69 protein-coding genes and 2 pseudogenes (1 of these 71 running past the window's edge) are annotated in these 93,286 nt (G+C 61.4%); 38 read left to right on the forward strand and 33 right to left on the reverse strand.

All coding sequences use genetic code 11. The features are described from left to right. Positions 1-258, reverse strand: partial view of a DUF1285 domain-containing protein gene (locus VWZ85_RS05750; protein WP_416534564.1) — the beginning only. It extends 360 nt beyond the left edge of the window; 258 of the gene's 618 nt are visible here — the first part of the coding sequence; the start codon lies at positions 256-258; the stop codon falls past the left edge of the window. Between the two features lie 64 nt (positions 259-322). On the opposite strand from VWZ85_RS05750, the gene VWZ85_RS05755 reads away from it, so the two are divergent. The 4 genes from VWZ85_RS05755 to VWZ85_RS05770 are packed head-to-tail and all read left to right on the forward strand — an operon-like array spanning position 323 to position 7,220. Beyond that, the gene (locus VWZ85_RS05755) at positions 323-1,330 is read left to right on the forward strand and encodes an AAA family ATPase (RefSeq protein ID WP_416534565.1); all 1,008 of its coding nucleotides are present in this window, start codon (positions 323-325) and stop codon (positions 1,328-1,330) included. Continuing rightward, entirely contained in the window at positions 1,327-2,253 is a 927-nt protein-coding gene (locus tag VWZ85_RS05760) for a DUF58 domain-containing protein (RefSeq protein WP_416587360.1), read from the forward strand. The genes VWZ85_RS05755 and VWZ85_RS05760 overlap by 4 nt, the downstream gene beginning before the upstream one ends. Next, positions 2,250-5,144: a DUF4159 domain-containing protein gene (locus VWZ85_RS05765; protein WP_416587361.1), complete on the forward strand. Its 2,895-nt coding sequence runs from the start codon at positions 2,250-2,252 to the stop codon at positions 5,142-5,144. The genes VWZ85_RS05760 and VWZ85_RS05765 overlap by 4 nt, the downstream gene beginning before the upstream one ends. Positions 5,145-5,159: 15 nt before the next feature. Continuing rightward, positions 5,160-7,220, forward strand: a complete 2,061-nt coding sequence (locus tag VWZ85_RS05770) for a hypothetical protein (protein WP_416544556.1) — start codon at positions 5,160-5,162, stop codon at positions 7,218-7,220. Between the two features lie 31 nt (positions 7,221-7,251). On the opposite strand, the gene pbpC is transcribed toward VWZ85_RS05770, so the two are convergent. Both pbpC and VWZ85_RS05780 read right to left on the reverse strand, forming a co-directional pair. Continuing rightward, positions 7,252-9,321 (reverse strand): penicillin-binding protein 1C, encoded by a 2,070-nt coding sequence (gene pbpC, locus VWZ85_RS05775; RefSeq protein ID WP_416587362.1) that lies wholly within the window; start codon positions 9,319-9,321, stop codon positions 7,252-7,254. A 14-nt stretch (positions 9,322-9,335) separates the two neighbouring features. Further along, positions 9,336-14,645: an alpha-2-macroglobulin family protein gene (locus VWZ85_RS05780; RefSeq protein WP_416587363.1), complete on the reverse strand. Its 5,310-nt coding sequence runs from the start codon at positions 14,643-14,645 to the stop codon at positions 9,336-9,338. A gap of 307 nt (positions 14,646-14,952) precedes the next feature. On the opposite strand from VWZ85_RS05780, the gene VWZ85_RS05785 reads away from it, so the two are divergent. Continuing rightward, the gene (locus tag VWZ85_RS05785) at positions 14,953-17,283 is read left to right on the forward strand and encodes a response regulator (protein ID WP_416587364.1); all 2,331 of its coding nucleotides are present in this window, start codon (positions 14,953-14,955) and stop codon (positions 17,281-17,283) included. A gap of 16 nt (positions 17,284-17,299) precedes the next feature. On the opposite strand, the gene yaaA is transcribed toward VWZ85_RS05785, so the two are convergent. The 3 genes from yaaA to VWZ85_RS05800 form a co-directional block, all read right to left on the reverse strand. Continuing rightward, complete coding sequence (gene yaaA / locus VWZ85_RS05790; protein ID WP_416587365.1) at positions 17,300-18,064, reverse strand: peroxide stress protein YaaA; 765 nt, start codon at positions 18,062-18,064, stop codon at positions 17,300-17,302. Between the two features lie 29 nt (positions 18,065-18,093). Further along, positions 18,094-20,208: a DNA helicase RecQ gene (recQ, locus tag VWZ85_RS05795; protein ID WP_416534573.1), complete on the reverse strand. Its 2,115-nt coding sequence runs from the start codon at positions 20,206-20,208 to the stop codon at positions 18,094-18,096. A gap of 200 nt (positions 20,209-20,408) precedes the next feature. After that, the gene (locus VWZ85_RS05800) at positions 20,409-20,696 is read right to left on the reverse strand and encodes a YggT family protein (protein ID WP_014873231.1); all 288 of its coding nucleotides are present in this window, start codon (positions 20,694-20,696) and stop codon (positions 20,409-20,411) included. A 134-nt stretch (positions 20,697-20,830) separates the two neighbouring features. On the opposite strand from VWZ85_RS05800, the gene VWZ85_RS05805 reads away from it, so the two are divergent. From VWZ85_RS05805 to VWZ85_RS05855, 11 genes are all read left to right on the forward strand, one after another. Further along, entirely contained in the window at positions 20,831-21,409 is a 579-nt protein-coding gene (locus VWZ85_RS05805) for an acyl-CoA thioesterase (protein ID WP_340546401.1), read from the forward strand. 111 nt (positions 21,410-21,520) lie between these two features. Next, positions 21,521-22,942, forward strand: a complete 1,422-nt coding sequence (locus tag VWZ85_RS05810) for an MFS transporter (RefSeq protein WP_416534584.1) — start codon at positions 21,521-21,523, stop codon at positions 22,940-22,942. Beyond that, a complete protein-coding gene (gene mepA, locus VWZ85_RS05815) occupies positions 22,939-23,862 on the forward strand; it encodes a penicillin-insensitive murein endopeptidase (RefSeq protein WP_260087079.1) in 924 nt (307 codons plus the stop codon). Before VWZ85_RS05810 ends, mepA begins: the two co-directional genes overlap by 4 nt. Beyond that, complete coding sequence (locus VWZ85_RS05820; protein WP_416534576.1) at positions 23,835-24,764, forward strand: esterase-like activity of phytase family protein; 930 nt, start codon at positions 23,835-23,837, stop codon at positions 24,762-24,764. Before mepA ends, VWZ85_RS05820 begins: the two co-directional genes overlap by 28 nt. A gap of 133 nt (positions 24,765-24,897) precedes the next feature. Then, entirely contained in the window at positions 24,898-25,530 is a 633-nt protein-coding gene (locus VWZ85_RS05825) for a queuosine precursor transporter (protein WP_340546398.1), read from the forward strand. Between the two features lie 326 nt (positions 25,531-25,856). Continuing rightward, positions 25,857-26,276 (forward strand): alternative ribosome rescue aminoacyl-tRNA hydrolase ArfB, encoded by a 420-nt coding sequence (gene arfB, locus VWZ85_RS05830; RefSeq protein ID WP_416534578.1) that lies wholly within the window; start codon positions 25,857-25,859, stop codon positions 26,274-26,276. Positions 26,277-26,343: 67 nt separating this feature from the next. Continuing rightward, entirely contained in the window at positions 26,344-27,105 is a 762-nt protein-coding gene (locus VWZ85_RS05835) for an SDR family oxidoreductase (protein WP_416587366.1), read from the forward strand. A 129-nt stretch (positions 27,106-27,234) separates the two neighbouring features. Next, positions 27,235-28,272, forward strand: coding sequence for a P1 family peptidase (locus VWZ85_RS05840; RefSeq protein WP_416587367.1), 1,038 nt, complete (start codon positions 27,235-27,237; stop codon positions 28,270-28,272). Between the two features lie 150 nt (positions 28,273-28,422). After that, on the forward strand, positions 28,423-28,887 hold the full coding sequence (locus VWZ85_RS05845) for a c-type cytochrome (RefSeq protein WP_340546394.1): 465 nt from the start codon (positions 28,423-28,425) through the stop codon (positions 28,885-28,887). Between the two features lie 231 nt (positions 28,888-29,118). After that, positions 29,119-29,667 carry an isopentenyl-diphosphate Delta-isomerase gene (gene idi, locus VWZ85_RS05850; RefSeq protein ID WP_416538259.1) on the forward strand — a complete coding sequence of 183 codons (549 nt, stop codon included), beginning with the start codon at positions 29,119-29,121 and terminating at the stop codon, positions 29,665-29,667. Positions 29,668-29,775: 108 nt separating this feature from the next. Next, positions 29,776-31,032, forward strand: coding sequence for a flavin-dependent oxidoreductase (locus VWZ85_RS05855; RefSeq protein WP_416587368.1), 1,257 nt, complete (start codon positions 29,776-29,778; stop codon positions 31,030-31,032). 99 nt (positions 31,033-31,131) lie between these two features. On the opposite strand, the gene glpK is transcribed toward VWZ85_RS05855, so the two are convergent. The 3 genes from glpK to panB all read right to left on the reverse strand — a co-directional run bounded on the left by glpK (position 31,132) and on the right by panB (position 34,412). Next, a complete protein-coding gene (gene glpK / locus VWZ85_RS05860; RefSeq protein ID WP_416587369.1) occupies positions 31,132-32,616 on the reverse strand; it encodes a glycerol kinase GlpK in 1,485 nt (494 codons plus the stop codon). A gap of 67 nt (positions 32,617-32,683) precedes the next feature. Beyond that, positions 32,684-33,541 (reverse strand): pantoate--beta-alanine ligase, encoded by an 858-nt coding sequence (panC, locus tag VWZ85_RS05865; RefSeq protein ID WP_416587370.1) that lies wholly within the window; start codon positions 33,539-33,541, stop codon positions 32,684-32,686. A gap of 7 nt (positions 33,542-33,548) precedes the next feature. Beyond that, entirely contained in the window at positions 33,549-34,412 is an 864-nt protein-coding gene (panB, locus tag VWZ85_RS05870; protein ID WP_416587371.1) for a 3-methyl-2-oxobutanoate hydroxymethyltransferase, read from the reverse strand. Between the two features lie 161 nt (positions 34,413-34,573). Here panB and VWZ85_RS05875 point away from each other — a divergent pair, with 161 nt between their 5' ends. Continuing rightward, complete coding sequence (locus VWZ85_RS05875; protein WP_416587372.1) at positions 34,574-36,052, forward strand: ABC transporter substrate-binding protein; 1,479 nt, start codon at positions 34,574-34,576, stop codon at positions 36,050-36,052. Positions 36,053-36,123: 71 nt separating this feature from the next. Here VWZ85_RS05875 and VWZ85_RS05880 read toward each other — a convergent pair whose 3' ends face one another. Continuing rightward, positions 36,124-37,308, reverse strand: coding sequence for an acetoin utilization protein AcuC (locus tag VWZ85_RS05880; RefSeq protein ID WP_416587373.1), 1,185 nt, complete (start codon positions 37,306-37,308; stop codon positions 36,124-36,126). A 195-nt stretch (positions 37,309-37,503) separates the two neighbouring features. On the opposite strand from VWZ85_RS05880, the gene VWZ85_RS05885 reads away from it, so the two are divergent. The 5 genes from VWZ85_RS05885 to VWZ85_RS05905 all read left to right on the forward strand — a co-directional run bounded on the left by VWZ85_RS05885 (position 37,504) and on the right by VWZ85_RS05905 (position 42,912). Continuing rightward, positions 37,504-38,451, forward strand: coding sequence for an ABC transporter permease (locus tag VWZ85_RS05885; protein WP_340546386.1), 948 nt, complete (start codon positions 37,504-37,506; stop codon positions 38,449-38,451). 121 nt (positions 38,452-38,572) lie between these two features. Next, positions 38,573-39,388 carry an ABC transporter permease gene (locus VWZ85_RS05890; protein WP_340546385.1) on the forward strand — a complete coding sequence of 272 codons (816 nt, stop codon included), beginning with the start codon at positions 38,573-38,575 and terminating at the stop codon, positions 39,386-39,388. Next, complete coding sequence (locus VWZ85_RS05895) at positions 39,385-40,992, forward strand: ABC transporter ATP-binding protein (RefSeq protein WP_416587374.1); 1,608 nt, start codon at positions 39,385-39,387, stop codon at positions 40,990-40,992. Before VWZ85_RS05890 ends, VWZ85_RS05895 begins: the two co-directional genes overlap by 4 nt. Beyond that, on the forward strand, positions 40,989-41,462 hold the full coding sequence (locus tag VWZ85_RS05900) for a GNAT family N-acetyltransferase (RefSeq protein WP_260078801.1): 474 nt from the start codon (positions 40,989-40,991) through the stop codon (positions 41,460-41,462). Before VWZ85_RS05895 ends, VWZ85_RS05900 begins: the two co-directional genes overlap by 4 nt. Beyond that, positions 41,455-42,912, forward strand: a complete 1,458-nt coding sequence (locus VWZ85_RS05905) for an aldehyde dehydrogenase family protein (RefSeq protein ID WP_416587375.1) — start codon at positions 41,455-41,457, stop codon at positions 42,910-42,912. Before VWZ85_RS05900 ends, VWZ85_RS05905 begins: the two co-directional genes overlap by 8 nt. Positions 42,913-43,037: 125 nt before the next feature. On the opposite strand, the gene pncB is transcribed toward VWZ85_RS05905, so the two are convergent. The 3 genes from pncB to pncA form a co-directional block, all read right to left on the reverse strand. Further along, a complete protein-coding gene (gene pncB, locus VWZ85_RS05910; protein ID WP_416587376.1) occupies positions 43,038-44,327 on the reverse strand; it encodes a nicotinate phosphoribosyltransferase in 1,290 nt (429 codons plus the stop codon). Positions 44,328-44,391: 64 nt separating this feature from the next. After that, on the reverse strand, positions 44,392-46,656 hold the full coding sequence (locus tag VWZ85_RS05915; protein ID WP_416587377.1) for an ATP-binding protein: 2,265 nt from the start codon (positions 46,654-46,656) through the stop codon (positions 44,392-44,394). A gap of 58 nt (positions 46,657-46,714) precedes the next feature. Next, positions 46,715-47,320, reverse strand: a complete 606-nt coding sequence (pncA, locus tag VWZ85_RS05920; protein WP_340546379.1) for a bifunctional nicotinamidase/pyrazinamidase — start codon at positions 47,318-47,320, stop codon at positions 46,715-46,717. Positions 47,321-47,441: 121 nt separating this feature from the next. Here pncA and VWZ85_RS05925 point away from each other — a divergent pair, with 121 nt between their 5' ends. The 3 genes from VWZ85_RS05925 to VWZ85_RS05935 all read left to right on the forward strand — a co-directional run bounded on the left by VWZ85_RS05925 (position 47,442) and on the right by VWZ85_RS05935 (position 49,709). After that, positions 47,442-48,356: a rhodanese-related sulfurtransferase gene (locus VWZ85_RS05925; RefSeq protein WP_416534268.1), complete on the forward strand. Its 915-nt coding sequence runs from the start codon at positions 47,442-47,444 to the stop codon at positions 48,354-48,356. Positions 48,357-48,521: 165 nt separating this feature from the next. Further along, positions 48,522-48,719, forward strand: coding sequence for a hypothetical protein (locus VWZ85_RS05930; protein ID WP_416534267.1), 198 nt, complete (start codon positions 48,522-48,524; stop codon positions 48,717-48,719). After that, positions 48,720-49,709, forward strand: a complete 990-nt coding sequence (locus VWZ85_RS05935) for a Hint domain-containing protein (RefSeq protein ID WP_416587378.1) — start codon at positions 48,720-48,722, stop codon at positions 49,707-49,709. Between the two features lie 22 nt (positions 49,710-49,731). Here the strand turns inward: VWZ85_RS05935 and hpaH are convergent, their stop codons facing one another. The 10 genes from hpaH to VWZ85_RS05985 form a co-directional block, all read right to left on the reverse strand. Beyond that, positions 49,732-50,532, reverse strand: coding sequence for a 2-oxo-hept-4-ene-1,7-dioate hydratase (hpaH, locus tag VWZ85_RS05940; protein ID WP_416587379.1), 801 nt, complete (start codon positions 50,530-50,532; stop codon positions 49,732-49,734). Beyond that, a complete protein-coding gene (locus VWZ85_RS05945) occupies positions 50,529-51,383 on the reverse strand; it encodes a fumarylacetoacetate hydrolase family protein (protein ID WP_416587380.1) in 855 nt (284 codons plus the stop codon). Before VWZ85_RS05945 ends, hpaH begins: the two co-directional genes overlap by 4 nt. Next, positions 51,380-52,363, reverse strand: coding sequence for a 3,4-dihydroxyphenylacetate 2,3-dioxygenase (hpaD, locus tag VWZ85_RS05950; protein ID WP_416587381.1), 984 nt, complete (start codon positions 52,361-52,363; stop codon positions 51,380-51,382). The genes VWZ85_RS05945 and hpaD overlap by 4 nt, the downstream gene beginning before the upstream one ends. Continuing rightward, the gene (hpaE, locus tag VWZ85_RS05955; protein WP_416587382.1) at positions 52,363-53,874 is read right to left on the reverse strand and encodes a 5-carboxymethyl-2-hydroxymuconate semialdehyde dehydrogenase; all 1,512 of its coding nucleotides are present in this window, start codon (positions 53,872-53,874) and stop codon (positions 52,363-52,365) included. The genes hpaD and hpaE overlap by 1 nt, the downstream gene beginning before the upstream one ends. Next, positions 53,871-54,260 carry a 5-carboxymethyl-2-hydroxymuconate isomerase gene (locus VWZ85_RS05960; protein ID WP_416534261.1) on the reverse strand — a complete coding sequence of 130 codons (390 nt, stop codon included), beginning with the start codon at positions 54,258-54,260 and terminating at the stop codon, positions 53,871-53,873. Before VWZ85_RS05960 ends, hpaE begins: the two co-directional genes overlap by 4 nt. A gap of 82 nt (positions 54,261-54,342) precedes the next feature. Next, positions 54,343-55,575: a Tm-1-like ATP-binding domain-containing protein gene (locus VWZ85_RS05965; protein WP_416540815.1), complete on the reverse strand. Its 1,233-nt coding sequence runs from the start codon at positions 55,573-55,575 to the stop codon at positions 54,343-54,345. A gap of 11 nt (positions 55,576-55,586) precedes the next feature. After that, positions 55,587-57,071 carry an aldehyde dehydrogenase gene (locus VWZ85_RS05970; RefSeq protein WP_416587383.1) on the reverse strand — a complete coding sequence of 495 codons (1,485 nt, stop codon included), beginning with the start codon at positions 57,069-57,071 and terminating at the stop codon, positions 55,587-55,589. Positions 57,072-57,075: 4 nt separating this feature from the next. Next, entirely contained in the window at positions 57,076-58,593 is a 1,518-nt protein-coding gene (locus VWZ85_RS05975; protein ID WP_416587384.1) for a tripartite tricarboxylate transporter permease, read from the reverse strand. A 12-nt stretch (positions 58,594-58,605) separates the two neighbouring features. Then, positions 58,606-59,145: a tripartite tricarboxylate transporter TctB family protein gene (locus VWZ85_RS05980; protein WP_416587385.1), complete on the reverse strand. Its 540-nt coding sequence runs from the start codon at positions 59,143-59,145 to the stop codon at positions 58,606-58,608. A gap of 64 nt (positions 59,146-59,209) precedes the next feature. Continuing rightward, positions 59,210-60,154 carry a tripartite tricarboxylate transporter substrate binding protein gene (locus VWZ85_RS05985; RefSeq protein WP_416534256.1) on the reverse strand — a complete coding sequence of 315 codons (945 nt, stop codon included), beginning with the start codon at positions 60,152-60,154 and terminating at the stop codon, positions 59,210-59,212. A 115-nt stretch (positions 60,155-60,269) separates the two neighbouring features. Between VWZ85_RS05985 and VWZ85_RS05990 the strand changes: the two genes are divergently transcribed. The 3 genes from VWZ85_RS05990 to VWZ85_RS06000 all read left to right on the forward strand — a co-directional run bounded on the left by VWZ85_RS05990 (position 60,270) and on the right by VWZ85_RS06000 (position 63,102). Continuing rightward, on the forward strand, positions 60,270-61,091 hold the full coding sequence (locus tag VWZ85_RS05990; RefSeq protein WP_416540810.1) for an IclR family transcriptional regulator: 822 nt from the start codon (positions 60,270-60,272) through the stop codon (positions 61,089-61,091). Continuing rightward, positions 61,088-62,434: an aminotransferase class III-fold pyridoxal phosphate-dependent enzyme gene (locus VWZ85_RS05995; RefSeq protein ID WP_416587386.1), complete on the forward strand. Its 1,347-nt coding sequence runs from the start codon at positions 61,088-61,090 to the stop codon at positions 62,432-62,434. Before VWZ85_RS05990 ends, VWZ85_RS05995 begins: the two co-directional genes overlap by 4 nt. Positions 62,435-62,703: 269 nt before the next feature. Next, on the forward strand, positions 62,704-63,102 hold the full coding sequence (locus VWZ85_RS06000; RefSeq protein WP_416587387.1) for a hypothetical protein: 399 nt from the start codon (positions 62,704-62,706) through the stop codon (positions 63,100-63,102). Here VWZ85_RS06000 and VWZ85_RS06005 read toward each other — a convergent pair. Continuing rightward, a complete protein-coding gene (locus VWZ85_RS06005) occupies positions 63,083-63,427 on the reverse strand; it encodes a hypothetical protein (RefSeq protein ID WP_416587388.1) in 345 nt (114 codons plus the stop codon). The genes VWZ85_RS06000 and VWZ85_RS06005 overlap by 20 nt on opposite strands. A gap of 169 nt (positions 63,428-63,596) precedes the next feature. On the opposite strand from VWZ85_RS06005, the gene VWZ85_RS06010 reads away from it, so the two are divergent. The 4 genes from VWZ85_RS06010 (at position 63,597) to VWZ85_RS06025 (ending at position 74,068) form a co-directional block, all read left to right on the forward strand. Beyond that, positions 63,597-71,369 (forward strand): hypothetical protein, encoded by a 7,773-nt coding sequence (locus VWZ85_RS06010; protein ID WP_416587389.1) that lies wholly within the window; start codon positions 63,597-63,599, stop codon positions 71,367-71,369. After that, positions 71,366-72,934 (forward strand): hypothetical protein, encoded by a 1,569-nt coding sequence (locus VWZ85_RS06015; protein WP_416595433.1) that lies wholly within the window; start codon positions 71,366-71,368, stop codon positions 72,932-72,934. The genes VWZ85_RS06010 and VWZ85_RS06015 overlap by 4 nt, the downstream gene beginning before the upstream one ends. A gap of 61 nt (positions 72,935-72,995) precedes the next feature. Further along, complete coding sequence (locus VWZ85_RS06020) at positions 72,996-73,457, forward strand: hypothetical protein (protein WP_416587391.1); 462 nt, start codon at positions 72,996-72,998, stop codon at positions 73,455-73,457. Further along, positions 73,457-74,068, forward strand: coding sequence for a hypothetical protein (locus VWZ85_RS06025; protein WP_416587392.1), 612 nt, complete (start codon positions 73,457-73,459; stop codon positions 74,066-74,068). The genes VWZ85_RS06020 and VWZ85_RS06025 overlap by 1 nt, the downstream gene beginning before the upstream one ends. A gap of 643 nt (positions 74,069-74,711) precedes the next feature. Here VWZ85_RS06025 and VWZ85_RS06030 read toward each other — a convergent pair. Both VWZ85_RS06030 and VWZ85_RS06035 read right to left on the reverse strand, forming a co-directional pair. Next, the gene (locus tag VWZ85_RS06030) at positions 74,712-77,321 is read right to left on the reverse strand and encodes an NB-ARC domain-containing protein (protein ID WP_416587393.1); all 2,610 of its coding nucleotides are present in this window, start codon (positions 77,319-77,321) and stop codon (positions 74,712-74,714) included. Positions 77,322-78,303: 982 nt separating this feature from the next. Next, positions 78,304-79,227: a LysR family transcriptional regulator gene (locus VWZ85_RS06035; protein WP_416587394.1), complete on the reverse strand. Its 924-nt coding sequence runs from the start codon at positions 79,225-79,227 to the stop codon at positions 78,304-78,306. Between the two features lie 93 nt (positions 79,228-79,320). Here VWZ85_RS06035 and VWZ85_RS06040 point away from each other — a divergent pair, with 93 nt between their 5' ends. Genes VWZ85_RS06040 through VWZ85_RS06060 form a run of 5 tightly spaced genes read left to right on the forward strand, consistent with a single transcriptional unit; the run spans position 79,321 to position 85,628 of the window. Beyond that, positions 79,321-80,820, forward strand: coding sequence for a CoA-acylating methylmalonate-semialdehyde dehydrogenase (locus VWZ85_RS06040; RefSeq protein ID WP_416587395.1), 1,500 nt, complete (start codon positions 79,321-79,323; stop codon positions 80,818-80,820). A gap of 21 nt (positions 80,821-80,841) precedes the next feature. Continuing rightward, positions 80,842-82,119: a CaiB/BaiF CoA transferase family protein gene (locus VWZ85_RS06045; protein ID WP_416587396.1), complete on the forward strand. Its 1,278-nt coding sequence runs from the start codon at positions 80,842-80,844 to the stop codon at positions 82,117-82,119. Between the two features lie 21 nt (positions 82,120-82,140). Next, positions 82,141-82,986, forward strand: coding sequence for an enoyl-CoA hydratase-related protein (locus tag VWZ85_RS06050; protein WP_416587397.1), 846 nt, complete (start codon positions 82,141-82,143; stop codon positions 82,984-82,986). Between the two features lie 18 nt (positions 82,987-83,004). Continuing rightward, a complete protein-coding gene (locus tag VWZ85_RS06055) occupies positions 83,005-84,015 on the forward strand; it encodes an enoyl-CoA hydratase/isomerase family protein (RefSeq protein ID WP_416587398.1) in 1,011 nt (336 codons plus the stop codon). Positions 84,016-84,026: 11 nt separating this feature from the next. Next, on the forward strand, positions 84,027-85,628 hold the full coding sequence (locus tag VWZ85_RS06060; RefSeq protein ID WP_416587399.1) for a GMC family oxidoreductase: 1,602 nt from the start codon (positions 84,027-84,029) through the stop codon (positions 85,626-85,628). 465 nt (positions 85,629-86,093) lie between these two features. Here the strand turns inward: VWZ85_RS06060 and tnpC are convergent. The 3 genes and pseudogenes from tnpC to VWZ85_RS06075 form a co-directional block, all read right to left on the reverse strand. Continuing rightward, a pseudogene (gene tnpC / locus VWZ85_RS06065) lies at positions 86,094-87,534 on the reverse strand (IS66 family transposase). Then, on the reverse strand, positions 87,521-87,943 hold the full coding sequence (gene tnpB / locus VWZ85_RS06070) for an IS66 family insertion sequence element accessory protein TnpB (RefSeq protein ID WP_416543073.1): 423 nt from the start codon (positions 87,941-87,943) through the stop codon (positions 87,521-87,523). Before tnpB ends, tnpC begins: the two are co-directional and overlap by 14 nt. Continuing rightward, positions 87,940-88,326, reverse strand: a complete 387-nt coding sequence (locus tag VWZ85_RS06075; protein WP_416587400.1) for a transposase — start codon at positions 88,324-88,326, stop codon at positions 87,940-87,942. The genes tnpB and VWZ85_RS06075 overlap by 4 nt, the downstream gene beginning before the upstream one ends. Before the next feature lie 83 nt (positions 88,327-88,409). Here VWZ85_RS06075 and VWZ85_RS06080 point away from each other — a divergent pair. After that, positions 88,410-88,758, forward strand: a pseudogene (locus VWZ85_RS06080) (transposase); the annotation flags it as partial. Between the two features lie 150 nt (positions 88,759-88,908). Here the strand turns inward: VWZ85_RS06080 and VWZ85_RS06085 are convergent. Genes VWZ85_RS06085 through rfbH form a run of 4 tightly spaced genes read right to left on the reverse strand, consistent with a single transcriptional unit; the run spans position 88,909 to position 93,105 of the window. Further along, entirely contained in the window at positions 88,909-89,814 is a 906-nt protein-coding gene (locus VWZ85_RS06085) for an NAD-dependent epimerase/dehydratase family protein (protein WP_416543075.1), read from the reverse strand. Further along, positions 89,811-90,914: a CDP-glucose 4,6-dehydratase gene (gene rfbG / locus VWZ85_RS06090; RefSeq protein ID WP_416541326.1), complete on the reverse strand. Its 1,104-nt coding sequence runs from the start codon at positions 90,912-90,914 to the stop codon at positions 89,811-89,813. Before rfbG ends, VWZ85_RS06085 begins: the two co-directional genes overlap by 4 nt. A 14-nt stretch (positions 90,915-90,928) precedes the next feature. After that, on the reverse strand, positions 90,929-91,756 hold the full coding sequence (gene rfbF / locus VWZ85_RS06095; RefSeq protein WP_416541327.1) for a glucose-1-phosphate cytidylyltransferase: 828 nt from the start codon (positions 91,754-91,756) through the stop codon (positions 90,929-90,931). Then, positions 91,753-93,105, reverse strand: coding sequence for a lipopolysaccharide biosynthesis protein RfbH (gene rfbH, locus VWZ85_RS06100; RefSeq protein ID WP_416541328.1), 1,353 nt, complete (start codon positions 93,103-93,105; stop codon positions 91,753-91,755). The genes rfbF and rfbH overlap by 4 nt, the downstream gene beginning before the upstream one ends. Positions 93,106-93,286: the final 181 nt, after the last annotated feature.

The following is a 93,286-nucleotide window of genomic DNA, read 5'->3' on the forward strand; positions in this document are numbered from 1 at the left end:
GTCTTCCAGCTTCAGAATGGAGGAAAACAGCTTCACCAGTTCAAACCGGCCAATCGGCGTGCCAAGGTAGAACCAGGTGCCATCACGGGCGATCCGCATGTCTAGATCGCCGCAAAACGGCGGATTCCACAGATGTACCGGCGGCAACCCGCCTTTGCTCGCCGTCTTGGCAGCGGCCGCCAGCCCCTCGGCACTGGGCGGTTCTGATCCTGTTTCAGGGGATTTGCTGCCGGAAGTCACGGGATTTTGTCCGCTCATTGCTTTTGCCATTTTCTCTCAACGCGATACAGTAACACTATATATTCGCCGTGAAGGGAAAGTCATGTCCGAACCCGACGATCTGCTGGCCGAGATTGAAGCGCTTGAAGACAAGCTGACACAGGCCAGATCCTCTATCACCCGGCGCTTTATCGGTCAGGAAAGAGTGGTTGATCTCACTCTGAGCACGCTGCTGTGCGGTGGTCATGGGCTGTTAATCGGCCTGCCCGGGCTGGGCAAGACCCGGCTGGTCGAAACCCTGTCCACCGTTATGGGGCTGGCCGGCAACCGGGTGCAGTTCACCCCGGACCTGATGCCTGCCGATATTCTGGGCTCCGAGGTCCTGGACACCGCCAGCGATGGCAGCCGCGCCTTTCGCTTTGTGCCGGGGCCGGTGTTCTGCCAGCTGCTGATGGCCGATGAGATCAACCGCGCCAGCCCACGAACACAATCGGCACTGCTGCAGGCGATGCAGGAGCGTATGGTGACCGTGGCGGGCGCCGACCGACCGCTGGGGATGCCCTTCCACGTGCTGGCCACCCAGAACCCCATCGAACAGGAGGGCACCTATCCGCTGCCCGAAGCCCAGCTGGACCGTTTCCTGTTCCAGATTGATGTCCCCTATCCGACGCGGCAGACCGAACGCGATATCCTGCTGGCCACAACCGGGGTTGAGGAAGGCAGCGCCTATCAGGTCTTCACCGCCGATGAACTTATGGCCGCGCAGACCCTGCTGCGCCGGATGCCCGTCGGTGACGGCGTGGTCGAACTGATTCTCGATCTCGTGCGCGCCTTCCGCCCGGATGATCCGGCGGCCTCCGAACAGGTGCAGCAAACCGTTGCCTGGGGGCCCGGACCACGGGCCGCTCAGGCGCTGATGCTGGCGGTGCGCGCCCGCGCCCTGCTCGAGGGGCGCCTCGCTCCCAATGCCGACGACGTGCTGGATATGGCCCAGCCCGTACTCAGCCACCGGATGGCGCTGAACTTCGCCGCGCGTGCCCGTGGCGAGAACCTGAGCGCTCTTATCACAAGCACAGCCGAGGCGATGGCCCGGCCCGGTGTCGCCGCGTGACACAGCCGCGCGCCCTTCAGCCGGCCCGGCCGACCGGCAGCGCGCTCCAGCCGGCAGCGGCGGATCTCCGCCACCGCGCCGAAAGCGCCGCCAGCCGGTTTCCGCCGCTCCTGGTGCAGGCGCAACAACTGGCCGGATCTGTGCTGATTGGCGAACACGGTCGCCGCCGTGCCGGGCTGGGCGATGATTTCTGGCAATATCGCCCGGTTCAGGCCGGTGACAGCCGCCGCATGATCGACCACCGGCGCTCGGCCAAGGGCGATCAGCAATTCGTACGCGAGCGGGAATGGCAGATTGCGCAGACGGTGCATCTCTGGGTCGATCAGGGGGCGTCGATGCGCTTTGCCTCCGGCAATGCCCTGCCGCAGAAAATTGACCGGGCGCGGCTATTGGGGCTGGCGACGTCGGTGATGATGCTACGTGGCGGCGAACGGGTCGGTCTGACCGGTGGGCATCTGCCACCCCGGCGCGGCAATGCCCAGATCCTGCGACTGGCCGAGTATCTGAGCAGGGACGACGCCACGGATTATGCCCCCCCGGAAGATCGCGCCATGCAACCCAACGCGCGGGTTCTGTTCCTGTCGGATTTTCTGGGCCCCTTCGCGCCACTGGAACAGGCGCTGTCCAAGGCCGCGGATCGCGGCGTGCACGGCGTGCTGATGCAGGTGCTTGATCCGGCAGAGGAGGAGTTCCCCTTTGACGGGCGCACGATATTCGAAAGCATCGGCGGCGGTCTGCGGCACGAAACCCTGAAGGCAGGCGCGCTTAGGCAACGCTACCTTGATCGCCTGGCCGAACGGCGCGACGCATTGGAGCACCTCTGCCGCTTGGCAGGCTGGCGCCTCGGCACCCATCACACCGGCGACAGCGCACAGGCGGCCCTGATGTGGCTGTACCATGCCATGGAAAGATCCGGCACATGACAACGATTGCGGGCATCGGCTTCACGGCCCCCTGGTTGCTTCTGGCACTCCTGGCACTGCCGTTGCTCTGGCTGCTTCTGCGGGCAGTCCCGCCTGCCCCGCGCAAACGCCTGTTTCCGGCGGTCACACTGCTGCTGGGGTTGCGCGACGATGACAGTCTTTCGGACCGGACCCCATGGTGGCTGCTCTTACTGCGGCTGATGGCGGTGGCAGCGGCCATCGTTGGTCTGGCCGGGCCTGTGCTCAACCCAAGCACCGCACCCTCGGGCCGCGGCCCGCTGCTGGTGGTGCTTGATGGCAGCTGGGCCGGCGCCCCGGAATGGGAGCGCACCCGCGAGGAGATCGACCGCCTCCTGGCCGAGGCCGGACGTGCCGATCGGCCCGTAGCCGTGCTGCGGCTCACCGCACCGCAGCCCCCGCAGTTCCAAAGCGCAGTCAGCTGGCGCCGACAGCTGATCGGCGAAACGCCACAGGCCTGGCAACCCTCGCAAGACCAGCTCACGACGGCACAGGCGCAGATAGCAGCAGTTGACGGGGGCTTTGACAGCCTGTGGTTCAGTGACGGCTTGGACTATCCGGGTCGCGATGCGTTGATGGCGACGCTGCGCCAGCGCGGCGAGTTGACCGTCTATCAACATCCCACCCCAAGGCTGGCCCTGCGTCCGGTGGTCTATGTCGACGGCGCGATGGAAATCACGGTCACTCGCAGCCACACCCAGATCACCCCCGGCAGTGACCAGACCGTCACCGTGCTTGCCCGTGGGCCGGATCCGGGCGGCACCATGCGGACTCTGGGCGCGGCGACGGTGGATTTTGCCGATACAGATACCGCTGCCGCCAATGGGCTTGAAGCCACCGCCCGCCTGTCCCTGCCCGCTGAGCTGCGCGCACGTATCCGGCTCTTCGAACTGCAGGGTCACCGCAGCGCCGGGGCTATATCGCTTACCGATGACGGTCTGCGCCGCCGCGAGGTGGCGCTGATCTCCAGCCAGAGCGGCAACGAAGGCCTCGCCCTGCTGTCGCCCCTGCACTATCTGCGCAAGGCGCTGGCGCCAAACGCAGACCTGCTGGAAGGCGGGCTGAACGATCTCTTGCCTGCCAACCCGGATGTGATCGTCCTGGCCGATACCGCACGTCTGCCCCCCGATCAGGAGGCAGCGGTGGTGGACTGGGTCAACAAAGGCGGATTGCTCCTGCGGTTTGCCGGTCCCCGGCTGGCCGCCAGCGATACCGCCCGCACCGACGAAGAGCCGCTGCTGCCCGTGCGCCTGCGGATCGGAGGCCGCAGCATTGGCGGCGCCATGAGCTGGGGCGAGCCCAAGACGCTGGCCACCTTTGCCGAAGGCTCTCCTTTCTTCGGGCTGACCATCCCCGAGGACGTCACCGTCAGTTCACAGGTGGTCGCACAACCCGATCCCAGCCTTGCGGAGCGGGTGATTGCGGAACTCTCCGATGGGACGCCGCTGGTGACACGCAAACCGCTCGGCAATGGTCAGATCGTGCTCTTCCATGTCACCGCCAATGCGGAATGGAGCACCTTGCCGCTCTCGGGCCTATTTGTGCAGATGATGGAGCGGCTGGCGGTTTCCTCCGGTGCCAAACCGGCCGAGGCTACGGATCTGGAGGGCACCACATGGGCGCCGCTTCAGGTGCTCGATGGCTTTGGTGACCTTTCGGATGCCGATGCCCTGCCCGGTGTCGCAGGGCCTGATCTGGTTGCCGCCCTGACCGGCCCCGGCCTGCAACCCGGGCTGTACCAGAACGGAGATCGGCGGATTGCCCGCAATGTCATGCGGGCCGAGGATCAGCTGACGCCAATTGGCTGGCCCGTCGGGCTGCCAATCCTTGGCTATGGTGGCACGCCGGAGCGCCCGCTTGGCGGCATCCTGATCAGCCTCTCCCTGCTGCTGCTGGCGCTCGACGTGATCGCCGCGCTGCTGCTGTCGGGATTACTGATGCGTCGGACACGACCGACCGCACCCAAGGCGCAAAACCTCGCATCGGCCCTGGTCCTCGCCACCTGTATCTGGGCCACCGGCTCCGGCAGCGACCTGCGCAGCCACGCCCAGGGCAACGCCTTGGTGATCGAGCAAACCGACAGCGCGGCCCGGTCCGACGCATCCGATCCCGCAGCAGACGCCCTCGCCGCAGACCGCGCGGCCGAGCTGGCGCTGGCCCATGTGCTGACCGGCAACCCGCAGATTGACCAGCTGGCGCGCGACGGCTTGCAAGGGCTGTCCAACACACTGCGGTTCCGCACATCGGTTGAACCCTCTCCCCCCGCCGGCGTTGATCTGGAGCGCGACGAGCTGGCGTTCTACCCGCTGCTCTACTGGCCGGTGACCGCCAATCAGCCACTGCCCTCGGGTGCGGCCTACGACCGGCTCAACACCTATCTGCGCACCGGCGGGATGATCCTCTTTGACACCCGCGACGCCGACCTGACCCGCGCCGGTGCCAGCAGCCCGGCAGGGCGGCGCCTGCAACAACTGGCCCTGCGGCTGGACGTGCCGCCACTGGAACCGCTGCCCGCAGATCATGTGCTGACCCGCGCCTTCTATCTGCTACAGGATTTCCCCGGACGCCACAGCCGCGGCACGCTCTGGGTCGAAGCCGCGCCCGCCGATGCCCAGCAGGTGGAAGGCATCCCCTTCCGCAACCTCAATGATGGTGTCACACCGGTTGTCATCGGCGGCAACGACTGGGCTTCCGCCTGGGCCGTGGATGACAACGGCCGCCCTCTGCTGCCAGTGGGGCGCGGCTATACCGGCGAGCGTCAGCGCGAATTGGCCTACCGCTTTGGGGTCAATCTGGTCATGCATGTGCTCACTGGCAACTACAAATCCGATCAGGTGCATGTCCCCGCCCTGCTCGATCGGCTGGGGCAATGACATGAGGCTGGACAGATGACACAGACCATCCTCTTTGACCCACTGGTCCCCTGGCCGCTGATCGGCCTGCTTGCGGCGCTGTCGGTTGCGGTGCTGGCCCTGGCGGTCTGGAAACGCCTTGCGGGATGGCCGATGCGTGCGCTCGCCGCACTGGTGCTGATCGCGGCCCTCAGCGGCCCGGTGTACCAGATCGAAGACCGCGCCGCGCTCAGTGACATCGTTCTGGTGCTTGAGGATAAGACCGCCAGCCAGGCCCTGTCCGACCGCCCCGACCAGACAGGGGCCGCCCGTGCCGCATTGGAGACCGCCCTCAGTCAGCGCCCGAACACCGAGGTTCGCTGGATTGCTGTCGACAGCGTCCCGCCGCGTGATGGCAGCAGCGACAACAGTGGCACCCTGCTGATGGGCGCACTGGCCGAGGCGCTTGCCAATGTGCCGCGCGGTCGGGTTGCCGGGATGATCGCGCTCAGCGATGGCCAGGTCCATGACATTGCGCAGACCCCGGCCCTGCCTGCCCCGCTGCATCTGCTGCTGACCGGTCGCCCCAGCGATTGGGACCGGCGGCTGATCGTCAAGAACGCCCCCAGCTTTGCCATTATCGGTGAACCCGTGACCCTGACCCTCAGGATCGAGGATCAGGGCGAGGCCCCCGCAACCGGCAATCTGGCAGAGCTGGCGATTTCAATCGGCGGCGCCGAACCGCAGCGCTTCAACCTGCCTGTCGGTGTCGATTTCGACCTGCCACTGACCCTGCCACATGGGGGGCGCAACGTGATCCAGTTCACCGTCCCCACCGCCGAGGGCGAGCTGACCGATCGCAACAACGCCGCGCTGGTCCAGATCAACGGGGTGCGCGATCGGTTGCGCGTGCTGCTGGTCTCGGGCGAGCCGCATCCGGGCGGGCGCACCTGGCGCAATCTGCTGAAATCCGACAGCGCGGTGGATCTGGTGCATTTCACCATTCTGCGCCCACCGGAGAAACAGGACGGGGTACCGGTCGATGAGCTGTCGCTGATTGCCTTTCCAACGCGGGAGCTGTTTCTGGAAAAGATCAATGATTTCGATCTGATCATCTTTGATCGCTACAAACGGCGCGGCATCCTGCCGGCGATCTACCTCGACAATGTGGCCGATTATGTTGAACGCGGAGGCGCGGTTCTGGTGGCGGCGGGGCCGGATTTTGCCAGCGCCGACAGTATCTATCGTTCTCCGCTGGCCAGCATCCTGCCTGCCAGCCCCTCGGCGCGGGTGCTGGAGCGCGCCTATCGCCCGGAAATCACCGATCTGGGCCAGCGCCACCCGGTTACCGCCGATCTCACCGGCGCGTCCGACTGGGGCCGCTGGCTGCGGCAGATCGAAGTCGACGTCCCCCAGGGCAATGTCCTGATGAGCGGCCTGGATGACCGCCCGCTGCTGGTTCTGAACCGGGTCGGCGAGGGGCGCGTGGCGCTGCTGGCCTCCGATCATGCCTGGCTCTGGAGCCGGGGATACGAAGGCGGCGGCCCGCAGCTTGAGCTGCTGCGGCGCCTTGCCCATTGGATGATGAAAGAGCCCGAGCTGGAAGAGGACGTCCTGTCAGCCGAGGCAACCGGGCAGCGTATGCGCATCCAGCGCCGCAGCCTGGGCGAAGATGTCGGCGATGTCACTGTCACAAACCCCGATGGCAGCACAGTGACCGTCACGATGACCCAAACCGCGCCCGGCCGCTGGGAAGGCCGTTACGAGGGGCCGGAACCCGGTCTTTACCGACTGGAAGAAGGCAGCCAGTCCACCGTCATCGGCCTCGGCCCTGCGGCGCCGCGTGAATTTGAACAGACCATTGCCACCGGCGATATCATGGCCGCCGCCGTGGCCCAGACCCGTGGCGGCGTGCGCGCGCTGCACGACGGTATCCCGAGCCTGCGCGATGTGCGCGAGGGACGCGTTGCCGCTGGACGTGGCTGGATCGGACTGACCCCGCGCGACGCCTATCGCACCGTCTCGGTCAACCAGACGCCGCTGCTTCCCGCTTGGCTGGTGCTGCTGCTGGCCAGCGCGGCGATTCTCGCAGGCTGGCTGCGCGAAGGGCGGCGGTGACCATCAGCCTTTGCGGGGTGCCGGATCTGCGCTACTCACCTGGGCGGGTGATCCGCACGCGGGCCTGATCGGAGCGACCATTGCGATCAACCACCACCAGTGTTGAAAATCCGCGCTCCATCCCCGGCAGATCAATGCTGCGGCGGCGGGCGCCGGTCACCACCGGCTTTTGATTGGCCAGCACCAGAAACGGCGCCTCGCCGCCTTTGATCCGCAGCGTGACCTGTCCATCCTCTGCCAGCATCAGCGCCGCACCGTCCGGTGGAAACGCCAGCTGCACCGCATCAGCGGGCTGGCCACCCGCCCGACCGCCGTCAAAGCGTTGCAAGGGCAGCGGCAGCTCCGAAGTGGCCACCCGCAACGCCGAGCGAGGCGCCGGAGGGAGCGGTGCAAAACCGGTCCCGAGCCGCCCGAAGGCCTCAAACAACAGTGGGGCCGCCAGCTCCGCGCCAAAGGCGCCCGGCACCGGCGTGCCATCGGCCCGGCCAAGCCAGACGCCAACCACATGGCGACCATCCCAGCCAATCGCCCAGGTATCGCGGTGCCCGTAGGACGTCCCTGTCTTATAGGCCAGCACGCCAGCAGGCGCACCTGCTGGCGGCGGCACATCGCGCAGAACATCGGTGATATGCCAGGCTGAGACCTCGCTCAACAGGCGTGGCATCCGTTCAAACGGCGCCTCCATACGCACCCGCAACCGGGGCCCCTGCCCGCCCGCCGCCAGCCCGGCATAGACCTGCATCAGATCATGCAGCGACAGGCCCACCCCGCCCAGCGCAACCGCCAGTCCCGGCTTGCCGCCGGGCAGTTGCGGTCGCGCGCCACCGCGACGCAGGGCTGACATCAACCGCGCCGGACCCAGCGCCTGCATCACCCGTATTACCGGCGTATTCAGCGATAATTGCAGCGCACGCCGCATCCGCAGGTCGCCGCGATAACCTCCGTCAAAATTCTGTGGCGCATACCCATCGATATCAATAGGCCCGTCGTGGATCATGGTTTCCGGGTGCGCCAGCCCCTGATCAAAGGCAAGACCATAGACCAGCGGTTTCAGCGTGGACCCCGGCGAACGCGCCGCGCGCGTCATATCCACAAACCCCTGTCGCAGATCATCCTGATATCCGGCTGAGCCGACCGAGGCGAGGATCTCGCCGCTCTGGTGATCGGCCACCAGCACCGCCGCCGACAGCCGGGCGTCCTGCCGCGCGACGGTCTGCGCCACCAGCCGCGCCAGCCGGTGCTGTAATCCGGCCTCCACCGTCAGATCAATCCGCGCAAGCTCCGGCGTCTCGGCTATCACGCGATCCGCCAGATGCGCGGCCATCTGCGGGAAGCGGCGCATTTGCCGGGGGATCCGCGCCCGCTGCGCAGCCTCGGCCGCCTCCACCGGCAAGACGCCTGCGGCTGCCATCCGCGCCAATACCCGGTTGCGGGCCATCTCTGCAGGTTTCGGAGCGCGATCCGGTCGGCGCGCCTCCGGTGCCTGCGGCAAGGCGACCAGCAGCGCCGCCTCCGCCGGAGACAACCGCGACGGCTCCTTGCCGAACCAGGCATAGCTCGCCGCCCGCACGCCTTCCAGATTGCCACCAAAGGGCGCGTGAACCAGATACAGCTCAAGGATCTGCGCCTTGGTCAGGCGCCGCTCCAGCGCCAGCGCCAGCCGAATCTGGCGCAGTTTTCCTGCCCAGCGCCCGGTGCTGCCATCCTCCAGCAGCCGCGCCACCTGCATCGTCAGTGTCGAGCCACCCGAGACCACACGCCGCTGCCACACCGCCTGCGCCGCCGCCCGCAGCAGAGCAAGCGCATCAACGCCGCCATGGTCGTAGAACCGCTTGTCCTCATAGCGCAGCAACATCGCGCGATAGCCCGCGTCGACCTGATCCGGCCGCACCGCCATCCGCCAGATCCCATCGGCAACCGGATAGGCCCGCAGCAACTGGCCGTTTCGGTCGCGCACCTCGGTGGCTGTCTCCGCCAGTGTTGCGGGCATCGGCGTTCGGGCGATCCAGGTCTCGACCCCCAATCCCAGCGCAGCAATGGTCACGCATAGGGCAGCCGCCCCTCCCAGCAGCCGCCAGGAGGAGCGCGCCCGTAGCCGCATCTTTGGCGCGCGGATCACCGGACCTGCACGCGCCCGGTGGCGGTGCGGGCCCGGTTGGCGGGCCGGTACATATCCTCAACCGACGCCGCCGGGTGGTGGAACAGACCGGGCGTCACCGCCCGCGCCACATAGGCCAGCGTTACCGGCGCCCCGGCCTCGTCACCGCGGCCCCTCCGCAGATCGACAGCCGCCAAAAACCGGTCCGCACGGAATTCTGCATGTCGCGCGTCGCTCAGCGTCAGCCAGTCTAGCCCGCTCAGATCACCGGATCGCAGCAGGCTGGGATTATCAATCTCCAGCCCCGCAGGCAGCGGATCATTGATCATCAACCGCGCGCCACCCGGCTCAAACGCGACCACTCGCAGCACGGTGACAAAGCGGTCGCCAACCGTGAACTGATCCGGAGCCAGCGCCTCGCCCTCCAGTGTGTAATAGCTCCGCTCGATGCTGTAGCCAGTTCCCCCTGCCGGCGCTGCCACCAGCGGAACGCCAAGGGTGGTGAGGGTGATATCGACCTCCTTGCCCGTGGCGGCCGTCAGCGCCAGCGGATCGCGATCCTGATCCCCATCCAAGACCTCAACAAATGGCCCGTCCGTCGCCTGTCCATTGACCAACAGACCGGAGCCACCACCGCCCTCGATCAGCGCATGAGCCGCCATCAGCGTCCAGGCACTTTCCTGCGTGGACAGCAGCCGGCCATCGGCTGTCAGGCCCGCGCTCAAACGACGGCTGTCCACCGCCTGCGAACCGGCCTCGCTGGCCAGGGCCAGAACACCGGCCTGATCACGGCGCTGGCTGCCATAGTCGGCGCGCCACAGGGTCGGATCGGGATCATCCCCCTGCAACATAGAGGCCGCCCGGGCAAACATCTGATCGGCCCGGCGCTGATCGCCATAGGCCGCCAGCGCCGCCCCGATCTGGGCAACGGCCAGGGGTGTGGCGAAATCCGCAGCCTTAACGTCGGCGTAATAGCGCAGATCGCCCATCGCCGCCTCCCCCTCGCGCGCCAGCACCAGCAGCGCATAGGCGATGTCCTCACCTCCATTCTCGAAATCGGGGGCATAATTCACCCGGTTGCGCAGGTTGTCCAAGGCCTGCCGGAACCGGATGTCAGCGACCTGATAGCCCTGCACACGCGCGCGGCTCAGAAAATCGCTGGCATAAGCATCCAGCCAGAAATCACCGCTTTCGGCGCGCCACAGACCAAAACCGCCATTGCTGGCCTGCCGCGACAGCACCTGCTGAATGGCGCTGTCAATCCGGGCGGCAACCTGCGGCCCGTCACCCAACCCGGCAGCCTGTGCCACCGACGACAGATACAGCAACGGCAGCGCCCGGGATGTGATCTGCTCGGTACAGCCATAGGGGTAGAGGTCGAGGCCCGTCAGCAGACCCGGCACGTCGAACCGCGCCAGCGGCCCCGCAGACATCACTGCCCGCGCGCCGCCCGGTCGCAGCCCGGTAAAGACGTCAGATGAGAACAGAAAACTATCCCCCGCCGCCAGCCTGAACCGTCTGGTCGTGGCAATCATCGGATCATTGGCCCGCACCGGCAGGCGCAGCGTCTGGATCAGCGTTTCGCCCTCTGGTGTCGTCACGGCGAGCTCAATCTCCGGATCTCCGACAGCCAGCGCTTCGACCGGCAGCATCAGGGTGGTATCTGCGCCATCGGCCAGCTCCAGGACTTGCGGCAATGTCCCGATCTCAAGCCCGCCGCCAAGGACCCGCGCCGCAAGGCTCAGTTGGCCTGCGGGCCCATCTGCATGAGTGAGCTCCACAAGAACCCGGCTGCTGTCTCCGGGCGCCAGAAAACGCGGGGCATTGGCGCTCACCACGATCGGATCGCGCACCACCATGTCCCGCTCCGCCTGTCCAACCGCATCTTGCGACCAGGCGACAGCCATCACCCGAACCGTGCCGTTAAACGCTGGCAGCGCGATCGGCACCTCGGCCGTTCCATCGGCCTTGACCTTCACGGGACCGGAAAACACCGCCATCAGATCCTGCGTCGGTGGCGGCGACTGCAGTCGCATCCCCGCCCCAGCATCGCCGCCGGAGCGCACCCGGCCCAAGGCGCCGTTGCCACTCTCGATCAGGCGACCGTAAAGATCCCGCAGCTCCATCCCGAGCCGCCGCTGGCCATAGTAATGCGCCAGGGGGTCCGGACTCTGAAACCCGGTGAGGTTCAATATCCCAAGATCAACCGCCGCCAGCGTCAGCCAGACCTCTTCACCGGGAGCGGCCCCCGCGACCTCGACGCGGGCCAGCTGAGTCCGGCGGGGGCGGGCCACCTCGGGGAGGTCCAAGGTTACCTCCAGCGCCTGGCCAGGGCGAATGACGCGAGCATGGGCAAGCCCCAATGCGCGGGTCGGGGTCTGATCCGCCTTGCCAGCAAGCGGCTGCACCACCATCGCCGAGACATATGCCCCGCTGCCCCAGTCGGCACCAACTGCCAGTGGAATCACCGTCTCCCCGGCGGGAACCTCGACCATCTGGCGGCTGATCAACCGGTTCGACATCACCGAAACCAGAGCCGTGCCAGCCGCGCGGGTGACCAGCCGTAACCGCGCTGTATCGCCGGGCTGATAACTGTCGCGATCAAGAAAGACATCCAGCTGGTCGGGCGTATCAGCCCCCTCGTCAGGCACATACCACCCTGCATAGAAATCGGTCGAAGCCGCCACATAGGGCGTGCCCCGATGTTCGATCACCAGCTCATACCGGCCCCAGTCCACCGGCTGCTCCAGCACCAGAGGCGTCGCCGCGCTCAGAGTTGCCTCACCCGTCGCGATCCGGCTGCGCCGGGTGGTCGGCTCCCAGTTCCAGTTGCCGTAGAGCTGATACCACTGGTAGCGGGTTTCCACCCGGTTCAAACTCCATGTGACCGGCATATCCCGCGTGCTACCGTCCGGGGCCAGCGCAATCACCGAAAACCGCGCCGCATCGCCCTCTGCGACGACCTCTTCAAAAAGCGGCTTGATACCAATCACCGGCCCGTCAGGCTGCATGGGCACGGTCATCTGCCGTTCGACGGGTCGCGCGCCCCCATCGGCCAGCCGGGTGGTCACCTCCGCAATCAGAGGCTGACCCGGCGCGTCAATCTCCGGCAGTGTCACGGTAACCACGCCCAGACCCGAGGCATCGGTGCTCATCCCGCCGAAATAGCGGCTCTGCGGCGCGACGACCTCGTCATGGCGACCAAAGCGATAGCCCGTCCAACCGCTCACCTGTTCCGCCGGGCGCAGGGTCACCTCGCCCTCGATAGTCAGGTCGCGGCCCGGGGCACCAAACAGATACCGCGCTTCGATCCGCAAGGGGGCGCTTGTGCCCGGACGCAGACCTTGGTCGGTTCCTGCCGCCAGCTCTTGCGTGAAATCAATGCGTTCAGGCAGAAAATCCTCGACCAGAATTTGCCTGCTGGCCAGCGCCGGGGCTTCGGGGTCCGACAGGATCGACAACCGCCAGGTTCCGCGCGGTGCCGTATCGCCAATCGGCAGGCGGAACACATGGCCGCCCAGCGCCCCCTGATCGGAAACCACCCGGGCGTATTCGACCCCGTCCGGGCGGTTCAGAACCGCGATCAAGGGCACGCCCGGAAGCGCCTCGGCCCTCGGATCACGGGCAAGGGCGGTCGCATGAATCACCTCACCCGCACGATAAGCCCCCCGATCAGTGGTCAGGAACACGTCAATCGGACCCGGCGCCAGACGCCCCTCCACCCCCCGGTCCGACAGATCAAAGGCGGCGTCCCGCAATGAGAGAAAGGCAAAATCGACCTCCGCCGCGTCCTCCTCGCCGCTCAGCGCCATGATGACAGCCGGAGCCGATGCCCCCTCTCCACGGGTCAACCCCGCGTCGAAACGGGCATAGCCATCAGCGTCGCTGACTGCCGTCCCCAGCACCGCGTTGGCATTGGAGACCAGCTGCAAACGAACGCCCGCGCGCGGCGCGGCATCTGCCAGTCCCTGTACCTGCACATGCAGCCCATCACTGCCCAGCATGGTGCTCAAACCCAGATCCGTCAGCACGAACCATTGGGTTGCCGCAGGCGCCTCATAGGGATCGGCCCCCGGAACCTGCGCACTCAGCGCATAAAGACCTACCGGCTGATCCGCCAGCGCCTCATCAAGCGGCAGCCGTGTGATCACCGATTGGTTCAGATCCTGCTGGACCTCCGCGGTACCGGTCCAGATTTCCTCGGCAATATCGCTGGCGAAATGTTCATCCTGCCACTGCGACAGCGGCCGGGCAAAATAATCCTCCTGTAGGGTTCGCAGCAGGTTGCGATCGCTCACACGGCGCAGGCGCAGATCAAGCGTGGTCGCGTTTACCGTCTCAACCGGCACCGCCACCTGATCTCCCTTGGGCAGCACATAGGACCGCCCGGAGAATCGCACGTTGGGGGCGCGATCCCGCACGTAGTGGGTCAGCGTTACATCCTTGGCCAATGTCTCGCCGGTTGCCGCCGGCAGCCCGCGCCGCAGCATCACCCGGTAGCGGGTGCCATGCTCCACACCGTCAATACACAGCTCGCGCGCGGTCGACTCGGCAACCAGACGCGGATCGGCAAGTTTTACAAAGTCGCTGTAGTCGATCCCGCTGCGTACCAAATCTTCAGAAAATTCGACACAAATGCGGGGCGATGCGCTATCGCTCTCAACCCGGCTCCCGGTGACACGAAATCCATATTTGGCAATTGCCTCATCCAGACGCAGTGACAGTTTCGCGCTGGTGTCACGATCTGCCGCCAGCCGCAGAACCGCCAGCGCGGCACGTCCCCGCCCCAGCTGTTCCAACGCCTCTGCGGCGGTGATCAATCCGGCCGCCTGCGCCGCCGGCTGCGAACTGCGCAGATAGGCATTGAGCGCTGCCGCAAAGGCCTCTTCATGGGCGCGGCGTTGGGCGGATCCGTTGAGTTCCTGACGCAGCAGCCTGCGGGCATAGTCCAGCCACAGATCGCCGCGATCGCTCAGCACCACAGCCTCGGCAACCCACCGCAGCGCCGCTGCCGACGGTGCCCCCTGCGCCGCAGCAATCAGATCCTCAACGCTGGATCCACCCGTTGGAAAGCGCAGGCCAAGGTTTTCTGCCTGTTTGGACACCGCAGCCAGATCCGCAACCTCCAGCCCCTGCAAGGCCGCGGCGCGCTGTTTGGCCGCCTGCTTCTCTGCCGCACCGGCGAGAAGCTTATGCGCTGAAAACGCCCCGTCATAGGGCGACGGCTGATCCATCGCCGATTTTGGGAAACAGGCGTTTGATCGACTGTTGAAGGCAAACCCGACACAATCGGTCTGTGCCGAACAAGCCCGCGCGCAACTGCGCATATCGGTGTCAAAAAGCGGCCCAAGATCGGCCCCGAAATGATCGGTGTCGCGCTGAATGACATAGCGCGTTTCCGGAAAAATTGAATCAGCGAAAACAACTAATGGTTGAACAAGCCAACCGCACAAAAGTACAACAAATGAAACAGGCACACGCACAATAGAACCCTCCAGACCTGCCAAGAGGCTGGCACGGGGTTAACGCCATAGCAAGATATCGCAACGTAACAGATGAACTAATCTCAATTTAATCTCTGCCCGCCAAAGTAGGGCAGACAGGTCGTGTTGGTTTTATGTGGAGTTCGCAGGGATGAACCTTGCTGACAGATTGACGGAAGAACGACGCGCGCGTCTCGCGGCGGAGCGCCTGCTTGAATTGAAGCAGGCGGAACTTTCGGCAGCCAACCGCAAACTCGGGCGCCATGCGCTGGCACTGACCCGCCAGATCGGCGTCACCCAGGCCGAGGTCGCGACGGTGCGCGACGAAAACGCCAAGGTGAAATCGGACCTGTCCACCGCCAACGAAAAGGTTGAGCGCGCCGAGCGACGGCTTTGGCATTCGATCCAGGCCTTTCAGGACGGCTTTGCCTTCTTTGATGCCGACAGCAAACTGATCGGCGCCAATGGCGCCTATCTCGACCTGTTCGACGGGCTGGAGGAAGTGGCGCCGGGCGTCTCCTACGTGCGGATCCTGCAGATTCTCACCGATGAGGGGCTGGTGAACACCGGAGAACAGGATCCCGATCACTGGCGCGCCCAGATGTCGGAGCGCTGGCTGTCGCCCTCCCCCGAACCTGTGGTCGTACGGATGTGGGACGACCGCTACCTGCGGCTGCTGGATCAGCGCGGCCATGGCGGCGATATGGTCAGCCTGGCGCTCGATATCACCTCCACCGTCCAATACGAGGAGGAGCTTGAGGCCGCCCGCGAGCGGGCCGAGGCCGCAAATCGTGCCAAATCCGCCTTCCTGGCCAATATGTCCCATGAGATTCGCACCCCGATGAACGGTGTTGTCGGCATGGCCGAGCTGCTCAGCGACACCAATCTGAACGAGGAACAACAGCTCTACGCCAACACGATCAAAAACTCCGGCGAGGCGCTTTTGGTCATCATCAATGATGTGCTCGACTATTCCAAGATCGAGGCGCAGAAACTGCAGCTGCACCCTGAACCCTTTGATCTGGAGCGCAGTGTGCATGAGGTGCTGATGCTGCTTCAGCCCACCGCACGGGACAAGGGGCTGACACTGCTGCTGGACTACGATCTGTTCCTGCCAACCAGCTTCGTCGGGGATCCCGGACGCATTCGCCAGGTGCTCACCAATCTTGTCGGCAACGCGGTGAAATTCACCTCAGAAGGTCATGTTGCCCTGCAAATCACCGGCATCTCCAATGCTGACGACAAGATCTGTTCGATCCATGTCACCATCGAAGACACCGGCATCGGCATCCCCGCAGAGAAGGTGCAGGACATCTTTGGCGAATTCAATCAGGTCGAGGATGAGCGCAATCGCCAGTTTGAGGGCACCGGCCTTGGCCTTGCGATCTCAAAGCGGCTGATTGAACTGATGGGCGGCGAGATCTGGGTCGAAAGCGAGGAGGGCAAGGGGTCCTGCTTCGGTTTCCGCATGGAGCTGCCATTGGCAGAGGGCGCTTCAACCAGCATCCCGACGCTGCCCAAGGGGCTGTGTCAGGTCGTGGTTATCGAGTCCCAATCGGTCATGCGCGACGTGCTCAGCAAACAGCTGGCGACGCTGGGGCTGGATGTGACGGTCTTTGACAATGGCACCACCGCAATTGCACAGATGCCTGAGGACGTCGATCTGGTCATCTGCGATGAACAACTGCCCGATCAGGATGGTGTCGAACTGGCCCGCAAACTGCGCTCCGGCTCCTTTGCCAGTGTGCCGATCCTCATGCTCAGCAGCGACCCCACAGCAGCCAGCAACGCGGTTGTACAATCCGTGACAGACAGCGTGCTGCTGAAACCGATCCAGCGGGACGAGCTGTTCCAGCGGCTTGTCGACCTGCCCAAGCGTGGATCAGCGGCGCGTGCCGCAGATATGGTTGAGCCGGTTGCAGCCACACCGCAGGTGCTCGACACGGTGGCCACACCGCTGCCGTCAGCGCAGCCAACGGCCCCGGCGCCCTCCCCGACCGTGGCGCCGACCCTGGCTCCGTCCCCGATCGCCGCGGCGGTCGATGCCACCCCGACGCCCCGGCTGATGCGGATTCTGGCAGCAGAAGACAACCGGACCAATCAGCTTGTGTTCCGCAAAATGGTGAAAGATCTGAACATAGATCTGCAATTTGCCAGCAACGGGATTGAGGCGGTGGAGGCCTATCAGTCCTTCCAGCCTGACCTGATTTTCATGGATATCTCGATGCCGGTGATGGACGGCAAGGAGGCAACGCAGAAAATCCGCGCGCTGGAACACGGCACCGGCATCTACACGCCGGTTGTCGCCCTCACGGCCCATGCCATGGCCGGCGATTCAGACGGGATTCTCGCCGCAGGTCTGGATCACTACCTGACCAAACCCCTGCGCAAGGCGCTGATCCACGAACGTATTCACGCCTATCTGCCTGCCGAGGCGGCGCCGCTGGCGGATGACGACCTCACCCAGACCGGCGCCGCCTGATCTGCACCGGCCCCGCTCAGCCCGCGCGCAGGAACACCGGCTGATCCGGCTCCGACATCTCCGGCATGTAGCGATAGCCGCCGCTGTCAAAATCCAGCAACGCCGCAGGATCGCTTAGCCGGTTCTGAATGATGTAGCGCGCCATCGCGCCCCGCGCCCGCTTGGCGTAAAAGCTCACCACCTTGGGCGTGCCGTTCTTGTCTTCCATGAAAACAGGCGTCACGACCCGCCGCGCCAGCGCTTCGCGATCAACCGCGCCGAAATACTCCTGGCTGGCGCAGTTCACCAGCACATCGCTGCCCACGGCCTCACCTTGGGCATTCAGCGCATCAGAGATGTCCCGCCCCCAGTAGTCATAGAGATTCTTGCCCTTTGCCGTCTTCAGCCGCGATCCCATCTCCAGCCGGTAGGCCTGCATCGCATCCAGCGGCCGCAGCAGCCCGTAAAGGCCCGACAGAATGCGGAAATGGTCCTGCGCCCAGGCCATTTCCTCCGCGTCCAGAGATCCCGCCTCCAGCCCCTGATAGGTGTCACCCGCAAAGGCCAGCGCGGCCGGGCGCGTGGCATCGCTGCCCGGATCGGCGGTAAAGCTCTGAAATCTCTCGTAGTTCAGCTTTCCCAGATCCTCGCTGATATGCATCAGCTTCATCAGCTCGGCGACCGACAGATCGCGCGCCACGGATGCCAAATCCACCGCCGCGTCGTGCATGGCGGGCCATGTCATCTCAACGTCGCGTTCGCTCCAGTCCAGCTTTTTGGCCGGAGAAGTCACTACCAGCATATTCTGCCCCCATCTGTTCTGGACAAGACCTAGCCCGCGCCGCGCAAGACGTCCAGAAACGCCGCTGCAAAACGTTCCGCGCGGCGCTCGCCTAACAGCCTTGTGATGGCGATTTCAGTCTGCGGACGGACCTGCGCCAGCTTCGCCAGCTGCGCCGCAGAACAGCTCAGCGGTTTCTCGGTTCCGTCGCTGCCCCGCGCCAGCTCCGCCTGCACAGCCATCAACGCATCATAAACCGATCCGGCATCGCGCCCGGCCAGCTTGCGCCGCATCGGGTGCAGCGCCGCGCTCTCGCCGGTGATCACCGACAGGAAATCGCTGCCATACCGCTCCAGTTTCTTCGCCCCGACACCGCCGATCCGCGCCATTTTATCCAGCGTATCGGGCCGGGTTTCGGCCATCTCGATCAGCGTGCGATCCGCAAAGATAACATAAGCCGGCACTTTCTGCGCCTCGGCCAGCGCGCGCCGCTTGGCTTTCAGTGCCGACAACAGCGGCGCGTCCTCATCCGACACCAGCGCCTTTACCGCAGGGCTGCGCTTGGCAGAGCTGATGGTGTCGCGGCGCAGCGCAATGTCCTGTTCACCGCGCAGAACCGGCAGCGCCGCCTCGGTCATCCGCAGCGCGCCATGGCGTTCGGGATCGGGGCGCACCAGATCATGCCCCATCATCTGCCGGAACACCGCCTGCCACTGTCGCTTGCCATATTCCTTGCCACAGCCAAAGACCGACAGATCGTCATGCCGCTTGTCACGCACCCGGTCGGTCGCATTGCCCACCAGAATGTCGATCAGATGTCCCGATCCATAGGTCTCGTTCGTTCGCAGGATCGCCGACAGCGCCTTGCGCACCGCCGTGGTGCCGTCGAACACATCCACCGGCTGGTCGCAGAGATCACAGTTGCCGCAGGGCTCAGCCGCCTCGCCGAAATAGGCCAGCAGGGTCTGGCGGCGGCATTTCAGCGCTTCGGCCAGTCCGAGCAGCGCATTCAGCCGGGCATGGTCTGCACTTCGGCGGTCCGGCGGCGCCAGACCCTCGTCGATCTGACTGCGACGCAGTCGAATATCTTCCGGCCCGAACAGCGTCAGCGTCTCGGCAGGCGCGCCGTCGCGGCCACCGCGTCCGATTTCCTGATAATAGGCCTCGATGGATTTGGGCAGATCCGCATGGGCGACCCAGCGAATATCGGGCTTGTCGATCCCCATGCCGAAGGCCACCGTGGCCACAACGATCAGACCGTCCTCGCGGGCAAAGCGCGTCTCCACCCCGCGCCGGTCCTCGGCGTCCATGCCACCGTGATAATAACAGGCGGCGTGGCCCGCCTCGCGCAGCCCCGCCGCCAGCGCTTCGGTCTTGGCACGTGTCCCACAATAGACGATGCCGGATTGACCTTTTCGGGCGGCCGCAAACTCCAGAATCTGACGGCGCGGGCTGTCTTTGATGGCAAAGGCAAGATGGATATTGGGCCGGTCAAAGCCGCGCAGGAAACTGCGCGGTGCGACACCATCAAACAGCTTCTCGACAATCTCTTCGCGGGTTTCCTGATCTGCGGTCGCGGTAAAGGCCGCCAACGGCACGTCCAGCGCCCGCCGCAATTCACCAATCCGCAGGTAATCGGGGCGGAAATCATGGCCCCACTGGCTGACGCAATGCGCCTCATCCACCGCGATGAGGCTGACACCGATCCGCCGCAGCATCCCCATCGCCGCCCCGGAGGCCAGCCGTTCCGGTGCCATATAAAGAAGCTTCAGCCGCCCCTCCTCGATGGACTGCCAGACCGCCTCGGTTTCTTCGTCGGTATTGCCCGAGGTGAGCGCCCCGGCGGTCACGCCAACCTCCTGCAACGCCCGCACCTGATCGCGCATCAATGCAATCAGCGGCGAGATCACCACCGTGACCCCCTCACGCAGCAGAGCAGGCAGTTGGAAGCACAGGGATTTGCCGCCGCCGGTCGGCATGATCGCCAGCACGTTTTCCCCGTCGGTCACGGCGTCGACGATCTCCTCCTGCCCCGGGCGAAACCCGTCAAAGCCAAAGATTTCCCGCAACAGCGGCGTCGCGCCAGTAGCACAGGCAGCGGTGACGGATGTGCCAGTGGAGGTCGCCCCGGTCGGAGCGGTCATTTCCGGCTGCAATGCGGACATGGGGGCTGGGGGCCTCGTTTTGTGATCTGCTCGTCTTGGCAGCTACAATCCCACAACGGGATTCGACCCACAAGGGTGCGCACCCCCGACCGTCAGACAAGTGGCACCGAAAAGACCGCCGCAGGCCGATGCCCGGGCGGTCCATCCGCATCAATCGCCGCGCCGCGATCAGAGCGATCGCCGCGCCTCGGCCCATTGGCTCAATAGAACATGGCGATATTGTTGGTCAGAATAATCCGCAGCGCATAAACGGCGATCAGCACCACCAGCGGCGCCAGATCAAGGCCCTGCATATTGGGCAAAATGCGGCGCACTGGCGCATAAAGCGGCTCTAACAAGCGGTTCAGACCATACCAGACCTGCGCCACAAATTGCTGATTGAGGTTCAGAACCTGAAAATTGATCAGCCAGCTCATGATCACATGGGCGATGATGAAGAACCAGACGATGTCCAGGATCAGCATCAGAATTTGAAACAGCGACAGCATCTCTTTGATTTCCCTTTTTGGAGCTTGTCCACAGGTAAGCGCGCCCGCGCGAAATCGCAAGACTGCCGCGAGGTTGCGGTTGACGCGCTGTAAACAGATGGCAACACGGGCACATCACACAGGAGAGCGCGCCCATGTTTCCCATCGTCCGCCTGATCAAGGATCTGCTGGTTGCCCGCCGGATGCCGCCGCTGGATCTGACCGACACCCATGTCTCCCGCCACATCTGCTGGCCCTGGGATCTGGATATCTGGATGGAGCTGAACAATGGCCGTGCGATGACGCTCTATGATCTGGGCCGTACCATGCTGGCCCAGCGTGTCGGCCTGATCGGCGCTCTGCGCAGCCGTCGCTGGGGCATGACGGTTGCGGGCACCACGGTGCGGTTTCGCCGCCGCATCCGCGGCTTTGAACGGTTCGAGATGCGCAGCCGGGCAGTGGCCTGGGACGATCGCTTCATCTATCTGGAACAATCCATGTGGAAATCCAACGGCGACTGCGCCAGCCACGTGATGCTGCGCACCGCCATCACCGATGCCAAGGGGATCGTCGCACCGCAGGAGGTGCTCAAAACCATCGGTCGCACCGACAGCCTCGCCCCCGAGATGCCCGCCTGGATCAAGGCCTGGTGCGAGGCGGACGCAGGCCGCCCCTGGCCACCGATGATGGCGGATCCTGCCCCTGCGGCGCCCGAAACCCTCCAAAACGGCTAGGGTCGGCCCGCCGCAGCATCCAGCCGCACAGCATATGGCTGTACGAAGGACCAGCGCGATCTACCACAGGTCAACGCAGGACACGCTTGCCTAACCCCATACCGGCCTGTCATACCAAAAGGTAACGACAAAAGACCACGACAGGCATCGGGCGAGGGACGACGAGGCATGACGCAGATATCCATGCGCAAGCGCATCTGGGGCTGGTGGGCCTTTGACTGGGCCAGTCAGCCCTATCACACGCTGCTGGTCACCTTTGTCTTTGCGCCCTTCTTCGCAGCCGTTGCCGCCGAGTATTACCTCACCCAGGGCCTCGCGGATGAGGCGGCAAAGGCGCAGGCGCAGACGGTCTGGTCGATGTGCCTCACCATCACCGGCCTGATGATCGGCCTTGGCGGGCCGTTTCTGGGCGCGCTTGCGGATATCTCCGGGCGCAAAATGCCCTGGATCATGATGTTTTCACTGATGTATGTGACCGGCGCCTGGGGCCTGTGGTTCATGGACCCGGACGGATCAAACCTCTGGTGGATGCTCATCAGCTTTGGCTTCGGCTTTATCGGCGCGGAATTTGCGCTGATCTTTGTCAATGCGCAGCTGCCCTCTCTCGGCAACAAGGAAGACGTCGGCACCATCTCAGGCACCGGCTTTGCCATCGGATACCTTGGCGGGGTGATCGCGCTTTTCCTGATGCTCACATTGTTCGTCGAACAGGGGAATGGCAAAACCCTGATCGGGATTGATCCCATTCTGGGGCTGGATGCGGAGACCCGCGAAGGCACCCGCGCCGCAGGTCCGCTGACAGCGATCTGGTTTGCGCTCTTTATCATCCCCTATTTCCGCTGGGTGCGCGACGATGCCATCACCGGCGCGCGCGGGCGGTTTGGCGATGCCATCCGTTCCGTTGGTCGCGCCGTCCGCAGTCTGCGCCATCGCGCCAGCCTGACCGGCTATCTGATCTCCTCGATGCTCTACCGGGATGCGCTGAACGGGCTTTATGCCTTTGGCGGAATTTACGCGCGGCTGGTGCTGGGCTGGGAAATCACCCTGATCGGCGTCTTCGGCATCATCGCCGTGATTTCCTCGGCGCTGTTCAGCTGGCTCGGCGGGCTGGCAGATCGCCGCTTTGGCCCGAAACCGGTCATCACCACCGCAATTCTGATCCTGACAACCGTCTGTTTCCTGGTCGTCAACATGTCCCGCGACCAGTTCTTTGGCCTCTCCCTCGCCGAAGGCTCCGGCCTGCCTGACGCCGTCTTCTTTGCCTGCGGTGTGCTGATCGGTGGCTTTGGTGGTATCCTTCAGGCCGCCAGCCGCAGCCTCATGGTCCGCCACACCACGCCCGAGAACGCGACCGAGGCCTTCGGTCTTTATGGCCTTTCGGGTCGCGCCACAGCCTTTCTGGCACCGGCCCTGATCGGAATAGCCACCACGCTCACCGGCAGTGCCCGCCTCGGCATTGCACCGGTTATTCTATTGTTCATTATCGGGCTCATCGTTCTGCGCTGGGTCAATGCAGAAGGAGACCAGAGTTGAAGTTCAGTCGATACATCACCCTCACCGCCCTCCTGTTGACAGCCTGCGCCCCCGCCGGGGACAGCCGATCACCCTCCGCCAATCCGGTGGTCAGCCGCTCTGCAAACTCGGACGTACCCGCAAAGCAGCTGTTCGGTGCCAAACGCGCAGGCTCCGCGCAGAAACCCGCACCGCATGGCTCCTACGCCAAGGGCTGCGTGGCCGGGGCAGAACAGCTGCCCCAGACCGGCCCGACCTGGCAGGCGATGCGCCTGTCGCGCAACCGCAACTGGGGCCATCCCGAAACCATCGACTTTATCAAGGATCTGAGCCGCGTTGCCGCCCGCCAGAGCGGCTGGAACGGGCTCTATGTCGGCGATATCAGCCAGCCGCGCGGCGGCCCGATGCTGTCCGGGCACCGCAGTCATCAGGTGGGTCTGGACGCCGATATCTGGATGCTGCCGGCCAAGCGCCTCGACCTCTCCGTCGCCGAACGCGAGAAGATCTCCTCGATCTCCCTGCGCCGGGCCAATGGTGCCTACACCAATTCCAGCTGGTCACCCCAGCACCACGCCATCCTGCGCGCCGCCGCCAAGGATGACCGCGTGGCGCGGATCTTTGTTTTCCCCGGCGCCAAGGTCCAGATGTGCAACGACGAGAAGGGCAACCGCGACTGGCTGCGCAAGGTCCGGCCCTGGTATGGCCATCACTACCACTTCCACGTCCGGCTGAAATGCCCGGCCGGCGCGCGCGGCTGTGTCGATCAGGATCCGCCCCCGCGCGGCGATGGCTGCGATGACGCGCGCCAGTGGGTGAAGGACATCCTGAATCCGCCGCCGCCAAAACCGCGCGACCCCAATGCGCCGCCGCCCAAACCCCGGCGTGAATACACTCTTTCGGACCTGCCTCAGCAATGCGCCGCCGTTCTGCAATCAAACTGAGCCTCGGGCTGGCAGCGGCGCTGACCATCTCTCTGACGGCGCTGCTGGCCTATCGGCCCGTCGCCTCGGCCGCACAGCCGGGCGGGGCGCAGTTCATCGCGGCCTATCGCTGGACCCACCCGGCCAAATGGTTCGGGGGGTTCTCCGCCCTGTCGCTGTCGCCGGACGGGGCGCAGATGACCGTGGTCAGCGATCGGGCCACCATCGTCACCGCCCGCATTCAGCGCGGAACCGCGGCACTGCACCCCATCGAGGCCATCACCCCGACCGAGGCCCATAAGCTGCGCGCATCAGACGGCGCGATCCTGCGCGGGCGGATCGTCGACGCAGAAGGCCTCGCCATCGCGCGTGACGGCACCCTCTTCATCTCCTTTGAAGGCGTCTCGCGCGTGGCCCGGCACCGCCGGGGTGACAGTCGCGCCGAGGTGCTGCCCCGCCCAAAGGCCTTTCGCCGCCTGCCCCTGAACAAGGCGCTGGAGGCCCTCGCCATCGACGGCAAGGGCCATCTCTACACGCTGCCGGAACGCGCCCTGACCGAGGCGGGAGATATCCCCGTCTGGCGGTGGAATGGCAGCCGATGGGACCGTCCCTTTGATCTGCCGAGCCGGGGAAAATTCCTCCCTGTGGGCGCCGATTTCGGCCCTGACGGCCGCTTCTACCTCCTGGAACGCGACTTTGGCTTCATCGGCTTTCGCAGCCGCCTGCGGCGCTGGGACATCACCGCCGATGGCATCAGCGGCGAGGTCACATTGCTGCAAACCGGTCTCGGTCTGCACGACAATCTGGAGGGCGTCTCGATCTGGCGCGACAGCAGCGGCGCGCTGCGCGCCACCATGGTCTCCGACGACAACTTCAAATCGCTGCAACGCACCGAACTGGTGGAATACCGGCTGCCCGATTAGGCCACCACCGGTGCGACAGCAGGCAATACCTGACAAATCTCTTGCCCAAACAGGGGCTTTTCCGCTATTGGGCCTGATCTTTCGCATCGGCGAAACAAGTCTCCGCGACCTTGTCTAAAAAACGGACTGCAAAATGACACGCTCTTACCTTCCTGGCATTCTTGCCATGGCCGCTGTTGTTGTGGCCTCCAACATCCTGGTGCAATTCCTGTTCGGCCAATGGCTGACCTGGGGCGCCTTCACCTATCCCATCGCCTTCCTCGTGACCGATGTGACCAACCGCGTCTATGGCACCGGACCCGCTCGCAAGGTGGTGCTGGCCGGTTTTGTCGTTGGCGTCATCTGCTCGCTGATCGGCACCCAGATCATGGGCGAATTCGGCCCCCTCGTGACCCTGCGCATCGCCATCGCCTCCGGCCTTGCCTTCCTCACAGCACAGCTGCTGGACGTCTCGATCTTTGCCGCCCTGCGCAATGGCGCCTGGTGGCGGGCACCGCTGGCCTCGACCTTGATCGGCGCCACGGTCGACACCGCGCTGTTCTTCAGCATCGCCTTTTCCGGCGCTCTGGTCTGGCTGGAACCCGGCAATGATGTCAGCTGGGCCGGTGAAATGCTGCCGATCCTCGGCACTGGCCCCGTCGCCCCGCTCTGGGTCTCGCTTGCTGTTGCCGACTGGGGCGTGAAAGTGGCACTGGCGCTGCTGGCGCTCGTCCCTTTCCGCCTGATCGTGGCACGTCTTACACGGTCGCAGGCCAGCGTTAACTGACAGCCGTCTTTTTATTTGGAGATCTTCCAGTTCCGTGCCACCATCCAAGACAGCGGAAACAGAGAGAAAAGGAGGTGATCCAGTGTCAAGAAAGGTATTGGAGCAAGGCGTAGCAACAACCGGAGCGGCGGCCCTCTGAGGCAGCCCTCTCTGGCAGTCGCCATCCGGCTGGGTTTCAGACCCTAACCTGCCTTTGCTCTTACAGACTTTCGGAAAGGGCCGCCTCCGTCGGTGCGGCCCTTTTTGCGTCACGCGATGCCCTCCCGTGACCTCCCAGCCACGGCTTTCGCTTGGACCTTGGCGATACGGCAGATTATGGTTCGCCCATGTTGCACATTACCGACACCATCGCCCTGCAGGACTGGGAACTGACCGAAAGCTTTATGCGCGCCTCCGGACCCGGCGGGCAGAACGTGAACAAGGTCTCCTCCGCCGTCGAACTGCGGTTCGAGGCCGCACGCTCCCCGGCGCTCAGCCCGGCGGTGAAATCGCGCCTGAAACGGCTGGCCGGCCGCCGCTGGACCAAGGATGGCGCGATCATCCTGCAATGCGACGAAACCCGCTCGCAGCAGCGCAACCGTGATCTGGTGCGCGAACGCCTGGCCGAACTGATCCGCCAGGCCCTGATTGTCCCCAAACGCCGCATTGCCACCAAACCCACCCGCGGCTCGGTACGCCGCCGTCTGGAGGCCAAACGCCAGCGCGGCGACATCAAGGCGACGCGCGGTAAGATCGACCCGGACTGAGACAGGCGATTGCGCTGCTCCCCGGTCTCCGCCAAGCTGCCGCCGAGTCAATTCGGGGAGAGAGCATATGCGGCTGGCAGGGAAATGCGCCATTGTAACCGGCGGGGCCTCAGGCTTTGGCGCCGGCATCGTCACCAAATTCCTGCAGGAGGGCGCGCGGGTGATGATTGCCGATATCAACGCCGACGCCGCCGCAGAGGCCGCAGAACAGGCCCGCAACAGCCATGGCACAGATCGGGCATTTGCCCAGACCGTCGATGTCTCCGACCGCGCCTCGGTCGATCAGATGGCGGCCACGGCGCTGGATCAATTCGGACAGGTCGATATTCTGGTCAACAACGCTGGTGTCAGCCACCTGCCGACGCCGCTTGAAAACGTCAGCGAAGAGGATTTCGACCGCGTCTTTGCCGTTAATATGAAATCCGTCTACCTGACCGCCCGCGCATTGGTGCCGCATATGAAGGCGCGCCGCTCCGGCGCCATCCTGAATGTCGCCTCCACCGCCGGCATCTCACCCCGTCCCAATCTCAACTGGTACAACGCCTCCAAGGGCTGGATGATCACCGCAACCCGCACCATGGCGGTTGAGCTTGCCGCCGCCGGGGTGCGGGTCAATGCGATCAACCCGGTCGCGGGCGAAACCCCGCTGCTGAAAACCTTCATGGGAGAGGATACGCCGGAAATCCGCGCCAAATTCCTCTCCACCATTCCAATCGGCCGCTTTTCCACCCCGGAGGATATGGGCAATGCCGCCTGCTACCTCTGCTCGGATGAGGCCAGCATGGTGACCGGCGTCGCGCTGGAGGTCGACGGCGGGCGCTGTATCTGACCGCCCAAGCCCGACCAAATATCCGACCCGCCTGTCATCTTTCCCGAAATACTCCCGCCGGAGGCCGCGCGCGCCAGCGCGCCCCTGCCATAAGCTGCCCCAGATGCCCGCCCCAACAGGAGACACCCGATGAAACCCGGCCCGCGCAACCTGATCACCGATGTCCCCGGCCTCAAGGTTGGCAATGCCCAAGACCGGCGGCTGAAATCCGGCACCACCGTTCTGACCGCCGATCGGCCCTTTACGGCCGGGGTGCATGTGATGGGCGGCGCGCCGGGCACCCGCGAAACCGATCTGCTGGCACCGGACAAATCCGTCGCTCAGATTGATGCGCTGGTGCTCTCCGGCGGCTCCGCCTTCGGGCTGGATGCCTGCTCCGGCGTGGTCGCAGGGCTGCGCGCCACCGGGCGGGGCTTTGCCGTGGGGCCTGCGCGCGTGCCGATCGTACCGGGTGCGATCCTCTTTGACCTCCTGAACGGCGGCGATAAGGACTGGTCGGATAACCCCTATGCCGCCCTCGGTCGCGCCGCCTATGAAGCGGCTGATCACGGCTTTGCCCTTGGCACCGTCGGGGCGGGCACCGGAGCTCTTGCAGCACGACTCAAGGGTGGGCTCGGATCGGCGTCCTTTGTCCTGCCGGACGGCACCACCGTCGGTGCGCTGGTCGCGGCCAATCCGCTCGGTTCGGTCACCACACCGGGAGACCGCCATTTCTGGGCCGCTCCTTATGAAATTGACGGGGAGTTCGGCGGTGCAGGCGTCGATCCCGCCACCGGCTTCACCACCCCCGCCCCGAGCCTCAAGATCGCCGCCATGCAGGCGCTGGCGCAGGGCACCGAACTGCCGACCGAGGGCAGCAATACCACCATTGCCATTGTCGCGACCGACGCGGCGCTGAGCAAATCACAATGCCAGCGGCTCGCCATTGCCGCCCATGACGGCATCGGACGCGCCATCGTACCGGCACATTCCCCCGGCGACGGCGATCTGGTTTTTGCGATCAGCACCGCAGATCCGGCAAAGACCATCAGCGACGGTGATCTGGGCGCTGATCTGGGCGCCATCGGACATGCCGCCGCCCTCTGCCTCAGTCGCGCCATCGCCCGCGCAGCCGCGCTCGCGCATGCCGAACCCGGCGATCTGCTGCCCTCTTGGCAGGATATGTGACGCCACGGCCTCCCCTTGACCTCGGCGCGATCTGACACAGGTGAACTGTCGCAGCGCCCGACCGAGAGCCAACGCGGCAATACGCCCGTTTGACTTTCCTGCAGATCCGGCGCGTATTGATCGAGCCAACTCAATTTTGGAGCAAGCGACATGAAACTTCTGACTGCTGTAGCGGCCCTTGGCCTGATTGCAGCCCCTGCCTTTGCCGAAGGCGACGCCGACAAGGGCGAAACGGGCTTCAACAAGTGCAAATCCTGCCACATGGTTGTCTCGGACAGCGGTGACGTGATCATCAAGGGCGGCAAAACCGGCCCGAACCTCTGGGGCGTTGTCGGCCGCACCGCCGGCACCGCGGACGGCTATAAATACGGCGACGACATGGTGGCCGCAGGCGAACAGGGGCTGGTATGGGACGAAGAGAGCTTCGCCGCCTATACCGCCGATCCCAAGGCGTTCCTGCGCGATTATCTGGATGATTCCAAAGCGAAATCCAAAATGTCCTTCCGCCTGAAGAAAGGCGCCGAAGACATCTATGCCTTCCTCGCGATGCACGGCCCCGCTGATGCCGCCGAAGGCGACGCAGACGCCACCACAGATGAGACCGCGACCAACTGATCCCGGTCCCCTGACACGACAGCAAAAGCCGCGCGCCCCTGGCCGCGGCTTTTCGCACAATTGCCTTTCGTTTTCTGCTGGGATATTGACCGTTCCGCGTCGGCACCCGCAACCACGCGCCCGCAACTCTGGCCAGCCTTGGTTGCGGGATTGACCTCCACCCGATGACAACCATATCTGCCCGATGGCCGCACAGCCCAGCCCCTTGCACAATCCTTGCGAGCTCCTGCAATGACCCACCTGATCCCCGCCTGGGTGAATGGCACCCTGACGCCGGTTGAAAAGCTGGCTGCCCATGAACAGGGGCTGAAGCACAAGGCCGTTTCGGTCTTTGTGGTCAAGGGCGGCGAAATCCTGATGCAGCGCCGCGCTCTGGGCAAATACCATACCCCCGGTCTGTGGGCGAACACCTGCTGCACCCATCCGCAATGGGATGAATCCTCCTCCGCCTGCGCGGTCCGCCGGATGCAGGAGGAGTTGGGCATCACCGGCCTCTACCCCGAGTTTCGCCATCACCTCGAATACCGCGCCGATGTCGGCAACGGGCTGATCGAACATGAGGTGGTTGATGTCTTTCTCGCCCATGCCCACCGCGCGCCGCAGCTCACCCCCAACCCGGATGAGGTGATGGAGACCCGCTGGGTCGATTACCACGACCTTCTGGCCGAGGTGAAGCGCCACCCGGATCGCTTCACACCCTGGCTCAAGATCTACCTCAACAGCTATTCCGACGTGATCTTCGGCCCCGACCTCAGCCTCGGCAGCAGCGAGGACAGCTGACCATCCGCGGCTATCAGGCTCTAACCAAGGCATCTGCCCCCCTTGCCCCGATGCGGGTGCCGTGATTCTAATATCGGCATTTCGACAGCGCACAAGAGGACAGGCCAGATGACAGTGATGATTGCGGGGGCCGGGATCGCGGGGCTCACACTTGGCCTCACCCTGCACGAGCTGGGTGTGCCCTTCCACATCTACGAGGCCACCGAAACGCTGAAACCGATGGGCGTCGGCATCAATCTGCAACCCAATGCGGTGCGCGAGCTCTTCGATCTGGGGTTGGAGGCCGAGCTCTCCGCCATCGGCGTCCGCACACGGCAGCTGGGATTTTATTCCAAACTGGGCAACACCATCTGGGAGGAGCCGCGCGGCCAGGCGGCGAGCTACAGCTGGCCGCAGTTTTCCGTCCATCGCGGCGCCTTGCAGATGATGCTCTATCACGCGCTCCTCGCCCGCGCGGGCGACAGCGTCCTCACCACCGGCGCGCGGGCGGCGGGATATGAGCTCACAGATCACGGCGTCACCCTGCATCTGGACGGCGGGCGCGGCGCGCAGGGCAATCTCCTGATCGGCGCCGACGGCATCCATTCCGCCATCCGCGCGCAGATGTATCCGGGTGAGGGCGCACCGATCTGGAACGGTCGCATCCTGTGGCGCGCCACCACACAGGCCCCGGCCTTCCACGGCGGCGCGGCCATGGCAATGATCGGCCATGACCACCTGCGGCTGGTGGCCTATCCGATCAGCGCGCCCGACGCCAACGGCAAGGCGGTAATCAACTGGATCGCAGAGAAACAATTCGATCCCGGTGTGCCCCGGAACAAGGAAAGCTGGAACCGCGCTGCCGACATAGATGACATTCTGCCGGATTTTGCCGATTGGCGCTTTGACTGGATCGACGTGCCCGCGCTGATCACCGGAGCCGAAACCGTCTATGAATATCCAATGGTGGACCGCGACCCGCTACCATGCTGGCAGGATGGTCCGGTCAGCCTGATGGGCGACGCCGCACATCCGACCTATCCGGTCGGGTCTAACGGCGCCAGCCAGGCCATTGTCGACGCCCGCGTGATTGGCGCCCAGATGCTGACCCATGGCGCAACACCTGAGGCCCTCACCCGCTACGAAAACGCCCTGCGTCCCGTCACCACCGCCGTTGGCATGGCCAACCGCGCAGGGGGAGGCCCCGACGGCGTGCTGCAACAGGTCGAGGATCTCTGCGGCGGGGAGTTCACCGACATCAACGACGTGATCCCGCAGGATCAGCTCGCCGCCCATGCCGCGAAATACAAATCCATTGCCGGGTTTTCGATCGAAGAGCTGAACGCCCGCCCCCGCACCATACCCGCAGGCACCCGCATCAACTGAGGCGACCGGGCGCCGCGCATCGCGCGGCGCCACCCCCAACTGCGCAGACACAGTCCACGACTGTGACGGAACAGGCGGGAGCGCCCGCCTGCGGCAATGTCAGACGCCGATCACTGCCTCAACCGCGCGTTTCCAGCGCCCATAGGCGGCGCTGCGCCGGTCTTCATCCATCGCCGGGGTGAATTGCTGATCCAGCGCCCAGGTCTCGGCAAACCCGGCCTGATCGGGATAGACACCGGCCCGCATCCCCGCCAGCCAGGCGGCCCCAAGCGCGGTGGTTTCCTGCATCACCGGCCGATCCACAGCCGCCCCCAACAGATCCGCCAGGCTCTGCATGGTCCAGTTGCTGGCACTCATGCCGCCATCCACCCGCAGGGTGACCAGACTCTCGCCTTGCCAATCCGCCCGCATCGCCTCCCAGAGGTCACGGGTCTGATAGGCCACGCTCTGCAACGCCGCGCGGGCAAATTCCGCAGGCCCCGAGCTGCGGGTCAGACCAAACATCCCGCCCCGGCAATCGGGTTTCCAATAAGGCGCACCAAGCCCGGTAAAGGCCGGTACCAGAATGACGTCCTGACCGGGATCGGCATTGCGCGCCAGCGCACCGCTCTGCTGGGCCGAGCCGATAATGCCCAAACCGTCGCGCAGCCATTGCACCGCCGCACCGGCGATGAAAATGGACCCCTCCAGCGCATAGGTCGGCGCGCCGTCCAGCTGATAGGCAATGGTGGTCAGCATCCGGTTCTGCGACACAACCGGCGTATCACCGGTGTTCAGCAGCGCAAAACAGCCCGTGCCATAGGTCGATTTCATCATCCCCGGCTGGAAACAGGCCTGCCCGATGGTGGCCGCCTGCTGATCGCCGGCAACCCCCAGAATGGCGATCTCGCCGCCGAGGAACTCTGCCTTGGTGGTGCCGAAATCTGCGGCACAATCCTTGACCTCCGGCAACATCCCGCGCGGCACCCCGAGAAAGCCGCAGATCTCGCTGCTCCAGCGCCCCTTGCGGATATCATACATCAGCGTCCGCGCCGCATTGGTCGCATCGGTCACATGGGAGGCGCCACCGGTCAGCCGCCAGATCAGAAAGCTGTCGACAGTGCCAAACAGCAGATCTCCCGCCTCGGCCCGGGCGCGGGCATCTGGCACAGTGTCCAGAATCCACTTCAGCTTGGTGCCCGAGAAATAGGGATCCAGCAGCAGCCCGGTTTTCTGGCGCACGCTGTCCTCGTGGCCCGCGGCGCGCAGCTCTTCGCAGATGGCGCTGGTGCGGCGGTCCTGCCAGACAATGGCATTGTGGACCGCCTTGCCGCTGTGGCGATCCCAGACCACCGTGGTTTCGCGCTGGTTGGTGATACCGATGCCGGCAATATCCGCCGCCTTGACGTCCTGCGCCTGCATCACCTGCCGACAGACATCCAGCGTCGTGCTCCACAGATCCTCCGGGTCATGCTCGACCCAGCCGGCCTGCGGAAAATGCTGCGGGAATTCCTGCTGCGCGGATCCCACCGCCTGCATCTTATCATCGAACAGGATCGCTCTGGTCGAGGTCGTGCCCTGATCAATCGCCAGAATATACGTCATCTTGCCCCTCCCCTGGGTCGTTTGGAGCAGAGATTAGACGTAAAACTGCGACCGCTACCAGCCCCTACTAATCATTTAGTTGATCAACCGCGATATTGTCGATCAACCGGATGCCATCCAGCCAGGCAGCCGCCAGCAGCCGGGCCGGGCGGTCGGGGCGGACAAGTGGGGCCAGCGTCTCGGCACAGCGCAGGTCCAGATATTCGATCTCGCCAAAACCGGCCGCGGCCAGTCGCGCACGCGCGCCCTCGATAAGCGCACCAAACTCGGCCCCACCGCGCAGCTGCCCGGCCAGGTCGCTAAGCACCGGATAAAGCTGCCCCGCCTTGCCCAGCGCCTCGGCTGACAGGCGCATATTGCGCGAGGACATCGCCAGCCCGGAGGCTTCGCGCACCGTGGCACAGCCCTGCACGGTGATCGGAATATCCAGATCCCGCGCCATACGGGTGACCACCATCAGCTGCTGATAATCCTTCTCGCCGAAAAATGCCTGATCGGCGCCGCTTTGCAGGAACAGCTTCGCCACGACCGTCGCCACCCCGTCAAAATGACCCGGACGAAACTCGCCCTCCAGCACATCGGTCAGCCCCGCCACCGACACCGTGGTCGCATAGCCTTCGGGGTAGATCTGATCCGGGTCGGGCACATAGATGGCATCGACCCCATAGGGCGCCAGTTTCTCCGCGTCGGTCAGTTCAGTGCGCGGATATTTGGCCAGATCCTCGGCATTGTTGAACTGTTTGGGGTTCACAAAAATGGTGACGATCACCCGGTCACAAGCTGCCTTGGCCGCCGCCACCAGTGACAGATGGCCGTCGTGCAGCGCCCCCATGGTGGGCACCAGGCCGATACGCGCGCCCTCGCGGCGCCAGTCGGAATGCAGCGCACGCAATTCGCTCAGGCGGCGCAGGATCGGAGCAGTCATGATGGGATCAGTCCTTTTGCGGGGCCTTGGCCGGTGCCGCCGTCGTCGGTGCCGGGGCCTGGTCTGCAAATACATGTTCAGCCGCCGGGAAGCTCCGCGCGCGCACCTCGGCTGCATACTCGGAAATCGCCGCCTCTGCCAAGGGGCCGAGATCGGCATAACGTTTCACGAATTTCGGCTTAAAGGCGGTAAAGAATCCCAGCATGTCATCGACAACCAGAATCTGACCGTCACAGCCGGCACTGGCCCCGATACCGATGGTCGGAATCGCCACCTCAGCGGTGATCCGATCGGCCAGCCCCTGCGGCACCTTTTCCAGCACCACGGAAAACGCCCCTGCATCCGCCACCGCATGAGCATCCGCCAGCACGGCATCGGCCTGCGCATCGCGGCCCTGCACCTTGTAGCCCCCCAGCGTGTTGATCGACTGCGGCGTGAGGCCGATATGCGCCATCACCGGGATGCCGCGCTTCACGAGAAAGCGGATGGTCTCGGCCATCTCGACACCGCCCTCCAGCTTGACCGCCCCGGCGCCGGTTTCAGCCATCAGCTTTGCGGCATTGCGAAACGCCTGCTGCGGACCTTCCTCATAGCTGGCAAAGGGCATGTCGATGACCATCATCGCCTGTTTCAATCCGCGCGCCACCGCCTGCCCGTGCAGGATCATCATCTCCATCGTGACGCCAAGCGTCGAGGGCAAACCGTGCAGCACCATGCCAACGCTGTCGCCGACCAGCACAAAATCGCAATGCGCGTCCATCAGCTGCGCCATCGGCGTGGTATAAGCCGTGAGGCTCACCAGCGGGGTGCCGCCTTTGCGGGCGCGGATATCCTCGGCATTGGGAGCCATTTTGCGGGCCGTTGCACTCATGATGCTGTCCTCTCCGTTCGCATTGCGCACCGCTAGCAATTTACGCTGCGCGCTTCTAGGGGGCGAAATGTCCCGCTAACCTTGATTACCTGACGGAAAACGCGGAACAGTTTTCCGAAAGGTCACAAAATGCGGCCACCACCCAGAGGGAGAGACCACCAATGACACGATTGCCATTCCTGTTTGCTGCCAGTTCCGCACTGTCCATTCTGGCGGGGGCGGCTGCGGCGCGAGAGACCGTCACCGTGGCCCTGCAGCTGGAACCACCACATCTGGACCCCACCAGCGCGGCCGCCGGGGCCATTGATCAGGTGCTCTATTCCAACGTCTTTGAAGGGCTCACCCGCTTCATGGGCGATGGCTCGGTTGTACCCGGTCTCGCCGAGAGCTGGGAAATCTCCGAGGATGGGCTGACCTACACCTTCTCTCTGCACAAGGACGTCCGCTTTCACGATGGCTCCACGATGGACGCCGAGGATGTGAAATTCAGCCTTGATCGCGCCCGCGCCGAGGATAGCACAAATGCCCAGAAGGCGCTGTTTGCAGATATCGCCAGTGTTGATGTGGTCGATCCGCTCACCGTCAGGCTGACCCTGTCGCAGCCCAACGGTATGATGCTGTTCAACCTCGCATGGGGCGATGCCGTCATCGTGGCCCCCGAAAGCATCGAGAGCATCAAGACCATGCCCGTCGGCACCGGGGCTTTTGCCTTTGATGGCTGGGTTCAGGGCGACCGGATAGATCTTGTGCGCAACCCGGATTACTGGGGCACGCCCGCCATGCTGGACGGAGCAACCTTCAAATTCATCTCCGATCCCACGGCGGCCTTTGCGGCGATGATGGCCGAAGATGTCGATGCCTTCTCCAGTTTCCCCGCGCCGGAAAACCTGCCCCAGTTTGAGGCCGACCCGCGGTTTCAGGTGCTTGTCGGCTCCACCGAGGGCGAGACAATCCTGTCGATCAACAACAAACAGGCGCCCTTCGACAATCCCAAGGTCCGCGCCGCCGTCGCCCATGCGATCGACCGTCAGGCCATCATTGATGGTGCGATGTTCGGCTACGGCACGCCGATTGGCAGCCATTTCGCACCACATCACCCCGCCTATGTCGATCTGACCGGCAGCAGCGCCTATGACCCGGAGAAATCCCGCGCCCTCCTGGCCGAGGCGGGTCTGGCCGATGGCTTCACCACCACGCTGCACCTGCCGCCGCCCTCATATGCGCGCCGGGGCGGGGAAATCATCGCCGCCCAGCTGGCTGAGGTCGGCATCACCGCAGAGATCATCAATGTGGAATGGGCGCAGTGGCTGGAAACCGTGTTCCGGGGCAAAAGCTTTGGCCTCTCCATCGTCAGCCACACGGAGCCGATGGATATCGGCATCTATGCCCGCCCCGATTACTACTTCCAGTATGACAATGCCGCCTTCCAGCAGCTGATGGCGGATCTCTCGGGCACCACCGATCCCGACACCCGGACAAAGATGCTGCAACAGGCGCAGGAGATCATCGCAAACGACTATGTGAATGGCTTCCTTTTCCAGCTGGCATCGCTGAGCGTGGCCAAGGCGGATCTGCAAGGTCTCTGGGCCAATGCCCCCACACAGGCCACCGACCTGACGGCGGTCAGCTGGGCAAAATAGACCATTCCCCCAGTGTTAGAGACTGAATAACAGCGCCCCAGACCGGGGCGCTGTTGCCGTTTTCTCAGGCCTCAGCGCAGCCCCCGCCGCCTGCGCAGCAGCGTCACAGCCTCGCGGATCTGATCGCGCACGGGGCCGGGGCGCGGTTCATCGCGCAACGTGGTGAACCAATGCTCCGGCGGGTTCCGCCCCAGACGATGCCCCTTGAACTCCAGCCCACGCAGCACCCCCTCGGCCGCCGGTGGCAGACGCTCGGGGATCTGATGCCCGTTCAGCACCGCCCAGACCCCGGTCCACAGCCGCCCGACGGACCATGGATTATAGCCACCGCCACCCAGCACCAGATAGCGCGGCGCAAGCGGGCGCAGCGCCGCCACCACCGACCAATGCGCGTTGTTGGACAGATCCAGATGCGCCAAAGGATCCTCGGTGACCGCATCCGCCCCGCATTGCAGGACCACCGCATCAGGCGCGAAATCCGCCACCGCCGGTAGGATCAGCTCTTCCAGCACATAGCCCATCTCGCTGTCATTGAACCCGCGCGGCACCGGCAGATTCAGCGCGTTTCCGCCTGCGTCATCGTCCAGCCGACCGGTCTTCGGCCAGAGGTTCTCCTCATGGGTGGAGATCATCAACACATCGGGATCCCCCGTAAACCCATGCTCGACCCCATCGGCATGATGGGCATCAATATCGACATAGGCGATCCGCTCTGCACCGTGATGGCGCAGTGACAGCATCGCCAGCACCGGGTCGTTCAGATAACAGAACCCATTCGCCCGATCCGGCATCCCGTGATGGGTGCCACCGGCCGGATTGTAGATCACCCCACCATGTGCGAGCTGCTCACCGGCCAGAATAGATCCGCCGGCGGCCGTGGCCGGCCTGCGAAAAATCTCGGGGAACACCGGGTTGGAAATGGTGCCGATGTGATGGCGTGCCTTGACCTCATCGCTGACAGCCTGCGCCTGCTCGGCAGCCTGAAGAGCAGCGATATACTCAGCGCTGTGCCAGCGCCGAAGGGCGGCAGGCTTTGCCCGGGGAGAGACCTGATACTGCGCCGCAGGCAGCCAGCCCAGCGCCCGTGTCAGATCCATCACAGTTGAGACCCGCGGCACCCGCAAAGGATGCGCACGCCCATAGCTGGAACCACGGTAAATCTCCGAGCCGATAAAAACCGGCGCCTCCAGCGCCTTTGGAACGGACCTTGTCCGAGCAGGATCAGACAGTGAAATGGCGGCGTCTCTCGGTGTCATGCGACCAGAGATAGCCCGGAACCGCGCGCCGCCAAACCCCGTATCTGCAACCGACGTGATAGCTGCGCGATAGCCGCACGCCTTCGCCTAATGCGATCCTGCCAGACAACTAGAAAACAATGCCTTTGACGAATTATCAAGGTCGATGCCCGCCCGCTCTGGACCCCCGCCCAGCGCCCCCCTAACCTGCCGCCAATGGGACGCTATATCGCCAAACGCCTGCTGTCGCTGATCGTCAGCCTTGTCATCGCCTCTTGGGTGATCTTCTTCGTCATCGAGATTGCACCGGGCGATCCGGCCTCCTTCATGCTGGGAATCAACGCACAGCCCGACACGATCGCTGCCCTGCGCAGCGAACTGGGCTTGGACGAGGGGAAATTCGCCCGCTACATCAGCTGGTTCACCGGCATGTTGCAGGGCGATTTCGGCACCTCCTATACCTATCGCACACCGGTGGCCCAGATGGTTGCGGATCGGCTCTGGGTCTCGCTGCCGCTTGCGATCTATGCGCTGACACTCTCGACACTGATTGCCTTGCCCGCAGGCATCTATGCCGCCGCGCGCCGGGGCAAATCAGGGGATATTGCCGTGATGGGCGCAACCCAGCTGGGGGTCGCTGTCCCGAACTTCTGGTTTGCGATGATGCTGGTGCTGGTGTTTGCCATCAATCTGCGCTGGTTCAGCGCCGGCGGGTTTGTCGGCTGGGAGGCCGGCCCGCTGGCCGCGCTGCATTCCCTCACCCTGCCCGCCATTGCGCTGGCCCTGCCGCAGGCGGCTATTCTGGCCCGCGTCATGCGCTCGGCTCTCTTGGATATTCTGGGCGAGGATTTCATCCGCACCGCCCGCGCCAAGGGGTTGAGCCAGCGGCAGGCCCTGTGGCGTCACGGGCTGCGCAATGCGCTGATCCCTGTGCTGACCATCATCGGGTTGCAGTTTTCCTTCCTCCTTGCCGGCGCGATCATCATTGAACAGGTGTTCTACCTGCCGGGTCTGGGGCGGCTGGTGTTTCAGGCGATCTCTGCCCGCGATCTGATCGTGGTGGAAAGCGTCGTGATGCTTCTGGTCTTCGCGGTGATCCTGGTGAATTTCCTTGTCGATCTGACCTATGCGCTGGTCGACCCAAGACTGCGGGGGCGCGGATGACAAACCACATGTCTCACACATGCCCGGCACAGCCGGGCAGCGCCCGACCCTCCCCCGGGAAGGGCGCTTTGCACCCACCCAGGGTCAGACGCAAGCCACTCCGCGACACGCGAGGCCCCCGATGACCCGTAGTCTCATCCTTGGTGGTGTCCTGTCCGCACTGGTTCTGCTGGCAGCACTGCTGTCGTTCATCTGGACGCCTTACGACCACACCGCGATGAACATCCCCGCCAAGCTGCAAGCCCCAAACGCCATACACTGGCTCGGCACCGATCACTTTGGCCGCGATATCCTGTCGATGATCATGGTTGGCGCACGCACCTCGATTGCAGTGGCACTGGTGGCGGTGGGCATCGGCATGGGGCTTGGCGTGCCGCTTGGCCTCGCCGCGGCAGCCAAACGCGGCTCCTGGCTGGACGAAGGCATCATGCGGGCCAATGATCTGGTCTTTGCCTTCCCGTCGTTGGTGATCGCCATCCTGATCACCGCCATCCTTGGCGCCGGTGCGATCAATGCGATCATCGCCATCGGCATTTTCAACATCCCCGTCTTTGCCCGCGTCACCCGTGGCGCCGCGCTGTCGCTCTGGCAGCGGGAGTTCATTCTGGCCGCCCGCGTCGCAGGCAAGGGCGCGACCAGAATTTCAGCCGAACATATCCTGCCCAATGTCGCCAACCTGCTGATCGTGCAGGGCACCATCCAGTTCTCGCTTGGCATTCTGGCCGAGGCGGGGCTCAGCTACGTCGGCCTTGGCGCACAACCGCCGGTGCCCAGCTGGGGCCGGATGCTGGCCGATGCGCAGACCATGGTCAGCCTCGCCCCCCATATGGCGCTGGTGCCGGGCTGCGCGATCATCCTCACCGTTCTGGGCCTCAACCTGATGGGGGACGGGCTGCGCGACTGGCTGGACCCGAAATTGCAGGGAGGTCGCGCGTGACCCTGCTTGAGATCACCAACCTCTCGCTCTCCATCGGGACCTTCCCGATCCTGCGTGATGTCTCCCTGTCGGTAGATCCGGGCGAGATCCTAGCCATCACCGGCGAAAGCGGGTCCGGCAAATCCCTGACCGCGCTGACCATCCTGCGGCTTCTGCCCAATTGCACCCGCCTCTCCGGGCATCTGAGCCTTGAGGGCCAGGACCTGCTGGCGCTGAGCGAAGAGCAGATGTGCAATCTGCGCGGGCGCAAGATTGGCATGGTATTTCAGGAGCCGATGACCGCGCTCAACCCGGTGCAGAGCATTGGCGATCAGGTGATGGAAACCCTCCTGCTACACAGCAGCGTGACCAAAGCCGAAGCCGAAGCAGAGGCGCGCAGCCTGCTGGACCGGGTGGGCCTGCCCGCCGAACGCTTCCCGCTCAGCCGCTATCCGCACGAGCTGTCCGGTGGCCAGCGCCAGCGCGTGGTCATCGCCATGGCCATCGCCATGCGGCCGGCGCTGCTGATCGCAGATGAGCCGACAACCGCGCTGGATGTGACAACACAGGCGCAGATCCTCGACCTGCTGCGCGATCTGGTGCGCGACTACGGTATGGGGATGATCATCATCACCCATGATCTGGCGGTGGTGGCTGATATGGCCGACCAGATCGTCGTCATGCGAAAAGGCGAAGTGGTCGAGACCGGCAGCACGACGCAGCTTCTTGCCAATCGCCGTCATCCCTATACGCAGAAACTCTTTGCCGCCTCGAACCATCAGACCGCCCTGCCCCCGGTGGTGGATACCGACCCGCAGGACACCCCCCTTCTGGAGGTGCGCGACGCGGTGCGCGACTATCCCCTGCCACGCAAACGCCTGTTTGCGCCAGCAGACCATATGCGCGCGGTGGATCACGTCAGCTTTGCCCTGCATCGTGGCGAACGGCTGGGTCTGGTGGGCGAATCCGGCTGCGGGAAGTCCACCCTGACCCGCGCCATTCTGGGGCTGGAACCGCTGCAAGGCGGCGAGATCCTGCTGGATGGCACCCCGCTGTCGCCCAGGGGGTTGAGCGCCGAGCAGCGGCGCAAGATGCAGGTGGTGTTCCAGGATCCCTTTGGCAGTTTCAACCCCCGCCACCGCGTCGCACGGCTGATCACCGAACCCTTCCACGGCGTTCCAGACGCCCCCAGTGGGCAAGACCGGGACGATCGCGTGGCTGAGGCACTAAGTGCCGTTGGCCTCAACCCCGAGGACGCAGGCCGGTATATCCACCAGTTTTCCGGCGGGCAGCGCCAGCGCATCGCCATTGCCCGCGCGCTCATCACCCGGCCGGAGCTGATCCTGTTTGACGAAGCGGTCTCGGCGCTGGATGTCTCCGTGCGGGCGCAGATCCTTGACCTTCTGGCAGAGCTCTGCACCTCCTATGGGCTCAGCTATCTGTTCATCAGCCATGACCTGCATGTGGTGCGCAGCATGACCGACCGCTGTCTGGTCATGCAAAAGGGTCAGATCGTCGAACACGGCAGGACAGAAGATCTGTTTGCCAATCCGCAACATCCATATACGACATCTCTGATCGCAGCCGCTCCGGTGCTACCCGATCTGAAAACGGGGGCTGCATGAGCTTTAGACTGACCTTGATCCTGCCGCGCGAACGGGCGCGGCTGGCAGCGGCGCTGACCCGCTACTACTCCGAAATTGCCCCGGACCTGCGGATCGACCCCAGTGAGCGCGCAGGCCAGATGCTGCACCGCAAGGATGTGACGGCGTTCTGGATCCGCCAGGAGCAGGACCGCATCGGGTTTGCCATCGTACTTAACCTGCCCGATGATCGCCGTGAACTGTCGGAATTTGCCATTGATCCGGCCTATCGCAGGCAGGGGTACGGCCATGCCGCGGCCAGCCTGATCTTTGCCGAATTTCCGGGGTATTGGCGAATGGGCATTTCCGCAGGCTCGCCCAATGCAGTGGCGTTCTGGGGCACCTGTCTCAGCGCCGTGAAGGGGGTCGAGCAGCTGCGTGAAGGCGCGCCTTTTACCGAGCATCAGATCAAGAGTTACAGTTTCCACATCGCAGGAGCCCAGAATGACTGACGCAGCGCCGCTTTGGTTTGATCCCGCACTCTGCCTGATCGGTGGCAGCTTGCAGGCCCCTGCCGGGGGCGGAACGCTTCCCCTCACGAACCCGTCTGATGGCAATATCCTCTGCCAGATTGCCCGTGGTGACTCCCGCGACATTGACGCCGCGGTTGCCGCTGCCCGCACCGCTCTGAACGGTGTTTGGGGAGAGATGACCGCTACCGAACGCGGGCGGCTTCTGACCCGGATGGGCCAGATGGTGCTGGAGCGCTGCGAGACCCTCGCCCAGCTGGAGGCACTGGACGTCGGCAAGCCGCTGACACAGGCGCGGGCGGATGCGGTGGCGCTGGCGCGGTATCTGGAATTCTACGGCGGCGCGGCGGACAAACTGCATGGCGAGACCATCCCCTATCAGGCCGGTTATACCGTCTACACCCTGCGCGAACCCCATGGGGTCACCGGTCATATCGTACCCTGGAACTACCCGATGCAGATCATCGGCCGTTCTGTCGGTGCCGCGCTGGCAATGGGCAATGCCTGCGTCCTGAAACCCGCCGAGGAAGCCTGCCTGACCGCGCTCGCCTTTGCCCATATCGCGGTGGAGGCCGGGCTGCCCGCAGGCGCGCTGAACGTGGTTCCGGGCATCGGCGCCGAGGCTGGCGCGGCGCTGGCGGGGCATCCGGGTGTTGATCATATCTCCTTTACCGGGTCGGTCAGAACCGGCGCGCTGGTGCAGCAGGCGGCAGGGGCCAATGTGGTGCCGGTCACGCTGGAACTGGGTGGGAAGTCTCCGCAGCTGGTGTTTGACGATGCCGATCTGGAGGCCGCCCTGCCGTTTCTGGTGAACGCAGGGATCCAGAACGCAGGCCAGACCTGTTCCGCCGCTTCGCGCATTCTGGTGCAACGGGGCGTCTATGATCAGGTGCGCGCCGCCATGGCCGAGGCCTACAGCCGACTGACCGTGGGGCCGGCCCTGTCCGACCTGCGTCTGGGACCGCTGATTTCCGCCCGGCAGAAAGAGATCGTCGAGGGCTATCTGGCGCAGGGCGCCGACCTCACGATTGCGGCGCAGGGTGTGCTGAGTGAGGCGGCCAGCGACAAAGGAGCCTATGTGCGCCCAACCCTGTTTGCAGATGTTGCGGCGGATCATCCGCTGGCGCAGGACGAGGTATTCGGCCCGGTGCAGGTGCTGATCCCATTTGAGGATGAGGCAGAGGCGGTCAGGATTGCCAACAGCACCGCCTACGGGCTGGTTGCGGGCATCTGGACCCGCGACGGCGCCCGCCAGATGCGGCTGGCCAAGCGCCTGCGCGCGGGTCAGGTCTTCCTCAACAACTATGGCGCCGGTGGCGGGGTTGAGCTGCCCTTTGGCGGGGTGGGCAAATCGGGCCATGGCCGCGAAAAAGGCTTTGAGGCGCTCTACGGGTTTTCGCAGCTGAAAACGGTTGCGGCCTATCACGGCTAGGCCGACGCCCGCGATCAAGGTCAGCAGGACTCACCCATTGTTTCGCGTGCGAAACATTGGGGCAGATCTATTGCCGCAACTTATTGGGAAATCCGCGCCCAACGCCCCAGATGGGCGAAGTATTTCTAGACTATTACCGCCTGGCTTTGCTGTTCACCGACACCAAACACCCGCTTGTAACGGTCGATTTCAGCCTGCGGGCCCATCGCCTTTTCCGGGTTGTCGGAGAGTTTGACGGTGGGGCGGCCATTGGCCGACACCGCCTTGCACACCAGGGAGAACGGCGCGAGGCCGTCATCCGGCACCAGCCCGCGGAAGTCATTGGTCAGCAGCGTGCCCCAGCCAAAGGACACTTTGGTGCGGCCTGAAAACTGCGCATGCAGTTCCTTGATCTTGGCAACATCCAACCCGTCGGAGAAGATCACCCGTTTGTCCTGCGGGTCCTCGCCCCGCTCCTGCCACCAGCGGATCGCAGTTTCGGCGCCGCTTGCGGGATCGCCGCTGTCGATACGGATGCCGGTCCAGCCCGCCAGCCAGTCCGGCGCGCGATCCAGGAAACCCCGGGTGCCATAGGTATCGGGCAGGATGATGCGCAGATTGCCTTCATGCTCGTCATGCCAGTCGGACAGCACATCATAGGGGGCCCGCGCAAGTGCGACATCATCTTCGGCCAGCGCGGAATAGACCATCGGCAGCTCATGGGCGTTGGTGCCAATAGCCTCGACCTCGCGGCGCATGGCAATCAGGCAGTTCGAGGTACCGGTGAATTTATCGCCCAGCCCCTCCATCATCGCCTGCACGCACCAGTCCTGCCAGAGAAACCCATGACGGCGGCGGGTGCCGAAATCGGCGATGCTGAGGCCGTCTATGTCGCGCAGCTGTTCAATCTTTTCCCAGACCCGGGTCATGGCGCGGGCATAGAGCACCTGGAGTTCAAACCGGCCCATGCTGTTGATCACCGCGCGGCTGCGCAGTTCCATAAGGACCGACAGGGCCGGGATTTCCCAGAGCATGACCTCGGGCCATTTGCCTTCAAACGTCAGTTCGTATTGGTCGCCCTTGCGCTCCAGCTCATAGGGCGGCAGGCGCAAACCCTCGAACCACTCCATGAAATCGGAGCGGAACATCTGGCGCTTGCCGTAGAACGTATTGCCGCGCAGCCAGGTGCTTTCGCCACGCGACAGCGATAGCGAGCGGATGTGGTCGAGCTGTTCGCGCAGCTCGCCTTCGTCGATCAGATCGGCCAGCGGGATATGTTTGGATCGGTTGATCAGCGAGAAGCGGACATTGGTGTCGCGGCGATTGCGATACACCGACTGGCACATCAGCAGTTTGTAAAAATCAGTGTCGATCAGCGAGCGCACGATCGGATCGATCTTCCACTTGTGGTTATAGACGCGGGTTGCAATGTCCACAGGCGGCCTCATCCATCGTGTTTCAATGGTTGATAAAACAGGCCGCAGCCAGGAGCAAAGGAAATCAGACTGCTGCGCGACGACCCTGAGGAAGGCTGTGTTTGCACAGAACCGCAAGCAGGTCATCGCGGTTGATCGGCTTGCTGAGGAAATCATCCATGCCGGCGGACAGGCAGGCCTCGCGATCGGAATCAAAGGCATTGGCCGTCAGTGCCGCAATGACAGGCTGGCGGATCTCCATCTCGCGGATCATGCGGGTGGCCTCCAGCCCGTTCATCACCGGCATCGACATATCCATCAGAATGACATCGGGATCAAACTCCGGCGTTTTCTCGACCGCCTCGGCGCCATCCACGGCAAATTCCAGCGTAACCGGTTCGTCCTGAAGGTATTTCTCAACCAGGAGGCGGTTGATCCTGTTGTCCTCAGCGACGAGGATACGCATCCCCTGCAAACAGCCTTCTTCCTGCGGGGTGATACCGTCGGTGTCGGACAGGGCGGAGCCAGTGGCAGGCTGCATGCGCAGGTGGACGGAAAAACAGGCCCCTTTGCCAAGGTCAGAGGTCACGTCGATCTCACCGCCCATCGCCTCGCACAGGAGGCGCGATATGGTGAGGCCAAGACCGGTGCCGCCAAACCGCCGCGTGATCGCCGCATCGGCCTGAGAGAAGCGTTCAAAGATCTGATCCTGCTTGTCCTTGGCGATGCCGATGCCTGTATCGGTGACCGAGAAACGCAGGCGCAGCCGGTCGCCCGCCTGCGTGGTGGCCACCGCGACACGAACGCCGCCGGTCTCGGTGAATTTCACCGCATTGCCGACCAGATTCAGCAAGACCTGGCGCAGGCGCCGGTCGTCGCCATTGATCAGCCGGGGCACGTCCGGCGCGATATCGAGATCAAGGCTGATGCCCTTCTCCTGCGCCTGCGGTTCAAACAGCTTCAAGGTCTGCTGGAAACAGGCGCGCAGATCAAAATCAACCTCGCTCAGGATGACCTCGCCCGCGTCCATCTTCGAGAGATCAAGCACATCGTTGATCAGCGACAAAAGGGTGCGGGCCGAGCCGAGGATCGTATCGGCATAGAGCTTTTGCTCGTCATCCAGATTGGTCCGTTCCAGCATCTGCGCCATCCCGATAACCCCGTTCATCGGGGTGCGGATCTCATGGCTCATGGTGGCGAGGAATTCGGATTTCACCCGCGCGCCCTCTTCCGCGGCGATGCGGGCATCCTTCAGCTGCTGTTCGTATTGTTTGGAGGCGGTGATATCACGTTCGACGGCAATGATGGTCTCCACCGTCCCGTCGTCGCGCAGCATCGGCACCTGATTGGTCTCCAGCCACAGACGCTGACCATCCTTGCGACGATTGCAGATCTCAAGCCGAAACGGTTTGCCGGTGGCGCGCCCCTTCTCCAGTGCCTTGACCACCGCCATATCGGTGTCTTCACCGTTCAGCAGCTCACCCGGCATCCTGCCGATCGCCTCATCGTAGCGGTAGCCGGTGATCCGGGTGAACGCCTCATTGACCCATGTGATCCGCCCCTCCTGATCCATGAGGAAGACGCTGTCGTTGGCATTCTCGGCCACCAGAGCAAGCTGTTGGGATTGCAGCTGCTGGGCCTGTAGCTTGGCGTTGATCTTGGCCAGCTGCTTATGTTGCAGGGCCATCGCCAGGGTGTTTTTCCGGCTGCGGTGGTAACGACCCGCGATAAAGCTGACGAAGAAGAAGACGCTGACATAGAGCACGCCCAGACCGGCGAATTGAAAGGACTGCACCTCGATCACGGCAGTGCTGTGATCGGCAAGGGTTTCAATCGCGATGCTGACCAGAGGTGTCAGCGCATAGACCACCAGCCGCACGATACCGGCAGAGATCTGATAGGGCAGGATCACCGTGGCATTGATGGCGGCCCCGACCAGGATACCGACGGTGAACAGCGGCGTGGCATGGGCCTGATGCAGGTGGTTTTCCGCGTGGATGAAATACGATGGTGAACAGGCCAGAAAGGAGAGGGAAACCGCCTGCACCCCAGCGGTGAGGCTGCTGATGGCCAGCACGCGCTTATAGGGGGCATTATCCGCAATCGGCGTTGCCCGCATAAGGTAGAGCGTATCAACCAGGTCGCCGAGAAACGCGACCACAAAGACCAAGAGACCAGCCATTGGCGATATCAGCAGACCGATCAGCGCCGACAGCCCTGCCATGATCAGCTGGCGGAACGCAAAATACCGGCACCGCCCATCCGCATAGCGGTTGAGCAGCCCGCGTTGGCTGTATCGCCTGCTATAGGTTTCTAGCGGCCCAGTGTCGGGCGCATCGGCCTGCGGCATCTCTTTGCAAGGTCCCTGATGACGACGAGTCTCTGAATATCGTCAATTCGTTAATAACTTACCCAAAGGCACCAACCAGCCGCACGCCTGCCGATTGCATATGCGTCACTGCGGTTGTCAGAGAGCCATCCAGATCAATCGCGCGGCAGGCTGTCAAATCCACTGTCACGTCGTAGCCTAAACGGGCGGCATCCAGTGCCGAAAATGCGACACAAAAATCGGTGGCAAGCCCGACCAGCGTCAGATCGCGGATGCCGCGGTCCTGCAGATAGCCGTGCAATCCGGTGGGCGTGCTCTGGTCGTTTTCAAAGAACGCCGAATAGCTGTCGATATGACGGCGGTAACCCTTGCGCAGAATCAGGTCGCCACGCAGGTCCAGATCCGGGTGGAACTGCGCCCCGGCGCTGTCGATCACGCAGTGATCGGGCCAGAGCACCTGCGGGCCATAGGGCATGTCGATGCTGTCATAGGCGGCAGCGTCGCGGTGTTGCGAAGCAAAGGAACTGTGGTTGGCCGGGTGCCAGTCCTGTGTCATCAGCACTGCGTCGTAGTCAGGCATCATCGCATTGATTGGCGCCACGACCTGATCCCCGTCCGGCACCGCCAGGGCACCGCCAGGGCAGAAATCCAGCTGAACATCAATCACGATCAGGGCTTTGGTCATCGGGTTCTCCACGTCTTGCCTGACAGGGGTACGCCCCCTGCGCCCACCCGTCAACAAAGCTGCGGCGATGCGGCATTCCACGACCTTGCAGCGCCTTGCCTGCTTGGTGTAGAGCGGCGCCATGTATACGATTGCCGCTCTCTACCACTTCACCCGTTTCGACGATCCCGCCGCTCTGAAACCGGCGCTTCTGGCCCTTTGCGAGGCGCAGGGGGTCAGGGGCTCATTGCTGCTGGCGCAGGAAGGCATCAACGGCACCATTGCTGGCCCGCGCGCCGGGATTGATGCGGTGCTGGCCCATATCAAGGCGCTGCCCGGTTGCAGCGATCTTGAATGGAAGGAAGCTACCAGCGACAAGCCCCCCTTTGGCAAGATGAAGGTGCGGCTGAAGAAAGAGATCGTCACTATGGGCCAGCCGGACATCGACCCGCGTGCCCGCGTCGGCCATTACGTGGAGCCGGAAGACTGGAACGATCTGATCCGCTCGGATGATGTGGTTGTGATCGACACCCGCAATGACTACGAGGTTGCCATCGGTACCTTCGAAGGCGCGATCGACCCCAAGACCGAGAGCTTCCGCGAATTTCCGGCCTGGTGGGAACAGAACAAGGACCGGTTCCACAACAAGCGTGTTGCGATGTTCTGCACCGGTGGCATCCGCTGCGAGAAATCCACCAACTTCCTGATTGGTCAGGGTGTGGAGGATGTCTATCACCTGAAAGGTGGTATCCTGCGCTATCTTGAGGAGATGCCGCAGGAAGACAGCAGCTGGACCGGCGAATGTTTCGTCTTTGACAGCCGGGTGTCCGTCGGACATGGGTTGCTGGAAGGTCCGCATGAGCTGTGCAACGGCTGCCGCAGGCCCATTCTGCCAGAGGACAAATCCAATCCGGCCTTTGAGCAGGGGGTGTCCTGCCATCTCTGTATCAATGAGACCTCTGAGGCCGACAAGGCCCGGTTCCGCGAGCGGCAGAAACAGATGAGACTGGCGCGGGAACGCGGCGACGACCACCTGGGCCATCTGCCGCTGCGCTGAGGCCAGCGCCGGCCGCCGCGATACCGATCACATCGCCACTGATCTGCGCATTTACGGGCCCCTTTTCGGCGGCGCTGCGTGGAGTCGCGCAAAAACTGTTTGGCGAAACGCCACACTCGCCTAAAGTAATTGGTAACCATGATTAAAGAGTGAGCCGGGTGAGTGATGGCGACGCGCAAGAACCAAGACTTCTGTTCCGATCTGAGAACACGCTGCGGCACAGAGGTGGACGCGGCGGAGCGGCAGTTGGCCGAGGCTGAGCTTGGCTCCGGGGCGATACGGTACAAGCTCAATCCCGCAGGGCTGCGCCATCTGTTCAAATCGCTGTCGCAAGACGATAGCGGATCGCAGGGGCAGAGCTAGATGCCACAATATACTGTCACAGCCTTCAATTGGAGCGCGGCTGGCTACAACGCCCAGTACAATACATCCTATACCGCGACGCTGGATGACGATGACGGGGCCTATCAGGGCGGTGCCGACGGCAACGAGAGTATCAGCATCAACGGGGGCGCCTTCGGCGGATCTGTAGGGGAGCCTTACGCCATTGACGTCTCCTTTACCGACACCGGCGGCACCCCCCATGTCGAGACCTTCTATTTCTTCAACACCGGCGGCAGCTGGTATTTTGTCCCCGGCCCGGGTTCTGAATTCACCGTTGGTGCGACGCTTGGCAGTTACCAGAGCCACACCACGGGCTGGAATTATTCCGAGATCACCTGTTTTGTCCGCGGCACCCTGATCGAAACCCAACGGGGTCGGGTGGCTGTCGACTCCCTGACCGTCGGTGATCGCGTGCTGGTCGCTGATGGCAGCTACCGGCCGCTGCGTATGGTGATGAGCCGCGCGCTGACGGCGGATGCGCTGCGCGCCAACCCCAAGCTGCGCCCGGTCAGGATCACCGCCGGGGCGCTGGGGCATGGTCTGCCGATGCGCGATCTTCTGGTGTCTCGGCAGCATCGCATGTTGGTGTCGTCAAAGATCAGCGAACGGATGTTTGCCGACGCCGATGTGCTGGTCGCCGCCGTGCGGCTGACCGAGCTGCCTGGTATTGATATCGAGCAGACCTGCGAGCCGGTGGAGTATTTCCACCTGTTGTTCGACAGGCATGAGGTGATTTTTGCCGAGGGTGCCCCGACCGAGAGCCTGTTTACCGGTGCCGAAGCGCTGAAGGCGCTGACGCCGGAGGCCTATGAAGAGGTCACCCTGCTGTTCCCCGAGCTGCTTGCGCCGCAGGCCGCATGCCGCACGGCCTGCCATGTCCCCAGTGGCAGACAGCAACGCCGGTTGGTGGCGCGGCATCTGAAAAACAACAAGCCCATTCTCGCAAGCGGCGCCGTCGCAGGGCCATAAGCATCGCACAGGTGAAGTTGTCTCAGGCGAAGGTGATCTCCACCGCGCCGAAGGGGCCGAAATCAGCCCTGATCGCAGTGCCGGAGGGGCATTCGACGGGGCGGATGAAGCTGCCGGAAAGGATGATCTGACCGGGTTCGATGCGCTGGCCATATTGCGCCATGCGGCGGGCCAGCCAGACCACGCTTTCGACCGGATCATTAAGCACGCCTGCACCAAGCCCCGTTTCCTCAACCTCGCCATTGCGCGATGTGATTGCCCCGACCCAGCGCAGATCAAAGGCGTCGACCGCGTGGCGCTGCGGTCCCAGTACGACACCTGCGTTAGCCGCATTGTCGCTGATGGTGTCGAATACGTTGCGGCTTTGGCCGGTTTCCCTGTCCTTGCGCGCGATGCGCGTGTCGAGGATCTCGAGCGCGGGTGCCACATAGTCGGTGGCGGCAAGCACCGCAGCACGGGTAATATCGCCGCCATTGAGGGCGCGTTTCATGACAAAGGCGATCTCCGCCTCGATCCGCGGCTGGATGAAACGACCGGCGGGAACTGTCGTGCCATGTGAAAACACCATGTCGTCAAACAGGATACCGCTGTCGGGTATGTCGATGTTCAGCGCGTATTGCATCGCCTTGGAGGTGAGGCCTATTTTCCAGCCGACGACGTTGTGCCCCTGCGCCAGCTTGGCTTCGCAGATCGCCTTCTGGATCGCATAGGAATCGTCCATATCCATCTGCGGATAGCGTCTGCTGAGCAGGCCGATCTGCTGTCCCGTTGCCTCCGCCCGCAGGAGATCCTCTGCGGCCCTCGCGTGATCCTGCGGTGTCATGGGGCTTCGTCCTCGATCGTGTTGCGCAGCGTGCCGATGCCGGAAACCTCGATCTCAACCACATCGCCGGGTTTCAGGAACTGCGGCGGATCCAGCCGTGCGCCGGACCCGGTGGGGGTTCCGGTCACGATAATATCGCCCGGCTCAAGCGTCATGAAGGTGGAGATATATTCGATCTCCCTCCGGATCGGGTGCATCATGCGCGACAGGACATCGTCCTGCCTGACCTCTCCGTTCACACGGGTGATGATGCGCGCGTGATCCAGCTGCGCCGGATCCCGGAACGGCACCAGCCAGGGGCCGATGGCACCGGAGTTGTCCCAGTTCTTGCCCTGGGTGACGTTGAATTTCGCGTGGCGCACCCAGTCGCGGATGGTGCCTTCGTTGCAGATGGTGAGCGCGGCGATATGGTCATAGGCGTCGGCCGGTGCGATGCGCCGCCCGCCTTTGCCGATGACAATCGCCACCTCGCCCTCATAATCGAGCATATGGCTTTCGGGGGGGCGGATGAGCGGGCGATTGTGGCCAGTGAAGCCACTGGCAAAGCGGGGGAACAGCGACATGTATTTCGGCTGCTCGCTGCCGTCTTTGTATTCGGCATTGCGATCCGGGAAGTTGACGCCGACACAGAGGATCCGCCGCGCATTGGGCAGCACCATGTCGTACTGCACATCTGTGTGGGTGACGGATCTGCCCTCGACCGCGACCATCAGCTGATCCAGCCCGCCCGCGCGCACCACATCCAGCAGGGTCGGCCATTGCGGGAAGTCCGGGCTAAGCGCGATCATCCCGTCATCGGTTGCGGCCCCGTAGAAAGCCTGCCCGGCGGCGCTGTAACTTGCAAACTTCATGGCGCGATGATCGGGCTGGCTTGTAACTCCGACTCCCTCGGCGTGACGCCGACAAAACGGCTGCCATGTTTGAACCAGCTTTCCGGGGCCGGCGCCCCCCAGAGCGTCTGGCGCTGCGGATCCTTCAGATCCCATTTGATCGGTTCAAGGTCGGGATCGACGGTCTGATAATCGGAACAGTAGATTTCGATCCGGTGGCCATCGGGATCGAGGATATAAAGGAAGAAGGCGTTGGAAATGCCATGTCGGCCGGGGCCGCGTTCGATATTGGTCACATAGCCGGTGGTCGCCATCAAATCGAGCAGGTCGATGATATTGAGCGGGTTCGGCACCCAGAAGGCCACATGGTGCATACGCGGGCCGGTGCCATTGGTGAAGGCCATGTCATGCACGCCACCTTTGCGATGCAGCCAGGCCGCCCAGAGTTTCTTGCTGTCTTCGTCTTCGGTATATTCCGTCACCCGAAAGCCGAAATCACTGTAGAAGGCGACCGAGGCATCGACATCATGACTGAAGCAGTTGAAATGATCGATCCGCAAAGGTTTCACACCACGATAGAGCGCATATTGCTGGTGGATCGGCTCCAGCCGGTCCATCTTGTGGTAGAATTCCAGCGGGATCCCCATATTGTCCGAGGTCAGCAGCGTACGCCTTTGATACGGGCGCTGCACCCATTCTGTTGGCCGTCCCTTCTTGCGGAAATAGGCGTCGGCGCGGTCCAGATCCTCCTCGTCAAAGGTCTTGAACCCCATCACCTCAACCGTGCCCGGCTGATCTGATTGTTGCAGGATCACGCAGTGGTGACCGCGCTCCTCCATCGCGCGCAGGTAGACGCGCTGTGTGTCCTCGTCGCTGACCTGAAGACCGAGGATCTCGGTGTAGAAACGCTTGGAGGCGGCCAGATCCTTGACGTTCAGGCAAACGTGGCTGAGCCGGATCGTGTTGAAATCGGGATAGAGATTTGGGGCGGGAACAGGCATCAGAGCGCTCCTAGCTTGGTGATCTTATGGGAGCCGGTGGCAAAGCCGATGTGTTTTTGCTCCATGTAGAACTCAAACGACCAGTCGCCGCCGTCGCGACCGATGCCGGAGGCCTTGACGCCACCAAAGGGCGTGGGCAGATGGCGCACATTCTCCGAGTTCACCCAGATCATGCCCGCTTCCAGCTTGTCGGTGAAGCGCAGCGCCCGCGTCAGATCGTTGGTCCAGAGATATCCGGTGAGCCCATAGGCGGTGTCATTGGCCAGCGCCAGCGCCTCCTCCTCGGTCGCAAAGGGGATTGAGGTCAGCACCGGGCCAAAGATCTCCTCCTGCGCGATCCGCATATCGTTGCGGGCACCGGTGAACAGCGTCGGGCGGACGAAATACCCCTCGTTGCCCAGCACCTCGCCGCCGGCGGCAATCGTCGCGCCGTCGTCTTTGGCAATGCCGAAATAGCTAGTGACCTTGTTGAAATGCTCCTCGCTGACAAGCGGGCCGATCTCGGTCGCGGGATCCAGGGGGTGGCCAACCCTGATATTGTTGATGCGCTCGATCAGCCGGGTTTCGAAGTCGGCGCGGATGCTGTCCTGGACCAGAAGCCGGGAGGAGGAGGTGCAGCGTTCGCCATTGATCGAATAGATCATGAAGATCACCGCATCGAGCGCGCGCTCAAGATCGGCATCCTCAAACACGATGACGGGGTTCTTGCCGCCCAGCTCAAGATGGTTGCGCTTCAGCGTATCGGCGCCCTGTTTGACGATCAGGCTGCCGGTGCGCGATTCCCCGACAAAGGCGATGGCCCGGATCGCCGGGTGTTCGCACAGCGCCTTGCCCACCTCATCGCCGAACCCGTTGACAGTGTTCAGCACACCCGGTGGCAGTCCGGCCTCCTCGGCGATCTCGACCAGCAGCCGCGCGGTCAGCGGTGAGGCTTCGGCGGGTTTGTGAACGACGGTACATCCCGCCGCTAGCGCCGGCGCAATTTTCCAGGTCGAGAGCATGAAGGGTGTGTTCCACGGCGTGATCACCCCAACCGGGCCGATAGGCACACGGGTGGTCACATTCATCAGGGTTGGGGATTTGAGATGCTGGCCATCGCGCGCCTGCACAACCTGATCGGCAAAATACCGGAAATTCTCGGCTCCGCGCAGCGCCGCTTTGGACATGAATTTATAGGCCTGGCCAGTATCCCAGCATTCACAGAGCGCGATTTCTTCGGCGCGGGCTTCGATGCCTTCGGCGATCCGAATGAGGATCTTCCTGCGTTCAGAGGCCGACAGGTCGCGCCAATCTGCAAAGGCCTGCTGCGCGGCGCGGGCGGCGGCGTCGATATCTGCGGCTGAGCCCTGGGCAACATCGCAGATCACGCTTTTGTCCACCGGCGAGATGGTCTGAAACACCCCTGCTCCGCCGGCCACATCGGCGCCGGCAATCCGGTTCTGGATCCCGGTGGCACGGAACCGCTCCAGATAGCTGTCCAATTTGCGGATATGGCTGTCGAGCTGGCTCATGCCGGGTCCTCCAGATGATCACGGATATTTCCGAATTTCGGTGAAAGCGCTGCGTTGATGTCGCGCATCTCTGCTGACAGGGCGATGGAATGGCGATCCATCGCCGGGGCCACGAAGTTGCGCAGCACGGCAAAGATACGGGCGGTTGCGTCTTGCTTTACGGTGTCGCTGCGCCCCTCCCGCAGGCGGATGGACAGGTCGATGAAACCATGGTCCGGGTTGCCATCGGCAATTGCCACATGATCGACGCGCAGCGCCCGCACCCGGATCCCTGCAATGGGAAAGGTGTCGATCGCGGCCGCCTCTGCGCGGATCGCCTCGCACAGTGCAGAGATGTCCAGCACGTCCTCTAGATTGGCGGAATATTCGATCTGGAAATGGGGCATCAGGGCACCTTGGCGACTTATTGCTTATCAAGTTAAGTAAAAAGCACACGGCGAGTCAAGCGCAGGATCCGGGCGGCAGGCGTTACGGCGAAACAATGCCGTCGGCGCACCAGCGGTCGAAAATCTCCAGCGCCTTATCGGCGAAGGCACGGTCGTTGATATGGCTGTCGAGGCGGTGCACGGAGACATGCGCGGGCAATGTCGCCTCAAGCTCCGCCAGAAACGCCGCCAGCCCCGCGCTGTCGTGCAGGTCGGCGCCTTCGCGGTCCCATTCGCCGAGTCCACGCTCCGGCAGGATCATCGCCACAGGACCGCCGGCGTCAGCCAGCTGTTTCGAATGGGCGCGGGCGACCTGGCGCCGTTCCTCGGTGTTGAGGACAATCGAGGTCAGCAGCCGGTTGTGCGCATGTTTCGGATGGTCCGACCATTTCTCGGCGATTGGCTGCCAGCCGACCACATCAACCAGATCATAGCAGCCGGGGGCGACAATCTGCGGCGTCCCCCTGGCGCCGGCATTGGTAAGGCGATCCGCACCGGCGGAAATCGACGATCCGTGGATATGGTTGCCAAGCTCCTGGGTGCAGAAGTCAAACACGCAGGCAAAGGCGCCCTGCTCTGCGAGGCTTTCAAAGGCGCGCCCTCCCATTCCGGTGGCGTGAAAGACCGCAACCTCAAATCCACGTGCCTCAAGTGCCGGTTTCAGCGGAATGACGTATTTCAGCGCCGATGTGCCAAGGGACATGATACCGATCAGCGGTTTATCCGGGTCCGGAATCTGCGCTGCCCTCGCGGCGCCCAGAACGGCGCCTGCGGCCTGGCTGAGCGAGGCCTTGCAGACGGAATTCAGCCCGTAAAGCCCACCAGCCCAGAGGATCATCTGGGTGTCGGCCGCCAGTCTTTCGGCCGGGATCAGCGGCGAGAAGGAAACGGTTGAGACAATGTATTTCGGCACCCCAAGCGGCAAGGCCGAACAGACATCAAGCGCCAGATCGGTGCCCATCGTGCCGCCAAGGACGATCACCCCGTCAAAAGCCGCCATCCGGTGCAGCCGCGCCGTCAGCAAGCTGGCACCATGCGCCATGATCTGCATGGCGGTGTTTTCATCCCCGCTGTCGATGGCCGCCCGGATCGAGCTGCCACCGGCCTCGGCGACGTCGTGTTTGGAATAGTCGGTCGGCGTCGATGGGTCGCCCAGAACCGAGACATCCATGGTCAGGACCCTGCCCCCCTGATCGCCGATCACGCTCGCCAGAAAACCAAGCTCATCGTCCTTGGTGTCATAGGTGCCAACCACCAGAATGGTTTTCTCGGTCATTGCCCCACCTTTCATAGTTTGATCCATGCGGTTTTCAGGTTGATGTATTTTTCGATGGCATGAAGCGATTTGTCAGACCCGTTCCCGGACTGCCCGACCCCGCCAAGCGGGACGGTGCCATCCGCGCCGCCATAGGTGTTGACATGCATCACCCCGGTTCGGACACGCTGCACCATGCGATGGGCGCGGCTGAGCCCGGATGTCCACACCGCACCGGCGAGACCGTAGACCGTGGAATTGGCGATCCGCACGGCGTCGTCCTCGGTCTTGAAGGGGGTCACGGCAAGCACTGGGCCAAACACCTCCTGCTGTGCCAATGTCGCCGCTGGCGTGACATCAGTGACGATGGTCGGCGCCATGTAATAGCCGCCGGTTTCCGACAAAATACGCTGCCCGCCGGTGACGATCTGCCCGCCTTCCTGCTGGGCGGTGGCGACGAAGGTCAGGTTCTGCTTCAGCTGTGCTTCGGAATTGATCGCTCCGATCTGGGTCTCCAGCCGAAGCGGGTCGCCAACCTGCATCGCCTCCGCTGCCCGCACGACCTCCTGCACAAATCTGTCGTGGATCGAGGCCTCGACCAGCAGGCGGGAGCCTGCGACGCAGACCTGACCCGAGTTGCGGAAGATACCTGCGGCGGTCACCTTCGCGGCCTCTGCCAGATCCGGCGCATCGGCGAAGACGATATTGGGAGATTTGCCGCCCAGCTCCAGATAGACACGTTTCATGTTTGAACGGGCGGAATAATCCAGCAACCGACGCCCGGTCCGTCCCGACCCGGTGAACACCAGAACGTCGACGTCCATCGAAAGGCCGAGGGTTTCGCCGACCACCGCGCCTTCGCCGGTGATCACGTTCAGGACGCCGGGTGGCAGGCCCGCCTCAAGCGCCAGTTCCGCCACCCGCATCAGCGAGAGAGAGGCGGTTTCAGCGGGTTTCAGCACCACGGAATTTCCCATCGCAAGCGCCGGGCCCAGTTTCCAAGCCCCGATCATCAGCGGAAAATTCCACGGAATTATCGCGCCGACCACACCGACGGGATCCTTGTGGATCAGGCCCAGCACATCACCCGCCGTGGGCGCGATTTCGCCATAGAGCTTGTCCAGTGCCTCGGCGTAGTAGCGGATCGTGGCGGCGGCTGATCCCGGTTCGGCCTTGAGCGCCATATTGATTTCGGTGCCATTGTCGCGCACGCCCAGCACGGCGAGCTCAAGCGCGTGCGCCTCGATCAGTTCGGCCCATTTCGTCAGAACCTTCTTGCGGGCGGCGGGCGGCTGCCCGGCCCAGCGGCGATCCTCGAAGGCGGCGCGGGCGGAGGCGATGGCCGCCTCCATATCCGCCGCAGTTCCCCGCGCGATCCGGGTCAGCACGCACCCGTCGATCGGCGACAGCACATCCAGCGTCGCCCCATCAGAGGCCGCAACCTGCCGACCGTCGATGAGATGTGAAACCGGCTGCACCGGTTGTGACCGAAGGGCGTCGATCGTGCTTTGGTCCATGGGGCTACCTTGTTTGACTGTCGTGCAGATCGTGGTCTTCGTCGGGCTGATGCGCCTGCCATTCACGCATCAGCGCGCGCAGGTGCAGGGCCAGAACGATCAGGATCAGAATGAAGAGGAGAAAGGAAATCGGGCGGTCGATCATATCCAGCGGCGTCTTGAGGCGCGGCAGGGCCGAACGCAGTTTCACCTCCATGATGCCGCCCAGAACCATGCCCAGGATGATCGGGACAATCGGCAGGTTCAGACGTTTCAGGATCAGGCCAAACACCCCGAACCCTGCCGAAATCATGCAGTCCGTCAGGGAATTTCGCAGCGAATAGACGCCGACAAAGGACAGCAAAAGGATCATCACCCCCAGAAACCGGGTTGGGATGCGAATGATCCGGGTCAGCAGATTGGTGGAGACCATCAGGAAGGCGAGCACGATCACATTGAGCAGGATCAGCGCCAGATAGAGACCATAGACCAGGTCGATATTGTTCTGAAACAGCTGTGGGCCGGGGATGACGTTATGAACATAGAACACCGACAGCATCATTGCCGTCAGCGCTTCACCCGGGATGCCGAGCGCGAGAAGCGGGATCATCGCCGCGGCCGGAACCGCGTTATTGGCAGCCTCCGAGGCGATCAGACCTTCGGGGGATCCCTTGCCAAACAGCTCCGGCGTCTTGGAGGTTTTCTGGGCGTAGGTGTAGCTCATGAATTGGGCGGTGAACTCGCCGGTGCCGGGGATCATGCCCAGGATCACGCCACAGGCGGAGGCGACGGTTGCTACCCGCTTGTGCTGCATCAGCTCCCTGATGCCGGCCCCCATCCGCCCTGATACCGGCTTTGCATCCGGCTGGCTGTCGTGGGCGGTGAGCAGGAAAAACGCCTGGCTCAGCGCAAAGAGGCCAAGCACGACAACAATCAGGTTCACGCCGGAGCTGAGAAAGGTGAGGCCGAAGGTATAGCGCTGGGTGTAGGTCACCGCATCGAGGCCGACGGTCTGTAGAAAGATGCCGAACATCGCCAGAACGCCGGCGGCAAAGATCTGGCCCCGGTGGGCAAGGATGACCAGGATGATCCCCAAAAGTGCAGCAAGAAAGATCTCTCTGGAGCCGAACATCGGAGCCACGAGAGCCAGGACCGGTGACAGCAGGATCAGGCAGAGGATGCCGAATATCCCCCCCCAGAACGACGCGCTATAGGCCAGCGACAGCGCCCTATGGGCCTGCCCCTGTTTCGTCATCGGATAGCCGTCATATGATGTGAGCGCATTCACCGCCGTGCCCGGCGTATTGATCAGGACCGCAGGGATGGCCCCGCCATACATCGAGGATCCGTAGATCCCCAATAGCATCGTCAATCCCACGATAGGCTCGAAGGCAAAGGTCGCCGGCAGCAGGATGGCGATCGCCACTGCGGGTCCGACGCCCGGAATGGCCCCGATGATCACGCCGCCGATTGACCCGATCAACAGCGCGACGATCACATCCCAGCGGGCCAGCATCTCGGCCCCGGCGAGGAGATTTTCCATTGGTTGCCCCGATCAGAAATAGGTCAGCATGATTTGGCGTAGCCCGTCGGGCAAGGAGTCATAGGCGAGGCCTGCGGGCAGATTCACCTTCAGCAAGGTCTTGAACAGCACCACGATCAGCAGCGCCGAAAGCGCCGCGACCGCCAGTGTTGCGGGGCGCCGGTAGCCCACCCTCAGCGCCAGAGCGACCGCGCATATCACCGTGGCCGGCAGGTAGCCCGCATAGGGAACCGCGGCTGCGTAGGCGATGAACCACCCTGCATATTCCAGCGAGGCGATCCAGAGCAGGACCTCCTGCCAGCGTCCTTCGATCCGTTCGGATAGCACCGAGCCAAGCAGGTGAAATGCGGCAAAAGCAGCCATGCCACCAAGAGACACCGCTGGCCAGAACCGAGGTTGAGCAAAAAGCGCGCTGCCTTTACGCCAGACGGTCTGCTCGAAGATTTGCGACAGGAGCAGGAGAGCACCGACCAGCACAATCCAGGCAAAGACGATATCCCCCGGTCTTCGGTAGCGTTTGAACAAGGCTTGAAGCGTTTTGACCCGCGACATTGGTCGCCCCCTTGCTAGAGCTGCGCAGGCCCGGCGATCGACGCCGCCGAGCCTGCGAGATCCGTTAGTTGCTCAACATACCGTCGATCCGGGCCATGGTCTCGATATCGGCCTTGATCTGAGTGGCCACCTCAGCGGCGGGCTGCCAATAGACCGCCGCACCGGTTTCTGCGGCCAGCGCCTGGGCGCGCTCCGACATCACCGTCTGCTCCGCGACAGCGATGATCTTATCGCGCACGTCCTGCGGCGTGTCCTTGTGCACAAAGAGCCCATTCCACAGCGAGACATTCAGATCCGGCGCCAGCTCTGCGACGGTGGGCGCATCCGGTGTCAGCGGGATCCGCTCGGCGCCGATGGAGGCAAGCACCTTTACACTGTCTAGGCAAGGCAGGATCAGCTGAAGCGTGGTGTTGATCACATCCACATCCCCGGAGGCCAGCGTGTTGCAGTCCAGGGCGTCAAAGGCAGCGTCGGAGGCGTAGGAGAACCCCATCTCCTTGGCCAGACCCAATGTGACCTGCGTCGGCACCAGAGGAGCGCCAAAATGGCCGAGCACCACATCGTTTTCCGCCGCATGGGCGGCCAGCCCGGCCATATCATCATAGGGCGCATTCGCCCCGGCAGCGATTACGAAAGGGTAGGTCAGGAAATTGCCCAGCGGTACAAATGGATCCGGGCTCAGCTCCGGGATGCCGATCTGCGGGCCGACCACGGGAATGGCGATGATGAAGGATCCGACGGTATAGCCGTCAGCAGGCGCAGTGGCGACCTCGACCGCACCGGGAAACGGGCCGCCGCCACCACCGGGTTTGTTCACAACCGCAGTGGGCACATCATAGGCGGCCGAGAAATCCTCCGCGATCATACGGGTCAGGACGTCCTCCAGGTCGCCGGGCGGCCATGGCACCACAAATTCAACGGGTTTCTCCGGGTATTCGGCATATGCCGCACCGGCAGCAGCCATCATGGCCAAGGTAAGCGCAGTGGCAGAAATCTTGAACTTTGACATGTTTCCCTCCCTGTCATCGGTTCATATATCGAACCGACGTTACGTAAAAAAGGTTGCCTTGCTAAACATCATGTGTCAAATTTTTTCTGAATTCGCTTGAAGGGTGACCGAAGGCATGTCCTCTGCAACCAAAACGCTGGCGCTCTTGTCGCACTTCTCTACCGACCGGCCTGAGATCGGGCTGTCGCAACTGTGCCGGATCGCGGGACGGGACAAGGCGACCACCTACCGCCACCTCCAGGCCCTTGAAACCGCTGGATTTGTCGAACAGAATCCAGTGACGAAACACTATCGCCTGGGGCCTGCTATCCTGCAGCTGGCGCAGGTGCGGGAGGCCACCGTCCCCCGTGAGATGGGCGCTCAGCTGGCGCTGTCGCAGCTGGCCGAGGTCACCGGCGAGACCGCGCATGTGTCAGTGCTCTCAGGAACGACGCTCTACGCGCTGGCGTCCTGCGAATCCCCCCGGCACGGCACGCGGGCGATTATCGACATCACGACCTTTCCGCTTCATGCGACGGCGTCGGGGCTATGTGCGCTGGCCTTTGGCCCGGAGGCCCTGATGACCTCTGCCCTCGCCCGGCTGGATCGGTTCACGCCCCATACCGCAACAACAGCTGAGGCGCTGCACGAATTGGTCGCGGCGGCACGCACCAGCGGATTTGCCTGCTCAGACCGGAGTTTCGAAGCGGAGATCCATAGCCTGTCGGCGCCCCTCTACGATCAGACCGGGCTGTTTGTCGGAGCGGTATCGGTGGCCAGCGTGGCCGCACGGGTCACACCGGAACAGCAGCGGCTGATCAAGACAGAACTCACATCCGCCAGCCGCGAGATCACCCGCAATTGGGGCGGCGCGGTTCCCGCAGCGGTGCAGGCTGCCTGGGCAACCGCGCTAGAGCCGTCCCCGTCACACATACATGTATCGGATATCGCATCATGAAAGATTCTAACTTTCTCAAGGAACAGAACGGTCGGCTGATGTGGCATCCGATGACCTCGCCGCAGGACAGCATCAACCAGCCCCCGAAGATCATCACCGAGGCCGAAGGCGTGTCGATCACGGATATCGACGGTCATCGGGTCATTGATGGGGTGGGCGGTCTGTGGAATGTGAACCTGGGCTATTCCTGCCAGCCGGTAAAGGACGCCATGGCCGCGCAGCTGGATAAACTGCCCTATTATTCGACCTTTCGCGGCACCTCCAACGATGCGGTGATCGAGCTGTCCTATGAGCTGAGCCGGTTCTTTGCCCCTGACGGGCTGAGCCGGGCCTTTTTCACCTCCGGCGGTTCCGATTCCGTCGAGACCGCGCTGCGGCTGGCACGGCAATATCACAAACTGCGCGGCGATGCGGGCCGCACCAAGTTCCTCAGCCTCAAGAAAGGCTATCACGGCACCCATATCGGCGGGGCCTCGGTCAACGGAAACGCCAATTTCCGTACGGCCTATGAACCATTGCTGCCGGGCTGTTTTCATATTCCCGCGCCCTATACATATCGCAACCCATTCAATGAGAGCGACCCCGAGCGTCTTGCCCAGCTCTGCGTCGCGGCTTTGGAAGATGAAATCGCGTTTCAGGGGGCCAATACGATCGCTGCGATGATCATGGAGCCCATTCTGGGCGCCGGAGGCGTCATCCCGCCCCATAAGTCATTTGCCCCGATGGTTCAGGAGATCTGCAATCGCCATGGTATCCTGCTGATCACCGATGAGGTGATCACCGCCTATGGCCGCACCGGCGCCTGGTCCGGCGCCCGGCTCTGGGGCATTCAGCCCGACATGATGTGCACCGCGAAGGCCATCACCAACGGGTTCTTCCCCTTTGGCGCGGTTATGCTGGGGGATCGGATGATCGAGGTGTTCGAGGATAACCCGGACGCCAAGATCGGCCACGGCTACACCTATTCCGGCCATCCGGTCGGCGCCGCCGCAGCGCTGGCCTGCCTGGCGGAAATGCAGCGGCTGAAGGTGACGGAGACCGCTGCTGCCCGCGGCACCCAGCTCTACGAGGGCTGTCTGGCGCTGAAGGAGCGTTACGAGATTGTCGGAGATGTGCGTGGCGGGCATGGGTTGATGACGGCCATTGAACTGGTGAGTGATCGCCAGACACGAGCGCCACTTGACGGGCGCAGGGCCTTGGCCGTCCAGGAGGCCTGCTATGAGGCCGGTGCCCTGGTTCGGGTTTCGGGCGCAAATGTCATTCTTTCGCCGCCGCTGATCCTGAGTGAGGCCGATGTGCGCGGTTTGCTAGACGCCCTTCAGGTAGGTCTTTACATAGCATAACACTGAACGCGTTCAGTAGAGCGGATTTCACTCAGGTTACCGGTCCGACCCGCAGAAAGCCCCGCTTCCAAGGCCCCCGCCACAAACAAACAAGCTGCCCCTAAAGGCAGCTGCATGCATCTAATATCCGTGTTGTAATTTTGGTTGCGGGAGCGGGCAACCGCCGTATCCTACCTACCCTCTCCGCAATCATCTAAACCCATGATAGCACACAGCTAACGGCACCTTTGCGCAGATAGCGACCTTTGCAAAGTCGGCGGATCTGGTGCATGACGAGCGATCAATGCCGCAGCCGCACGAGGAAGAGCGGACCTTCGCCGCGAGTGCAGCCGCCAACCATCATCGAATGGAAGGGGGGCGGACAAAGTGTGAATTCGCTGCGGCTGCACCATTGTCTGCTTTTCGAATCCGCTTTTCGACGTTCCGGATTTCTTGTTCATCTTCGCTCCCTAATGGCTTCGATGAACCAGACAGGGAATGTAGCGTGGGTCTGCGTCTTTTTGCAGTTCCGCAAAGGTCTTGATTGCGTGAATGAGCAGGGCGGCGGGCGCCTGTTTCAATATGCGCTTGAATTAAGATCTGGCCTTTGTTTTCGCTGCCTTCCGCAGGGCAGCGTTCCAAAACTCCAGAAATGCGGCCTCATTAACATCACCGGCAAGAGTCTTTGAAGGTTGATTGATATTTCTTTCTCTTTCCGGAGGAGTGTTCTTTCCGGGTTTGCGGCTGAATAGTCCGGGTGTTCCGTGTCTGGGCACCCGGGTCGTCAAACTCGGTTTCCGAAAACCGGATGTCCGGGGCCAGGTTCATCCGATACAGAGAGGCTTTGCCGCGGCCTGCCCCGAGGATTTGCGTGACGTATTCCTCGGTTTCGAGCCGGGAGACAATCCGGCTCGCGGACCGGGCATCCCAGAGCCTTGATTTCTGTGCAATTGCGGCCATCGAAGGCCAGTACTCGCCTTTTTCAAGCGCGTGGATGGCGCGTTGTTCCGGCACGGGGGCAGGGGCCGGGCTAAGACAAGTTCATTGACCTTTCGGTTGCTTCTTGAAAAATTTGATACACTCAAGGTTCAAATTTGACGTTTTCAGGGGCGTGGCGTGTTTGCGGCACGGCTTGCGACAACAGCAGGATTCAGCTGCTGAGAAACCGAAAGCGATTTTTGTGATGCGCATTCTTCAGATTGTTTTGCTTGCTGTCTTTGGTCTTGTGACAGGTGCCGAAAAGGGGTTGGCACACCTGGTGGTCCAGTTGAAGGCGGCGGAAAAGGACGCAGTCGATCAGGTCGATGCGGCGGCGGTTGTTGGGCAGTTCATTGAACTGGAGGACAGGGGCCGGTTCACGAAGGTCATTGCAAACCTGCCCAAACATCTCAGGCGGTTTCCAGGCATGCTGGTGATCAAGGCCGGGTCTAACTGGAGCACAGCGACGATTGTCTTTCCGGACGGTCGCCAGACGCGGTTGGTGCATTTGGGGCTGATCCCGGCGACCGCGCCCAGTCCGGAGGCGTTGGAACTGACGTCAATGATCTGGTCAGCGACCAACGGCCTTTCGACCGGCCTGTCGACCGCCATGCTCTTGACGCCGCCGGATGTGGGCGATCCCTATCGTGAGGTGCTTGGGCGCGGCTTTTCTGACGATGATAACTGGCAGACGCCGAGCCTTGTCGAGTTGCGGATGCCGTTGAACGGGCAGGCCCTGTTTGATGTGCTGAACGCGCGAGCCGGTCTGGAATTGCCGAAAGGATCGGCGGCAAGCATCGGCTGCAAGGCGGAAGAGGGGCGCAAGTGCACGCCCGCCGCGGTGATCGCCCCGCTGGTCGCGGCCGCTTATGGTCTGGAGTCTGTCCAGACCCAGTTCGAGAGCGCGTCGCCCCTGACCTATACGCTGGATCTGGCGCGGCTGTTTGCCGGGGAAGGGTTCAAGCGCGATGACCTGACCGGGTGTCGGCCTGTTTATCCCGAGGCCATAACGGGCCGGGGTCAGGAGGTGAACTGGCGGGCGCATCTGGCGTCGTGGACCGTGTGGGGCATGGCCTTTGCCGAGATGCGAGACAACGGCACGCTGACCGACGAGGCGGTGATCGACGTGATGCGCAGTCGGCCCGACCTGATCGAGCTGGCGATGGGCGGCGTTTTTGATCCCGCCGGGCTGTGGGCCGTCGATTGCACCATGCGGCGCGAGATCGTGCATGGCGAAAACCTCGGGCTGGCCAACGCTGTGCTGCGCTCGCGCTACTATGACCGTGCCAGCAGGCTGATCGGCGAGATGACCGACCGGATTGAGGGACGGGGCAAAAAAGAGATCATCTTTTTCGATGCCACGTCGCATGTCACCCGCAGCCTTGCGATTGGCCTGGCCGATGTTGTCGAGATCTATCGCTTTACCGGCACAATGGCCGAGTTCTTCCTGAACGAGACCCTGTTGGGTCTTGTCAAGGAAAACGGGATAACGGGGCCGTTTTCACTGGCCGCCGGAGTTGCCGGAGTGACCGGGGAAACCCTGCGCTATGTAGGCGCCTACTGGCTAACCGACAGCCACCGCGAGATCAACTTTGGCGATGTCGGGGTGCCGGACAAGACGGCGCGGGCCTTTCTGCGCGAGTTGAACCTGCTTCTCTACGTCAACAACCGGCAGATGCTGCGCAATGTCTATCGCGCCCTTGACGGTCACGACGGGAAGGCGGCAGGTTTGGGGGTGCCCGACCCGATCAATCGTCCGGTGGGAAACCAGTTGAACCACGGGTTCTGGTTCGATCTGCGCATGGTTCTGTTCGAGCAGGGCCTGATAGAAAACGAGCTTCCGGCCCGGCGGCAGGAGCCGGGCTATTTTGCCCTGATTGACCGGCTGGATGGCATCGCCCGAGTCGGCACCGCATTGGAAAGTGCAGGACAGCCGCATCAGGCGCCCTGGATTGACCGCGTGGTTTACAACGCGGTGGCGCAGGCGTCGAAATCTTCGCGTTTCAAGCTGTATGAGCACTATCTTGGCCCGAAACCCGGAACGGCAACGCCCAGGCCGATCATGGAAAGCACCTTTGACAATTACTGGCATCGGGTGACCCTTGGGTCGGCCTACATGCTGTTCGTGCATGCGATGCAGGATCCGACACGGTTGAGTCTGCTTTGCGAGGATCCCGGCCTCGAGGAATTTGATCGTAACAATTGCAGGAACGCGGTGGCCAGGCTGGCTGAGGCTGAAAAAGCGCGTAAATCGAAGGTTCCGCTAAGGTTCCATCACACCGAAGAGCTGCCGCCGCAGGTTGCGCCTCTGGCGCAGCTGGTCGAGCTGATCATGCTGAAGCGCATGAAACAGGCCCCGCGTGACAGCCAGTTGATGGTGTCGACCGAACTGAACGAGTTGGACAAGGCCCGCGTCAGCGACTTTATCCATACCCAAGATGCCCTGGCCAAGACCCTCGAGGTTTTGATGACGACGTCGGCGAGCCACAAGATCTATCGTTGTAAATCGGTCGGGGACGGGATCAAGGCCGTGGCACTTAAACCGGTTGACACCAAGATGGTTTTTGGGGCGCTGGCGGACCCTCGCGGCGAGCATTGGCGCACCTTGCCCGACCTCTTCGATATCCTTGTCGGCGGAGCAACAACCGCGCCACCACTGCTGGGCGAGGGCGGCGACGCCGACAAGGAAATCTGCGAGGGCATCGAAGCCCGTTTTCTGGCAGCGCAGGCCCTGGTGCAGGGCATGGCACGGCCGCTGGGGGGCGGGACAAGCGGGGTGCAAATTCCGATGCGCAACCGCAAGAACGCCTTTGTCGCCTTTACCGGCCCCGAGGCCGTGTTGTTCCGCTCAAACGCCCGGCGCCTATGGCTGCATCTTGTCTATCATCACCTAAAGACGTGCAAGGATCCGGAGAATTGTCGTCCTGATCCGAAGGACACGGCGGTTCAGCTTGCAAGGCAGACGATTGCGCTGGCCGATGATACCGCGCGCTGGCGGGCCAAGCTGACGCTTCTTGCCAAGGAAGAGGGCAAGGGGGTTCCCAAGGCGCTTGGCTTTGACGAGGATGTCTTGCCCTCAAAGCTGTTGGAGTATCTGGATGGCAGGGCCATGTCGGCCGAGGTCGATATCGACAAGCCGGGCCCGGACGACGTCCTGTCACAAGACATGCAGCAGCTGATCGAGCGCATGTCGATGCCCACCCGGCTCGAACGGCTGCGCAAGTCACGCGACGAGGTCGAAGCCTATTTCAAAAACCGTAGCGACAAGAGGCAGGTGCCCTTGCCCTATCCGGTTATGCCTCTGGCGGATACGGGCGGCGACCCTTCGGTTCTTGCGACTGAACGGGTCGTGACCCCCAAATTTGTGTTGGAATCAACCTCGGCAGGGTCCGTGACCGATGCAAATGGCGACACGGTCGAGGTTCGGCGCGCTGATCTGGTTCTGCAGATGCCGGTGCCGCGCGACAAGCTGGGCGCGGCGGCCGAGAAACAAGAGCATGAACCTGCCTCGGTGGATTTTTCCGAGGCCTTGCCGTCTGTTGTGAACATTCCCTTTGGCATCACGATCGAGGGGCTGGCCCGGCGGGATGACGGCGGGATTTATGTCTTGCAGCGCGACGGCGCCAACTCGGTTCTTGCCAGCACGCAGCAAACCGCAAGCGCGCTGCAATCACTGGGCGTGCCCGAATTGTTTGACAGCGGCACGCACCGGATTTCGGCCAGGCTGAAAGAGGATGATCCGGTCTCAGGGTTTGCGCTGGTGCTGGAGTCAAGCCCAAGGGTGTTTGGCGTGGATCTGCAGCCGTTCGAGATCACGCTTTGGGATGACGGGGTTTCGATCAGCGACTTTCCCGCCCGCCTTTTGGCGGCCTATCAGGACAGCGTCACCAGAACATTCGAAGCCGGGGCCAGAGAAAAGCTTGGATCGGCGCTGGCGGGGTTCTCCTTTGAAATGGATCTGGGCAACGGCAACACGCTTGCTCTGCAACCCGACCCCGATGCGATTTGCGTCAGGCTGGGGCAAAGCACAAGCTGTGAGGTGCAGGACGCGACACCGGGCGAGGGGCTGGAGCTTTCGGTTCATGCCGGTTTTACGCTGTCGCTTGGCGATGCGGGCGGACCGGTCGCAACCCTGAAGCCGCGCTTTGATCTGGTCTGGACAGGCCAATCCCTGGCCCTGCGAGGATCGGACCTGTTGGGCGACGCGACGCAGGCCAGTCTGGATCTGTTCAACACCCGGCTAGACGAGGTGCTTGCGCCGTTCTGGGCAGGGCAGGAGACCCTGCGCGATGTGTCGGTGTATTTGAAACGCGGCGCGCAGGACAGCAACAATTTTCAACTCGAGGCGCGCGGCAGCATCGACTCGGGTCTGGATTGCCCGATCCCGCTGACGCTGGTCCTTGACCTGAATGGGGCCAGCAAGCTGGAAGACCTTTTCGCCGCACAGATAGGTCAGGCCACCCAGGCCGCGCTGGACGCAGCGACGGAATGTGCCGCCCGGCAGGCGCTGGAGATGGTCGGCGCCGATTTCACATCGACGTTTCACATCGGCGCGGAAAAGCTGACCCTGTCTCTGGCTGCGCCCGATCGGCTGGATGATCCGGTTCTGCCCGTCGAGATGACCTATTCTGGGGCGCCGGGGCAGCTAGCGCGGGGGCTGGAGTTCGACGTTGCATCGCAGACGCTGAACCTGAGTGCCGCACGCTCTGCCGCGGACATCGGGGCGCTGAACGCGATTGTCGAGGCCGCCGCGATTAAACAGGTCAATGCGATGATCGGGGGCCATGCGCAGATTCGCGAAATCTCGATCGAACGCAGGCAGGGCGGGGGCATTGCCGCGTTTGGCAACCTAGTCCTGACGGATATTCCCTATCTGGGCGACGTGACCCTGCCACGCGTGGATCTTGCGCATCCCAACGAGGCCAACTTGAGGGCCGCGCTGCAAAAGGCGATGACGCAAGAAGCGGTGCAGCTGCTTGAGGCGGCTCTGCCAAAGGAGATGGAATTGCCCTTTGTCGGCCGGTTCGTGCGCAAGGACCAAGGCAGTATCACGGTCGCAATGGCGGAGACCAAGACGATAACCGTTAGCGGAGACCTGACGGTGTTCGAGGATGTGACCGCGCCCACCGACATCGTGGTCAATCTGGACACGGGCGCGGTGGATGTCGCCATCGACGACACCGGGGCGCTGAACGGGGTGTTGAACTCGTTTGGCCCGCTCCAGGATGGTCTGGGTTTCGGGCCGCTAAGGGTGGAAAACATCCTGTTTGGCCGGGTGCCGGGGCAGCCCAGCCGCTATGCCCTGTTCTTTGACGTCGAAGTCGAGATCACCGGACTGTTCAGCGTCGCCGCCGAAAACCTGATGCTCAGCCAGTCGGGCCTGCGCCTTGGGCCAATGATCGGCGGCTCGATTCCGTTTCCGGTGGAAACTGGGGTCGTGTCCCTGTCGTCGATTGGTGTCAGGTTCCACACCGGCGAGAATGGCGGCAAGTCCGGGATCGAGCTGGACACCGACATCACCGCGTTCAATGCCGCCGTCGCCAAGCTTGCCAAGATCGAGGCCAATCTTGATCTGCGCAACATCGACAAGCTCGAGTTTCGGATGGACGGTGACCTGATCGTGCTCGACTCGTTCCCGCTGATGTATTCGCGCGGGGTCGTGGCGCTGCAGGACCTGTCCTTTGATTTCGAAGCCGGCACCGTGCCCCAGATCGAGGCGCTGGTGTCCGCGAAAGGCGATGCGTCGCTCAAGGGCAAAGAGTCTCCGCCGACCTTTGTGTCACAGACCGAACTGTCGATTCTGAGGGTCAAGCTGTCCCGCGACGAGCTGAAAATGGTGCTGCCGGTCGGAACAACCGGGCGCATCGATTACACGTCAGAAACCCATATGCTGATCGCTACGGGGAAGCTGAGCCTGTCCAGCCCGCTGGATTTTTCCAACCCGCACCTCAAGGGGGACATGGATCTGGATCTCTTCGGCTGGAGCCCGGGCGGCGTGGGCATCGACCTTGATCTCAGGCGCGCGCGTGCCGACATCAAGGCGCTGTTCGTCGAGGCAGGGATCACCGTGGCGCATGCCGATCTGTTTGATCCGCAAGTCATCATCGACATGCTGCTGTCGATCTTTGACATCAGCCTCGAGGATCTGCTGAACATCAATTTGCAAGATGCCGAGATCAAGCTGGGCAAGATCGGCCCTGACGGATCGACCTCGCAGGATGGCGATGACGGCAACGACAGCCAGGACGGCACCAGCCAGTCGGATCAGGGTGCGGACGAGGGGCAGGAGTCGGCCAAACCGCCCGGCAAGGCCGGAACCAAGGACGGCACGGAGGACGAGCCTTCTCCGGCCAACACCAATCCGGCCAATGAGGGCGGCAACGTATCGGCCACCCGCTATTGCGAGCACGTCTACAACGACGAGAACAAGGTCAAGCGCTATGAGTTCTGGCTGGAAAGCAATGCCAATATCCGGCGCAAGAATGTCTTTGGTGGCCATGGACACAAAACCGAAGCGGCGGCCCTGTCATGGCACAACCTCACCTTCAGGCTGACAGGGTCGCGCACCATCGAAATGTGCGTCGATGCCCCGCCCGGCCCCAAGCGCGCCGGACCAACCTGGACAACGATCCTGACCAAGCGGAAGTTCACTGAAAGCCCGACCAGGTGCCACAACCCCAGCCACACACCGGAACCTCCGGACGTCGACGGCTGGAGCGACCGTGACGAGCGCGCGGCAAAAGGCGCAGGCCACAAGGCGCCGCTGGTCCACGCCAAATCGCCGCTCATGTGCTGGAAGTCGAACGGGACAAACATCTTTGTCTGGGCGCAGATCCTGGTCGACAGGTCCAACAACAAGGTCGAGGCGTTGTTGTTCTGTCCGGCGCTCTCGACCGTTCCGCAAGATATCCGCAAGACGGAGCTGTTCCAGAAAGTGTGCGGAGAAAAAGCGCCGATGTCGTTCAAGGGCACGGCCAAGGACGGAGATTTCCGCGACGAAGAGCGCGAAGGACAGAAGGTGCGGATCATTACGGCCGCCGCCGAGGCGCGCATCATTGGCGACATCCGCACAAGGGTCGTGACCGGCGAGGACAAGCTGCCCCGTGTCGTGACCTATAGCTTTGAAGACCTTTCGGTTCAGGTCGACGCGCGCCCCCTTTGGGGCAGCGATCCGTCCTCTGGCATTCGGGTCGATTTCACAAATCTGCACAATGGACTGCGACGCACCGTGTTCCTGTGGGGCGGTCCGCTGAGCAGCATGATTTATAACGACTCTGGCAACCCGACCGCCGAAAAGATCCTGCGGCACTGGTTCGCGCGTCACATCAGGAAAGACAGGCCGCGTGACGAGCGGGCGCCGCGTCTTGTTGCCGAGCCGATTGAAGGCAACAGGCAGCTGCACCATGTGCTGACCTACAAGGAGACACCGGGTCTGAACGATCTGTTCTGGTTCGATACCGATCCGGCCATCGCCGCGCCCAGCACCGTGGTCTGGTCCCCTGCGGATCATGCCCCCGTTTCCTCGGGCGGGGCGGGCTGGGCGGGGCTGATCAGCCTGACCAGCCAGCTGCTGCAGTCGGATCCGACGGATTTCCCCGCCGAGCTGCAACTGACCTTGGGCAATTACAGCGAGGTTTATCAGCGCGCCTTTGTGCTGTTCGGGCCACGGGATGGCACAAGCGATCCGCGCGTCCTTCTGGCCGGTTTGCCGGAAGGCGCCCTGCCAACGAAAACCGCCGCGCCGGTTCTGCCAACATCCGATGTCAGCGCCGGATTGCGCAGCACGGAACGGGTGCGCCTTGCCTGCCAGATCACAAAAGCCCATCAGCGCAGCCTTGGTGCCTTCATCGACGATCTGGAAATTGATCCGGGGAACTTGGAGCAGGTGATTATTTCGCCGGACGACGCACGGGCCAAGTTTAGTTTGGCCCACGATCCGGTGCCCGCATTGTTTGAAATCAACGGAGACTGCCAATGACCTCTGAGCCAAAGTCCGAGCCGACCCCAAAGACGATTTGGTCCAGACTGTTTTTGCACGGGTTTGCGCCGGGCAGTTGGCTGTGCCTCTTGCTTTTGCTGCTGTCCCTTGGGGTGGCAGTCGGGCTTTATCAGGTCCGGCAGATCTCGAACCAGTTGGATCTGCGCACGAAACTGATGCAGGCCGATCCCATAGCGCATTTTTGCCAGTCGCTGCCACAGTTCTCGCGATCACTGTGCGACGCGACACTGGAAAACGCGCCGGATACGTCGCAGCTGAGTTTCGAGATCCTGCTCGAGGCCGAGGTCATCTCGCTTGATGATTTTGAAAGCGCTGCGGATCTGGACGAAAACGCCCCTGTCGAGGTGCGGCGGGTCAAGGAAAAACTGGATGCGGTGATCGCCCGGCGGTTCAGCGACCAAAGCCCGGCCAGCACGAGCGGCGCGACGCTCCTGTCGGAAATGGCGGGTTGGCGCTGTTTGAACGATGCGGTCAAACCGCCGGGGTCGGATTCCGGCACAACCACCTCGGTGGCTGAAATAGACGTGAAGCGCGGCAAGGTGGTGGCGCATTTGCTGGCCGATATCCCAGGCGGCCCGGACAGTTATCGCACACTGAGCCGCAGCTGCTCCCCCGCCATGTCCGAGGCAAGAGACCTGCTTTCTAAGGCCAAAGACGCCACCTTGCCAAAGCCAACCGGCCAAAGGTTGACATCGCGCAGCTGTATCGGCGCGGCAGACGTGCTGCTGCTGCTGTCGGAACAGACGCGTGCAGTGGCAAAGCCGCCAGAATCGAAACAGAGCGAAATTGGCACTCTTGGCTATCAATCCAGCAGCGCAGGCTCTCAATGCGTCAACAACATGAATGATCGGGGCAAGGCCAAGACATTCACCGAGACTGAGTTTCTCAAGACGCAGAACAATGTCACGCGCCTGAGCGAGTTCGTGATGGCCCAGATGTTCGAAACGGCCGAGGTTAAGGCGGCGCTAACAACCCTAAGAATGTGGCGCGGCCCCGAACATATCGGGATCATAACACTGACGCTGCTGGTGTTCCTGGTTACGCTGGCGCGCGTTGGCACGCTGATCGGTACTTTCCTGAACGAGGATGTGGCGCGGTTTCAGGAAGCCCCACCCGGCCCGGCCCAGCCCAAGACCCGGAACCGGCTCTTGCTGCAGAAAACCGGCGCAAGGTTGCATGGCGGCGGCACTGAAGCATGGGCGGCGCAACGGGAGTTGGACGAAGGGCGGCGATATCAGCGGTGGGCGCTGGCCAGCATTCCGGCGATTGGCTTTATCGGCACTGTGCGCGGCATTTTGAACGCGCTTCCCGAGGCGCGCGAGGTAGTTTTTGCCTCTTCGACGCTGGGGCGCGCCGACGCGATCGGCACTCTTGCGGGTGAGTTGGGCTTGTCTTTCTCGACCACCCTGTTTGCCCTACTTGCCAGCCTTGGTCTCAGTTTTGTGCTGCTGGTTGCCAGCCGGACCGAGGCGACCATGCTAAGGCTCCTGTCGGAAGAAAAAGTGCCTGCCGCGCCCGAAGGGGGGCAGCCTAGTGAGGGATGATGAACCGGATTTCTTGACAAGCCTGAACGACACGCTGACCTGTGGCTTTGGCGCGTCGCTTTTGCTGTTCTTCGTCTTTGCTGTTCTGGTGATTTTCGAGGACGTCCCGTCCGGTAATGCAAGGGCGGCGCAATCGCGGCAGCAGTCGGTCGGGTTCGGCACCGATATCGAGGCACTGGCGGAGCGCGCGCAGGTTTATGTGCGAATCGCGTCTGATCGCAGGGGATTTCTTGAAGACCTCACCGTGACAAATCAGGGGAACTGGGTCCGCCGCGATGTGTCGCTGACCGAAGGGTCGCTCGCGGTCGCGACATTCCAGGCGGACAAGATCTCGGGCACAAACGTGTTCAAGCTGAACGAGCCGGGCAGGTTCCAGGGCAGCCGTTTCTGGCTGGTCGCCTTTGTCGGGGGCACCCCTCTTACGCCCCTCGATCCGCCGGCGAAGTTCAGCAATGGAAGCACGACCCTGTTTTCCCTCAACCTGTCGCGGTCCCGACCGATCCAGTTCGAGCGAGATCCTTGATGAGCAACGAATTCATCCTTGACGGCCCCGAGCCGCAAGAAGACGGGCCAAACAGCGGCCTGAGCTATCTTGATATTGTGACAGCAGCCTTTGGTTCGGCCATCTTCCTGCTGTTTGTCTTTGCGACACTGCCGCTGGATCAGGCCGGCGGCGCCGGGTCGGATCAATATATCGACGTACAGGTTCATTACACCGGGAGCGTTGACGTTGAACTCCAGGTGGCGCGCAATGGCCAGCTGGTCTTTCGCACACTTGATCCCGATTTCCGACCGGACCCGCGAACCGGCGCCTCGCGGCTGCCCGACACGGATGATTATTACAGCGTCCACATCTCGAACGCGGCGGCATCCCGGTCCGGGGCCCAGTTTATGGGATTCCGGATCATTGGCCCATCGGAAGGCACCTGGTCGGTCTTTGTCAATGCGGCGGGCCACCAGAACCCGTTTGGCGCGCCGGTCGAAGAACTCCTGGTTAGCGTGGCGACATCCTGTGCCTTGCCTTGCGTGCCCACGCCCGCACGTGAGCAGGTGGCAGAAGGGCAGCATAAGGTCAGAATTCGGTCATCCGGTGACCATTCCGAGGTCGTGAGCTTTCCTATCGCCAAGGAATAACCCGAGTGCCAAAACCACAAATCACCGCCATTTCTGGACAATATCTGGTCGAAATCCGGCGCTGTGGAGGTCAGCCTCTCAATGGTTTCGTTTGAAAATCAATATACTACCGAATAGAAACCCTTCACGGAATTACATTTCACAAATCAGCTCCCGGGCACCATTTTTGACCTCACTGAAATCTCCGAACTATTAAACCGCCTCAAGCTTCACCGCGCGCCGAAAGCGGACTTTGGTCGATGTCGCAGCATTCGGTAAAATGGGCTCACTACCGACTTACAGCGTTGCAGCACCAAAGTTGCAGTAGATCCCGTACCTACGCCTATCATGGGATCACCGCAGCCAGCCCAGAGCAGTCATTGCTTAAAGGTGTGGTTGAGAGGAAAGCCGACACTCATCCTTACAGGCAGTTGGTGACAGTATTTCAGGCCTTCATCGCAGGCGCAGCCTAGGCAGTCCCACTAGTAAGTTTTACGCGCGGGACCGAAACGTGAAAACTCTTGACTGTTTACCAATCGCTAGCGTCTGCGCCAGATGATTAGAACAGTAGATTCCACTCCTGCATTCGTTTTCTGGAAACTCCGCCAAAGTCAGGTTCTCAGGCGGAGCAAAAAAATAACGACAAACCTAACATCTGCCAGCTCTATCTTAGTCTCGCGACCACCTTTTTACAGTGCGTGTCATTGGGGTCTTTCTCCAGCCCCAGTTCGGCGATTTCTAGAGCCCTGTCTTGCGCACCACAATGTAGATGCAGCCAAGATAAACGCGAAAAATCAACGCCCTTGGCTTCGGGAAGGCGCGCCTCCATTAGTATCGATAATGGCTTGTATGCTGACTGGATGTGATCATTACTCAGTGCCCCCCTGGCTTGGCTGTTGTAACTGTTTAGCAAATTTGCCATATTGCTCAGCTTGTAATATGGTTGCTCTTGAATTCGATCAGCTTTCAAAAGCGCTGAACAAGCTGCAATGGCATTTCCTGCCGTCCGATATAGATGTTCAAGCTGGAGCCAAGCTCCTAGGGCATCAGCCTCATTAGGGTTCGTTTCCAAATATCTCCGTAAATAATCTGCTGATTGACTTTTGTTCTTTGCATTACCCTGTTCGTATTCTAAATCAGCGAGAAGCAACCAAGCCTTTGGAAAGTTAGTTGCGAAGAACTCCAATACTTCTCTTAGCTGATTAAGGGTCGCCTCATTTCGTTCTATCCGCTCTGCGGCTTTCTTAAAAAAACTCACGATCCTTGGTTCAATGCCAGATTGGATATTAGTAGAGGTGGTAACCCCCATATCTTGAAGAAATCGAACGTCAGCCTGAATTATCGCGGTTTGAGGGCTCACTTCTAGCTTTTTTTGACCAAAAACAGCGGCAGAAAGAGGCACTTCAAGAAAACCGTTCTTCCCCTGATCATGCTTTCGCTCAACAAGTGACATGCGAACCAATTGATCAATTGCAGATTCTGGGTCTAAAGAAGCGTCATCGTACTTGTGTATCATCGCCTCGATTGCCAGCTCCGGGACCATCGACTTCCAACCGCTGAGTGTGAGAAAAATTCGTTGAGCCAATGGCGACAAATTAGAAAAAGTACGTTCGAACAATGCGTCAAGAATTTCACCCTGCCGCGCCATAATTCTTTTTGGCTTCTGATAGGTTTTTGTATCTGCAATTTCACCCAAAAGAATTTTTATCACATATGGGTGGTAGCTAGCGCTTTCCACAACTTCGAGAGCTTGCTCTTCAGATAAAAAATCAGGTATGCTCAATGCTTTGCATGTTTGATGCACGAGTTGAAGCGCCTCAGAAGTTTCCATTCCGTCGATCGGAATAGGATAATCAGCTTTGAAATCACGGAACCTAGAGGTGATTAAAGCTTTGTTTGGCAAGCGGATATTACTGTCTATCCAGTGAAAAAGGTCCACGGGGTTGCGCGCTGTTTCAAAGTTATCGAAAACAAACAATGTTGACCCATGAGTGGACTTCTGCAGCTCGCTGGAGAAGAAGTCGACTGGCTTGACTTTCCTCGCTTTTATCTCCATTTCCGCTCCTACAAGTTTTACGTATTCGTCAGCCATTTCTTTATCTGTGAGAACCTGCGGCTTGACCTTCTTTGGGCCTGCTGATGTGAGATCAATATCTCTGGAGCTAAACCAAATAATTAGATCGAAACGATTCGATTTGGCCGTCTGTTGCAAAAGGTTAATGGTAAGAGACGTTTTGCCAATACCGCCCTTCCCAACAAGGGTGACAATCGGATGCCGGTCATTTAGCACTATTCTGCGCACTTCTTCTTCTAGAGAGGGGCGCGTAACGTAAGCGTTTGAAGGGGTCGGCAAGTTTGTAAAAACGTTGCCTAATACTTCCAGTTGCCCAAGCCCTTCTGTTTCGCTTGAAGCCGCAACCTTTGAAGGTGATAGGTACGGATCTGCTTCTCCAGCCAGACGATTGTCAGAAATTAGAGAATGGAGTTCGAATGTTTTTCCGTTAAATGCACCATTTGGGAAAAAGAAATCTCCAATGTTGGCATCTGATTGACAGAGCTCAACTTTTCTAAACCCTTCGGCCCACAAATACACTCCCTCTTCTATGTTAGGTAAATCTTCCGATCTAGAGACTTTAAGAGTGTCGAACCGAGCGGCGTCACCGCCAAGAGGTGAAACACGATACCTCCCAGATAGATTGCGGTGTATGTACGCCCACGATAAGGTGTCTAACGGCAAACATTTGCGAATTCCGTTCAGGGACGACTGCAGGTCACTTGCCCATTGGTGGCATTTAGCAGGAGTGAGGGCTCCATGACCGCGTGTCTTGTTGCGAAGCGTCGAGAAGATACGAAACCAATCTAACAACGACACCTTTTGCCCAAGAGGTCGAACTTCACCATAAATCCCTTTGAGAACTTCGTTTATTTTTCGCACAGATTCAGCACTTTCCGAGCTGATATTGTGCTTTTCTGTAAGCGTGTTACGCACCACGCGAAGGCAAGGTGCCAAGTCCTGACATGCTGGTCCTGACAGGATATCTTCGAGTGCCCCGACCCACTCCCCCACGCCGTCTGCTCTCACTAGGCGATGCATGATCCGATACTGGTGTTGTTCCTTGCTCTCGTCCAATCCGGCTACAAGCATACTAGTTGTCAGCTTGACGATGAATTCGCCAAGGTACAAAAGTTCCATGATGAGTATAGTGTCGGACTCTTCACCGTTTCGATTGGTGCGCGCGGCCATTAGGTCAAGAGGTATCAAGGTTGAGTTCATCTAAATTTTCCTATCTACAAATGTTCCGCTTCACATGCTCATGTCGAGTGGTTTTCAAGAACACGCTTCCATGCTTAAAGAGCCGAAATACAACCGTTCTGCAAGGAGGCATAATCACTCAGCGTCTGATTAGTATTAGGCCCTTTCTGCTTCAGGTTGTTGGTTGAACGTTTCGCCTTCGACAGAGGCTAGCGATGATTGCTCTACGCTCTTTTCCCTCAAAACTTGAACGAGAAGGATTTGTTGGCGGTACGACGCGACCGATGGCTCAAACTAACCTCAGGCTGCTAGCAACCACGTGCACCGCAGCACCTCAACTGAACAAAAAATGGCACCAATGGTCTAAAGGCGACTTGCGTAAGAGGCTGGATGAACGTCTGCTTCCGGGATGCAAGCAGTATTTTGCAAAGCCTGGTATCTGCGCTCCGCTGCCTCCGGTGCAACCCGCAGCATCCCGTGAAGCAGTTCGGCCCTGCCGAGCGTCCGCTTCCGGGAAATTGACCATGAAATTTCGCACCAGCAGCATCTTTGGCGCGGCACCACTTATCTACGACCGCTTCGGGCTGCCTGGCGTCGTCTGGTAGAAGCGTCCTGGTGAAGTTTCGCTGCAACCCTGCCGCCGCATTGCCGCAAGTCGGTAGTGAGCCCATCCCGGACAAAGAAAATCCATGCTGCGTGAGCCCGCAGCGTCATAATTGCTGCAGGCGCACGAAATTCAGCGTCGCAAAGTGAGAGAAGACCGGCCATTGGTCGACCGCGCGGCAAAACTGGATACAAGAACTCACAGGGCGCGGCCAATTTATAAGGCCACTATGGTTGGACCAATGACTGGCCTCGCTCTTCCGCTAAACAATGCTCTAGCACGCCTGTGGGACCGAGGAGCCTTGTGAGTCCTTCGTATTCTCGTACCCGCCTTAAGATTTAGGTTGCGAAGAATAAGAAGTTTGGTCGCGCCGCCTGAACGACGAAGCATATACAGGGTTTAGGTGCCGCCCCAGACCGCATCCAGCGCGTCAAAAGCCGCCATGACGTTGGGGTCTTCACGGCGCGACCCAAGTGATACAAAGCGCAAGGACGTCTTTATTTCGACCTTGTCAGATACAACGATGGCCCGCGATTGCATTTCTTCCAGCGCGATGGATTCACGACATAAGCTTAGCCCGACTCCGGACCGGACCATGGCAAGCATCGACGGTTCCTGATCCACCAGGCATACTTGATTGGGTTCAACGGTTTCGTCGGCAAAAACCTTTCTCAGTAAACGGCAATGGACAGAGTCAGGCGGCGTTCCAATCCAGGGAAGTTCCGCAAGCGCACGCCAGTCCTTGCCCAAAACCCGATGCCCCCAGCCTACAGGCGCGATGATGCGGTAAGTGAATTTCGTCAATTCTTTCTGATGGAAAAATCCGGTACTGCTGCCGTGGTCGACCGGTTCGTATTCTTCCAGATCACCAAGGAAGAACCCGACATCGGCCTCGTTGTTCAGAATACGCGTGATGACCTCGCCGCTCATGCCATGCACAAGTTTGGTCTGAAGTTCCGGAAAGCCACCGACCAGAGCGGCAAGGAATTGACCCAGACGGATAAAATCAGGATCAACGATTGTGCCAAGCCGCAACGAGCCGCGCACGCCACCGTTGATCCTGCGCGCTGTTTGCCCGAATTCGCCTAGTGCCGACTGGACCTTCTCGGCCTTTGCAACAAGCGCGGCACCATCCCGTGTCAACTCGACCCCTTTTGCGGTGCGGTTGAACAGTGTCAGTCCGGTATCTTCGGCAAGGCGTTTGAGCTGCAGGCTGACCGCGGGTTGCGTGAGGTGCAGTTTTTCTGCCGCGCGTGACACGTTGCCTTCTTGGGCGACGGCGACAAAGGCGTTGAGGATGCGGATATCGTTGATGGGTTTCATATTAATACCACTTATAATGCTTTGCGTCATTAGTCATTGGATTTTTCCTCGGCGATCCACGTAAGCAAACCCAAACGCGTTCAGGAGCTTGCAATGACACCCACGGATATCGGCCATTACATCAACGGTAAAACTTTTGCGGGTACGCGTGAAAACGTACAGGGCGTGTTCAATCCTGCGACTGGCGCGCTAACTGGACGTGTCGATTTGGCAAGCGTTCAGGACGTGGACGCCGCTGTAGCCGCTGCGCAAGCAGCCTTTCCGGCCTGGTCAGAAATGCCCGCCATTCGCCGAGCGCGGCTGATGAACCGGTTCCTCAATCTGCTTCAGGAAAACAAGGACAAGCTTGCACATGCGATCACTGCCGAGCATGGCAAGGTCTTTACGGATGCGCGGGGCGAGGTTGAGCGCGGCATCGATATCGTCGAGTTTGCCTGCGGCATCCCGCAGCTGCTGAAAGGTGATTTCAGCGATCAGGTTTCCACCGGGATAGACAATTGGACCTTGCGCCAACCTTTGGGTGTTGTGGCCGGTGTGACACCGTTCAACTTTCCGGTGATGGTGCCGATGTGGATGTTCCCGGTGGCGATTGCTGCGGGCAACACGTTTGTTCTGAAACCCTCGCCCACTGATCCAACGCCGTCCTTGATATACGCAGAATTAATGAAAGAGGCAGGCTTCCCTGACGGGGTGTTCAACGTAGTACAGGGCGACAAGGTTGCCGTTGATGCCCTGTTGGAGCATGAGGATGTCAAGGCCGTGTCCTTTGTCGGCTCAACCCCCATTGCCAATTACATCTACGAGACCGGGGCGCGGCACGGCAAACGGGTGCAGGCCCTTGGTGGCGCAAAGAACCACATGCTGGTCATGCCCGACGCAGATCTGGACAAAGCTGTCGATGCCCTGATGGGAGCGGCCTATGGGTCAGCCGGAGAACGCTGCATGGCGATTTCCGTGGCGACCCTGGTGGGGGATGTTGCGGACAAGATTGTGCCAATGCTCAAGGAACGACTGAGCACCCTGAAAGTCAAGAACGGGGTCGAGCTTGACGCCGAAATGGGCCCGGTCGTGACCAAAGCTGCACACGAGCGCATTTCGAACTACATCGTCAAAGGCACCGCCGAGGGGGCTGACCTGATGGTCGATGGGCGCGGCTATACGGTCGATGGGCATGAGGGCGGCTATTGGCTGGGCGGCACGTTGTTCGACAATGTCACCCCTGACATGACGATTTATCGCGAAGAGATTTTCGGGCCGGTCTTGTCTTGCGTTCGAGTCAAGGATTTTGCCGAAGGCGTTCAGCTAATCAATGATCATGAGTTCGGCAACGGCGTCAGCCTGTTCACCCGCGACGGCAATGTCGCACGGGAATTTGGCCGCAAGATTCAGGTTGGCATGGTCGGAGTCAACGTTCCGATCCCTGTGCCGATGGCCTGGCACGGTTTCGGCGGCTGGAAGAAAAGCCTGTTTGGCGACATGCACGCCTATGGCGAAGAAGGCGTGCGGTTCTACACCAAACAGAAATCCATCATGCAGCGCTGGCCTGAAAGCATCTCGAAGGGTGCTGAATTTGCCATGCCTGTCGCGCGTTAATTGCAGGGAAGCGGGGGTATCATGCAAAACGCTCAAGCTGAAAAACTTGAAGGGGGGCCGCTTTCGGGCATCACCGTGCTTGATTTCTCGCGCGTTCTGGCGGGGCCCTATTGCACCATGGTTCTGGTCGATCTGGGCGCGCGGGTGATCAAGGTTGAAAAGTTCGGCACCGGCGATGACACCCGCGCCTTCCCGCCCTTTGTCGATGCCGAAAGCGCCTATTTCATGTGCTTCAATCGCGGCAAGGAAAGCATCGTTCTGGATATTAAATCGCCCCGCGATCGCGATTTGCTAGAGCGCCTGTTGGACACCTCAGATGTACTGGTTGAAAACTTCCGCCCCGGCGTGATGGACAGGCTGGGTTACGGGCCAGAGCGTCTGGCCAAGACTCATCCGCATCTGATCTATGCCTCGATCTCGGGCTTTGGCCATTCCGGGCCGATGTCTGATCTGCCGGGCTATGACATGGTGGTGCAGGCCATGGGTGGCGTGATGAGCCTGACCGGCTGGCCCGGTGAACAGCCTGCCCGCGTTGGCACCAGCTTTGGCGATCTGGGCGCGGCGCTGTTTGGGGTGATCGGCATCCTATCGGCGCTGTATAAACGCACCAAGAACGCTCAGGGCGAACGGGTTGATATCGGCATGCTCGACTGTCAGGCGGCGCTGATGGAAACCGCCCTTGCGCGTTATGATGTCGAGGGCAAGGTTCCGACCCGAACAGGGGATTGCCATCCGTCTCTGGCCCCGTTTGAGACGTTTCAGGCCAAGGATGAACGTTTTGTCATCGCGGCGGGAAATGACCAGTTGTTTCTGTTGATGGCAGACGCATTGGGCGCGCCGGAATTGGCGCTGGACCCGGCTTTCTCCACCAATGACCTTCGGGTGCGGAACCGGCCAAGAATGGTTGCGGCGATTGATGCGGTTACCTGCAAGATGCCGGTTGCCCATTGGCTCGACCTGCTGAACGAGGCCGGCGTTCCCTGCGGGCCGATCAACACCATTGACCGCCTGCTGGATCATCCGCAGCTATTGTCGCGCAACATGATCGTTCAGGTCGAAGGGAAAGGCGGCAAACCGTTCCGTACGGCGGGCAATCCGGTCAAGCTGTCCGCCTATCACGACATGGATCCGCAATCCTCGCAGGTTGCCCCGGCACTAAACCAGCACCGCGAGGCCATTCTGGCCGAGGTCATGGCCGGTGCAGAAGCCTATGACCACAACATGTCAGCCCGGACGTCCCCTGACGGCGAAACCGATGTCGAGGCGACCAACTGGACTGATTTCGGCCTCACGCGCTGAAGAAATTTTGGGAGAGTTTTCATGAGAACCAAGGAAAAGAGCACTGCCGCGCCGGTGAAAGCCAAAGACGCAGCAAAGGACAAGCCCGCGCGCACCATTCTTGAAGAGATCATCGTCGAACGTCGCGAGCGCGTGGGGCTGATCACCCTCAATCGCCCCAAATCCCTGAATGCGCTGAACCTCAAACTGGCCTCCGAAGTCATGGCGACGCTCAAGGCGTTCGACGCAGATGACCGGATTGGTGCGGTGGTGATCACCGGAAGCCCGCGCGCCTTTGCAGCCGGTGCGGATATTGAAGAGATGGCCGAAAAGACGCTGGTTGATTTGCTGGGCAATGACATCTTTGCCGATTGGGACCAGATGCGGTTCATCAAGAAACCGGTCATTGCTGCTGTCAGCGGGTTTGCCTTGGGCGGTGGTTTTGAGCTTGCATTGCTGTGCGACACCATCATTGCCTCTGAAGACGCGCAATTTGGCATGCCCGAAATCAAGCTGGGAATTCTGCCTGGCATCGGCGGCTCGCAGCGGCTGACCAAATCCATCGGTAAATCTCTGGCCATGGATCTTATCCTGACTGGCCGCACGATTGACGCCCAAGAGGCCAAAAGTGCAGGCATCGTGGCGCGCGTGGTCCCGACCGAAGAGCTGTTGCAGACCGCACTGGAAGCCGCGCATCAGATTGCAGGGCTCAACGCCCCGGCGGTAGCCATGGCCAAAGAGGCCGTAAACCGGGCCTTTGAGACCACTTTATCGGAAGGCGTGCTGCACGAACGCCGCCTGTTTCAGGCTGCCTTTGCGACGGACGGGCAGAAAGAGGGGATGGCCGCCTTCATCGCTAAACGCGCCCCGGTTTTCCGCAATCGTTGACCTGAACTGAGAAACGACATGTCCTTTGTCACGATAGAAAAGCAAGGTCGAGCGGGCATTATCGGTCTGAACCGGCCCAAAGCGATGAATGCGCTAACCCTTGAGATGATCCTCGGCATCTCGGATGCGCTGAACGTGTTTGAGGCAGATGATAGCGTCAGGCTTGTCGTGTTGCGGTCCAACAACGAGCAGGCCTTTTGCGCTGGCGGAGATATGCGGCGCATTCGCGACTTGAGTGTTGCGGAAAACTACGAAGAAGCCGAACAGTTCTTCCAAGAGGAATACGCACTGATCGCGCGGATTGCCGGCACTTCCAAACCATTCATCCCATTGATTGATGGGGTCTGTATGGGTGGTGGAATGGGATTGGCGATGCAAGGCAGCCACCGTATCGCAACCGAACGCGCGACATTCGCAATGCCCGAAACAGCAATTGGCTTTTTCCCTGATGTCGGTGGCAGCTATTTTCTGCCGCGCATGCCACACCACGCGGGGTACTGGATGGGGCTGACCGGTGCCAGGGTGCGTGGCTTCGATGCGCATGGGTTGGGGATTTCGACCCATATGACTGTGTGCGAATCGCTACCTGCATTGTTCGATGAATTGTGTCATTCGGATCGTCCCGTCGAAAACTTGTTGTCTTTCCACTGTGCATCACTTGGGTATCAACCCAGCATTCTGATGCTGGCAGGTGCCACATCGTGTTTTGATCAGCCGACCCTGTGCAGCATAACCGAATGTCTCAAGCGGTATCAGGGGCCCGAAACAAAAGCCGCTCTGATAGCGCTCGGAAAGGCATCCGCGCGCAGCCTTCTTGAGACGATGACACTGCTGACAAACGGAGCCGAACGGTCTCTGAAGTGGTGCCTGACCCAGGAATACGAGGCGATGCGCCGGGCAATACGGCACCCCGATCTGGCAGAGGGTGTGCGTGCGGTTCTTGTCGACAAGGACCACATGCCGCGATGGACGAACAACACTGCCGAAACCATCCTCAACAACTCTTTACGCAGGCAACCTGCCGCATGAAAGGCGATGCAATGACCCAGGAAACCGGAGATTTTGACTATATCATCGTTGGGGGTGGTTCTGCCGGATGCGTGTTGGCCAATCGGTTGTCAGAAAATCCCAAAACCCGCGTGCTCCTGCTCGAAGCGGGCGGCAAGGACAATTACATCTGGATCCATATCCCCGTTGGGTATCTTTACTGCATGGGTAATCCCAGAACGGACTGGGGCTTCCAGACGAATGAGCAGGCCGGTCTGAACGGACGCGCCCTGAGTTATCCGCGTGGCCGCGTTCTGGGCGGGTGCTCGTCGATCAACGGCATGATCTATATGCGCGGTCAGTCTCAGGACTACGACAACTGGCGCCAGATGGGGAATAGCGGTTGGGGTTGGGACGATGTTCTGCCCTATTTCAAGAAGTCCGAAGACTACTATGCGGGTGCTGATGACATGCATGGCGCGGGCGGTGAATGGCGGGTCGAGGAACAGCGCCTGACCTGGGAAATTCTCGACGCTTACCGGGATGCGGCCGAGCAGGCAGGCATCGCTAAAGTGGAGGACTTCAATCGTGGCGACAACGCAGGCTCTGCCTATTTCCGCGTGAACCAGAAGAAAGGTTGGCGCTGGAATACCTCGAAGGGGTTTCTGCGGCCTGTGAAAAGCCGGGCCAATCTGAAGATCGTGACCAACGCCCAGGCGCATCGGGTCCTGTTCGACGGCAAGCGCGCCTGCGGTGTCGAGGCGGACGAGAATGGAAAGCGCGTTCGCTATCAGACCAAAGGCGAAGTGATCCTGTCAGCGGGTGCTATCGGGTCTCCGCAATTGCTGGAACTGTCCGGTATCGGCAACCCGGATCATCTGCGCGAACACGGCATAGATGTTCTTCATCACTGCGATGCTGTGGGGGAAAACCTGCAGGATCACCTGCAATTGCGCACCGCGTTCCGTGTTGAAGGAGTCAAGACGTTGAACCAGCGCGCTGGGTCGTTGCTGGGCCGTATGGGAATTGCGCTGGAGTATGCCCTCAAGCGCTCGGGTCCGATGTCCATGGCGCCCAGCCAGCTTGGTATCTTCGCCAAATCCGGCCCCGAGGTTGAAACCGCCGATCTTGAATTCCACGTGCAGCCCCTGTCGCTTGAGAAATTCGGCGACCCGCTGCATCCGTTCCCGGCATTTACCGCCAGCGTTGTGCCGTTGAGGCCCCAAAGTCGTGGCTCTGTTCACATCTCATCCCGTGATCCCAAAAGCCATCCTACGATCGACCCCAATTACCTCAGCACCGAAGGGGACCGCCAGGTGGCGGTTCGCGCCATTCGTCTGGCGCGCGAAATAGCCGGGCAGACCGCCATGAACAAGTATTCCCCATCCGAAATCAAGCCGGGAAGTGCCTATCGATCCGATATTGATCTGGCCAAAGTAGCGGGTGACATCGGCACAACCATTTTCCATCCGGTGAGCACCTGCCACATGGGTCCAGACGAAGAGGCGGTTGTGGATCCGCAATTGCGTGTGAATGGTGTTGAGGGGCTTCGCGTGGTCGATGCTTCCGTGATGCCCGCTATCACGTCAGGTAACACTAACTCTCCGACGATCATGATCGCCGAAAAGGCCGCGGACCTTATTCGCCTCGGTTAGACCGCCAGTTGCGCGCCTCGTTCGGCGAAACCGGATGCAGCACAGGGACGGTTTGAATTTCACGCCGCAGGCTAGCTTTGAATGTCCGGTGTGGCGACATAGGCTGCAACACAACGATGAGCATGCCGCACCTGCGAGCATATGCTGCGTCAGCAAACACCCGGGCGGGCAACGGCGGCAACGTCCCGCATCCCGTTCGTTCGATGATGGTTAGCGGCTGTACGTGCGGCGAAGGTCTGTTCCTGCCATCGCTCATGCAGCATGGGATCGCCGCCCGGCTGGCAGATCCCAAGACTTTGCAAAGGTCACTATCTGCGCTCCGCGGCCACCACAGCAGCGCAGCAAAAACCCAATAAGGGCCCTAATGTTAAGTTTCTAACCGCCATGTGGTCCACCGAACTTCGAACTAGCGCACCATCGGAAGGGTCAGTTCCTAGAACGGGATTAGCGTAAGCGGTGCGCCGTTCACACCGGTTTGACGTATTTCCAGGGCAGCAGCTGGTTGATATCGGTCTGTTTGTGCCCGTCTGCGATGGCTATCAGGACGTCGGATAAATAGCCGTGAGGCTCGATCCTGTTGAGTTTGCAGGTCTCGATCAGTGACGCGATGACGGCCCAGTTTTGTGCTCCGGCATCGTGTCCTGCGAAGAGTGCATTTTTGCGGTTCAGTACGATGGGACGGATGGTGCGTTCGACGGGATTGTTGTCGAGTTCGATGCGACCATCGTTGAGGAACCGGCAGAGGCCATCACAGCATTTGGCGATGTATTTCAGGGTTTCCCCAGTCCGCGATTTGGCCGAGATGCGCGCCCGGCTTTGAGCGAGCCAAAGCTCGAAGGTGTCGATTAGAGGTTTTGAGTGGCCTTGCCGTGCAGCGCGCCGTTGGTCGGCAGACATGCCGCGCAGATCTTTTTCGATGCGATAAAGCGCCTGGATCTGAGCCAAGCCTTCCTGCGCAATCGGAGCCGCGCCGGATTGGGTGACATCATGCAGTTTGCGACGGGCGTGGGCCCAGCAATATGCCAGTGTCACATCTTGCGCCGGTCGTTTGAGCCGACGGTTGTAGCCAGCATAGCCGTCCACCTGCAGGGTGCCGCTGCAGCCTTTCAAGATATTGTCTGCATGCTGGCCGGATCGTCCCGGCGCATAGGTGAAGGCAACGCCCGGTGGGTCATCGCCGCCCCAAGGCCTGTCATCGCGGGCCAGGGCCCAGAAGTACCCGGTTTTGGTGCGTTTGCGCCCCGGCGCGAGAACCGGCGCGGGCGTTTCATCCATGAAGAGTTTGGTGGAGCCTTTCAGATCGGCCATCAGCGCCTCATAGACCGGGGTCAACTCGAACGCCGATTTGCCCACCCATGCGGCCAGGGTCGAGCGATCCAAATCGATCCCCGGACGGCTGTAGATTTGGGCCTGCCGATAAAGCGGCAAGTGATCCGCGTATTTTGATACAATCACATGCGCCAGCGTGGCCTCAGTTGGCATGCCGCCTGCAATGATGTGGGCGGGTGCGCTCGCCCATTGTCCTCGGACCAATGGCGGACAATGGCTCGCCTTGGGCGATCCCGCCTTCACAAGACCGGCAGGCATATTTGGGGCGACGCGTGACAATCACCCGCTCCAGATGCTTGGGCAGTGACCCGCGATTGGCCTGACGCGGCTTTGGGGGACGCACTGGGGCAGTCCGTTCGTCAGCGTCGATCTCAGCTTCCACCTGCGCGATGGCGGTCTCGATATCTTCGAGCTCCAGCTCGTATTGGGCCGGGTCAATCTTCTCGGATGTGGTCCCGAAGAGCGCCTGTTTGAACGAGGCAACCAAGGCCTCAAGCCGTGCATTCTGATCCTGTTGCGCACGGATGATTGCCTTCAGTTCGGCGATATCATCGGGCAATTCATCAGGCGCGGTCATGCCCGATGCCATAACAAAACAAGGCCAGAATGACCCATGCAAACGCCCCTATGAGTCCCTCTGCCGCAGCAGGGGCTGCCACCTCCAAGGGCTGCACCCGCCGCCAGTCCAGACCTGCGAACAGCGCCTCAAACTGGGCCGGTTCCAGACGCATCACACCGTTCCTGATCGCAGGCCATTTGAAGCTGTTATCCTCAAGCCGCTTATACGCCATAACCAGCCCGCTGCCGTCCCAGTAGATTAACTTCAGGCGATCTGCCCGCTTGGCGCGGAAGACATAAACCGACCCATCAAACGGCTTCTGGCGCAACTGGCTCTGCACCAATGCAGCCAGCCCGTCATGCCCCTTGCGGAAGTCTACCGGTTCGCTGGCCACAAAAATCCGGACCTTGTGGGATGGCGTGATCACGTGGCTATCGCCTTTACGATCTCGGCGATCCGTATCGCCGGAGTTGCGGCATCAAGACGAACGATGACATCGTCCTTGATCACATCAATCGGGTTGGAGGATGTGGCGGGCAGAGGCTGAGCTACAGGTACAGCCGTCTCGATCTCAACCGGCACAAAGTCCATGCCCTCCAAATTTGGCAGAACCAGCTTGCCCTGTCGCGCCATTCGCCGCCAATCCGACACTGTGCTTGGGATCAACTCGTATCGCTTCGCTACAGCCTTGACCGTCTCGCCCTTAATCAACGTCTCCGCCACGATCCGCGCCTTCAAATCGGCAGGCCAATCTCGTTTGCCGTCGGTACGGCGCGGCACCCTAGCCAGAAACTCGCTTGTAGCTCCCATCGAGAAACTCCCCACAAATCAAAGAAGCCTCTGAATCGCAGATCAGGCGCTATGCCGTAAGTGTGGGGGCGGCGCACCGCTTACTGTCCAACACGCTGAAAGCAGACTTCTGCGTCGAGGCGCTGAACGAGGCGATCCACCGCTTCGGCCCGCCCGGGATCATGAACACCGGCCAAGGCAGCCAGTTCATGCCGTTTGCCTGGACCGGCCGACTGCGGCGATCCGGCGTGCGCATCTCGATGGATGGCCGGGGCGCTTCCTCGACAAAATCTTTTCGAACGGCTCTGGCGGAGCCAGAAATACGAGTGTGTCTACCTGCGCGCCTGGGAGACCGGATCGGAAACCAAGGCAGGTGTCGGAAAGCGGATCGAGTTCTACAACCGCAAACGCCCCCGTTCCACCCTTGGCGGCAAGCCTCCCGCCATGGTCTATTGGCTGAGAAAAAATGAACCCCAAACCAATCAGCAGGAGCAGAAAGTAGCTTAAACTACGCCAGATCCTGTCCAAACATTGGGGAGTAGCTCAGAGTCCTGAGCCTAAGCGTCCAGTTCTCAGTGAACCGATGCCCCTAAGCAACTCCTCTTAATTGCCTTGCTGAAAAACTAGGTCAGCTAATCCTAGCTCCAAGGGGACTACCGGAGACCATCCCGGTAAAGGGGGACCGCCAGAAAATGGCTCCATTACCTCTTCAGGTCTGTAAGAACGCGCGCCCCAGCGCAAATCGGCTTCCCGTCCGGCAATCTGCTCAAGCTTCTGGGCAAGCTCACGAATACTCAATCTGTTGCCGGAGACAGCAAAGTACTCTTGATGCCCGGTTTTTGATTTAGACGATAGTAGGTGAACCGATGCCTGAATCAAGGCCTCCACAACATCATCAATGTGAATCAGGTCCAGTTTCTGCAGCCCTTCTGAAAGGCAAAGCGTCTGTCCATTGGCAATAGCCTTAGCCAACGATGGCAGCAATCTGGGACGCGGATCTCCGGCTCCGTAAATTACGGACGGTTTGATTGAGATTGCACGGGTAGGCACCGCATGAGTGTAATAATTCAGCAGTTCAGTCACAGCACGCTTGCTCGCGGCATAAAGACTGGTTGGTGCGATCTTTCCGTCGCTGCTGTGCTCTAAGTAAGTTCCAAGGTTAACGATGCGAAGCTCTCCAAGCTGCCTTCCAGCCTCAAACAATGCTGCAGCCAGTTGAACATTGCTTTGCAGCATCGTATCTATGTCGTTCGGACCGTGTGTTGTTTGAACCAAGCCAGCGCAATGGATCATTACGTCCGGGCGGAATTGACAGATTGTTTCAATAATGTCAGCCGCACAGCCAGTTGTTTCCAGTCGCTCGGCTCCTACGCAAAGCGCTATGTTCCGGTTATTTCGCATCAAACAGCCAGTTACGGCATTTATTCGGCACAAACGCTCAAGAAGTTTTCCGCCCAGGAAACCTGTTGCCCCTGTCAGCAAAACCCTCTTTCCTTCAAGCGCATTCATAGCTTCAGTTTTCTGATATACTCGGTTATCTGCCCAGATACCATTTCTGCCCGCTGTTCCGGGCTGCGGCAACTGTACCAGCTTGCTGTGAAGTCCATCATACCTTGCAAGGACAGTGCCGGTTTCCAACCCAGCAGCACACGGGCGGCAGTGCTATCCAGTGCTAGGAGCTGGGCTTCATGCGGCCCGTTCTCTGCAACTGCTTTCCAGGAAAACTTCCCATGCATTTTGGCTGCAAGTTGGTCTGCCAAGTCGCCGACGGGAATGGCCTCCCCATCCACGGGACCGAAATTCCACCCCTTTGAAAAGAGAGCGGGATCCTCTGCGCCTTTGCACGCCAGTTTCAAGTACCCTTGAAGGGGCTCGAGGACATGCTGCCAAGGGCGTACAGCCCGTGGATTCCTGATCTCCAGAGGGGATGCAGCCAGCATTGACCGCATGGCGTCCGGGATCAACCGGTCTTCACTCCAATCGCCGCCGCCGATCACATTCCCCGCCCGGGCGCTGCTGATGGACACGCCATGCTCGTCCGCGCGCTCGGTAGGAAAATAGGAAGCTCGAAACGCGCTAGTAACCAGCTCCGCGCAGCCTTTGCTGCTCGAATATGGATCATGTCCACCCATCGGATCAATTTCGCGGTAGGCCCAAAGCTGTTCGCGGTTTTCATAACATTTGTCGCTGCTAACAACCACAATGCTCCGCAGATCATCTACAGAACGGCAAGCATTCAATAGATGCGCCGTTCCCATGACATTCGTGGCGTAGGTTTCAACCGGGTTTTGGTAGGAAGCGCGAACCAGGGGTTGCGCAGCAAGGTGAAAAACAACCTCAGGATTGAAGGCCCGCAGGAATCTCTTGAGGGTTTCTTCGTCCCGAACATCTCCGATGAGATGATCAAGCCTGGCGCCTAGGTCCAGCTCTTCAAACAATGGCTTAAACCCGTCGGGGATCTGGCCAATCTCGGGCGCTAAAGAAAACCCTCGGACTTCCGCACCGAGCATAAGAAGCCAATGGGCAAGCCAACTTCCCTTAAACCCTGTGTGCCCGGTCAGAAAAACTCTACGCCCTTTCCAGAACGCACTTTGTGTCTCCCAGCTCATAACAGCAGGCTCCTTCAATGCAAGCTGAGCGATGGGCGGATCAACGTACTATTGGTCGCCGGCTTCACAGGGTGCGGATCCCAAGTCTTCCAGGTGGCCCGGCCTTCGTTCCAAAGTTGTTCTAGGTTATTCTTATCTCTTAGGGTGTCCATGGGTTGCCAGAATCCGTCATGATGAAATGCCGCCATCTGCCCCTGCGAAACAAGCCGCCGCATAGGATTATCCTCCCACATGTCAGCGTCTCCATCGATCACATCCAAAGCTTCCGGTTCGAGCACGAAAAATCCACCATTGATCCGTCCGCCTTCCCCTTTCGGTTTCTCGACAAAACCGGCGACCCGAATGTCGTCCAAGTCAAGGAGCCCGAACCTGCCCGGAGGAGCAACCGCTGTAACTGTCGACTTCAGGCCGTGAGAGCGATGGAAGGAAATCAATTCCTTGATGTTGATATCCCCGACCCCGTCGCCATAGGTCATACAAAATGTGCCATCGATCAAATGGGAAATTCTCTTCAGGCGGCCGCCGGTCATTGTGTGCTCGCCGGTGTCAATCAGGCTGATGCGCCAAGGCTCTACCGCTGTGCGGTGTACTTCGACAGAGCCGGATGACATATCAATAGTAACATCGGAGGTCTGTAGAGCGTAATTGGCAAAAAACTCCTTGATGACGTATCCTTTGTAGCCGAGGCAGATCACAAAATCCGTGATACCAAAGGATGTGTAAATTTTCATGATATGCCACAGGATCGGACGGCCGCCGATTTCGACCATAGGCTTTGGTTTCAGGCTGGTTTCTTCTGAGAGACGGGTGCCCAACCCGCCGGCGAGGATGACGGCTTTCATTCTACGGCAACCTTTGCAGCATGAAGTTGGTTTTGTGTGACCTTTGCGAGTGTATCCACCATGTAGTCTAAATGGTCACCGGACAGGCCCGGCCAGACACCGATCCAGAACGCGTCTGCCATGACCTTATCCGTCACGTCCAACGGCCCGCTCACGCGGTAGTTGGCCCGTGCGAAAGCAGGCTGGCGGATCAGATTGCCGGCAAAAAGCATCCGTGTCCCGACCTTCTGGTCCTCTAGTGCGGCGGTTACATCGCGCCGTAGCAGCGGCACCCCATCCCTTATCGTCAGCAGGAATCCGAACCACGATGGATTTGTGCCAGGGGTCGACTGAGGCAGGTGGTAATATTCATCCAGGCCAGCTCTTTTCATCCGCTCGGTTAGACCAATAAAGTTCTTTCGCCTTATTTCAACGAAATCGTCCAATTTCCCAAGCTGGCTTAGCCCGACTGCCGCCTGCATGTCGGAAACCTTCAAATTGTATCCAATGTGACTGTAAATATACTTGTGGTCGTAACCGTCCGGCAGGTCTCCGAGTTGCCAATCGAACCGTTTGCCACAGGTGTTATCCTTCCCGGGCGCACAATAGCAGTCCCGCCCCCAGTCGCGGAAGCTTTCGCAAATGCGGGCCAGGCGGATGCTGTTCATCAATATGGCTCCGCCTTCACCCATAGTGATGTGATGTGCGGGATAAAAGCTGAGTGTCGCTAGGTCCCCAAAGGTGCCGACCCCCTTTTCGGAGCCGTCGGGCATCAGAATGCTGGCGCCAAAGGCGTCGCAGCAATCTTCGATCAGGTACAGGTCATGCGCTTTGCAAAGCTCTGAGATCCGGATCACATCGAATGGGTTGCCAAGGCTGTGCGCGATCATGATTGCGCGTGTATTAGAGGTAATTGCCGCTTCCACTAGATCGACATTCACATTGTGCGTCTCAAGATCGACATCCACGAAAACGGGAATGCAGCCGTTCTGGATGATCGGAGTCACAGTTGTCGGAAAGCCGGCTGCAACAGTGATAACTTCCGATCCTGGCTCGATCCGCTTTGATCCAAGCTTCCAGGATGTCAGCGTCGAGAATGCCAGCAGGTTCGCTGCCGAGCCGGACACCGTGAGTTTAGAAAGCTTCGTACCAAATTTGGCTGCCAGACGATCTTCGAAACTGTCAGCGTAACGTCCCGCTGTCAGCCACATGTCCAAGCCGGCGTCTATCAGGCTGGCACAATCTTCTCCGTCCAGTACTTTCCCTGACGGTGGAATGTAAGTCTCACCGGGCTGGAATTCAGGCAGCGGCTGGGCCTCAAAATAGGCCTTGGCATCTGCGACGATTTGTTCGCGGGATCTAACGTTCACACTCACTGACCTTCTGGTTGAAGCTGCAACGGTTGGGAGACTTGCCGTTTTAGTTGCAATATACGGGCTTCAGCCCGCTACATTTATGTTCAAACATTCGTAATCCAAATTTGGTTAATACACCCTTTCGCGAAAGGCCAAATGTAGGCTGATTGTACACTATATTCGTGAATTTTAACTA

The sequence above is a fragment of the Phaeobacter sp. JH20_29 genome (assembly GCF_048056175.1).
GTDB classification, from domain to species: Bacteria; Pseudomonadota; Alphaproteobacteria; order Rhodobacterales; family Rhodobacteraceae; genus Phaeobacter; species Phaeobacter bryozoorum.

What these genes read in the sequence shown, in the direction of transcription:
- VWZ85_RS05755 (WP_416534565.1), top strand. Translation starts at nt 323, where the DNA reads ATGTCCGAACCCGACGATCTGCTGGCCGAGATTGAAGCGCTTGAAGAC.
- VWZ85_RS05765 (WP_416587361.1), top strand. Translation starts at nt 2,250, where the DNA reads ATGACAACGATTGCGGGCATCGGCTTCACGGCCCCCTGGTTGCTTCTG.
- VWZ85_RS05770 (WP_416544556.1), top strand. Translation starts at nt 5,160, where the DNA reads ATGACACAGACCATCCTCTTTGACCCACTGGTCCCCTGGCCGCTGATC.
- pbpC (WP_416587362.1), bottom strand. Translation starts at nt 9,321, where the DNA reads ATGCGGCTACGGGCGCGCTCCTCCTGGCGGCTGCTGGGAGGGGCGGCT.
- VWZ85_RS05780 (WP_416587363.1), bottom strand. Translation starts at nt 14,645, where the DNA reads ATGCGCAGTTGCGCGCGGGCTTGTTCGGCACAGACCGATTGTGTCGGG.
- VWZ85_RS05785 (WP_416587364.1), top strand. Translation starts at nt 14,953, where the DNA reads ATGAACCTTGCTGACAGATTGACGGAAGAACGACGCGCGCGTCTCGCG.
- yaaA (WP_416587365.1), bottom strand. Translation starts at nt 18,064, where the DNA reads ATGCTGGTAGTGACTTCTCCGGCCAAAAAGCTGGACTGGAGCGAACGC.
- recQ (WP_416534573.1), bottom strand. Translation starts at nt 20,208, where the DNA reads ATGTCCGCATTGCAGCCGGAAATGACCGCTCCGACCGGGGCGACCTCC.
- VWZ85_RS05800 (WP_014873231.1), bottom strand. Translation starts at nt 20,696, where the DNA reads ATGCTGTCGCTGTTTCAAATTCTGATGCTGATCCTGGACATCGTCTGG.
- VWZ85_RS05805 (WP_340546401.1), top strand. Translation starts at nt 20,831, where the DNA reads ATGTTTCCCATCGTCCGCCTGATCAAGGATCTGCTGGTTGCCCGCCGG.
- VWZ85_RS05820 (WP_416534576.1), top strand. Translation starts at nt 23,835, where the DNA reads ATGCGCCGCCGTTCTGCAATCAAACTGAGCCTCGGGCTGGCAGCGGCG.
- VWZ85_RS05825 (WP_340546398.1), top strand. Translation starts at nt 24,898, where the DNA reads ATGACACGCTCTTACCTTCCTGGCATTCTTGCCATGGCCGCTGTTGTT.
- arfB (WP_416534578.1), top strand. Translation starts at nt 25,857, where the DNA reads ATGTTGCACATTACCGACACCATCGCCCTGCAGGACTGGGAACTGACC.
- VWZ85_RS05835 (WP_416587366.1), top strand. Translation starts at nt 26,344, where the DNA reads ATGCGGCTGGCAGGGAAATGCGCCATTGTAACCGGCGGGGCCTCAGGC.
- VWZ85_RS05840 (WP_416587367.1), top strand. Translation starts at nt 27,235, where the DNA reads ATGAAACCCGGCCCGCGCAACCTGATCACCGATGTCCCCGGCCTCAAG.
- VWZ85_RS05845 (WP_340546394.1), top strand. Translation starts at nt 28,423, where the DNA reads ATGAAACTTCTGACTGCTGTAGCGGCCCTTGGCCTGATTGCAGCCCCT.
- idi (WP_416538259.1), top strand. Translation starts at nt 29,119, where the DNA reads ATGACCCACCTGATCCCCGCCTGGGTGAATGGCACCCTGACGCCGGTT.
- VWZ85_RS05855 (WP_416587368.1), top strand. Translation starts at nt 29,776, where the DNA reads ATGACAGTGATGATTGCGGGGGCCGGGATCGCGGGGCTCACACTTGGC.
- glpK (WP_416587369.1), bottom strand. Translation starts at nt 32,616, where the DNA reads ATGACGTATATTCTGGCGATTGATCAGGGCACGACCTCGACCAGAGCG.
- panC (WP_416587370.1), bottom strand. Translation starts at nt 33,541, where the DNA reads ATGACTGCTCCGATCCTGCGCCGCCTGAGCGAATTGCGTGCGCTGCAT.
- panB (WP_416587371.1), bottom strand. Translation starts at nt 34,412, where the DNA reads ATGAGTGCAACGGCCCGCAAAATGGCTCCCAATGCCGAGGATATCCGC.
- VWZ85_RS05875 (WP_416587372.1), top strand. Translation starts at nt 34,574, where the DNA reads ATGACACGATTGCCATTCCTGTTTGCTGCCAGTTCCGCACTGTCCATT.
- VWZ85_RS05880 (WP_416587373.1), bottom strand. Translation starts at nt 37,308, where the DNA reads ATGACACCGAGAGACGCCGCCATTTCACTGTCTGATCCTGCTCGGACA.
- VWZ85_RS05885 (WP_340546386.1), top strand. Translation starts at nt 37,504, where the DNA reads ATGGGACGCTATATCGCCAAACGCCTGCTGTCGCTGATCGTCAGCCTT.
- VWZ85_RS05890 (WP_340546385.1), top strand. Translation starts at nt 38,573, where the DNA reads ATGACCCGTAGTCTCATCCTTGGTGGTGTCCTGTCCGCACTGGTTCTG.
- VWZ85_RS05900 (WP_260078801.1), top strand. Translation starts at nt 40,989, where the DNA reads ATGAGCTTTAGACTGACCTTGATCCTGCCGCGCGAACGGGCGCGGCTG.
- VWZ85_RS05905 (WP_416587375.1), top strand. Translation starts at nt 41,455, where the DNA reads ATGACTGACGCAGCGCCGCTTTGGTTTGATCCCGCACTCTGCCTGATC.
- VWZ85_RS05915 (WP_416587377.1), bottom strand. Translation starts at nt 46,656, where the DNA reads ATGCCGCAGGCCGATGCGCCCGACACTGGGCCGCTAGAAACCTATAGC.
- pncA (WP_340546379.1), bottom strand. Translation starts at nt 47,320, where the DNA reads ATGACCAAAGCCCTGATCGTGATTGATGTTCAGCTGGATTTCTGCCCT.
- VWZ85_RS05925 (WP_416534268.1), top strand. Translation starts at nt 47,442, where the DNA reads ATGTATACGATTGCCGCTCTCTACCACTTCACCCGTTTCGACGATCCC.
- VWZ85_RS05930 (WP_416534267.1), top strand. Translation starts at nt 48,522, where the DNA reads ATGGCGACGCGCAAGAACCAAGACTTCTGTTCCGATCTGAGAACACGC.
- VWZ85_RS05935 (WP_416587378.1), top strand. Translation starts at nt 48,720, where the DNA reads ATGCCACAATATACTGTCACAGCCTTCAATTGGAGCGCGGCTGGCTAC.
- hpaH (WP_416587379.1), bottom strand. Translation starts at nt 50,532, where the DNA reads ATGACACCGCAGGATCACGCGAGGGCCGCAGAGGATCTCCTGCGGGCG.
- VWZ85_RS05945 (WP_416587380.1), bottom strand. Translation starts at nt 51,383, where the DNA reads ATGAAGTTTGCAAGTTACAGCGCCGCCGGGCAGGCTTTCTACGGGGCC.
- hpaD (WP_416587381.1), bottom strand. Translation starts at nt 52,363, where the DNA reads ATGCCTGTTCCCGCCCCAAATCTCTATCCCGATTTCAACACGATCCGG.
- hpaE (WP_416587382.1), bottom strand. Translation starts at nt 53,874, where the DNA reads ATGAGCCAGCTCGACAGCCATATCCGCAAATTGGACAGCTATCTGGAG.
- VWZ85_RS05960 (WP_416534261.1), bottom strand. Translation starts at nt 54,260, where the DNA reads ATGCCCCATTTCCAGATCGAATATTCCGCCAATCTAGAGGACGTGCTG.
- VWZ85_RS05965 (WP_416540815.1), bottom strand. Translation starts at nt 55,575, where the DNA reads ATGACCGAGAAAACCATTCTGGTGGTTGGCACCTATGACACCAAGGAC.
- VWZ85_RS05970 (WP_416587383.1), bottom strand. Translation starts at nt 57,071, where the DNA reads ATGGACCAAAGCACGATCGACGCCCTTCGGTCACAACCGGTGCAGCCG.
- VWZ85_RS05975 (WP_416587384.1), bottom strand. Translation starts at nt 58,593, where the DNA reads ATGGAAAATCTCCTCGCCGGGGCCGAGATGCTGGCCCGCTGGGATGTG.
- VWZ85_RS05980 (WP_416587385.1), bottom strand. Translation starts at nt 59,145, where the DNA reads ATGTCGCGGGTCAAAACGCTTCAAGCCTTGTTCAAACGCTACCGAAGA.
- VWZ85_RS05985 (WP_416534256.1), bottom strand. Translation starts at nt 60,154, where the DNA reads ATGTCAAAGTTCAAGATTTCTGCCACTGCGCTTACCTTGGCCATGATG.
- VWZ85_RS05990 (WP_416540810.1), top strand. Translation starts at nt 60,270, where the DNA reads ATGTCCTCTGCAACCAAAACGCTGGCGCTCTTGTCGCACTTCTCTACC.
- VWZ85_RS05995 (WP_416587386.1), top strand. Translation starts at nt 61,088, where the DNA reads ATGAAAGATTCTAACTTTCTCAAGGAACAGAACGGTCGGCTGATGTGG.
- VWZ85_RS06000 (WP_416587387.1), top strand. Translation starts at nt 62,704, where the DNA reads ATGACGAGCGATCAATGCCGCAGCCGCACGAGGAAGAGCGGACCTTCG.
- VWZ85_RS06010 (WP_416587389.1), top strand. Translation starts at nt 63,597, where the DNA reads ATGCGCATTCTTCAGATTGTTTTGCTTGCTGTCTTTGGTCTTGTGACA.
- VWZ85_RS06015 (WP_416595433.1), top strand. Translation starts at nt 71,366, where the DNA reads ATGACCTCTGAGCCAAAGTCCGAGCCGACCCCAAAGACGATTTGGTCC.
- VWZ85_RS06025 (WP_416587392.1), top strand. Translation starts at nt 73,457, where the DNA reads ATGAGCAACGAATTCATCCTTGACGGCCCCGAGCCGCAAGAAGACGGG.
- VWZ85_RS06030 (WP_416587393.1), bottom strand. Translation starts at nt 77,321, where the DNA reads ATGAACTCAACCTTGATACCTCTTGACCTAATGGCCGCGCGCACCAAT.
- VWZ85_RS06035 (WP_416587394.1), bottom strand. Translation starts at nt 79,227, where the DNA reads ATGAAACCCATCAACGATATCCGCATCCTCAACGCCTTTGTCGCCGTC.
- VWZ85_RS06040 (WP_416587395.1), top strand. Translation starts at nt 79,321, where the DNA reads ATGACACCCACGGATATCGGCCATTACATCAACGGTAAAACTTTTGCG.
- VWZ85_RS06045 (WP_416587396.1), top strand. Translation starts at nt 80,842, where the DNA reads ATGCAAAACGCTCAAGCTGAAAAACTTGAAGGGGGGCCGCTTTCGGGC.
- VWZ85_RS06050 (WP_416587397.1), top strand. Translation starts at nt 82,141, where the DNA reads ATGAGAACCAAGGAAAAGAGCACTGCCGCGCCGGTGAAAGCCAAAGAC.
- VWZ85_RS06055 (WP_416587398.1), top strand. Translation starts at nt 83,005, where the DNA reads ATGTCCTTTGTCACGATAGAAAAGCAAGGTCGAGCGGGCATTATCGGT.
- VWZ85_RS06060 (WP_416587399.1), top strand. Translation starts at nt 84,027, where the DNA reads ATGACCCAGGAAACCGGAGATTTTGACTATATCATCGTTGGGGGTGGT.
- VWZ85_RS06075 (WP_416587400.1), bottom strand. Translation starts at nt 88,326, where the DNA reads ATGGGAGCTACAAGCGAGTTTCTGGCTAGGGTGCCGCGCCGTACCGAC.
- VWZ85_RS06085 (WP_416543075.1), bottom strand. Translation starts at nt 89,814, where the DNA reads ATGAATGCGCTTGAAGGAAAGAGGGTTTTGCTGACAGGGGCAACAGGT.
- rfbG (WP_416541326.1), bottom strand. Translation starts at nt 90,914, where the DNA reads ATGAGCTGGGAGACACAAAGTGCGTTCTGGAAAGGGCGTAGAGTTTTT.
- rfbF (WP_416541327.1), bottom strand. Translation starts at nt 91,756, where the DNA reads ATGAAAGCCGTCATCCTCGCCGGCGGGTTGGGCACCCGTCTCTCAGAA.